This window comes from Mesorhizobium sp. M1A.F.Ca.IN.022.06.1.1 (assembly GCF_003952605.1).
Classification (GTDB): domain Bacteria; phylum Pseudomonadota; class Alphaproteobacteria; order Rhizobiales; family Rhizobiaceae; genus Mesorhizobium.
On sequence record NZ_CP034455.1, the window covers coordinates 4564615 to 4675149 of the forward strand.

The following is a 110535-nucleotide window of genomic DNA, read 5'->3' on the forward strand; positions in this document are numbered from 1 at the left end:
AAGCCGATGCTTGTCGCCGGCCTGCAGCAGGGCGGTCAGTTGATGATCACCACCGACGTCGAAAACTATCCGGGCTTCGCCGATCCGATCCAGGGCCCCTGGCTGATGGAGCAGATGCTCAAGCAGGCCGAGCATGTCGGCACCGAGATCGTCAACGACATCATCACCGAGGTCGATCTCAATGTGCGGCCGTTTCGCGCCACCGGCGATTCCGGCACCGTCTACACCGCCGACGCTTTGATCATCGCCACCGGCGCGCAAGCCAAGTGGCTGGGTATCCCGTCCGAGCAGACGTTCATGGGCTTCGGCGTCTCGGCCTGCGCCACCTGCGACGGCTTCTTCTATCGCGGCAAGGATGTCGCCGTGGTCGGCGGCGGCAATTCGGCGGTGGAGGAGGCGCTCTACCTCGCCAACCTCGCCAGGAGCGTCACCGTCATTCACCGCCGCAACGATTTCCGCGCCGAGCGTATCCTGCGCGAGCGGCTGTTCAAGAAGGACAATGTCCGCATCATCTGGGATACCGTCGTCGACGAGATCACCGGGCAGCCGGGCAAGGCACCGCTGCCGCCTTCGGTCGACGGCTTGAAGCTGCGCAATGTGGTGACGGGCGAAGTGTCGCGGCTGCAGGTCGATGGCGTCTTTGTCGCGATCGGCCATGCGCCGGCGGTCGAGCTTTTCATCGGCAAGCTGAAGCAGAAGCCGAACGGCTATCTGTGGACGGCGCCCGATTCGACCCGTACCGACGTTCCCGGCGTTTTCGCCGCCGGCGACGTCACCGACGATGTCTACCGGCAAGCGGTTACAGCTGCCGGGCTCGGTTGCATGGCCGCGCTCGAGGCGGAGAAATATCTGGCGGGGATCGAGGTTCACCGCGAAGCGGCGGAATAATCGATCGGCTGAAAAAAGCCGTCTAAAAGCCTGATTTTTCATTCAGACGCCAAAGGCAACACGAGGGGAATCATGGCGCTGGACTGGGACAAGCTACGCGTGTTTCACGCTGCGGCGGAGGCTGGGTCGTTTACCCATGCCGCCGAAACGCTGCATCTGTCGCAGTCGGCGATCTCGCGGCAGGTCAGCGCACTGGAGCACGACGTCGGCGTGGCGCTGTTCCATCGCCACGCGCGTGGCCTCGTGTTGACCGAGCAGGGCGAGATGCTGTTCCGCACGGCACATGACGTGCTGATGAAGCTGGAGACGATCAAGTCGCGGCTGACCGAGACAAAGGATCGCCCGTCCGGCGTGCTGAGGGTCACGACAACGGTGGGGCTCGGGGCCGGCTGGCTGACCGAGCGCGTGCAGGAATTCATCGAGCTCTACCCCGAGATCAGCCTGCAGCTCATCCTCGCCAACGAGGAGCTCGACCTCACCATGCGCCAAGCCGATTGCGCCATCCGCCTGCGCCAGCCGCAGCAGCCGGATCTTATCCAGCGCCGGCTGTTCACGGTGCATTTCCACCTTTATGCGTCGCCTTCCTACGTGGCGAAGTTCGGCAAGCCCGCCTCGATCGCCGAGCTCAGGAACCACCGGATCGTCACCTTCGGCGTGCCGGTGCCTTCGCATCTGTCGGAGCTGAACTGGCTGGAGACGGTCGGCGATTTCGAGGGCGGGCAAAGGGTGCCGACGCTGCAGATCAACGACATCCTGTCGATCAAGCGCGCGGTCCAGGGCGGCGCCGGCATCGCCATGCTGCCCGACTACGTCATCAACAAGGACTCGAACCTCGTCCAGTTGCTGCCCGAAACCGAGGTGCCGTCCTTCGACACCTATTTCGCCTATCCCGACGCGATGAAGAACCAGGCGAAGCTGCACGTGTTCCGCGATTTCATCATCGCCAAGGCGCGCAGTTGGTCCTACTAGCAGGACCTGCCGATATTCGGGTGGTGCCGGCCTGACCTGGCCCACGACAGGGACTTAAGCGCGCCATGGCGTGGGGCAGCCAGCCGGAGACAGCGCGCCCGGGGCGGAGACAAAGAACAAGGAGCTGCCGGCAATTGCCGAAAAAGTTCGCATCGGGCTCTCCTGCCGCAGAAATAAACGCGACCAGCCCAAGTTCGCATCATTGTGAATTTAGCGTATTTCGGCACCGGAATCTGACCCGGTTTGCATATCAGCGATCGCTTTCAGTCCGGAACGGCTCTGGATTCGGCGATTTTTTCTGGTCCTATCGGTTCTCGCGACGGATTAGACCACAGCCTACCTCTTTTTGCATGCGTGTGTTGCAAAATAGATGCTTGTTTCTTGAGCATGATGAGCACATATATAGTTCATCTCCAGGGCGCGTTCTCCTCCCATTAGCGCCCTCGAGTGTTCCCCTCTGGAGGTTAGCCCTAATCGGCACTTCCAATCAAACTCAGCCGGATCTTTATTGATCCGGCTTTTTTGTTGCGCCGAAGTCACGCCGACACCAGAAATGCGTGCGCGCGGCCCGCGTAACAGTGACATGTAACATCGGGTAACATGTCGCAGACGCACTCTATCGATTAGGTAGATCATAGGACGCGGTTGGTCGGTCCGGGAGATGGGGGCATCACTCGGACAGGCCGGGCTCAGGCAGCTACCGCGTCCGATCCATTTCCTGATGCGGCGGACCTGCCGTTGCCTCCCAAGGAAGACAGTCCGCAATAAGAACGGCGCCCGGACGATCCGGGCGCCGTTTTCGCGTCTTCAACAAGATCCGATCAGGCGGCCTTGCCGTTGGCGTTCATCGCCTCGTCGGCGAGGCGCCCGGTCAGCTCGGCCATATGGTCGAAGACGGCCTTGTAGCTGGCGACGCCTGCCGTCGCCGAGCGCAGCTCGATGATCAGGTCGCCGATCTCGGCCTGGGGCATGGTCGCTTCGACCACGTCCCAGCCCGGCCAGCCGGGCCGCGCGTCATAGCCAAGGATCTGGCCGCGCCGCTGCGGGATCAAAGCGATAATCCTCGAGGTCGCATCTGAAGGCGTGACGATCTCGACCTTCATGATCGGTTCCAGCAGAACCGGCGAACAGGCCGCCATGCCTTCCTTCATCGCCAGCTTGGCCGCCATCTGGAAGGCCATGTCGGACGAGTCGACGGCATGATAGGAGCCGTCCGAAAGGTTGACGGCGACATCGACCACCGGGAAGCCGAGCGGACCGGATTTCAGATAGTCGCGGATGCCGGTCTCCACCGACTGGATGTAGGTTTTTGGCACGACGCCGCCGGTGATGGTGTCGGTGAACTGGAAACCCATGCCGCGCGGCAGCGGCTTGATCTCGATCACCACGTCGCCGAACTGGCCGTGGCCGCCCGACTGTTTCTTGTGGCGGCCGCGCTGCTGCGCGGATTTGCGGATCGTCTCGCGATAGGGCACCGCCGGCGAATGGCCATCGATCGGGATCTGGTTCTTGCCCTCCAGCCGCTCGCGCACGACGCGCAGGTGCATTTCGCCATGGCCCGACAATACGGTCTCCGCGGAATCCTGGTTGTGGTGCAGGCTGAGCGAGGGGTCTTCCTCGGCTAGCCTCTGGATCGCTGCCGACATCTTGACCTCGTCCTTGCGCTCCTTGGGGCGCAGAGCGAATGCGAACACCGGTTGCGGGGGCTCCAGGGCGATCAGCGGCTTGATGCCGCCCTTGGCCGAACTCAGCGTTTGGCCGGTCCTGACATTGTCGAGCTTGCCGAGCGCGACGGTATCGCCAGCCTTGGCCGACGGCAGCTTCAACTGGTCTTTGCCAAGCATCTTGTAGATGCCGGAGACCTTCGTCGTGTCGCCGCTGGAGAGGAAGAGTTCGGCCGCGTCGGCCACCTGGCCGGAAAGCACACGCGAAATAGACAGTTTGCCGCCATGCGCGGTGTGGATGGTCTTCACCACCTGCACGACCGTCTGGCTGCCATCAGGCGCGCCAAGGCGCTTGCGCGTCGCCTCGACGTCAGGCGCGTCGTGGCGGATAGCTTTCAACAGGCGCAGCACACCGTTGCCCTTCTCGGCGGTACCGATCAGCACCGGCGTCACCGAGCCGGCGCGCAGGTCAGCGGCAAGGTCATCGAAGATCGCGTCCTTCGGCGGCTCGATCTCCTCCAGCAACTGCTCCATCAGCTGGTCGTCATGGTCGGCCAGCGTCTCCAGCATCGAGAACCGTGCCTCGAGCTCGCGCGCCTTGTCGTCGTCCGGAATCTCGGCGACCTGGCTTTCGGCATATTCGCGGTAGACATAGGCGCGCTCCAAGGCCAGATCGATCGAGCCGATGACGACACCATCCTTGCGCAATGGAATCTGGCGCAGCAGCAGCGGCGCCGAGCTGGCCGGCTGCAGCATCTTTAGCGTCTCGCGCACGCCGGCGACCGCCTTGTCCACCTTGTTGAGGAACAGGATGCGCGGCACGCCGAGATCGTCGAGCTTGCGCATGATGAGCTGAAGCGCGGGTATCTTCTTTTCGTCCGCTTCGGCCACGACCACGGCGACATCGCAGGCGGCAAGCACCGGCTCCGCCTCGAAGGCGAACTCGATGGAACCGGGGCAATCGACGAAGGTGAACTGCTCGCCCATGAATTCCGTCGTGGCAAAGGTCGCCTCGACGCTCATGGCGTGGGCGCGGGCTTCTGGCGAATGATCGGAAACCGTGTTGCCCGATGAGACGGGATTCTGGCGGGGAATGGCGCCCGTGCGGGCGAGGATAGCTTCGAGAAGTGTCGTCTTACCGCTTGCGAAGGGACCGACTATGGCGATGCATTTCGGTCCCGTGCGTCGTCCTCCGGCGCGATTACCCATGGCTGACCTCCACTCAGGCGTTTCCCTGGGAGCGGCGGCCGGCCTGTTCAGCCGTCGCGGGCGGGGTTGTTGCTCACCACCTGCCAAGGCCATCGTCACACGGGCTAGCGGAGAGGGCAAGGAAAATAGGAAATGCGCCGGCTTTGGTTTTGTGCTCGGTTTCGAACAGCCCGGTGGCTCAAGCGCTCAAAGGCGATTGCGCCGGTCGCCATATAGCAAGAAACTGACCTCCCGCTGCGGCGGACGGTCCCTAACGATTTGAGAGTTTCTACGATGAGGATCATTGCGTGCGGCAGCGTGCCGACGATCATCGCGCCTGAAAAGTATTTCACCGGCAAGGTGCTGCAGACGCCGATCATCGAGAAGGAGGCGCCGGCGCGGCTGAGGGCGACCCTGGTCAGTTTCGAACCGGGCGCCCGCACGCATTGGCACACGCACCCGCTCGGCCAGACGCTCTATGTCACCGCCGGCGCCGGGCTTGCGCAAACGTGGGGCGGGCCGATCGAGGTGATCAGGGCCGGCGACGTCATCTCCTTCGCGCCGGGTGAAAAGCACTGGCACGGCGCCGGGCCGAAGACCACGATGACGCATGTCGCCATGCAGGAAGCGCTGGACGGCGTCCATGCCGAGTGGCTCGAGGCGGTCTCCGACGAGCAGTATGGCGGCTGATTGCCGTCCCAGCAAAAACCCGGCGCGAAGCCACCGGCGCGAAGCCGGGTTTTTGTGGATGGCGGCGTTGCCGATCAGGTCAGCGACGTAGTGAAGCGCTGGATGCGGGTGCAGGCTTCCTCCAGCAGCGCCTCCGATGTTGCGTAGGAGATGCGGAAGTTCGGGCCGAGGCCGAAGGCCGATCCGAACACAACGGCAACGCCTTCGGCTTCGAGCAACTCCGAGCAGAAGGCTTCGTCATTGTCGATGACCTTGCCGGCCCTCGTCTTCTTGCCGATCAGCTCGGCGCAGGATGGATAGACGTAGAAGGCGCCTTCCGGGGACGGGCAAGAGATGCCGCGCGCCTGGTTGAGCATCGACACGACGAGGTCGCGCCGGCCCTGGAAGATCGCCTTGTTCTTGGCGATGAAGTCCTGTGGGCCGTTGAGCGCCTCGACGGACGCCCATTGCGCGATGGTGCAGGCGCCGGAAGTCTGCTGGCCCTGGATCATGTCCATTGCCTTGATCAGCGGCACCGGGCCGGCGGCGTAGCCGATACGCCAGCCGGTCATGGCATAGGCCTTCGACACGCCGTTCATGGTCAGCGTGCGCTCGTAGAGGCTCGGTTCGACCTCGGCGATGGTCTTGAAGACGAAGTCGCCATAGGTCAGGTGCTCATACATGTCGTCGGTCAGCGTCCAGACATGCGGGTGCTTGAGCAGCACGTCGGCCAGGGCCCTGAGTTCACGCTCGGTGTAAGCGGCGCCCGATGGGTTGGACGGCGTGTTCATCAGCAGCCATTTCGTCTTCGGCGTGATCGCCCTTTCCAGCACCTCAGCCGTCAACTTGAAGCCGTTGTCGATCGAGGTGTCGGCAAAGACGGACGTGCCGCCGCAGATCGCCACCATTTCCGGGTAGCTCACCCAATAGGGGCGTGGGATGATGACCTCGTCGCCGGGGTTCAGCGTCGCCATGAAGGCGTTGAACAGGATCTGCTTGCCGCCGGTGCCGACGATGGTCTGCTCCGGTCGGTAGTCGAGATTGTTCTCGCGCTTGAATTTTTTGGCGATCGCCTCGCGCAGCGGCGCGATGCCGGAGACCGGCGGGTACTTGGTCTCGCCACGGCGGATCGCCTCGATCGCCGCGTTCTTGATGTTATCGGGCGTGTCGAAGTCCGGCTCGCCGGCGCCGAGGCCGATGACGTCACGGCCGGCATTTTTCAGCTCACGCGCTTTCTGCGTCACCGCGATGGTCGCGGAAGGCTTCACGCGGGAAAGGGCGTCGGCAAGAAAGGCCATGACAGAGCGTCTCCAAGAGAAGGGCGCGGCCAGGAGCGGCCGCGGCGCCTCTCATGTCGCATCATCGGGCCAAGCGCAAGCATTGTCGGGTGATCCAGAGGTCAAGGTGGCGTGAGCGGCAACTATAAATTCATCAACGAGCGGTAAACCCTTGGCTGGCAGGATGGCAGATCGAATTCCGCTTATTCTGCGGAGCGAGGGACCTTTGTCGCGCAGCATCGGGCTTGCCCATATCATCCGTCATGATGACGGCACCTCAAGCGGTGTCTGGGGAATCTACACGCTGCAGAGCGCCTTCCAGCCAATCTTCGCCTTCGATGGAGGCAAGCTTTCGCTCGTCGCCTTCGAGGGGCTTATCCGCCCGTTCCGCGACGGTGAGCCGCAATCGCCGATGAGCTTCTTCGGCACTTGCCCCGCAGGCGACCGGCTGCATATCGAGGCGCTGACCAGGACGCTGCATCTGCTCAACGCCGGCGGCTGTCTGCCGCAAGAGGCGTCGATTTTCGTCAATTTCGATCCGTCGGTGTTCACCGACCGCGCCATCGTCGACAAGGCGCTGCGCGACATGCGGCTGGTGCTGCACGAGGCCGGCATCGACCCGCGCCGTATCGTGTGCGAGGTCACCGAGCAGAAATCGGCTTCGCAGGAAACGCTCTACAGCTTCGTCGAGGCGCTGCGCGCCAACGGGTTCCGCATCGCCGTCGACGATTACGGCGCCGACGAATCCGACATCAACCGCATCAAGGAATTGCGGCCGGACATCGTCAAGTTCGACGCCAACTGGATCACGCAGCTGATGGAGTCCGGAGCCGGATTCGCGCTGCTGACAACGATGGTGACGAGCTTCGAAAGTCAGGGCATCCGCACGGTTTTCGAAGCCATCGAGGAAGGCTGGCAGCTCGAGCTCGCCGAGAAATCCGGGGCGTCGATGGTGCAAGGCTATGTGCTTGCCCGGCCGGAGCTGGCCTCGACCAGTCTTCGCGTCTTCGGCAAGAGCGTGCAGGCGCCCGCGGCCGGGGAGGGCAAAACGATCGCGGCCGCCAGTCCCGCTCCGGTGGCGTCAGCTCGCCCGACCAAGGCGTTTGGGCGCAAGGTGACGCCATGATCGGGCGGCCCGACAGGCAGCGCCCCGAAAGGCGGCGTGGTGTCGCCGAAGCGATCTTCGAAGACGAGATCGGCCTTCAATTCGGCGTCTATGGCGAGTTCCGGCTGTGGAGCGCCTACCAGCCGATCTTCGCGCCGCGTGGCAGATCGCTGCAACCCGTCGCCGTCGAGGCGCTGATCGAGCCGCGGCGCGTCGCGACGCCGGTTGCGCCGCAAGTTTTCTTCGACAGCGTTGCGGCAAAGGACCGTCTGTTCGTCGAGACGATGTGCCGGATGCTGCATCTCGGCAACTACCGCAACATCGGCGTCGATGGCCTTACCCTGTTCTTCAACTACAATCCGATGATCAACGATCATCTCGGACGGGCGCTCGCCGAGATCCGGCTGATGGCCAGGCATCTCGGCGATTTCGGCCTCGAGCCGGCCATGCTGGTCTGCGAGATCACCGAGCAGGCAGCCGACGAGCATGTGCTCGCCCGCCTCGTGCGCGAGATGAGGCGTGGCGGTGTCCGCATCGCCATCGATGACTTCGGCACCGGACATTCGACCGACGCGCGCATCGGCCTGCTGTCGCCCGACATCGTCAAAATCGACGGCGGCTGGTTCGCCGAGTTCTGCCGCCATGCCGCCGCCGAGCGGTTCTTCCGGCCGCTGGTTTCGACGCTGCACGACCGCGGCGCCAAGGTGCTGGTCGAGGGCATCGAGCATGCCACGCATCTGCGCGTCGCGCTCGATGGCGGCGTCGACCTCCTGCAAGGATATCACCTCGCCCGCCCGGCGCTCGCCGGCACCATCTTCAACGAAGAGCCGCTGGCGATCGATGCGCTGCTCGGCATGGACAACAAGGTAGTGCCTTTGCATCAGCGCCGCTGATGCTTTCACTCAAAAACAAATCACTGGATGAACTGCGCACAGGCGAGTTAGAGGCAGCTGATCGTTCGTCGCGCGCGGAGAGGGCCATGATCCTTTATGACATGATCGACAGCGGCAATTGCTACAAGCCGCGTCTGTTGATGGCAAAGCTCGGCATTCCCTTCACCCGCATCGAAGTGAGCTCGCACACCGGGGAGACGCGCAAGGCCGACTATGTCGCCAAGAACCCCAACGCGATGGTGCCGCTGATCGAGCTCGACGACGGCCGACGCATCGCTGAATCCAACGCCATTCTGCTCTATCTCGCCGAAGGCACGCGCTTCCTGCCGGCCGACAGATATGAGCGGGCGCTGGCGTATCAGTGGCTGTTCTTCGAGCAGTACAGCCACGAGCCCTATATCGCGGTGCGCAAGGCGCTGCTCACATTTCCCGAGAGGGCGAAGGATGCGACGCCGGAACGGTTGGCGCTGACCTTGGAGCGCGGCAACAAGGCGCTCGGCGTGATGAACAAGCATCTGGAGCAGAACGCCTTTTTTGCCGGCGCCAGCTACAGCGTCGCCGACATTGCGCTCTATGCCTACACTCACACCGCCGAGATGGGCGGTTTCCAGCTCGACGCCTATCCGGCCGTGGTGGAGTGGCTGAAGCGGGTCGAGACGGACAAGGGGCACGTGCCGATCGAGTGGGTGGGGTAGTCTGTTTCTATGCCGCAGCATTTTGCAGCCGCCGAATGCTGGCTATTTGATGAGACGATCGTATTCGGCATGGGGTGCCGATCCAGATCCAGTCGAAGCATCAGCGCTTTCGAGGGCCAAGGCCCGATAAGTGTCGTCTATCCTCGCCGACCAAAGCTCTCCCACCTTTTGAAATGGAGGGATGGATGTCGCGGATTGGTCTCATCGAAGTGAAGTTCTTGTCGGCCGGCACGGCGAACGGCCTTTGGTCACGCAGTTTGCCGGCAGCAAAGTGGGACCACAAGCGCGGGCGGCGGCTTGCCAATTCAGGCAACAAAAAAGGCGGGACAATGCCCGCCTTCCTATGCCGGTAGCCTGATCGGAAGCGTTGGGGCCGGGCCGGCAGCTATCTGCTGTTCCAGCTTGTCGGGTCCTTTCGCTCCGGCGCGCTTATCGCACGACCGTCAGTACATCCGTGACTTGCCGCCCGCTCCAGGCTCTCGCCCGGTGCGCGTCGCTAACTAGGCGCATTGTGCAATGCCAGGCGATCACGCCCGGCTGCAAAATGCCAGCGCCAAATCAGGCTGCCTTGCTCAGAGACCCAGCAGCGGACTTGCCGGTGCGGCGGTCCTGCTCGATCTCGAAGCTGATCTTCTGGCCTTCAACGAGGGTGGTCATGCCAGCGCGCTCGACGGCGGAGATGTGGACGAAAACGTCCGCGCCGCCATTGTCGGGCTGGATGAAGCCGTAGCCCTTGGTGGCGTTGAACCACTTAACCGTACCAGTTGCCATGTAGAGTCCTTCACATTTGCTTCGTTTGACCGGACCAAAGCCCGGCCGGTGGTATCGAAATTTTGGAGATAGACGTCAGCAAACGCGAAGATCGCGGCCCGATCGATCGGCCAAATTCAATGCGCCGGATATAGTATGGTTCGCGAACGAAAACAAGATGGCGTTACCGGCATGTGCCGCGATAGCGTCCAACGGAGCCCACTGCGCTTGGAAGGTTTGCAGCCGGGGATGCGTTGTGGAGGGAAGATGCGCTTGCTGTTGCGGGAGAAGATCATGAGGACAATTCTGCTTGCCGCCTGCCTGATGTTGGTGGCCGCCGAGGCGCAGGCCGTCTCGCGCTACGACCCGACGCGCATGAGCTGCGACCGCGTGCGGGCGACGATCGCCAGGCAGGGCGCGGTCATCCTGCGCTATCAGTCGACGCGCGTGCCGGGACTGCCGCTTTATGACCGCTATGTGCGGGACGAGCGCTTCTGCAACATGGGCGAGGTGAGAGCGCGGGCCTATGTGCCGAGCGCCGATACTAAATCCTGCCCCGTCTATATCTGCAAACGGCCGGACTTCGACCGGCATTTCCGACGGCGGATCTTCCCACGCCATTAGATTCCTTTCGGCAAGCTGTGTCAGAACGCGAATGATGCCTGAGCGGCCGGCGGCGGACCGACCCGCACGCCTTCCATGGCCAGCATCTTCTCCTTGGTGGCCGAGCCGCCGGTAGCCGAGAAGCCGCCGATCTTGCCCCTCGCGGCAAGGATGCGGTGGCAGGGAATGACCAGCGGCACCGGATTGGCGCCGAGGGCTGCACCGGTTTCGCGGGCAAGCCCGGCATGGCCGGCCCGCTTGGCCAGTTCGCCATAGGTGGTGGTCTCGCCGAAGCCGAGCTTGCGCGCAGCGTCATAGATGGCGAGGCGGAAATCGTCGACGCCGTCGAGATCGACCGGCACGCCGGAGAAATCGACATCCTCCCCGGCCGCATAGGCCTTGATCGAGGCGATCAGTTCGACCACCCATTGCGGCTGTTCGGTGGAGGTAGAGACGCCGGCATGGCGAAACAGGCGGCGCTCGACCGCTTCGCGGCTACGCTCGGGCAGGCAGAGCCGGATCAGGCCCTTTTCGCTCCAGGCGATGCCCATGAAGCCGATCACTGTTTCTAACACTGCGTGGCCGGCCGTGATCGGCAATGCGTTTTCCATGGGTGCGCTCCTTTCCGCAAACTGCGAAAAACGGGTACATCTCCAGTACAGATGGGGAACAATATCGCAGTTTGCTTCGAGTCTCGCCACCCGAAAGCTGCACACTGGCCCTGATTGCCCGGTTGGAATCGCTGGTGTAAGGATTTTTCAACAACCGACAATCGGACCTGCAGGGCTTGGCAGCGAAAATCATCCTCACCGCGATCGGCGTGCTCGTTGCCGCTGCCGGCCTCAGCGGCTGTACCTCGACCTCACAGATGAAACCCTCGCCGGCGCTTGCGGCGGCATCGACGCCGGCCGCCGAGGACGACACACCGACCATCGCGCTGCCCGAAACCGTTGCTGTGCTGCCGGAGCCTTCCGGCCTCGCTCAGGTGCAAACGGCGGCGCTGACCGGCGATGCCGTGGCCCTGGCGACGGCACCTGGGGCGACGGCGCCTGGCGCGACGACGGCTGGTGCGCCGTTGCCGCCGCCGGCGCAACCCGGCGCCGCCCTTCCGCCGCCGGCGCAACCTGCCGCGTTCGCCGGCTCGACACCCGTCGCCGGGCAGTTTCCGCCGCCGCCGGTGCTGCTGGCCGGCGCATCGCCGACCGGCCCCGGTGCGCTCAAGCAGGCCGCCGCCTACAAGAGCGCCGCTGTTGCCATGCCGGTCACCGGCCAATCAGCGAAGGTGGCTCCCATGCCGGGCGTGCAGCAGGTCGCCTATGTGATGCCGCAGAACCCGGCGCTGCTTGCCCAACCGGGCCAGCCCGAACAGCATGCCACAGGTCCGCGCGCCGAGATCGAGCGGCTGATCGAGAAATATTCGGCGATCTACGAAGTGCCGGTCGATCTGGTGCGCCATGTCGTCAACCGCGAGAGCACCTTCAATCCGAAGGCCTATAATCACGGTCATTGGGGACTGATGCAGATCAAGCACGCGACCGCACGCGGCATGGGCTATGACGGGCCGGCAGCCGGCCTGTTCGACGCCGAAACCAATCTCAAATACGCTGTCAAATACCTGCGCGGCGCCTGGCTGGTCTCGGGCGGTAATGCCAAGCGGGCCGACCAGCTCTATCAGACGGGCTATTATTACGACGCCAAGCGCAAGGGCCTGCTCGATCAAACGGGTCTCGGCGTCGACCGCCGCCGCCTGCAGCCAGGCGCCTGAGCGCCGGCAACGAGGCGCGTCCCATCGGTCTTTGGGGCAGTTGCATGCGTGACACTGACAGCCGCCGGCCGCCGACCCCAAACGATGTCCGCCTTCGCAAGCTTCTCGATGATGCGCTGACCGCGCCGCATTGGCCGGAAGGCTTCGTCATGCGCCCGTTCGAGCACAGGGATGCGCAGGCCCTGCACGCGCTGCTGGAAGAGGCATTCGACGACGGCGCCGAAGGTCCGTTCGACGAATGGTGGCCGCGCATCTCAGACGATGCCGAGTTCGATCCGGACCTCTGTTTCCTCGTCATCGACGGCAAGGGGCTGCTGGCGGGCGCCGCGCTTTGCTGGGCGTCGGGCTTCGTCAAGGATCTGGCGGTTCATCCGGACTCGCGAAGGCACGGCATCGGCGAGGCGCTGATGCGGCACGTGTTCCTGACTTTCCGCGACAGGGGTGCAGCCCATGTCGACCTCAAGACCAACACGGTGAAGAACCCCGCCGCCTTCAGGCTTTACGAGCGGCTCGACATGCTCCCAGTGGCGTGGGAAGGGTAACGCTTCGCGGCATTTGCCTGCGGCGGCACAACCGAATGCGGGGCGCATTGTGAACCGCTTCACACAAGCTGACGTTAGGGCATGCTAATGCGTCGTGGTGCAGGGCGGCCGATCGGCGGATCGACGCTGGCAAGGCGTCGGAGAGGCTGTGCCGGCATGCGTCAGCCACTCCAAGGCGGGCTCCGGGGCGGCGGGTTTCGGAGCCCGCCCGCTTTGGGCGTGCGGCCAATCGCGAGATCTCCCTTAACCGAGTGACTCGGGTCAGTCCCCTCGCGGCCCGTCCCCGATGGCCATGTCTGGAACCCCGAAGCGTCGTATTCAATGCGGGCGGAGGGTCATCATCAGCCGACGCGGCAAGGTCCGCGTGGACGGTTCCGAGGCGAGGCCCACCAGCATGAAATTTTACCGCGCATTCCTCGCACTTGCCGTCGGCGCGATGCTCGCGGTGGCGCCGGCTCGCGCGGTCGAGCTGTCGATCGTGTCGGGCGACACGGGCAACGGCATCAAGGTCTTGCGCGAGATACTCGACCGCTACCAGAAGCAGAGCGGCAACAAGGTCGACATCGTGGTGATACCGCCGTCGGGCACCGACCAGTTCGGTCAGTTCAGATTGTGGCTCGCGGCGGGAAACAGCGACATCGACGTCTACCAGACCGACGTGATCTGGGCGCCGCAGCTTGCCAGCCAACTCGTCGATCTCACCGCGGCGACCAGGGATATCGTGGCCGAGCACTTCCCGTCGATCATCCAGTCGCAGACCGTGAACGGAAAGCTGGTGGCGCTGCCGATCTTCACCGACGCGCCGGCACTCTATTACCGCAAGGATCTGCTCGACAAATACGGCGCCAAGGTGCCGACCACCTGGCAGGAACTGGCCGACACCGCCAAGCTCGTCATGGACAAGGAGCGCACCGCCGGCAACAAGGACCTGTGGGGTTTCGTCTTCCAGGGCAACGCCTATGAGGGGCTGACCTGCGATGCGCTCGAATGGGTGATGTCGAATGGCGGCGGCCAGATCATCGAGCCCAACGGCACGGTCTCCATCAACAACCGACAAGCCGCGGCCGCGCTCGACATGGTCAAGGGCTGGATCGGCACCATTGCGCCGCCGGGCGTGCTCGCCTACCAGGAAGAGGAATCGCGCGGCGTCTGGCAGACCGGCAATGCCGTCTTCATGCGCAACTGGCCCTATGCCTATGCGCTCGGCAACAGCGAGACCTCACCGATCAAGGGCAAGTTCGATGTGGCGCCGCTGCCGGCAGGAACCGGCGAAGACGCCCGGCCGACGGCAACGCTCGGCGGCTGGAATCTCGCTGTTTCCAAATATTCCAAGCACCAGGACGCGGCGATCGATCTGGTGAAGTTCATCGCCTCGCCCGAGATGCAGAAGTATCGGACGCTGAGGACGTCCAACCTGCCCACCATCAAAGCGCTCTATGACGATCCCGATATCGCCAGGGAACAGCCGATCGTCCCGCGCTGGAAGCAGATATTCCTCAACGCGGCGCCGCGCCCTTCGGCGGTCGCCAAAATCAAGTACAACGAAGCCTCGAGCCAGTTCTGGACGGCCGTCCACAACACCATGTCGGGCGACGGCAGCGCCGCCGACAATCTGGCCGATCTCGAAGCCAGGCTGACCAAGCTGAAGGGCAAGGGCTGGTGAGGGCGATGCCTGTGAGCCGCTCGCGCCTGATGCGGCAACGCGTGCGCTCGGCCTGGCTGTTTCTGGCGCCGATGCTTCTGGTCCTTGCCGCCGTCGCCGGCTGGCCGCTCCTGCGCACTTTCTACTACAGCTTCACCGACGCCTCATTGGCCGATCTCGACGCCCGTCAATGGGTCGGCTTCGACAATTATTTCTCGATGCTCAGCATGCCGAGCGGCCGCGTGCTCTATGACGGGCTGCTCGCCGATCCGGTCTGGTGGCGCGCCGTGTGGAACACGCTGCTCTTCGCCGTGGTGTCGGTGAGCTGCGAAACGGTCCTCGGCATGATCGTGGCGCTCGTTCTCAACGCCGATTTCAGAGGCCGCGGCTTCGTCAGGGCGGCGATCCTCATTCCCTGGGCGATCCCGACCATCGTCTCGGCCAAGATGTGGCAGTGGATGCTCAACGACCAGTTCGGCATCATCAATGCGGTGCTGCTCAACCTTGGCCTGATCGACGCCAAAATCGCCTGGACCGCGAGCACCGACACGGCGATGATCGCGGTACTGATCGTCGACATTTGGAAGACGACGCCGTTCATGGCGCTGCTTTTCCTCGCCGCGCTGCAGATGCTGCCGCGCGATGTTATCGAGGTCGCCAGGCTCGACGGCGCCAATCCGTGGCAGATCTTCTGGAAGGTGACCTTGCCGCTCATCCGCCCGGCGGTCATGGTTGCGGTGATCTTCCGCGCGCTCGACGCGCTGCGCATCTTCGACCTGATCTACGTGCTGACGCCCAACAATGTGCACACCAAATCGATGTCGGTGTTCGTGCGCGAGAACCTGTTCGAGTTCGACAAGTTCGCCTATGGCTCGGCCGCCTCGACGCTGCTTTTCCTGATCGTCGCGCTGCTCACCATTTCCTACATCCGCATCGGCCGGATAGAGCTGGAAGGAGGCCGCTGAGATGGCGATGTTGAAGCGTTTAGGCTTCTTCCTCCTGGTGGGGGCAATCGTCTTCGTCGCGGTGTTTCCGCTCTATTACGCCGTCGTCACCAGCCTGAAATCCGGCACCGAGTTGTTCGAGGCGAGCCTTTGGCCGCAGGCGTTAAGCCTCGCCAACTACAGGAACGTGCTGGTCGAAGGTCCTTTCCTGCGCAATCTCTTGAATTCCTTGGTCGTCTCGGGCGCCGTCGTGCTCATCTCGCTGCTGCTCGGCGTGACATCCGCCTACGCGCTGGCACGCGTCCGGTTCCGCGGCCGTTCGGCGCTGATGCTTGCCATATTGTCGGTGTCGATGTTTCCGCAGGTCGCGGTGCTGGCCGGCCTGTTCGAGATCATCCGGGCCTTCGGCCTCTACAATTCGCTCATCGCACTGATCTTCTCCTACATGATCTTCACGCTGCCGTTCACCGTCTGGGTGCTCACCGCCTTCGTGCGCGACCTGCCGGTCGAAATCGAGGAAGCGGCGATCCTCGACGGCGCGACGCCATGGATCATCGTCACTCGCGTCTTTCTGCCGCTGATGTGGCCCGCATTGGCGACGACAGGGCTGCTCGCCTTCATCGGCGCATGGAACGAGTTCCTGTTTGCGCTGACCTTCACCTCCAACAACGCGCAGCGCACGGTGCCGGTGGCGATCGCGCTGCTTTCCGGCAACTCGCAGTTCGAGATCCCCTGGGGCAACATCATGGCCGCTTCGGTGATCGTCACGGTGCCGCTGGTGGTGCTGGTGCTGATCTTCCAACGCAAGATCGTTTCCGGCCTAACCGCCGGCGGCGTGAAGGGATAGGCCGTGCTGATGTTCAGGTGATGCCGGGCTGCGAATGGCGGTGTCCTGCGCTTCGGTGTTCACGTACTTCAAGCACGCTCCGGTATTCTCGGTACGACCATCCTCGGCTCGGCCTGACCCTGACTCAACACGGCCTCCTTCACGCCCTCAACGCAACCGGCAGCGCCATTTCGCGTTGGAAGTGCAAGGGGCTGATCGGAGATTCCAGATGAAAACGCTTCTGACCGCGGCCGCCATGGCGCTCCTTGCCGGCGCGCCGGCCACCCTTGCTCAGTCGAGCGACAGCAACGATGTCGCGCCAATGGCGACAGACAACAAGGTCGACACGCAGACTTTCGTCACCACCGTACCCAATGCCAACGAGTTCGAAATCCAGGCGAGCAGGCTGGCCGAGGAGAAGTCGCAGTCGGACGAAGTCAAGGCTTTTGCCGACGAGATGGTCAGGGACCACATCAAGGCCGGGGAGGATTTCAAGGCGGCGATGAGCCAGGGCCAGACGACGGCTTCTATCAAGCCTGCCGGCCCCGCTCTGGGCCTAAGGAACAGCAGATGCTAGGCGAGCTGAAGCAGGCGAGCGGCACGGAGTTCGACCGGAAGTATATCAAGATGCAGATGGATGCGCACAGGGACGCGGTCGCGCTGTTCAGCACCTATGCCAATTCCGGCGACGACCCGGCGCTGAAGGAATTCGCCAAGAAGACTCTGCCGGTGCTGAAAATGCACGAGAAGCATGTGAAGGAACTGGCGGTGGCGCATCACGGGTGAGGGCGTGGTTTCTGCCCCCCGCAGCGGGTCCTCAGCTCGCCTTGATCTGCTCGACCGCCGTTGCCAGCAACTCGTCCATGGCCTGGCGAATCTGGGCATCCGACTGGACGACGCCCGCCGCGTCGAAGTCGGCACGGACCTTGCGGAACACGTCGTTGTCGCCCGCTTCCTCGAAATCCGCGCGCACCACCTCTTTCGCATAGGCGTCGGCATCCACGCCGGATTTGCCGAGCTTTTCGGCGGCCCACAGGCCGAGCAGCTTGTTCCGGCGCGCCACGGCCTTGAACTTCGTCTCCTCGTCCATTGCGAATTTCTTTTCGAAGCCTTCCTGACGGTCCCTCATGCTGCTCATGGTTTGCCTCGCTCAGACGTGAGTTCGACCGCCTCCGATGCATGCGAAGAGCGGCCAGGAGAAGCGAAAATGGGGAGCATGAAGGCCTGTAGCAAGGCCTGATCGTGGTGTGGACGCCGCGGACCCGAAATTCGTGCCATGCCGGGCCGAAGCTCCGATGTGATTTGACCTGGCCGGGCCGTAGCCTACTTTCGACCTGGCAGGAGGAGTGGAGGAGACGGGCGATGAAGTCACCGTTGAACCATATGCAGGGCGTCGTGCTGACGGCGGCGTTGATGTTTGCTGCCGGCACTGCCGCCTATGCCCATCACGGCTGGTCGTGGACGCAGGACGACTTCTTCGAGCTCAAGGGCAAGATCGCGGCGATCTATATCGGCAATCCGCATGCGACGCTGGACGTCGATGCGAAGGGGGAGGTGTGGCGGGTGGAGATGGCGCCGCCGGCCCGCACCATCGCCGCCGGCTTCACCGAGGAGGTCGCCAAGGTCGGCGACGCGGTGACCGCGATTGGCCATCGCTCGCGCGAGGAGGCGGAAAAGCGCATGAAGGCGGTGCGCATCATCGTCGGCGGCAAGCGCTACGACGTCTATCCCGACCGACTGCCGCCGGCCTAGATGGCGGAGTTTCTGGCCGGCATCGAGCAGCTTGCCTTGGTGCGCGGGCTGAAAGCCTCCTTCGTCGCCTATCCGATCGTCAATGCGCTGCACATCATGGCGGTCGGCGCGCTGCTCACCAGCGTCGGCCTCATGGATTTCAGCGTCCTTGGCGCCTTCCGCTCGCTGCCCCACGCGCCGTTCGTCGCGCTGCTGCGCCGCGTAGCCCTTGGGGCGTTTGGCGGCGCGATCATCACCGGGGCGCTGCTGTTTTCGGTAAAGGCGGGCACCTATGCGGCGATGCCGATCTTCGTTGCCAAGATAACACTGATCCTGCTGGCGGGGGCCAATTTCCTCGCCTTCACGCGCTTGACCCGCACGAGCGGGGTGGCCGAGTCGGCCGGGGGCATCGCGGCCGTCCTGGCCGTGATTTCGCTCGGCCTGTGGACCTGCGTGCTTTTCGCCGGGCGGTTCATAGGGTTTTTGTGAAGCAGTTCCACGAAGAGCCGGCTGCTGCTCAGATGTCCGGCGCGTTGCCGACTTTCTTCTTCATCTCCAGCGCCCAGGCGCGGCCTTCGTCGCCGCCCCACAGCAGCCAGGCGATGTAGCCGGCAGAGGGATTTTCCTCGTTGCCGTAGTTCTTGCCGCGCTTGTCGACCTCATGGCGGGCGAAATAGCTGACCATGCGGCGGATGGTCGAGGGTGAAAGGTTCTTGCGGTTCTTCAACTCCGTCGCCCTCGCGACGCCGATCTCGGTGCCGCCGCGGCCAAACTGCTTGCGCAGGCGCAGCCCCTTGGCGGCGTTGTCGGCGACCACCTGCGGGCAGCACAGGTCGATTTCGTCTTCGGACATGTCATTCATCGCAGATTTTTAGTCTACGAGCAGAATGCGGGGAAGCAGAGTTCCGAAGTTGCTAATCGGTGCCGGTACCAATGCCCTGAGATGAAAGGGCACGAAGTCGCGCTCTACGGCGCAATCCTAAGCAGGCGAAACGGGCGCTCAGTCGATAGGCCAGCGGTTGCGGCAACGGTTCATTAATAGTCAGCCAATCGCTGGAATGGGCCGCCCGAATGAGCGTTGCCTTGTCGCCTGCCGCCGAAGATTGGCAAGACGGTTCATTAGACAGAGATTGCACCGTGGCTGGTGCGCTTCGTAGCGCCAATAGCCTTACCCAAAATATTCCTGCAGCGGCCGGACCTCGAGGTTCCCCGCCCTTAGCGCCGCGATCGCCTCGGCCACGGCCGCAGCACCCGACAGCGTGGTGTAATACGGCACCTTCTGCATCAGCGTCGCGCGGCGGAGCGACTTCGAGTCCGACACGGCTTTCTGGCCGTCGGTGGTGTTGAAGACGATCTGGACCTGGCGATTGCGGATGGCGTCCTCGATGTGGGGGCGGCCTTCGAGTACCTTGTTGATCTTTTCCGCCGTCACGCCGTTCTCGGCGAGGAAGCGGGCGGTGCCGGAGGTGGCAAGCACCTTGAAGCCCTGCTCGGCGAGGCGTTTTACGGCGGGCAGAATTCCCTTCTTGTCTTCGTCGCGCACCGAGACGAACAGCGTGCCCGCGCGGGGGAGATCAACACCCGCCCCTAGCTGGCTCTTGGCGAAGGCCAGCGCAAAGTCGCGGTCGAGGCCCATCACCTCGCCGGTCGAGCGCATTTCCGGCCCGAGCAATATGTCGACGCCGGGGAAGCGGGCGAAGGGGAAGACGGCTTCCTTGACCGCGATATGGCCGGGATTGCGCGCGTCAGGCATGGCGCCGTAATGCGCGAAGGCGTTTTCCAGCGTCTCGCCGGCCATGATGCGGGCGGCGATTTTCGCAATGGGACGGCCGATGGTCTTGGCGACGAAGGGCACGGTGCGCGAGGCGCGGGGATTCACCTCAAGCACATAGACCGTGCCGTCCTTGATGGCGTATTGCACGTTCATCAGGCCGCCGACATTGAGCGCCCGGGCAAGTGCGGCGGTCTGGCGTTCCAGCTCGTCGACGAGTTCCGGCTGCAGCGAATACACCGGCAGCGAGCAGGCGCTGTCGCCCGAATGGATGCCGGCCTCCTCGATGTGCTCCAGGATGCCGGAGACGAAGGTCTCCTTGCCGTCGCAGAGGCAGTCGACATCGACCTCGGTGGCGCCGGTCAGATAAGTGTCGAACAAAAGCGGGTTCTTGCCGAGCAGCGTGTTGATCTGGCCGGTCTTGTCGGCCGGGTATTTCTGCTTAATGTCCTCCGGCACCAGGCCGGGCACGGTGTCGAGCAGATAGGTCTGCAGCATGCCTTCGTTGTAGATGATCTGCATGGCGCGGCCGCCGAGCACATAGGACGGGCGCACCACCAGCGGAAAGCCGAGCTCGGCAGCGACGAGGCGCGCCTGCTCGACCGAATAGGCGATGCCGTTCTTCGGCTGGGTGAGCCCGAGCTTGTGCAACAGCTTCTGGAAACGGTCGCGGTCTTCCGCAAGGTCGATCATGTCGGGTGAAGTGCCGAGGATCGGGATGCCGGCCTTCTCCAGCGCGTCGGCCAATTTCAGCGGCGTCTGGCCGCCGAACTGGACGATGACGCCGACCAGCTCGCCGGAGGCCTGCTCGGCGCGCAGGATCTCCAGCACGTCCTCCGGCGTCAGCGGATCGAAATAGAGCCGGTCGGATGTGTCGTAGTCGGTCGACACGGTCTCCGGGTTGCAGTTGACCATGATCGCCTCGAAGCCGGCGTCGCGCAGCGCAAAGGCGGCATGGCAGCAGCAATAGTCGAACTCGATGCCCTGGCCGATGCGGTTCGGGCCGCCGCCGAGGATGACGACCTTCCTGCGCGACGAGACGCGCGCCTCGTTGGCGAGCTCGCCGGCGAAGGGCGTCTCATAGGTCGAGTACATATAGGCGGTCGGCGAGGCGAACTCGGCGGCGCAGGTGTCGATGCGCTTATAGACCGGATGAACGCCGAGCTTTTGCCTGGTCTTCTGAATGACTTCCGCGTCGGTTCTGGTCAGCGACGCCAGGCGTGCGTCGGAGAAGCCCATCGCCTTCAGCATGCGCAGGTTCGGCGCATCCTGCGGCAGGCCGTGCTCGCGGATACGCTGTTCCATGGCGATGATGCCGGCGATCTGCTCGAGGAACCACGGGTCGATCTTGCACATGGCGTGCACGTCTTCGAGCGAGGTACCCATGCGGATCGCCTGCGCCACCATGCGCAGCCGATCGGGGGTCGGCGTGCCGAGCGCGGCGCGGATGGCGTTGCGGTCGTCGACGTGGTCTGCCGAGCCAAGGCCGGGGATTTCGATCTCGTCGAGGCCGGTGAGGCCGGTTTCCAGTCCGCGCAGCGCCTTTTGCAGCGATTCCTGGAAGCTGCGGCCGATGGCCATCACCTCGCCCACCGACTTCATGGCGGTGGTCAGCACCGGCTCGGCGCCCGGGAATTTCTCGAAGGCGAAGCGCGGGATCTTGGTCACCACATAGTCGATCGACGGCTCGAACGAGGCCGGCGTCGCACCGCCGGTGATGTCGTTCTCCAGCTCGTCCAGCGTGTAGCCGACGGCGAGCTTTGCCGCGACCTTGGCGATCGGGAAGCCGGTCGCCTTCGAGGCGAGCGCGGACGAGCGCGAGACGCGCGGGTTCATCTCGATGACCACGAGGCGGCCGTCGGCCGGATTGACGGCGAACTGGACGTTGGAGCCGCCCGTCTCGACGCCGATCTCGCGCAGCACCGCGATCGAGGCGTTGCGCATCATCTGATACTCTTTGTCGGTCAAGGTCAGGGCCGGCGCGACGGTGATGCTGTCGCCGGTGTGCACGCCCATCGGGTCGAGGTTCTCGATCGAGCAGATGATGATGCAGTTGTCCGCCTTGTCGCGGACCACTTCCATCTCATACTCCTTCCAGCCGAGCACGCTCTCCTCGATCAGCACCTCCGTGGTGGGCGAGGCGTCGAGGCCGGACTGAACGATGTCGTAGAATTCGGCGCGGTTGTAGGCGATGCCGCCGCCGGTGCCGCCCATGGTGAAGGAGGGGCGGATAATCGCCGGCAGGCCGACATGGTCGAGCGCTTGCGCCGCGATCGCCATGGCGTGGCTGATATAGCGCTGCTTGCGGTCGCCTTCGCCGAGATTCCAGCGCGTCTCCAAAGCATCGAGCGCGGCATCGAGGTTTTCGGGGTTCTCGGCTTTGAGCGCGGCGCGCTCGGCCTCGTGGATCTTGCGGTCGGCGTCCTTGACTTCTGTGGCGTTGGCCAGCATCGAGCGCGGCGTCTCCAGCCCGATCTTGCTCATCGCCTGGCGGAACAGCGCGCGGTCCTCGGCCTTGTCGATGGCATGCGCATCGGCGCCGATCATCTCGACATTGTAGCGGTCGAGCACGCCCATGCGGCGCAGCGACAGCGCGGTGTTGAGCGCCGTCTGGCCGCCCATGGTGGGCAGCAGCGCGTCGGGGCGCTCCTTGGTGATGATCTTCGCCACCACTTCCGGCGTGATCGGTTCGATATAGGTGGCGTCGGCCAGCTCCGGATCGGTCATGATCGTGGCCGGGTTGGAGTTGACCAGGATGACGCGGAAACCCTCTTCCTTCAGCGCCTTGCAGGCCTGGGTCCCGGAATAGTCGAACTCGCATGCCTGGCCGATGACGATGGGGCCGGCCCCGATGATCAGGATCGACTTGATGTCGGTGCGTCTTGGCATGGTCTGTGGATTCCGTTCGGCGAGCGGCTTGCACGAAAAACCGGGCGGGGAGGACCCGGCCGGTTGTGCTTGCGATTCTGGTATCAGGCTAGGAGGGCCTTATAGGGAAGAGTTTTGGCGGATGTAACCCCGAAAATGAAGGCAGTAGGGCAGTAGGGCAGTAGGGCAGTAGGGCAGTAGGGCAGTAGGGCAGTAGGGCAGTAGGGCAGTAGGGCAGTAGGGCAGTAGGGCAGTAGGGCAGTAGGGCAGTAGGGCAGTAGGGCAGTAGGGCAGTAGGGCAGTAGGGCAGTAGGGCAGTAGGGCAGTAGGTGCTTTCTTTCCCCTACTGCCTTATTGCCGCACTGCCTTACTCCCCCAGCGCCAGCGCATCCGTGATCTCGAACCGCTCCGACACGCCGATGCGGATCATGTTGAGGCTGCCTTCGCGGGTGAAGCGGAATTCGTCCGAGGAGTCGGAGCCGGCGGGCTTGCCGTCATGGAAGTTGATGATGCGCGCGCCGCCGTCCGGCCAGGTCACCGTCACGGAGCTGTCGCCGCCTTTTTGCGCGACACTGATTTCGCACCGGGTCATCGGTTGGCCGACATGACGCGCGCACGGGATGCCGGCATCCAGGGCGGTGTCGGACTGGGCATTTGCCGCGGCCGCGAAGGCGAGAGCATAAGCGTCCTGCATGGCGGTCTGTCCGATCTCGGCCGCGGAGGGCGGATCGGCCGGGTCGCCGCCGCCCAGGCGCGCCGCGATGTCAAGCTGCGGTTCTTCGGGAGGTGGCCGGGGTGCGGCAGCCGCGGTCGCCGACGTGGCGGTGTCTTCAGGGGGCGACGCCGGGTTGTTGGGGCTGAGATAGCGGGCCGGCGCCCAGCCGGTTATGTGGGCGTCCTGCGTGTCCTCGACCTTGCACCATGGATAGTTGTTGACGGCCTTGCAGCCGTAATTCTTGACGGCCGCGCCGTTGGGCAGGCGCGCCTCGATCTTTCCGCCCGGTGAAGCGGTAGCGCGAATATTGAGCAAATCATCCGGCGCGAGGCCACCGATGATCGAGATGATTGTCCCGGGCGCATCCTGAGCCAAGGCCGGCAGGGCGGCCAGGCACAAAGGGGCGGCGATCAGCATCGTCGATCGGAGCGTGGCTTTGCGCTTCATCCCTCGGCCATAAACAATGCACTTCAAACGTGGCGCTCAATCCTGGCTATGAGCTTCGCTCAACCCTGGATATGAGCTTCGCTCAATCCCTTATAAAACCAGTCCGCAGCGCTTGCGCCCATTCCGGTCTTCCCGCTTGTTCGGCCTGCTTTGCGGCGGCTTCATGGTCGTAGTCGACGGCAATGCTCTCAAAGCGGCTGGGACGGCCGTCAGTGCCAGATTCGACAATGCCGTAGCGCGCATGCGGCGTGCCCTGCTGGGACACATGCACCGGCGGCGTGTCATCGTCATAGGCGGGGCAGCCGACGCTGCCGGGATTGAAGATCACCGGACCGCCGGGGATGCGGATGAGCTCGTTGCGATGGCTGTGGCCGCACAGCACCAGGCGGCAGGCCGGATCGACCGGTTTGAGCCGGCGCCTGATCGCGGCAAGCGGCGCGCGCACCAGCTGGCCATCGACAATGGCGTCGGCGAGATATTTCTCGTCATGATCCGGCCGGGCGTGGAAGGCGACGACGCCGGGCGCGATCTCCAATGTCAGCGGCAGGGCGAGCAACGCCTCGCGCTGCGACGCGGTCAGCCGTTCCTGGGCGAAGCGATCGGACGGCCACATGGTCTCGTCGGCCGTATCCTGCGCCACGCGGCGGTCGTGATTGCCGCGCACCGTCGGCAGGTTCAGCGCCTGTAGCCGTTCCATCGTCTCATGCGGCCAGAGCGGTCCGGAGACGCAGTCGCCCAGATTGACGGTGATGTCGGCGCCGCCGCGCGACCGGAGATCGTCAAGCACGGCATCTAATGCCAGGAGGTTGCCATGGATGTCGGCGATAACAGCGATGCGCATGCGGTTCAGGCCGAAACCTCGACTTCGGCGGTGCCGACCGCCGGCAGATCCTTGTCGCCGTCAGCCGCGGCGATCACGCTGTCGAGCAGGCCGGGGAAGCGCCTGTCGAGGTCGTCGCGGCGCAGGGTGATCAGCCGGCTGGTGCCGACCGCTTCGGTGCGCGTCACGCCAGCCTCGCGCAGCTTGGCGAGGTGGTAGCTGAGATTGGTCTTGGAGGCGAGGTCGAGGAACTTGCCGCAGTTCATCGGCACGCCTTCCTTGCTGGCGAGAAAGCGCACGATTGCCAGCCGGGTCGGGTCGCCGAGCACGGCAAGCACGATCGGCAGGCTGATCTGATCGGCGGTCGGATGAGGCAAGGTCATGGCTGAGAATTAAGCGCAAACGGCACCAACTTCAACGCATCTCCGCTTCTTGCTTGGTTACGCAGCTTCCCGGTTTCTACGCCGTCCTGACACAGGGCTGTCAGCAGGGTTCCGCTAATTTGCCCAAGTTCCGTTGACATCATGCTCCTTCATGTCCAATTGTTCAATAACTTTTGAACAAAGGACATTTCCCATGGACAAGCGGATCTTCTGGCTTGCGCTCGGATCGTTTGCGATCTCGACCGAAGGCTTCGTCATCTCCAGCCTTCTTCCCGATATCGCCGCGGATGCCGGCATCTCCGTTCCGCTCGCCGGCTCGCTGATCACCGCCTTCGCGCTCGCCTATGCGATCGGCGCGCCGATCCTGGCGACGCTGACCGGCGAGTGGGACCGGCGGCGCGTCATCCTGTGGACGCTGGTGTTCTTCGTAATCGGCAATATCGTCGCGGCGCTAAGCTCGTCCTTCGAATTGCTGCTCATCGCACGCATCGTCATGGCGCTGTCGTCCGGCCTGTTCGCGGCAACCGCGCAAGGCACGGCCGTGGCGCTGGTCGACGACCATCACAGGGCCCGCGCCATCGCGGTCGTGGTCGGCGGCACCACGGTGGCGGTCGCGGTCGGCGCGCCGCTCGGCGCGCTGGTGGCGGCGATTGCCGGCTGGCGCGGCACGTTCTTCGCCATTGCCGGCCTCGGCGCGCTTGCCGGCGCGATCCTGTGGTGGCGGCTGCCGCGCGGTATTGTCGGCACCAGGCTGCCGCTCAAGGCGCGGCTGGCGGCGGCGGTCCGTCCCGGCGTTTTGCCGATCCTGGTCACGACCGTGCTGGCGCTGGTCGGCGCCTTCACCGTCTTTGCCTTCATCGCGCCTCTGGCGATCGAGGGCGGCGGGCTCAGCCCGTTGGCGCTTCCCGGCATGCTGCTCGCATTCGGCGTTGGCGCCGTCATCGGCAACATCGCCGGCGGCCAGGCGGCCGACCGTTTCGGCGCGGCGCGCACGGTTTGCTGGTCGCTGGGGCTGAGCGCGGCGATGCTCGTCACCTTGTCGCTGATCTCGACCTTCCTGCCGCATTCGATCGCCGGGCCGGCGCTGATGGGCATGATGGTGCCGTGGGGCATCGTCGGCTGGGCCTTCCCGCCGGCGCAGGCGAGCCGGATCATCAAAATAGCGCCCGATGCCGCCCCGATCGTGCTCTCGCTCAACGCCTCGGCGCTTTACTTCGGCGTCGCTTTGGGCGCTGTGGTCGGCGCCGCCGTGCTGCGCTTCGGCGCACCGGCCGATCTCGGCCTGGTCGCCGCGGTGTTCCCGATCCTGGGTCTGGGCATCGTCTTGGCGGGAAGGCTGCTTGCACGCCCGGTGGCAATGCCGGCCGAATAATTGCATTCAAACCTGATCGGCGGCCGCTTTTTCAGTTCGAAAAGGCGGCCGCCGGCATCTCCAGGTCGAGGTCGGCCACGGCGTCCAATGCCGCGCGAAGCTTCGCCGCCTGCTCCGCGCCGACCTTGTCCTCGAATTGCCGCTGCGCGACGCTCCAAAGCTTGAGCGCCTCGTCGAGCTTGGCCTTGCCTTGCGACGTCAGCCGGACGCGCTTGACGCGGCGGTCGTCCTTATCGGGAAAAGTCTCGACATAGCCGTCGCGGATCAGCGGCTTCAGCGTGTGGCCGAGCGCGGACAGATCCATGATCAGCGCCTCGGCGATGGTGCCCATCGCCGGCTCATCGCTGATGTGGATCTGAACGAGCAGCCCGAACTGCGTGCTCTTCAGGCCCGACGGCGACAGCGCGTCGTCGTAGAAGCGGCCGAGGCTGCGCGCAGCGCGCCGCAGCGTGGCATTGTTGCAGTCGCTGAATCCCGGCTTCCGAGCTTCGTCCATGATCGCTCCTTGCCGGCGCAAAGACGCGCCGGCCTGTCGCAGAAATAGTTTTCGCCGCTGCCGTTGACAAGATAGTGGCATATACCTACTTCGGCAAAAGTGGCATATGCCACTAAATGAAATCAGAGGTTCGGCTGATGATGCGATCATCGGCGCCGAGCCGCGCGAAGCGAACAAAGGAACAGGACAATGAGCACGAAGGACAACAAGGGCACGGCCGTCATCACCGGCGCATCGTCGGGCATCGGCGCGGTCTACGCGGACCGGCTTGCGGGGCAGGGCTACGACCTGGTGCTGGTGGCGCGCCGCGCCGACCGGCTGCGGGAGCTGGCCGACAGGCTCTCCTATGCCTATGGCCGCAAGGTCGAGACGATCGTCGCCGACCTTGCGGCCGATGCCGATCTGCGCCGTGTCGAGCAGGCGGTTTCGACGGACGACAGCGTGACGCTGCTGATCAACAATGCCGGCGTGGGCGGCCTGGAGACGATTGCCGACGCCGATGCCGATGCGGCCGAACGCATGATCAAGGTCAATGTCGTGGCGCTGACCAGGCTGACCCGCGCCGTGCTGCCGGGCCTCATCAAGCGCAATCGCGGCGGGATCATCAACATCGCCTCCGTCGTCGCCTATGGCATTGCCGTTGGCGGCATCTACAGCGGCACAAAGGCCTATGTCGCCAACTTCACCGAAGCGCTGCAAAAGGAAGTCGCCGGCACCGAAGTGAAAGTCCAGTCCGTCGTGCCTGGACCGGTCCGCACCGAGTTGTGGGACGTCTCCGGAATCAGCCTCGACAGGCTCAATCCGGACTGGATCATGAGCGCCGAGGATCTGGTCGACGCGGCACTTGCCGGCTTCGCCCAAGGCGAAACCGTCACCGCGCCCGGCCTTGCCGACGCGGCCGGGCTGACGGCCTATCTCGGCGCCAGAGACCAGTTCTTCGGCAGCCTGTTCTCCGGCAAGCCGGCGGCGCGCTACGCCGTCTGACCTCTCTCAAGCTGGCCGCCACATCTGCAGGATCGAGGCGGCCAGCAGCAGGGCGAGCACGATGTTGAGAGCGCGCCACTGGCGCTCAGTCTTGAGCAGGCGCGCAAGCAGGGTTCCTGCCACGCACCACAACGACAGCGACAAAGCCGCGGCAAGGCCGAACACGGCGCCGAGAAGCAGCGCGAGTTGCAGCGGACCATCCGCCAGGGCCGCGAAGGACGCCGCGGCGCCCAGCCCCATCGCCCAGCCTTTCGGGTTCATCCACTGGATGCCGGCGCCGCCGAAGAAGCTGTTCGGCCTAGCCATGCTCACGTCGAGCTTGGGCGGGCCGCTGCGGCCGATCCTGATCGCCAGCCAGATCAGATAAAGCGAGCCGGCGATCTTCATCGCAAGCTGGAGCGAGGGGACGGCGGCGATCAGCCCGGCCAGGCCGGCAGCACCCGCCGCCGCTACCGACGCCAGTCCCGCGGCGCTGCCGGCCATCAGCGGCACCGATCGGCGAAAGCCGAACTGCGCCCCGGATGCCGTCGACAGCGTCGTGGCGATGCCGGGCGTCGAGGTCGAGATCAACGCGAACAGGACAAGGGGGATGATGGTTTCGGACATGCGGGCTTCCCAGTCGAGAAACCGGCATGCTTATGCGCTTCGCGGCATCAGTAAATGCAATGTTTGATATAGTTTACATTAGAGAATATAATGCCAGCCATGATCCGCGACCTCGACACGACCCTCATCCGCACCTTCGTCATGACGGCCGACAAGGCCAGCATGACGGCGGCCGCCAATGCGCTTCATCTGACGCAGGGTGCCGTCAGCCAGCAGATCAAGCGGCTGGAGGAGATCCTTGGCCGGACGTTGTTCGAGCGCGACCGCCGCGGCCTGAAGCTGACACGCTCCGGCGAGCGGCTGCTCGACAAGGCCAGGCGCCTGCTGCAGCTCAATGACGAGATCCTGGCGGAGATAAGCGGCAAGGCGGTCGCCGGCGGGGTGCGGATCGGCGTGCCCTACGATCTTGTCGGCACATTGCTGCAACCTGTTTTGAAAACCTACGCTGAAGCCTATCCGCGGGTGGAGATTTCGCTGGTCTGCGCCTCTTCGCCGGAACTCGCGGCGGCGCTGGCGGCAGGGACGATCGACCTTGCCGTCATCGAGGAGCGGGCCGGTCCGACGGCCGGCGAGTGCCTACTGGTCGACCGGCTGGTCTGGGTCGGTGCCAGAGGCGGCTCGGCGCGCTTGAAGCGGCCTTTGCCGGTCTCCATGGTCGCGGATAGCTGCGCCTTCCGTCCCGCGGTGCTGGCGGCGCTCGGCACGCACGGGCTCGATTGGCGCACCGTGTTCGAGAACGGCAACATCGACGCAACGACCGCAACGGTACGGTCGGACCTTGCGGTGACCACCTGGCTCGCCTCGACGGTTCCGGCCGACCTCGACATCCTGTCCGACGCCGACTTACCGGCGCTGCCGAATTTTTCCGTCAACCTGCACCTGCCGAAGCATGCAGTGACGCGGACGGCAGAGGCATTCGCCACTCATATCCGCGAGGGTCTGGCGCGGCATCGCCGGGCAGCGTGAGCGACACTTTTCGTTCCTCGCCCCCGCTTTGGGGGCGAGGAACCTTGGCGCTACTTCCAGTTCTTGCGCCGTTCGAGCTCGGCTTCGGAAGGCTGCTCTGTCGCAAAAGATCCGGTCTTGACGCCGCCGCCACGTTCATAGGTCGCCATGATGACACCCGTGCTGGTGGTTTGCGACTTGATGAGCTTGAAGGCGGCGGGCATCGCGTCATCGCCGAACAGGCGCTTTCCCTTGCCCAGCAACAGCGGGAAGATCATCAACCGGATCTCGTCGATCAGCCCATTGGCGAGCAGGGTCTGGATCAGATTGCCCGAACCCTGGATGAGCAGATCGGGTCCGTCTTCCTGCTTGAGCTGCCTGAGCCTGGCAACGACGTCTGGTCCAAGCGGCTGCGTGTTCTGCCAGGTCAGGCTATCCGGCCGATGCGTCGCGACATATTTGGTCGCCGGGTTGAAGGCATCTGCGATCGGATCTTTCTGATACGGCCAGTACGCGGCGAAGATGTCATAGGTTCTGCGACCGAGCAGCAGGGCGAAGGGCTTTGAGAACAATTCGTCCATTGCCTCGCCCGCCACCTCGTCAAAGTAATGGAAGGTCCAGCCGCCGAATTGAAAGCCGCCGACCGGGTCCTCTTCCGGGCCGCCTGGCGCCTGCATGACGCCGTCGAGGCTGACGAATGTGGCGGCGATGATCTTGCGCATCTGTCTTCTCCCTTTTCGTGATCCGCGCCGTCGCGGCCGGATTTCGTCCTAAGGACGGGCGACAAGCCTGCGTTCCGACACAGGCTTCCGCAGATTTCTATCGTTCGCTGTCGGCGCGCATGGCGCGGGACGAGAACCAGACATCGCCGAACACGGCGGTGGCGGTTCGATCGGGCGCCTTGTCTTCGGTCAGCCAGATCGAGCGCGTGCGGCTGGCGCGTTCGCGGGTTGGCACTCTTGCCTCCGGGCCGGCGAGGGAGGCGCCGACGCAAGGGATGAACCAGGAACCCATGAAGGGCCGGCAGGCGAACCCCGCCTGCATGCGGGTGACCAGCACGGCGAGGCCGATACGCTGCGCCGGCCGCCAGGGGAAGATCAGCCGGCCGCCGGGCCTGAGCGCCCTCAGCCACGCAGGGGGCGGGGCAATGACGGCAGCATTGACATAGATGATGTCAGAGGGCGGTAGCGGGCCGGCGACAGCGTCGCCGGCAACGACCTCGACATTGCCATAGGCCGCGAGGTTCACCTTGGCTTGCGCGGCGAGATCCGCTTCGATCTCGAAGGCGGTGACGCTGCCACTGGGCTCGACCAGCCTTGCCAGCAGCGCGGTATAGTAGCCGGTACCGGCGCCGATATGGGTGACGGCTTCGCCGGGTTTCGGTTCGACCTTGCCGATCCACATGGCGTGCAGAACCGGTTCGCCGTTGTTGATGCCCTTGTCGGCATCGAGCACCACCAGCACGTTCTGGTAGATGTAGCTTGGATCGGCAGTCGGGGTTTTGAACGCTCCGTCGCCGGCAAAGACTGTCCAAGGTCCAGGGCCGAGAAAGGCCTCGCGCGGCACGGAGGCGAACGCCTCCTCGATGCGGGGATCGGCGGAGCGCGCATGCGCGGCCATCAGTTTGGCGTAGAATTTTCGGGCGTCGTCCGAAACGGTCATGCTTTCAGAAGATAGCGCGGCCGGCCGGGATGTCGCGGCTCGAACTCAGCCGGCAAAAGTGTCGAAGAGCAGCTTGAAGTTGAGCACCAGGATGATCGCCGCGACTACCCAGGCGAGTGCGGCGACGCCGCGCGAGATGGCGAAACTGCCCATCTTCTTCTTATCCGAGACGAACTGCACCAGCGGCACAACGGCGAAGGGCAACTGCATCGACAGGATGACCTGGCTGAAGACCAGGAGCTGGGCCGTGCCCTTTTCGCCGTAGAGCGCGGTGACGATCACGACGGGGACGATGGCAAGGCCGCGCGTCAGCAGGCGGCGCGCCCATTGCGGAATGCGCAGACGCAGGAAGCCTTCCATCACGATCTGGCCGGCAAGCGTGGCGGTGACCGTCGAGTTGAGCCCGGAGGCGAGCAGCGCGACCGCGAACAGGATCGAGGCAATGCTCAAGCCCAACAGCGGCGACAGCAATTCGAAAGCCTGACCGATCTCGGCGACATCCTGGTGCCCGGTGCCGTGGAAGGCCACTGCCGCGACGATCAGGATGGACGCGTTGACAAACAGCGCCAGGATCAGCGCGATGGTCGAGTCCGTGGTCGCCCATTTGATGGCGTCGCGCTTGCCGGCATCGGTGCGCTCATAGGCGCGGGTCTGCACGATCGAGGAGTGCAGGTAGAGATTGTGCGGCATCACGGTGGCGCCGATGATGCCGATGGCGATGTAGAGCATCGTCGGGTTGGTGACGATCTGGGACGACGGCACGAACATCGAATGCAGGATTGTGCCTGCGGGCGGGGCGGCGACGAAGATCTGGATGGCGAAGCAGCCAAAGATGATGATCAGGAGCGCGACGACGAACGCCTCGAGATAACGGAAGCCCCTGTTCATGAGCAGCAGCACAAGGAAGGCGTCCAGCGCGGTGAGGACGGCGCCGCCGATCAGCGGGATGCCGAACAGGAGCTGCAGCGCAATCGCCGTGCCGATCACCTCGGCGAGGTCGCAGGCGATGATCGCCAGTTCGCAGGCGATCCAGAGCAGGAAATTTACCGGACGCGGATAATAGGCGCGACAGGCCTGCGCGAGGTCGCGGCCGGTGGCGATGCCGAGGCGGGCGGCCAGTGCCTGCAACAGGATCGCCATCAGGTTCGACAGCATGATGATGAAAAGCAGCGTGTAGCCGAACTGGGCGCCGCCGGCGAGGTCTGTCGCCCAGTTGCCCGGGTCCATATAGCCGACCGAGACCATATAGCCGGGACCCATGAAGGCGAACAGGCGGCGGAACCAGAGACCGGTGTCGGGCACCCTGATCGAGGCATTGACCTCGCGCAGACTGGGCTGCTCAGTCTCATCGGAGCGGGCAAATTGCCACGAGGGACGGGACACTGCTTCTGACATCGGGGGGTCCGCTGGAAGGGTATCGAGGATCGCCACTATGTATGCTAAGGCTGAACATTATGCAACAGGCTATACTTCATTGTTCAAGCTCTTGTGATGCACGCCGATAGGGCGCCGCGTGCAGCAGCAAACGCCGGGTTGCGCCGACCCGGGAATGCAAATAAACGGCCAGGGCACCACGGTCCGTGCTATGAGTGCGGAGCCGATTCAGCCATGAAGGAGCGCGTATTGGCGCTGAGGAACAGACCAGTTCGACGCGAAAAGCCGCTTCCTGATGCCGAAATCCATTCGGAAGGGTTCCGTCAGACCCGCGAAGCGCGTCGCAGCGCGCTTGTCGAGGACTATGTCGAGCTGATCGCCGATCTGATCGAGGACGGAAACGAGGCCCGTCAGGTCGATATCGCGGCCAGGCTTGGCGTCGCGCAACCCACCGTGGCAAAAATGCTGACAAGGCTCTGCGCCGACGGGCTGGTGTCCAGGAAACCCTATCGCGGGGTGTTTCTCACGGACGCCGGTCGCAAGGTGGCGCAGGAGAGCCGCATCCGTCACGAGACTGTCGAAGCCTTCCTGCGCTCGCTCGGTGTCAGCCCCGAGACGGCACGGATCGATGCCGAGGGCATCGAGCACCATGTCAGCGCCGAGACGCTGGATGCATTTCGCAGGGCGATGACGACACGCTGAGCCCCGCCAGCGTTAAACTTCCCGACCGACGAGTCGCTGGAACCGCCGAACGGTACGCACGTTGCTCCTGACGTTGCGCGATGATCGCGTGGAAGGGAGGAAGCGACGGGCGTTGAACAGGCACGGACCACGAAGGGCTAGCAAGCGGCCAACGGGTTGAGACAGGCGGCGGCTCGTGACGAGCGCAAAGACCGAGGCCGAAACCGGTCGAAACAAAAGCTCTGAATTCTCCTCCCATCTGGAGCCGGACGCGCGGTCTTTTGGTCAGCAAAAATGCTGTGACTCGGCGTGACCGTTGCGATAATTGTCTGAAGGGGGCGGTCTTCGGCCGGACCTTCCAGAACATCTGCATTGCGAGGAAGTTGCCATGCTTTGGAGAGGCCGCCGTCAGAGCGACAATATCGAGGACGAGCGCAGCGACAGCGGCGGCGGGTTCGGCGGTGGCGGTCCGCGGCAGTTCCGCGTTCCGATCGGGGGGCGAGCGGGCGGCGGCGGCAGCATCATCTTGGTCATTCTGGTGGTTCTCGCCGGATGGTATTTCGGCTTCGATCCATCGCAGATCCTGGGTGAAGGTGGTGGCCTTGTGCCGGGCGGCGGCGGCCAGATTACCGAAGACAGCAGTTCGCCGGACAGCGGCGCGCCCGCCTCGGACGAGATGAAACAGTTCGTGGCGACCGTGCTCGCCGAGACCGAGGACACATGGAGCGGTATCTTCAAGGCCAATGGCCTCACCTACGAGGACCCGAAACTGGTGCTGTTCAGCAGCCAGATCCGGTCGGCTTGCGGCTTTGCCTCTTCGGCGGCGGGACCGTTCTATTGCCCGGGCGATCACAAGGTCTATCTCGACATGACCTTCTTCCAGCAGCTCGACCAGCAGTTCGGCGCCTCGGGTGAATTCGCCCGCGCCTACGTGATCGCGCATGAGGTCGGCCATCACGTGCAGAACCTCACCGGCATCATGTCGAAATTCAACCAGATGCGGCAGGGCATGGGCGAGGCCGAGGCCAATCAGATGTCGGTCCGGGTCGAGCTTCAGGCAGACTGCTTCGCCGGTGTCTGGGCGCACTATACCGCGCAGAAGGGCATTCTGGAGCAGGGCGACATGGAAAGCGCGCTGAATGCCGCCAAGCAGATCGGCGACGACACGCTGCAGAAAAAAATGCAGGGCTATGTGGTTCCGGAAAGCTTCAACCACGGCACGTCGGCGCAGCGGCAGACCTGGCTGGCGCGCGGCTACAAGAGCGGCAAGCTTTCGGACTGCGATACATTCAACAATCCGGTCTGAGCGGCGACGCAGGGCTGCGGCACCGCGGCGGGCTGCCGGGAACTGATGTCAGGATGAGGCAGTTGCGGTCGTTCGCTTATTGTTCCGGCCGGCTGGCTCGCCTATAAGAGCCTCCCGCCCAAGGCGGCCGAGGAGCTTGTCACCATGATCGACCCCAAGACCGCCAAGCGGGGCCTTGCGCTCGTTTTCACGACGCTGCTGCTCGACGTCATCGGCTTCGGCATCATCATGCCGGTGCTGCCGGCCTATCTGCAGGAACTGACCGGCGTCGGCGTCAGCGAGGCGGCTATCGAGGGCGGCTGGCTGTTCTTCGTCTATGCGGCGATGCAATTCTTCTTCGCGCCTGTCATCGGCGGCTTGAGCGACCGTTTCGGGCGGCGGCCGATCCTGCTTGCCTCGGTGCTCACCTTCTCCATCGACAATCTGATCTGCGCCATCGCCTGGTCCTATCCGATGCTGTTCATCGGACGCGTGCTCGCCGGCATTTCCGGCGCCAGCTATTCGACGACGTCGGCCTTCATCGCCGACATCTCGAACGACGAGAACAGGGCCAAGAATTTCGGCCTGCTCGGCATTGCCTTCGGCGTCGGCTTCGTCATCGGCCCGGTGCTCGGCGGACTGCTCGGCACGTTCGGGCCGCGCGTGCCGTTCTACTTCGCCGCCGGGCTCGCCTTCGTGAACTTCCTCATCGCGATGTTCTTGCTGCCGGAGACGCTGGACGAGCAGCATCGTCGCCGCTTCGAATGGAAACGCGCCAATCCGGTCGGCACGCTGATCCAGATGCGCAACTATCCCGGCATTGGCTGGATCGGACTGGTCTTTTTCCTGATGACGCTCGGCCACATGATGTATCCGGCGGTCTGGTCTTTCGTTTCAAGCTACCGTTATGGCTGGAATGAGCAGCAGATCGGCTTCTCGCTCGGCGCCTTCGGCCTTTGCGGCGCGATCGTCATGGCGACGGTGCTGCCGCGCGTCATCCCGAAGCTCGGCGAGTGGAGGACCGCCGCGATCGGCCTGACCTTCACCGCGCTCAGCGCCTTTGGCTACGCGTTTGCGACGCAGGGCTGGATGATCTACGCGGTGATCGTCGCCGGCTGCCTGGAAGCACTCGCCGACCCGCCATTGAGGAGCCTTGCGGCGGCCAAGGTGCCGCCTTCGGCGCAAGGCGAATTGCAGGGCGCGATGACCTCGATCTTCTCGATCACCTCGATCATCACGCCGCTGCTTTATACGGCGATCTTTTCCTGGTTCACCGGCCCGAGCGCGCCGATTGAGTTCGGCGGCGCGCCCTATGTGCTCGGCGCGGTTTTCCTCACATTGGCGGTGATCGTCTTCGTGACGAAGGTCGCCAAGCCGACACCGAAGGAGGTCGAGCGCATGCAGGCGCAGGAAGCGGTGACCGACGCGGCTTAAGGCGTGTTGATATTCAGGTGGTGCTGGCCTGTAAATGACTGTTTCCTGCGCTTCCAGTGCGCACGACCAAAAATACGATCCGCTCCGGTTCTCTGAACCCGGCCAGTTTGGTCGCTTCGCGCCCGTCTTCGACTCCGGCCCGGCCTGGCCCGAATCTCAATACGCCTTGGAGTGGGTTGCGCTTGAGCTAGGCGCGCTCGGCCAGGGCCGGCGCGCCGCGCCGCTCGCGAATGAGATTGACGAAGCGGCGGAAGAGATAGTGCGAATCCTGCGGCCCAGGCGAGGCCTCGGGATGGTGCTGGACCGAGAACACCGGCCGGCCGGTCAGCGCGATGCCGCAATTCGAGCCGTCGAACAGCGAGACGTGGGTTTCCTCGACGCCTTCGGGCAGCGAGTCGGCGTCGACGGCGAAGCCATGGTTCATCGAGACGATCTCGACCTTGCCGGTTGTGTGGTCCTTCACCGGATGGTTGGCGCCGTGATGGCCCTGATGCATCTTCTCGGTCTTGCCGCCGAGCGCCAGCGCCAGCATCTGGTGGCCGAGGCAGATGCCGAACACCGGGAGATCGCTTTTCAGCAGGTCCTGGATGACCGGCACGGCATATTTGCCCGTCGCTTCCGGGTCGCCGGGACCGTTGGACAGGAAGATGCCGTCCGGCTGCATGGCCAGGATCTCTTCCGCGCCGGTTTTTGCCGGCACGACGGTGACCTTGGCGCCGAGGCCCGCAAGCAGGCGCAGTATGTTTCGCTTGACGCCATAATCGATGGCCACGACATGCAGCGACGACTCGTCCTGCTCGCCGAAGCCTTTGTTCCAGGCCCAGGGCGTCTCGCGCCAGACCGAGGATTGGCCCGAGGTGACCTCCTTGGCGAGGTCCAGCCCGATAAGGCCCGACCAGGCGGCGGCGCGCCGCTTCAGGTCGTCGAGGTCGAAAACGCCATCCGGTGCATGGGCGATCACGGCGTTGGGCATGCCTTTCTCGCGGATCAGCACGGTGAGAGCGCGAGTGTCGATCCCCGAGAGCGCGATGATGCCGCGCCTCTTCAACCATTGGTCGAGATGCCCGGCCGCCCGGTAGTTGGAGGGGTCGGTGACATTGGCCTTGAAGATCGCGCCGACGGCACCCGCGCGGGCAGCTGGATGCAAATCCTCGATATCCTCGCTGTTGGTGCCGACATTGCCGATATGCGGGAAGGTGAAGGTGACGATCTGGCCGGCATAGGAGGGGTCGGTAAGGATCTCTTCGTAGCCGGTCAGGGCGGTGTTGAAGCAGACTTCGGCGACCGCCGATCCGGTGGCGCCGAGGCCGCGGCCTTCGATCACCGTGCCGTCGGCGAGCACGAGAAGGGCGGTCGGCTTTTCGGTGGCCCAGGGGGCGGTCGTGGCCATGGCGGCACTCCTAGAGGCTGTTCCGGATCATCCCGTTGGAGGGACGACCCGCGCAGCAAACGACGCGCGGCGGCGAATTCGCGAGCCTGCGCGCAACCAAAGTTTCAGTTCATGCGAGGCTCAGTACATAGGGGATGGCGGCAAAGCGGTCAATGACGCTTCCTCCGAGCGGAATGGATTTATTTCGCCGAGCAAAATCAACGGTTTGCCTGGATTTGCCTTGAGCGTCCGGCGAAGCTATTGTCCGCCGCGATCGAAGGAGAAGCATCATGCGCGAGAAAATCGCCGAATCCATGAAGAGCGCGATGAAGGCGCAGGACAAGCATCGGCTGCCGACGCTCAGGCTGATCCAGGCCGCCATCCACGACCGCGACATCGCCAATCGCGGCGCGGGCAAGCCGGCGGCGAGCGAGGAAGAGATCCTGCAGATCCTTTCCAAGATGGTGAAGCAGCGCGAGGAATCGGCCAAAGCCTTCGAGGACGGCAAGCGGCCGGAACTGGCGGCGCAGGAGCGCGGCGAGATGGAGATCATCCGCGAGTTCCTGCCGGCACAGCTCGACGATGTGGCGATCACGGCGGCGGCGCGCGAGGCGATCGCGGCGACGGGTGCCGCCAGCCAGAAGGACATGGGCAAGGTGATCGGCGCGCTGAAGCAGAAATATGCCGGCCAGATGGATTTCGCCAAGGCGAGCGCCATCATCAAGGGGCTGCTCCAGTAGAAGACCGGCTCAGTTCTTGCAGATCGGCACCGGCTGCGGCGGCGGCGCCGGATGGTCTTTCTTGTACTGCGCGATGATCGGCTCGAGGGTCTTCTTCGGCCAGAACTTCGGAGAGCCGATTTCCTTCAGGCAGGATGCGTTCCAATAGACGCCCGCAGCCGACAGCGCTTGGCCGGCGGCCTTTGCGCGCGCCACAGCGGCGATGTCGCGCGATTCAGGATAGATGTAGAGCGTGGTCGGGTTGTTCTTCACCAACGGGATGATCTGCTCGGCATCGGCCGGCGACCAGCTGGTGCAGCCATTGCTGCGGCCGCCGGCATAATTCACCAGCTTGCCGAACGGGACGAAGCCGTCATGGTCGGCGTAGGAGCTGTTCGGATCTTTGCGCAGGCACATGCCCCTGAGCAAGGCTGCCGGATGGCCGCCGATCACGCGCTGCCTGGCGTTCGCCGCTTCGCCTTCGCCATCGAACTGGATGAAGGTACGCATGAACGCCGCGTTCTGCGCACCGACGCGATAATAGCCCTTGAAGGACGTCTTGGTCTCGGCGGTCATGTAGGCTCCGCCTGCCGTCAGCTCCGAATCCATCGCGTTGCCGAAGTTTTTCGCGCAACGCCTGCCATTGGAGAAATCGGCAACGCCTTTGAGATTGCGGCCGCCGCCATGGCCCGAAGAAACCGCTCGAAAGAGCTGCTTGGCCTCGCAGATGATATAGTAGCGTTGGCCAAGCACACTGTTGCCCAGGTCGCCGGGCCGCGTCGCATCCATGGCGAAGTAGCAGGGATTGCTGACCGAACCTTCTCTGACCTTCTTCTGGTAGAGGGCGCGCGCCCGCTCCAGCACGACCTGCGAGATCTGACCTTCGTTGTCGCCGACATGACGCTGCAGCCAGTCCGGAATGTTCGATGGGCGCAACGCCGCGAACGAGCCGACCGATGCCGTCAGAGCGGCGAGGACGAAGAGGACGGCGGCACCAAGCGGAACAGATATCAACCGCACCGGATTAATCCCCCTCGAACTGGTATCGCTTGTGGTGAATCACCTGCGCCAATCATAAGAGCATAGCGCCGATGGGCGAAACACTTCTTGTCTAGTGCGCTCTGCCGAAGCTGGCGCATCTGCGATTTTCGACGGGCAAGAAGTTGGCTACTATCTGATTCCGGCGCGCCCACGCCTCCTCCCTCCGTTGGGAAAGCATCGTTCATGCAGGGCATTCGATCGCTAAACCGACTGTTCGAGCATCGGCATAAGGAGGGATTGCGAAGACTGCTCGCAATAGGAGGTTTTTCGATGCGGCTTTCCGCACCCGTCTATCATCTGAAGCGCCAGGCGAGGTTGCTGTCGCGCAAGGAAAATGTTCCCCTTCATGAGGCGCTTGACCGCATGGCCTTCAAGGAAGGCTTTGGCAGCTGGAGCCTGCTTGCGGCGAAAGCCGCCGAGGCCGCACCCGCCGGGAGGCTGCTGGCGCAACTGATACCCGGCGACATGGTCCTCGTGGCGGCCCGGCCGGGTCAGGGCAAGACGCTGATGAGCCTCGAACTCGCCGTGGCGGCCATGAAGCAGGGCAGTCGCGCCGTATTCTTCACCCTGGAATGCATGCATGCCGACATCCTCGACCGGTTCCGCGACATCGGCGTCGACCCTGCCGTTTTCGACCATCTGTTCGAGTTCGACAATTCCGACGCCATCAGCGCCACCTACATCATCGAGGAGTTGGGGTCGGCGCCGCGCGGCACGCTGGCGGTGATCGACTATCTGCAACTGCTCGACCAGAAGCGCGAGGATCCCGAGCTCATGGTCCAGATACGCGCCTTGAGATCGTTTGCCCGGGAACGCGGGCTGGTGCTGGTCTTCATCTCCCAGGTCGACCGGTCATACGATGCGTCCAGGAAGCCGTTTCCGGACCTTGACGATGTCCGGCTGCCGAACCCACTCGATTTATCGCTCTTCGACAAGATGTGCTTCCTCAACAAGGGCGAAATCCGCTTTCAGTCAGCTTGAGGGCGATCCTGACCGGGGCTATGCCTCCGATCTCGCAAAGGACACGGCTTCATGGTCGAAATCGTCAAACCGGCGCTCGAGCATCTGCCATCCTACAAGGCGGCGCTGGAGCGCGGCTGGTCGCCGGACAATGTGCGGCTGCTGGAGGCTACGCGCGAGCAGCTTGAGGCCATTGAAGAAGATCCGGTGGCATTTCTCGCCGACCTGGACGACCCCGAGGCGAAAGGGTCGCTGATCGCGCTGCCGGACGGCACGACAGTGCCGCGCCTGCCGGGCTTCCGGCGCTGGATCTGGGACGGCGAGGCCGCCGGCTCGATCGGGCTTCGCTGGCAGAAGGGCACGTCGGCGCTGCCGCCGCACGTGCTCGGCCACATTGGCTATGCCGTGATGCCATGGAAGAAGGGGCGCGGCTATGCCACCGAAGCGCTGCGGCTGATGCTTCACGAGGCAAGGGCGGTCGGTCTCGACTATGTCGAGATCACCACCGATCTCGACAATCTTGCATCCCAGAAGGTGGTGCTCGCCAATGGCGGCATTCTCGTCGGGCGGTTCGCCAAAGTCGCCGCCTATGGTGGCGCGGAGAGCCTCAAGTACCGGATCGACCTTTAGGTCTCAAGGCAAGCGAACTTGAGAACCTTATTCGCCGGGCCTGGCCAGTCTTCCTTCTGCGGCCTTGTAGTAGAACTGGCTCGCGACAAGCCAGCCTTTCAGCGGCCTGAGCGGCGGAATGCAGGTCGCAAGGATGATCGGCACCGAAACGAAGGCGTGGAACCACATGGATGGCTCGAACGTCACCTGCGCCCAGACGGCGAACAGGACGGAGGGCACGCAGGCAAAGCAGATGACGAAGAAGGCGGGTCCGTCGGCCGGATCGGCAAAAGAATAGTCGAGCCCGCAGACTTCGCATTTCGGCGCCAGCTTCAGAAATCCGTCGAACAGCCGGCCCTCTCCGCAACGCGGGCATCGCCCGCGGATGCCGACCCGCCAGGGCTCGAGGTGGGGATAGTGCGCGTCGTGCATGGTCATCACTCCAGGACCTCGCATGCATTCGATCGGGCTTGAGGTCACGCATACATACTAATATGATTATTGTATGCATACAATGCGACAAAATGTATGGATACCGGTGGCATGAACAGTGAAGGGGACCTCAGCTGGCTTTCTCCCTTGGCGGAAGACTCACAGCCGCTCTATCTCAAGATCGTCGAGGCGCTTGCGACTGCCCGCTCGATCGGGCGGCTGCAACCGGGGGACAGGCTGCCGCCGCAGCGAGAGCTTGCCCGCTTCCTTGGCGTGGATCTGACCACGGTCACCCGGGCGTTCACCGAAGCCCGCCGCAGGAACCTGATCGATGCAACGGCCGGTCGCGGCACCTTCATCACGCCCGGCGAGCCGGAAGAGCCGATCCTCGATCTGAGCATGAACATTCCGCCGGCGCCTTCGGGCCTGAGCCTGCCGGCATTGATCCGGAGCGGCATCGAGGGACTGCTCAAACGTTTCAGCGCCGAAGCACTGCTTTCCTACCATCCCGGCCCGGGTTCTCCCGCGGAACGCGCCGCCGGCTCGTATTGGCTTGCCGCAGCCGGCGGCAGGTTGCCTGTCGAGCGCGTGGCTCTTGGTTCGGGGGCGCAGGCGCTGCTCGCCGCCGTCCTTCTGTCGCAAACCCGTGAGGGCGATACGATCCTCACCGATACGCTGACCTATCCCGGCCTGATCGCGCTGGCGCAGGCCACGGGGCGAAAGCTGGCTGGGGCGGGACGCGACGATGACGGCATGCGCCCCGACCATCTGGAGGAAGCGGCGCGACGATATGGCGCCCGCGTCCTCTATCTCAACCCGACACTTCACAATCCGACCACGCTCACCATGCCGGAGGGCCGGCGCCGGGATCTGGCTCGGATGGCGGGCAGGCTTGGCCTGGTGATCGTCGAGGACGATCCCTACAGTCCCCTGCAGACCGCTTCACCGCCAGCCTTCCTCAGCCTGGCGCCGGACCGGACATTCCACCTGGCTACATTGGCGAAATGCATCTCGCCATTTCTGCGCACGGCGTTCCTGGCGGCGCCCGACGCGAAATCCGTCGAGCGGATCGCGGCGACAATCCGGGGCACCACCATGATGGCGCCGCCGCTGATGACGGGGCTCGCCTGCGAGTGGGTGCGAAGCGGCCTGGCCGGCGAGATCACCGCCGCGGTGCGTGCCGAAGCAGAGGCCAGGCAGACGATCGCGCGCAAGATCCTGCCGGCCGGTTTCGCCTCGACGGAATCAAGCCTGCATCTTTGGTATCCGCTGGATGCGCGATTGCGTTCATCGGATATCGCCGAGATCGCACGCCGTCGCGGATTGGCCCTCAGCCCGGCGGAAGAGTTCTCCGTCGTGCCCAGTGCCGCTGATGGCTTGCGGCTGGCGTTGGGTGCCGCATCCAGCCACGAAAGGCTGGAGGAGGGGCTTCACGGTTTGAAGTCGATCCTGTCGGGCGGCTCTGGCTCCTTGCGTCCTCAGGTCTGAGGCGGCAGAGCGGCACGCCAAGGCTCTATTCCGCCGCAGCCGGCAACGGCGGCGTCGCCCGGCTGCGCCATTCCCAAGCCTGCGAGGCAAGCGCGACCGCCAGGGCCACCAGCATGGCAAACGCGCCGGCGACCGGCAGGCTGCGATAGCCAAGACCGGCATTGAGCATCGCAGCGCCCAGCGAGGCGGCGAGCGCGATGCCGACATTGAAGCCCGAGGGAATCAGCGACGAGGCAAGGTTCGAGGCGTCTGCCGTCCAGGCCAGGATCCGGGTCTGGATCGGCGCGCCGATGGCGAAGTTGAGGCCGCCCCATATGACGATCGCGACGATCATCGGCACCGGGTAGGGACTGACCGCATAGATGACGCCAAGCATAACCGCCTGCAGGAAAAGCATGGCGATCAGCGACGGCATCAGCTTCCAGTCGGCAAGCTTGCCGCCCAAGAGAACGCCGATCGTCGCGCCGACGCCGTTGAGCAGCAGCACAAACGGGATCAGGCTTTCGTGGAGGCCGGTGACTTCGAGCAGCGTCGGCGTGATGTAGGTGAAGAGGCCGAACTGGCCGATCATCAACATCAGCATCAGGATGAGCGAGGTCCAGACCTGCTGGCGCCCCAAGACGCGCACCTCGCGCGCGAGGCCGGCGGGCCGGTTGGCGGCGCCTGCCGTGCGGGGCAGCAGCGCAAGCATGGCAACGATCGCGATGACGCCCAGCGCGCACATCACCGAGAAGGTCGCCCGCCAGCCCCAGAGACCGCCGATCGCGGTGCCGGCCGGAACGCCGATAACGTTGGAGACGGTCAATCCAGAGAGGATGACCGCGACCGCCCGGCCGCGCTGGTCCTCACGCACCAGGCCGACCGCGACCACCATGGCGACGCCGAAATAGCAGCCATGCGCCACTGCAGTGGCAATGCGCAGGAGAAGCATCGAGGTGAAATCGGGCGCCAGCGCGCAAGCGGCCTGGCCAAGAGTGAAGGCAATGGTCAGGGCGATGAGCAGCGACTTTCGCGAGACCGTGCTGGTTGCGAGCGCCAGGAGCGGACCACCAACGGCGATGCCGCAGGCATAGCCGGAGACGAGATAGCCGGCGGTGGGCACGGAAACACCCAGACCCTGCGCTACCTCCGGCAGCACGCCGGCGATGACGAATTCAGTCGTGCCGAAAGCGAAGGCGGCAATGAACAGGGCAATGAGGGGCAGCATGGCGCGGACAGCGATCCCGAATGAGCTGGCCTCAAACCATGGATGGACGCTACGGGCAATGCAGAAATTGTCGATGCCGCTTTAGGCTTTCTTGACCGGATTGGGCAGTGGTCTCGACTGGCCCTCTTCGTGCCGTACGGGCGCTCAGTCGGAGCCGTCATCAATCTCACCGTCACCTAGCCGACGGATGCGAGGATTGAACGAAGGCTAATTGTGTGCGGGCCGGTCGGTCGATGCTAGCTCGCCTTCAGCGATGCTAGCTCGCCTTCAGCCGCGAGCCGCCGAGCAGCCCGCGCTCCTCCAGCACCGGGTAGGCCATGGAGGCGAGCAGCGAATTGATCTGCTTGAGGTCGCGGATGGTGTCGAGATGGATCGAACTGGTCTCGACGCTTTTCGCGGTCCCGTCGCGCAGCCGCACGAAGTGGCTGGCGCTGGTCTCTTTCTCGCGCTCGCGCAGCAGGTCCTTCTCGAGCACCAACTGGCGGGCGGTTTCCGGGTCGCGCGAGACCAGCACGTTGAAGGCAAGCCGCGCATTGGCCAGAACCGAGGCATGGAAAGCGCAAAGCTCGCGCCAGCCCTCGGGCGTGAATTCCAGCCCGCGCTCCAGCTTCTTCCTGACATGCACAAGCATGTTGCGCACGATGATGTCGCCGACCTGCTCCAGCTTAACGCAGGCGCCGATCAGTTCCTGGCAGCGCAGCGCCTCGTCCTCGCTCAGGGGTTCTTGGTGACCTTGGCCAGATAGAGCTTGATCGCGGCGTGCTTCTGGTCGACCCGGTCGTCGAGCGCGGCCAGCGCCTTGATCTTGCCGGCGTCGGCGCTCTCATAGAGCTCGATGATCCGCTTCAGCATGATCTCGACCGTCTCGCAGACCCGGACCACCTCGCGCGTGGCGTTGGCCAAGGCCTGGCTTGGCGTGTCGAGCGCGCTCTCGTTCAGCGCGGACAATTCGACCACGTCGAGCGCTGCCGCCGGTTCGGGCTTAGTACCGAGCGCCACGATCTTCTCCGAAGCGCGATAGACGAGGCCGGCGAGTGGCAGCCCGGCAAGCAGGATGATCACGTTGAACAGGATGTGGGCGTTGACGATCTGGCCGGAGGCCGTCGTGCCGAGGAAGGAGAAGTGCGGCCTGAAAATCATGAACAGGATCAGCATCACGAGCGAGCCAAGCCCGCGCATCAGAAGATTGCCGATCGGCACGATGCGGACTTCCGCCGCTGCCGAGCGGGTGAGCATCGGCGCGATGATCGAGGAACCGAGATTGACGCCCAGGATCAGGACGACGCCGAGCTCCGGAGTGATCAAACCCCGGCCGGCTAGCGTGGCCATGAGCAGGACCGCCGCGATGCTCGACTGGAACAGCCAGGTGATCAGTGCCGCCAGCAGGTAGGAGCTGATCGCATCGCCGGAGAAGTAGTCGATGATGACCGGCATGAGCTGGCTGTCGCGCAACGGCTCGGAAGCTTGGCCGATCATCTCCAGCGAAAGGATCAGAAGGCCGATGCCGACAAGGATGCGGCCGGTCTGACGCCAATCGCGGCGCTCGGTGGCCATGAACATGATGGTTCCTGCGACCAGGCACAACGGCACCACGAGCGACAGATCAAAGGTAAGAAGCTTCGCGACCAAGGCCGAGCCGATCTCGGCGCCGCGCACGGCAAGCTGCCCGGCGGCGCCCGACACGATGCCGGCGCCGGCGAAGGAGCCGACCAGCAGCGTGACGGCGGTTGAACTCTGCAGCGCGATCGCGAGGCCACAGCCGGCCAGCACCGCCATCAGCGGCTTGCGCATGGTGGCGCGCAGCCTGTGACGCAGCACATCGCCATAGGCGCGCTCGACACCGGTTTTTACCATGCGGGTGGCGAACAGCATCAGCGCCACTGCGCCGGCAAGGTGCAGAAGGACAACGGATCCGCTCATGCCGAGCCTCGCAACGAGGCGGCCAGGAAGCGGAAAAAGGTGCGAATCGCAAGCATTTCGAAGGTCGAGACTAAAGCAGTTTACATTAGCCGGATAATAAATTTTACCCGATTCGGCCGACATTCGGCACACGACGGCATGTGTCGGAAATGGATAGAAGGTGCTTTGGTTGCAGATCGCGGTCGGACAGGCGGCAAATGTCGCGTCGACGCGAAGCCTGGGCTTGAACCGGTTTCTGTAAATTGGTGAACCTGCTTGCGTAACCAACGGAAATCATTACGGAATTGTAACCAAGGTGTTCAGTTTCGGTTCATGCCAGCCGGAATATCTCCTTGCCTATCGACAACCAAGGAGCACTGACCATGAAGCGTCTCATACTTTCCACCGTGACCGCCGCGATGCTGGCCTTTTCGGGCCAGGCGGCGCCGCTCGTTCAGCCGAGCGAGACGCAATCGACCTACACACAGGTCGACTGGCAGAAGCCGGGCCGGCATGTCGAGAAGCGCGTCGTGAAGAAGAAGGTCGTGGTGAAGCGCAGCCATTGGCGCAATGGGCAGAAGTATTCCAGCTGGAAGCGCCATCAGGCGGTTCGCGACTGGCACCGTTATGGGCTGCGCCGTCCCGGCCCCGGCCAGGAGTGGATTCGCGTCGGCAACGACTACCTTTTGGTCAGCATCGTCTCCGGTATCATCTTCGGCGCGATCGCCGCGCACTGAGCGGGGAATGGTCCGAAAGACGGGAAGGCGGCCGCGCGGCCGCCTTCTTTTTGTCTGTGAAAAGCGGGTACGATCGGGCTTATCGAGTCGTCGCGCCCAAGCGGCTTGATTATATGGAGGGTAAACGAGCCTTTCCCGATGCGCTTTCCACCCGCCTTCCTCGACGAGATACGCGACCGCGTGCCGATTTCTTCGGTGATCGGTCAACGCGTTTCCTGGGATAGGAAGAAGTCCAACGCATCGCGCGGCGATTATTGGGCGTGCTGCCCGTTTCACGGCGAAAAGAGCCCGTCGTTCCACTGCGAGGACAAGAAGGGGCGCTATCACTGTTTCGGCTGTTCGGTCTCGGGTGATCATTTCAAGTTCCTGACCGAGCTCGACGGCATGAGCTTTCCCGAAGCGGTCGAAAGGATCGCAGAGATGGCCGGCGTGCCGATGCCGGTGCGCGACGCCCAAGAAGAAAAGCGCGAGAAGGAACGCGCCAGCCTGACCGACGTCATGGAGATGGCGACGGTCTTCTTCCAGGAGCGCCTGCAGGGACCGGAAGGCGCCAAGGCCCGCGCCTATCTGCGCGACCGCGGTCTGACGCCGGCGACGCAGCAGTCCTTCCGGCTCGGCTATGCGCCGGACAGCCGCAACGCGCTCAAGGAATACCTCGCCGCCAAGGGGGTGCCGAAGGCCGATATCGAAGCCTGCGGACTGGTCCGGCATGGCGACGACATCCCGGTCTCCTATGACTGGTTCCGCGACCGCATCATGTTCCCGATCCCGGATTCGCGCGGCAGGATCATCGCCTTCGGCGGTCGGGCGCTGGCGCCGGACGCTTTGGCGAAATACATGAACTCGCCGGAGACCGAGCTCTTCCACAAGGGCAACGTGCTCTACAATTTCGCCCGCGCCCGCAAAGCGGTGGCCAAGGGCGGCACGGTGATCGCCGTCGAAGGCTATATGGATGTGATCGCGCTGGCACAGGCCGGCTTCGAGAATGCCGTGGCGCCTCTCGGCACGGCGCTCACCGAAAACCAGCTCGAGCTTTTGTGGCGCATGGCGCCGGAGCCGGTGCTTTGCTTCGACGGCGACCAGGCCGGGCTGAAGGCCGCCTGGCGCGCCGCCGACCTCGCGCTGCCGTCGGTGCAGCCCGGGCGCTCGGCACGCTTCGCGCTGCTGCCCGAAGGCAAGGACCCCGACGATCTGGTCAAAGCGGATGGGCCGGACGCGTTCCGCGCGGTGCTTTCGGAAGCGCGGCCGCTCGCCGATCTTCTGTGGATGCGCGAGACGGCCGGCGGCGTGTTCGATACGCCGGAGCGGCGGGCGGAGCTCGAGAAGACGCTGCGCGAGCTTACCGGCCGCATCCGCGACGAAAGCCTGCGCTACCACTATCAGCAGGAGATGCGCGAGCGCGTCCTAAGCTTCTTCGGCTCGCAGCGCGGCGCGCGGCAAGGCCTACACGGGGGACGCCAGGACGGCCGGCCAGGCGAGCGCGGCAGAGGTTCGGCGCCAGGCGGGGCGTTTGGCCGGAGCGCTGCGGGCGCGCGCACCGCCATCACCGAAAGCCTCGGCCGCTCGGCGCTGGTCAAGCGCACGGGCGAGGCCATGTCGGTACGCGAGGCGACGATCATCGTGGCGCTGGTCAACCATCCGCCGCTGATCGACGAGAATTTCGCGCATGTCGAATTCCTCGATCTTGCCAATTCGGATCTCAGGCGGCTGCATGCAGCCATCCTCGACGCGATGGCGCATGACGCGGCCGACGACCGCGACGCAGTCATCGCCACCATCGAGCGCGCCGGATGCGGCGACATCTGGGAACGCGCGGTGGCGCTGATCAAGCGGGCGCGGCAGTGGCCGGCGCTCGAAACCGCGGGACTTGACGATGCCCGGGACGCCTTCAACCAAGCGCTGCACTTGCAGCGCAGCGCGCGCACCTTACATAGGGAGCTGAAACAGGCGCAGGCGGCGCTCGATGCAGACCCGTCGGACGAAAACTTCCGGCATCTCGTCGAGATTCAAGCGCAATTCAACGATGTACAGGCAACGGAAGCGCTGATCGAAGGGTTCGGCGTTTCGTCGGGCAGGGCTGGGCGTGCTTAGGCCCAGGTCGGCCCGAAATGAAGTGGAAATGCTCAAGGCGCGTCGATTCGACGCCTCTAAGTCGGGCAATTGATTCGCTTTTTTCATGCGAATCATGCCAGAGGCGCTTGACCTTCTGGCAGATTGGCGGAATCAGGACGATTCGAAACGTTAACCGTGCCCGGCGTCGGTGGGAAATTTTGAGCGATGTAAGGTTCTGGCGACTGGACAGGCAAAAGGCCTGCCACAGATACCAGGGTTAATCTGGACTTAATGCATGTCGCCCAAAAGTGGAACCGGTTTTGGGGCAACGACAGGCAGCAAACAAAAGAGATGATGCGGTCACTGGCCCGGTAAGAAGCGTTCTGGGGCGAGCGCATCCGGTTTGACCGGTCCGGCAGTTTACGCGGCTTCGATATTCGGCCGCTTGGAGACGACAAAGAATGGCGACAAAGGAAAAGGAAGAGGTCGAGACCGAACGTGAAGGCGCCACCGATGGCCCGCTGCTCGACCTTTCCGATGATGCTGTCAAGAAGATGATCAAGGCCGCCAAGAAGCGCGGCTATGTGACCATGGACGAACTGAACTCGGTGCTGCCCTCGGAGGAAGTGACATCCGAGCAGATCGAGGACACGATGGCCATGCTGTCCGACATGGGCATCAACGTCGTCGAGGACGACGAGCAGGGCGAGGAGGCGGAAGGCGGCGACGCGGGCGCCGACTCCGAGGAAGACGCCAACGAGCTTGCCGAGCAGACCGGCACCGCCGTTGCCACCACGACCACCAAGAAAGAGCCGACCGACCGCACCGACGATCCGGTGCGCATGTATCTGCGCGAGATGGGCTCGGTCGAGCTTCTGTCGCGCGAGGGCGAAATCGCGATCGCCAAGCGCATCGAGGCCGGCCGCGAGACGATGATTGCGGGCCTGTGCGAGAGCCCGCTCACCTTCCAGGCGATCATCATCTGGCGCGACGAGCTCAACGAATCGAAGATCCTGCTGCGCGAGATCATCGACCTCGAGGCGACTTATGCCGGCCCCGAGGCCAAGCAGGCGCCGGTTGTCGAACGCGTAGAGGAAGCGCCCAAGGCCGAAGAGAAGCCGCGCGGCCGCTCGGCGGCGCGCGAGGAAGAAGACGACATCACCAATGTTGGCGGCGACACGCGCGGGCTGGAAGAAGAGGAAGACGACGAGGACGAGGCAAGCCTGTCGCTGGCCGCGATGGAAGCGGAACTGCGCCCGCAGGTGATGGAGACGCTCGACGTCATCGCCGACACTTACAAGAAGCTTCGCAAGCTGCAGGACCAGCAGGTCGAGAACCGGCTGGCGGCTGCCGGCACGCTTTCGCCCAGCCAGGATCGCCGGCTGAAGGAGCTCAAGGAGCAACTCATCAAGGCGGTGAAGTCGCTGTCGCTCAACACCGCGCGCATCGAAGCGCTGGTCGAGCAGCTCTACGACATCAACAAGCGCCTGGTGCAGAACGAGGGCAAGCTGCTTCGGCTCGCCGAAAGCTACGGCGTGCGCCGCGAGGAGTTCCTCAAGGAGTATCAGGGCTCGGAGCTCGATCCGAACTGGACCCGCTCGATCGCGAATCTCACCTCGCGCGGCTGGAAGGAGTTCACCAAGAACGAGAAGGACGCGATCAAGGAACTGCGCGCCGAGATCCAGAACCTCGCCACCGAGACGGCGATCTCGATCTTGGAATTCCGCAGGATCGTCAACCAGGTGCAGAAGGGCGAGCGCGAGGCCGCGATCGCCAAGAAGGAAATGGTGGAAGCGAACCTTCGGCTCGTCATCTCCATCGCCAAGAAGTATACCAATCGCGGCCTGCAGTTCCTGGACCTGATCCAAGAAGGCAATATCGGCCTGATGAAGGCGGTCGACAAATTCGAGTACCGCCGCGGCTACAAGTTCTCGACCTACGCGACATGGTGGATCCGGCAGGCGATCACCCGCTCGATCGCCGATCAGGCGCGCACCATCCGCATTCCGGTGCACATGATCGAGACGATCAACAAGATCGTGCGTACCTCGCGCCAGATGCTGCATGAGATCGGCCGCGAGCCGACGCCGGAAGAGCTGGCAGAGAAGCTCGCAATGCCGCTCGAAAAAGTGCGCAAGGTGCTGAAGATCGCCAAGGAGCCGATCTCGCTCGAAACGCCGGTCGGCGACGAGGAGGATTCGCATCTCGGCGACTTCATCGAGGACAAGATGGCGATCCTGCCGATCGACGCGGCGATCCAGGCCAATCTGCGCGAGACAACCACGCGCGTGCTGGCTTCGCTCACCCCGCGCGAGGAGCGTGTTCTGCGCATGCGCTTCGGCATCGGCATGAACACCGACCACACGCTGGAAGAGGTCGGCCAGCAGTTCTCGGTCACCCGCGAGCGTATCCGTCAGATCGAGGCCAAGGCGCTGCGCAAGCTCAAGCACCCGAGCCGCTCGCGGAAGCTGAGAAGCTTCCTGGACAGCTGAGCGGAAACGCAACATACGAAAACGGGCGCCTCGGCGTCCTTTTTCATTTCCACCTATTTGTTATGCCGCCTTGCCGGGCTTGCTCAACAGGAGGATAATTTCAGGGTCGGATGCATTTGTGGGCGACAAGCCGGATGCCCGCCCCGGACGCCGGCCGCAACTGCCAGGCGTTGCGCTCCGTGGCTCCCGGTGGGAGGTGTGCCATGACAACCTACATCGTGCTTATCAACTGGACCGAATTGGGCGCCAAGAACGTGCGGGAGTCGCCGAAACGGCTCGATGCCGCCAAGAAGCTGCTCGGTGAAATGGGCGGATCGTTCAAGGCATTCTATCTGACGATGGGCGAATGCGACATGGTCGCCATTGTCGAAGCGCCGGACGATGCCGTGCTTGCCCGTTTCGCGCTGATGTTGTCGTCGGGCGGCAATGTCAGGACGCGGACGATGAAGGCGTTTCCGGAATTCGCCTACCGCGAGATCATCAGTTCGCTGGGGTAGAGCGCCGGAAACAGCCCGGCTCGATGCTGATATTGCGGTGCCGCGCTCGGTCGCCGATAGTCGCGCGATGCCTGAGCCGTTGCTGACTGTCTGGTACAACACACGCTGCCCGGTCTGCGATGCCGGCATCAACCGCCAGAAACGGCGGCTGATTGAAGCGGTCAAGTCCGGCCGCGTCGAATTCCGCGACATTAATTTCGAACCGCAAGCGCTTTCAGCCTTCGGCGCCTCGCTCGAGGATGTCCGCCGGCGGCTGCATGCGACCGATGCCGAGGGCAAGCTGCTGGTCGGTGCCGATGTGGCGATCGCCGTCTGGCGGCTCACGCCTGGCGAGGGATGGCTCGCCACCCTGTTCGGCAATTCGGTCGTGCTGCGGCTGACGCGCTTTGTCTATGATCGGTTTGCCGATCTTCTCTACGCCTGGAACCGCCGCAAAGGCCGCTGGTAGCCGGTTTTCGCAGGGCGTGGCGTCGCATTTCGACCGCCTGGCGAGTTCACTTGGCGTGAACCAAGATACATCGTAAGATATATCTTAACTTGACCCGAGCCGCCGCCTACTTAAGATATATCGTAAGATAGAACTCAAGCAGTCATGATGCACAAGCACAATCCCTTCGGGCACAACCATTTCGGTCAGCGCATGTTCATGCACATGGCCGGTCGTTTCGGCGGTCGCGGCGGCGGCTTTGGTCCCTTCGGGCAGGGCATGCGCGGCGGCGGCGGCGGCGGCCGCGGCGGTCCGGGCGACATGTTCCGCGCCGGCCGCATGCTGGCCGACGGCGATCTCAAGCTGATCACGCTGTCGCTTCTGGCCGAGGTGCCGCGGCACGGCTACGACATCATCAAGGCGCTGGAGGAACGCACCAGCGGCATCTACAGCCCGAGCCCGGGCGTGGTCTATCCGACGCTCACCTTTCTCGAGGAGGCCGGCTATGCCGTCTCGTCAAGCGAAGGCAACAAGAAGGTGTTCTCGATCACCGAGGCGGGCAGGGCGCATCTTGAGCAAAATCGCGAGATGATCGATCACGTGCTCGACTATCTCGAGCGGTTCGGCCGCAAGATGGCCAAGGCTCGCGACTGGTTCGGCTGGAACGACGAGGGCGAGGACGGCGGCCGGCGCGGCCGTCACGAAAAGCGCGACCGGTTCCGCGCGCTGCGCCACCGCCTACGTGCCGCGCTCAGCGATATCGTCGATGCGCCGGAGGACAAGCAGGCCGAGGCGATCAGCATTCTGGAAGACGCCGCCGCAGCGCTCGAAGCCCTCTCGCGTCGCTGAGCCGCCCTGGCACTGAAGGAGCTATTGCTGGCTCGATCGATGACCGTTTATCTTTGTGTGAGCATGATCTGCCTGAAAACCGCTGCACAGTTTTCGGGATCATGCTGTAGTGAAAATCGTCCTGCGGCACGCTATGTGATGCAGCACGATTTGCCGCTGGAGGATGCGCTATGTCTTTTCTGAAACGTCTTTTCGGCGGCGGCGGTGGTGGGGCGACGGACACCGGAGCCGCGAAGCCGGCAAAGCAGGTCGAGCACAAGGGATTCCTGATCAGCGCCACGCCCTACAAGGCGGATGGCCAGTACCAGACCTGCGGCGTCGTCTCCAAGGAAGTGGACGGCGTGATGAAGGAGCACCGCTTCATCCGCGCCGACCGTTTCGCCGGGCTGGACGATGCGGTCGACATCTCGATCAAAAAGGGCATCCAGCTCGTCGACGAGCAGGGCGAGCGGATGTTTGGATAGGGGCTACCGCAGTTCTTTTGCCGGGATCAGAACGCGACCTTATCACCGCCCTTGAGCTGCAGGATCTGCCGCGCCTCGTCGGGAGTGGCGATCGAGGCGCCGAGGCCCTCGATGATCTGGCGGACCTTCGTTACTTGTTCGGCGCTCGAGCGGGCAAGCTTGCCCTTGCCGATCCATAACGAGTCCTCCAGGCCAACCCGCACATTGCCGCCCAGCGCGATCGCCTGCGTGGCGATCGGCAGTTGGTGGCGGCCGGCGCCCAGCACCGACCAGTGATAGTCGTTGCCGAACAGCCGGTCGGCCGTGCGCTTCATATGGGCGACGTCCTCCGGATGCGTGCCGATGCCGCCGAGGATGCCGAACACGCTCTGGACGAAGAACGGTGCCTTCACCAGCCCGCGCTCGACGAAATGCGCCAGGGTATAGAGATGGCTGATGTCGTAGCACTCGATCTCGAAGCGAGTGCCGTTGTCGGCGCAGGTGCGCAATATGTGCTCGATATCGCCGAAAGTGTTGCGGAAGATCCGGTCGCGCGACGATTCGAGATAGGGCCGCTCCCACTCATGCTCGAACGTCTTGAAGCGCTCCAGCATCGGAAACAGCGCGAAGTTCATCGAGCCCATGTTGAGTGAAGCGATCTCGGGCGCGAAGACTTTCGCGGGCCTGACGCGTTCCTCCACGCTCATCGTCGCCGCACCACCGGTGGTGATGTTGACGACGCAGTTGGAGCGCTGCTTGATGACCTGCAGGAAAGGGGCGAACGCCTCGATCGACTGGTCGGGGCGTCCGTCGACCGGATTGCGGGCATGAAGGTGGACGATCGCGGCACCCGCCTCTGCCGCCTCGATAGCGGCGGTCGCGATCTCCTCGGCCGTGACCGGCAAGTGCGGCGACATTGACGGCGTGTGGATCGAGCCTGTGACCGCGCAGGTGATGATGATCTTGTTCTGACTTGCCACTTTTTGATGTCCTGATCTGATCTCTTCGCTGTTCGAGCGCGCCCTGTTCGAGCGCGCCCTGTTCGAGCGCGCCCTGTCGACCGCGCCCTGTCGACCGCTTTGAGTGATGCCGGAAATGAACCGCTTCGACAGCACGACATAGAACAGGGTACTCGGCAGCGCCGCCAGTGTCAGCCCGGTGAACAGCTGGTCGGCGGTGAATCCGACGAACACCGTCAGCCCCTCGGGCAGTTTCCTCAAATTGTCGAAGGTGATCAGCACCAGCGGGAAGAAACAGTCGTTCCAGATCGGCACGGCTTGACGAACATGCAAAAAAGGCAGGCGCCGATCGGCGCCCGCCTTTTCATTCTCAGGGTTTCCTCATTCTCAGCGCAATGATTACGCGGCCACGGCGATCCCGTCCGCGTTAGCAGCCGCGGCCGCGATTGCATCCACCTTGGCAGTCGCCTTGGCAAGCGCGGCGGTAACCGCGTCGGCGCCCATGCCGACGCCTTCGACGCGGATCACTTCGACGTCCGTCATGCCTAGGAAGGCAAGCACGCCGCGCAGGTAGGGGATGGCGTGATCCATCTGCACCGCGGCACCCTCGGAATAGATGCCGCCCGAAGCAAGCACGATATAGACCTTTTTGCCGGTGACCAGGCCCTTCGGGCCATTCTCACCATAGGCAAAGGTCCTGCCCGAGCGTGCGACGTGGTCGATCCACGACTTCAGCGTCGAGGAAATGTTGAAGTTGATGAAACCGGTGGCGAGGATAATTTTGTCGGCCGCGAACAGCTCGTCCAGCACTGCATCGGACACGCCGACCACCTCGGCCTGACGCGGGCTGCGCGCCTCGGCCGGGGTGTAGATGCCGGTGGCATAGTCAGGATCGATATGCGGCAGCGGATCGGCGACCAAGTCGCGCACGACAAGTGTGTTGGACGGATCGGCGGCAACCAGCTTCTGAGCAAGATCGGTGGCGACTCGGGTCGAGTGCGAGGCGGCGCCGCGCGGGCTGGAGGTAACAAGCAGTATGGACATGGCGGTGTCCCCTTTGGGTTGGATTGACTTTCCCGTCCAATATGGGGTTGCCGCTCTATCCGGAAAACTGGTATTATTTGCATAGTATCCATCGAGAATGTGGATTGATCATGCAGCCAAATCCGACACTCGACCAATTGCAGATCCTGGTGGCGGTGGCCGACACCGGCAGCTTCTCGGCCGCGGGGCGCAAGCTAAACAGGGCGCAGTCGGTGGTGAGCTACGGCATCGCCAACCTGGAAGCGCAACTGGGCCTGAAACTGTTCGAGCGCGAAGGCCTGCGCGAGCCGCAACTGACCGATGTCGGAAAGGCCATGCTGGAGGACGCGCGGCGCATGATCGGTGTGCTGCAGCGCATCCGCTCGCGCGCCGACGGCTACAGGCAAGGGCTGGAGGCGGAAGTAAACCTGTCGGTCGACGTGGCGCTGCCTTCGCCGGCGCTCGTGTGGGTGCTCAAGGCCTTCGAGGCTCAGTTCCCGGCGGTGATGCTGCGCCTCTATATCGGTTCGCTCGGCCTGATCGTCGATCAGGTCGTCAACGGCCAGTCGGACCTCGGCTTTGGCGGCCTGCAAGGCGATGCGGACGTCAATCTGCTGCGCATCGGCTTCATCTCGCTGGTGCCGGCTGCCGCACCCGACCATCCGCTGGCGAAACTGCCGAAGCCAATTGCGATCGAAGATCTGCGCGACCACATCCAGCTTGTCGTCTCCGACCAGTCGGAGCGGACGCGGGGCCGCGACTATGGCGTGTTTGCCTATCGCACCTGGCGGCTGACGGACGTGCGCACCAAGCATGCCCTGATGCGTGAGGGTCTCGGCTGGGGAGGCTTGCCGCGCTGGCTGATTGCCGACGACATCGCCAGCGGGCGGCTGGTCGAGCTCGATCTCGAGCCTTATCGCGAGGTGCGTGCGCCGATGTACGCGATGCACCGCAACGACCGAAGCCCCAAGCCGGCGGCGTCGTGGCTCATCGACGAGTTCAAGCGGCAGCTCGGCTGCTTCAACGAGCTGGAGCCGGGCGTTTGGACGGAGGAGGAGCCGGAGACAAGCCGTCCATGAGCGCCATCAGCACGGCGCGATACTCCTCGGCCGATGCGCCGGCCTCGATGGCCAAAGCCGCGCGATCGAAGGCGGCGGCCAGCACCGCGGTCAGCGCCTCGGCCGGCAGCTTGACCATCGAGCGCGCGCGCATGGCTGCGATCAGGCCTTCGCGCAGCGAGCGGTTGCCGTGGCGGTTGTCGATCTCGTCCATCGCCGCGCGGCCAAGCACGGCCGGCCCATCGAGCAGCAAAAGCCGCGTGCGGCCGGGCGCGCGCATCGCGGCGAGATAGGCGCCGGAGCCGGAGATCAAGGCATCGCGGGCCGAGAGCGAGGCGGGCGAGGCGCGGTCGATCTCCGCTGCGACGGTCGCTGCCTCCTGTTCGACGACCGCGGCGAGCAACGCCTGCTTGTCGGCAAAATGATGATAGAGCGCCCCACGCGTCACGCCGGCGGCGGCCACGATCTCCGGCGTGCCCGTCTCCGCATAGGATTTTTCCGTGAACAATTTTCGCGCCGCGCGGATCAGATCGGCGCGCGTTGCCTCGGTGCGGTCGCGGTTGGAGCGGCGTCCAGACTCTGGTTGCATACATACAGCCTGTATGTTAATTGCACTTACATACAGACTGTATGTTGGATGGCAGGAGAAAGAAAGATGAAGACGACCAGCTATTATCCGGTGCTGATGACCGGCGACGTCGCCGCCACGGCGGCCTTTTATGTCGAGCATTTCCGCTTCAAGGCGGTGTTCGACAGCGACTGGTACGTCCATCTGCAGTCGGCCGAGGATCGCCGCGTCAATCTCGGCATCGTCGACGGGGACCATGAGACGATCCCTGAGGAGGGCCGGGGACGCACGTCCGGCCTGCTGATCAATTTCGAGGTCCGCGATCCCGACGCCGTCTATGAGCGCATCGTGGCCGCAGGCCTGCCGATCCTGCGCACCTTGCGCGACGAGCCCTTCGGCCAGCGCCATTTCATCACCAAGGACCCCAACGGCGTGCTGATCGACGTGATCAAGCCTATTGCGCCGAGCGAAGAATTCCTGGCGCAATACGCCAAAGGTGCGGCCGGGAGCTAGGCCGGACAGCGGGTCTCAGTTCGTCCGCGCCACCGGCGTCACGGCGACCTGGCTGACGCCGGTGCGGCGCACGACGGTGCAGAGCGTCTCGCGACCGATACGTTCGGCGTCGAGCATGCGCACGAGATCATCGACGCCGGTGACCGGTCGGCCGTCGAGAGCGGCGATGATGTCGCCTTCCTTCAGGCCAGCCCTCGCGGCGGGGCCGTTCTTCTCGACACTGCGCAGGCGCACGGCCGTGTTGGTCGTGACCTGCGAGAGAAGTGCGGCACGGCGCGGCAGGTTGGTCGTATCGGCAGAGACGCCGATGAAGGCGCGGCGCACGCGGCCGAAGCGGATGATCTCGGAAATGACGAAATTGGCGGTGTTGGAGGCGACCGCGAAGGCAATGCCTTGCGCGCCGTGGATCATGGCGGTGTTGACACCGACGACTTCGCCAGCCGACGACACCAGCGGTCCGCCGGAATTGCCGGGGTTGAGCGCGGCGTCCGTCTGAATGACGTCGTCGATCAGCCTGCCGGTCGAGGCGCGCATTGAGCGGCCGAGCGCCGAGACGACGCCGGCGGTGACGGTCCATTCGAAGCCGAGCGGATTGCCGATGGCGATCGCGATCTGGCCGCGCCTGAGGCGCTTGGAATCGCCGAGCGGGGCGATGTCGGCGAAGCTGCCGTCGGCGCGAACCAGCGCAATGTCGGTGTCGGGATCGCGGCCAAGCACGCGCCCCTCGCGCGAAGCGCCATCCGGCATCGTGACGCGAACGTCGCGGGCGTCGTTGACGACGTGGAAATTGGTGACGACCAGCCCGTCCTGAGCGATCACGAAGCCCGAGCCATGGCCGCCGGCACCAATGCGCTCGATGCGGCACACGGCCGGCCCGATTCGGTCGACGGCGTCGGCGACAGTCGCCGAGTAGGCGTCGAGCAAGGCGTCATCGGATCGGAGTTTTTCGGCGGCGAAGGCCATGGGTGGGGCTCCCGTGTGATCTGGCGCAAACGATGCCTATATGTGCGGAGCGGCAGCAATTGCCGCGACCTGACCACATGGCCAGTCAGGCACTCGACTAGCCGTCAGGCGAGTATTCGCGGCGGGGCCATGGAGCGATATCTGGGTCACAGAACCCAGGAGACCATCGATATGAGCAACTTCAACCTTAGTGCCTTTTCCGATGCCGTTGCCGATGTCGCGGCGGCCGCCGCGCCGGCGCTGGCAAGCTTCGCTACGCATCACCACCGCACCGCGAGCGCCTTCCACTGGCGCGACGGCTTCTTTGTTACCGCGGAGGAAGCGGTCGAAGCCGGAGAGGAGATCGAACTGACGCTGGCCTCGGGCGAAACTGTGAAGGCCGAGCTTGCCGGCCGAGATCCTTCGACGGGCGTTGCCCTGCTGAAGCCGGCTTCCGCCGCCGGTCTGCCGCAACTGGCTGAGGCCGCTGCCGTGCGCCCCGGCAACGTGGCGATCGCCGTCGGCAATAGCGAAGGGGCAGCACTTGCGGTCTTTGGCACGGTCGGCGAGGTCGGGCCCGCCTGGCGCTCGATGCGCGGCGGCGCGATCGAACGGCGCATCAATCTGGCCATCAACGCCGGCGGCCGCTTCGAGGGCGGTCCGGTGCTCGATGCCAAGGGCGGCCTGATCGGCATGCTCTTGTTCGGGCCGCGCCGGCGGGCGCTGGTCATGCCTTACGAGACGATCGAGCGGGCGGTTGCGACGCTGCGCGAGAAGGGACATGTCGCGCGCGGCTATCTCGGTGCCGGGCTGCACCCGATCCGCAACAGCGACACCCACGGCGCCATGGTGATGAGCCTCGACGACAGCGGCCCGGCGAAAGCCGCCGGCCTGCATGTCGGCGACATCATCGTCACCTGGAATGGCGAGGCCGTGCATGGGCCGCGCGAGCTGATCCGCAAGCTCGGGCCGGACAGCGCCGGCACCACCGTGACGCTCGGTATCTTGAGCGGCGGCGCTGAGCGCGATGTTTCGATCACCATCGGCGAAAAGCCGTTGAGCTGAGAGGCCGATGGCAAGCAGCGCGATACAAACGATTGCTCGACCGGAGCCGGCAAGCACCCGGCTGACGGTGCTGATCGCGCTCGGCGACGCGGCCCGCGCCGAGCAACTGGTCGATTCGCTTGCGGCGAGCGAGGACCTGCTGCCGATCCTCGCCGGGAGCGGCATGGGTCAAACGGCGGATGTAGCCTTGGTCGATGTGGCTGCTTCGGAAAGCCGGGCCGTGAGCCCGGCAACGCCATGTGTGCTGCTGTCGCGTCGCGCCGGCCATGAAAGGCCGGGCGGCAATGTGTTTGCGACGCTGCCGGCCTCCGCCGACGGCCTGCTGATTGCCGCCGCCTTGCGCTTGGCGGCGTCCGGCTATCGCATCGGCCGGGCAGGACCGTCCGATCTTGGTGCACATGGCGAGTTCCACGCGGGGGTGTCCGAGGACGAGACGCCCGACGACAACCAGCCCCGCGCGGCGTTGTCGCCGCGCGAAGCTGAAGTGCTCGCGCTGCTGGCGGAAGGCGCGCCCAACAAGGTAATCGCCCGGCGGCTCAACATCTCCGTCCACACGGCGAAATTCCACGTCGCCGCGATCCTGATCAAGCTCGGCGCCGCCAACCGCACCGATGCGATCGCCATCGCCATGCGGCAAGGGCTGGTGCTGGTCTAGACCCTTTCAGCACGACGCTGCGTAACCTCCGACCGGTGCGTTGGGCCTTGCGCCACGGCTGCCCGCCGCGCAAGTTGCCTCACTGTTGCAGAGGGAGCCGAGACATGTCGCTCAAGGGAAAGACGCTATTCATCTCGGGCGGATCGCGCGGGATTGGGTTGGCGATCGCGCTGCGCGCGGCGCGCGACGGCGCCAATATAACGATTGCAGCCAAAACCGCCGAGCCGCATCCGAAGCTGCCGGGCACGATCTACAGCGCGGCCGAAGAAATCGAGCAGGCCGGCGGCAAGGCGCTGCCGGTGCTTTGCGACATCCGCGACGAGGCTCAGGTCGGCGAGGCGGTGGCAAAAACCGTCGAGCGGTTCGGCGGCATCGACATCTGCGTCAACAATGCCAGCGCCATCCAGCTTACCGGCACGCTGGAGACCGACATGAGGCGCTACGATCTGATGCACCAGATCAACACGCGCGGCACGTTCCTGGTGTCCAAAATGTGCATTCCACACCTGAAGTTGGCAAAGAATCCTCACATCCTGAATCTGGCGCCGCCGCTCGACATGAAGGCCAAGTGGTTCAAGAACCACGTCGCCTACACGATGGCCAAGTTCGGCATGTCCATGTGCACGCTCGGCATGAGCGCCGAGTTCGCCAAAGACGGCATCGCCGTCAATTCGTTGTGGCCGATCTCGACCATCGACACGGCCGCCGTGCGCAATCTCCTGGGTGGCGCCACGGTGGCTGCGATGAGCCGCTCGCCCGACATCATGGCCGATGCCGCGTGCGCGATCTTCCTGCGGCCGGCGCGCGAGGCGACCGGCAATTTCTACATCGACGAAGAGGTGCTGCGGGCCGAGGGCGTCACGGACTTTTCGGCCTATGCGCCAGGCGCGGCGGATCAGCTTGCCGGCGATTTCTTCGTGCCGGACGAGGTGTTCGCCAACTCGCCGACGAAGGTCAGAAGGATCTACTGACAGCCCGCGGCCGCCTCATTCCGCGGCGCCCTTCCTGCCTTTCGACGGATTCGACGCGAGTTCGAGACGCTTCCTGAGATGTTCCGGGCGGTTTCGCCCTGATCTACGCAATTCCGAAAACCGCTGCGCACTCTCCTGGAATTGCTCTGTGGGGTTCGGCCGTATCTCGGGCAGGTGGACTTATTTTCAAGATAAAGCCCCGCCGGAGAGGGGCGCCGGCGGGGCTCATGTGTCCCGCTGGAGTCGGGACAGGGCAGGGAACGCCCTGACTGGAATCTGGGTGCCGCAATGCGGCGATTCAATGAGCACGGCGGGATGAGCGGGACAATTCTTCTTGAATTCCAAGAGAAAGGGCCCGTCCGGATCCGGACGGGCCCAATCTTGTCGCGCCGATTCCGAAAATCGGCTCAGGATCTTCAAGTCATTGCTCGTTGCTCGCCACAGGCGCCACCAGCGAGGTGATGCGGCGGATGGCGACACGACGGTTCTCGCGGTTCGGGCTAGACGTATTCACCTTGAGATATTCCTCGCCATAGCCCTGTGTCGTGAGGTTCTCGGCCGGGACGCCAAAAGCGTTGGTCAACGCTTCGGCGACCGCCTCGGCACGCCGATCCGACAGTGCGAGGTTCGCGTCAGGCGTACCGACGGCGTCGGTGTGGCCCTCGATCAGGAAGGTCTCGGCCGGGTTCTTCTTGAGAAGTTTGTCCATGGCGGTGGCCACGCCTTCGAGCTTCTGCACTTCGGTGTCGGAAAGAGTCGCCGAGCCGAAATCGAAGTTGAGCGTGTCGAGGTCGATACGACGGGCGATGTCGCGCACGCGGGCCGAGCGCTTGACCTCGTCGATCGAGTAGAGACGCTGGACCCTCTCTACCGGCGGCTGCTCGAGGAAGGTGTAATACTCGTCCGGATCCTCGACTTCTTCCGAATCCAGGATGTAGTCCCGACGCGATATGTCGAGACGCATCGGCGGCAGGTCGTCGCCTGGATCGCGCCAGTCGTCGACATCCTGGTAATAGCGCTCGTCGACATAGCTCAGGACATATTCGCGCCCGTCAGGCGTGATGCGCGAACGCTGGACGATGTCGCCATTGCGGTTGCGGATGGTGACGATCTTGACGCCATTCTCGCGCTCCACGGTCTCGCGGGTGCGGCCGCGCGGCAGATCCTCGTAATAGACGTCCCTGGCGCCACGGGTGATGCGAGGAGCCTCGTTGCTTTCCACGAAAGTCTGGTTGTTGAACTGGAGGATCACGCGGTCGCCGAACTGCTTCACCACATCCGCGCCCTGGGGCCGGCGGCGCTCGCGGACCACCTGCTCGGGCGTAAGCTCGATCCGCTTGCCCTTTTCCTCGGTGACCGGAACAAGCTTCTCAGGCTTGATCGCCTGCTGGGCCGCCTTGTCGTCGGTGGGCGGGGGCCCCTGATCGACCGCGGCAGGCCGCTGCTCGGCCTGATTGCCGCCCTGCTGTCCAGCTTGGTTGCCGCCTTGCTCGACACCGGCCTGACCATTCTCGTTCTGGCCGGCCGGCTGGCGGCCCTTGCGCTTGCGAACGACATCCTTCTGGCTGTCGAGAATGGGAGCCTCGTTCGCGTTGGCAGGGGCTTCGCCCTGTGCGGCAGCGCCGGCGTTCGCGCCGCCTTCAGCCGGCTGCTCACCGGTAGCGGGCTGGCTCGTTGCCTGGCCTTCGCTGGAGGGCTGCTGGGTCGAAGGTTGCTCTCCCGTCACCGCCTGACCGGTGCCGGGCTGCTCGCCGACCATCTTTCTGCGCTTGGTCTTGTCCGAAGGCTGTTCGCCTTCGGCCGGTGCTGCTTGCTGATTGTCTTGCTGGGGCTCGGCCTGCTGTGCCTCGCCGGCAGGAGCTTCGGTCTTCGGCGCCTGCTCGGCCGGTGCGGTCTCGGTTTGCTGCTGATCCCGCTTCTTCCTGCGCAGCTTGTCCTGCGGCGTGTTGTCGTTGGCGGGCGCCGCCTGTTCGGCAGGCTGCTCGGCCGGTGCGGTCTCGGTTTGCTGCTGCTGGCGCTTCTTCCTGCGCGGCTGCTGTTCGTCGCTCGCCGGCGCGGCCTGTTCGGCCGGCTGCTCGGCCGGTGCGGTTTCGGTCTGCTGCTGGCGCTTCTTCCTGCGCGGCTGCTGTTCGTCGCTCGCCGGCGCGGCCTGTTCGGCCGGCTGCTCGGCCGGTGCGGTTTCGGTCTGCTGCTGGCGCTTCTTCTTGCGCGGCTGCTGCTCGTCAGTCGCAGCCTGTCCGCCCTGATCGGCAGGGGCTGCCTCGATCTGCTGCTGTTGATCGCGTTTCTTGCGCGGTTTGAGCTGCTGCTCCGCCGGGGCCGCCTCTTCCGCCTGGCCGGACTGCTGCTGGTCCTGCCGCTTCCGGCGCGGCTTCTGCTCGGGCTCGGCGGACTGTTCGGCCGGCGCCGATTCCGTCTGCTGCTCGCGCTTCTTTTTCCTCGGCTGCTCGGCTTGCCCCTGCTGGCCTTGCGCACATTCCTCAGCCGATTGGCCTTCGGCGCAGTTCGACTGCGCTAGGATAAACGGCGTCCCCCGCGAAGGGCCGAGATCGGCCTGCAGCGGATACGCGCCCAACGGCGCGGATGCCATTAGCAGGCCGATTGCCGTACCTGCCAGAATCCGTGGTTGGCGTTTCATATCGATTTTCTCCTACTGGGGTCCCATCGCTGCCCAAACTTTCAACAGCATCAATTGGTTCCGCCGGGCATTGTTGTCAGCCAAGGATGCCCGGCCGGCCTTTTGAAGGCAATTTCGTGTTTTTCTAATGTTGATACTGGGTCACTGTGACAGCAGTGCTTGACCGACAGGTCCCGGAGGGCCAAATCCAGCGGCATGAATGCGCCATTTTGGAAAACCAAGACTCTCGAGGCCATGACCCCGGCCGAATGGGAATCACTATGTGACGGCTGCGGCAAATGCTGCCTGTCCAAGCTCGAGGACGAGGATACCGGCGAAATCTATTGGACGAGCGTCGGCTGCCGGCTGTTCGACGCCGAAAAATGCCTTTGCTCGGATTATGCCAACCGGCTGGCGCGCGTGCCCGATTGCGTCGGGCTGACACCGCAGAATGTGCGCACCATCACCTGGCTGCCCAAGACATGCGCCTACCGGCTCATCGCCGAGGGACACGACCTCTATTGGTGGCACAAACTGGTTTCGGGAAGCGCGGAGACTGTGCATGAGGCCGGGATCTCGATCCGCGGCCGGGTGAAGGCCAAGGAAACGGATCTCGCCGAGCCCGACGACTATTTTGATTATGTGCTTGATGACGAACCCTGACGGGTTCGCATCTTGATGACGAACCTTGACGGGTCCGCATCTTGAAGACGATGACGAACCCTGACGGGTTCGCATCTGAACTCGAGGGAACTGGGGCCGCGGTGACGCGTTCCCCGCGTCAGATTTGGAAGTGCATTCGGGTGAGGGGTTTTGCCTTTCTTCCACATGAACCGGACATGAACGGCCGGTTCGCACAAAGTTCAGACACAAAAAGGCATTTTGTAATCATTGGTTCGCCAATCATCCGTTCAAGGGCGAGAGGCCCACAACAAGGAGAGAGACAATGTTCAACCAGATCAAGACGGCAGCCCTTTCGGCCCTTGTCGGGCTTTGCACGCTCGGCGCCATCCCGGCGGCGCATGCGGACAGCCTCTATCTCGGCTTCGGCAACAATCACGATCCGCGCTTCGGCGTCTACACCGGCGATGATGGCTATTACCGCCGCGATCGCGACTGGCGCCGCCGCGGCTGTTCGCCGGACCGCGCGCTCGACAAGGCCGAGCGTATGGGCCTGCACCGCGTCCGCATCGTCGACATCAGCCGGCGAACGGTGAAGGTGGCCGGCCGTCAGTATGGCGACCGCGTGGTGGTGGTCTTCGCCAACGAGCGTGGCTGCCCGATCATCTATCGCTGAGGCTTTTCTGGAGCCTGCGAGGACAGGTTGGGCATGATCCTCTGCAGGACCAGCTGACCTTCTGCGAGGTCGGGAGCAGGATGACTCTCGCCGATGTCACCTGTGAGTAGTGGAGCCCCTTCGGCCAGTGCTGAAGCGCGGCTCAGATAAACCCCGGAGGATCGGTCCTCCGGGGTTTTGTTTTTGTCGGATTACCAAAGCGGCGGGCAAGCTATTTCAGCTCGAACGTGACGGTCACCTGGACGGTGTAGGAATTCTCGCCGGCCTGCACCGGCACGGCGGCGCGGGCGGCATCGAAAGCCTTGGCGTTCAACGGCATCGGCGCCGGCGCGACGTTCTGGTCGGTGATCTCGATCACCTTGCCAAGGTTGACGCCGGCGGCCGCGGCGAGCGTCTTGGCCTTGGCGAGCGCGTCGGCAACCGCCTTCTTGCGCGCCTCGGTGATGGTGGCCTTCGGATCATCATTGGTGAAGGCGATGCCGCCGCCCTGGTTGACCCCGAGCGACACCGCCTTGTCGAGGATGTCGCCGGTCTTGTCGACGTCGCGCACGCGCACCGACAGTGTGTTCGTCACCTGGTAGGCAACGAGTTCGGCTTCCTGGCTGCCGTCCGCCTTGTTGGTGTAATTGTAGCGCGGATTGATCTGGATGCCGGCTGTCTGCAGGTCGCGATCGGCAATTCCGGCCGATTTCATCGCCGCGATCACGGCCGCCATGGCATCATTGTTGGCATCAAGCGCGGCGCGCGCGGTCTTTGCCTCACGCATGACGCTGAGCGTCAGGATCGCCATGTCCGGCGCGACAGTCGCTTCGCCTTCGCCCGAGACGACAATTCGCGGAGGCGGCTGGGTGTCGGCGGCGCTTGCCAGCGCCGGAAACGCGATCGCGGCAGCGAGCGCGACAGGCAAAAGATATTTGGTCATGAAAACTCCTCGAAATCTGCGATCCGGTATCACCTCTGCCCAGACTCGAAAAAGGCATCGATTCCCGGCGTTGCGGGCAGTCCGGACCAGTTCACGCGCCTGATGGGCGCGCACACCGCTGTACGGAGCGAATATGAGCTGATTTTGGCATTTGCCGCCAGCGCTTTCGAAAGCCTTGTGCCGGGCGGCGAAAAACACTAAGCCAGCCCGCGTGGGGCCTGTAGCTCAATGGTTAGAGCCGGCGGCTCATAACCGCTTGGTTGGGGGTTCGAGTCCCTCCGGGCCCACCATAACCATTGTTTTTATTCACAAAAAGTGCCCTCGGCCCAAAACGTTTTGGGCCCATTATGGGCCCAAAGCAGGACCGTGGTCCCGGTTTGTTCCGACTCGATTTGATTATCTGACGATGCGGAGGTTTGCCCGCCGCTTCATGGCGTCGCGTTTGGCCTCGCGCTCGTTGATGGCACGAGCAATATCAACCGCGATCCGCTTCTTATTGGCCTCACGCACATACTCATCTGTTACCGTCATGGAGGAATGACCCATCGCCTCCATGATGGCGCGCGCCTGGATGTTGCATTCAGCGAGGTAGGTGCCGAAGGTGCGGCGCAGGCCATGAAGCGTGTAGCCGCTTGGAATTCCCGCCTGCCGCGTCCAGTGCTGCATCATGCCGGTCAGGCTCTTTTCCGAGAATGACCTGCCATAGGCGTTCTTTAAGACCGTGCCGCCTCTCGAGCGATCGAGCAGGTCCAAGGCCGTTGCTAGTTTGTCTACGACTGGAATGAACATCTCCCGCCCGCCATGGCGGTTGCGGTTCTTCTTCTGGCGGAAATCAAAGGCCTCGATTAGCACCAGCGAGCCGTCGAACAGTTCGATCTCTTCGGTTAAAAGATCGTCCCACTCAAGAGCAGCGATATCGCCGCGCCGATTTCCAAGCCAGAACCCCAGTGCATAGCAGGTGCGCGCGGCTGTACCGATGGGGTGTCGCTCCTCGAACTTTTCGCGCATCGCAATTGGCCAAGCTGGGTTCTTGGTCGATTTGGGCACCCGCACGCGGATAGATAGCGACGGATCATCCTGCGGCTTGATCCATTTTTCGACATCGGTCGCGACCCATAGAAGCTTCTTGATGGCGACCAACGTGTGTTTGGCGACTGTGCGGTTCGTCCTGAAGATGCCTTCAATGATGGCGCGAAGCCGATCCGCGTCGAGATGTTCAACAGGAGTATTGCGCCAGGTGAGTGGGTAGTTGGGATCGACCGGCAGGTTGAGAAAACGCTCAATCAGTCGCGCATTCTTCTGCTGCGTGGCTTCATCAAAGCCCAACCACTCCATTGTCGTTTCAAGCCGGCGCGCGGCATGACCAAAGGTTTTTGGCAGTGCCCGACCGGGCAAATCGACGATAACTGCCTTCTTGCCTTGACCCTGCGTGGCCTTCTCGTAAGCCGCCTCGAACTCGGGATCGCCGGGCTTACCGGGAAGGCGGATTTCAGGCATGCCCTTTGCGCGGTAGCGATAGATTAGCTTGCCGTTCTTGAGGCGCGAAGATACCCCAGGGTAACGGGCATCCTTAAATGGCCGAGCCATCAAATGCTCCTTTCAGTCCGGGGGACCCTTTCAGACTCGCCCGTAGCGAAAGGGTTTTGCTTTTGATGGCAACGCGCAGGAGCACCGGGTAACGAAACCCTCTTCCTTGCTCTATGCCTTCAAAGGTGCGCCTCGGTATTCCCAGTACCTTGGCCGCGGCTTCGGCAGTAAACCCTTCCTTTGCCCGCCATGCTTTCACGTCTTGCGCAAGTTTCTCATTCTCGTTCACATCATGCCTTCCGCACGGGCTATCATCGTACTACGCCTGCAGCGTATACGCAACGAGCGTAGTTGCTATCTTTTTTCCACGCCCCGTTTGCTTCGTTCCAACAGCTCTTGAAGGCCGCTGTCTTTGTCCGGCAACGAGGTGAAAGCGATATCCAAGGCTACACGATCCCAGACAGCGCGGCTATTGATGCGCTTGGGCTTTGGCATACGCCCATCGGCAACCATCTCGTCAAAAAGCGTCGATCCGACACCGATGTAACGAGCTGCTTCCTCACGAGATAGCCCTCGTGGGGGATACGAGATTGCGTCACTCTTCATGGACGCTGCCTCGGTCCTGATACTCCGGGCGGGTTGGTGTCGAAGCACAAAGCCGCATCCTAGTTGCCATTTCGCTGCGAGCAGATCGTGTTGGGCTAAAATAAGAAGAGCCTCGTTAAGCGGAAGCGGCCTGACTAGCTCGTGCGGCGTAAACTGGTAGCAACGTGTGGACTGTGGATCACGGGAGGAGAGCGTTTCTAAGCGGACTCGTGGGGCAAGTCGGTGGACGGCTACATTGCATTGTGCACGACCGGGGCTAACCACCTGCGACATCCCGCTGGCCCTCTTGCGCACCCTCCCTCAGTGTCGAAATCGGAGCCGTTATCCCGAGGACCGTCGAAAAACCGCCGTCGCAGAGTTGCCACTCTTTGGTGCTGAAACCGATATTTCTAATCATATCGGTTTTAACTCATCGCTCAAACTTTAGATGGAGCAAGGCAATTTCGGCTCGTCGATCGAAGTCGACGAGGGCGCCGCACAACGATTGGCAGCTTTGCGCCAGGAGTGGCGATCAGCGAGCCACTACTCAGACGTCCCGTTTGGGCCGACAGTAGGCGGTCGGTCTTGGCGAATGAAGATACGAAAGCAGCCGGTCACCGACGTGCTTCGCATGGCGTCCGGCTTCTCTGTTAGGATGTGTTTGAAAGACGATCGCTGCATGGTCCAAGTTTCGCCCTCGACACCAGCTCTCGATCTGGACATTAAGAAAAGTCCGCAGTGTTCGGAAGAATTCCGAACTCTACGGCCGCATCGTCAACGACATTGCGCCTGATCTGATGAGAGACAGGTACACTTTCAAGGACTTGTCGGATTTCGAATACAGGGCTCGCGACGAATCGATCGGGCGGGCGTACATGGGGCACATCTATTGGACGGAGATGCTGTACCGGGCGCATATGGCTTCGGTCGCATCGGTGTTCCGTACGTCCAGGTGGATCAAGGTGGCGGTCCGCGAACATGAGGCGGGAAGTCTATATGGCTGCGCGTCGGCGTGTAGAAGCCTGATCGAATCCGCAGGCGATATAAACCACAGCCTGGGACCAGTGGCCCGGACGCTCGCCTACAACAAGGATGCGATACGAGCCGAGATTTCGGGTCAGGCTGGGGAGCCCATGCTGTCCGCTAAGGAGTTGGAAGACACGCTGATACACTTCACGCATGCCCGGAAGGTGCTGAAGACCGAAAAGACACCGGCAGTCGCAAGGCGATGCAGACCTTCCAGTACGTCGACCACGTGGATGGAATGAAGATTCCCGGCATAAAGCCGTTCCTACGCGAAACTTTGCGAGATCGGTCACCCGGCTGCCGACTCCGTGTCGGTGACCTTCGTTGCCAATGCCGGAGCCTGGATCGTAGACCCCGGCAACGAGATCGTCGTTCTCAAGGCGTTGCTCGCTGAACGGCAAGATACTCTCTCGGGCGTGCTAATGGCGTCGTTCAATGCCCCGCTCTTAATCCTAAGAACCCTTCACGCGTTCGATCTTTTCACGAGGCTGCGTAAGTACCATTTCGATGAAATTCCTGAGTGGAAGAAGATCCAAACCGCGCTGCGATCGTAGGCCATGAGCGGATCGAAAGACGTTCCGCCTTTCGACACGCATGGCGTGGATATTCGGTCTGCTAATCCTTCGAACACTTGCGTTCGGGCCCTCACGTCTCGCATAACTGCCATCACGAGGGGAGGATTCGATGGTCGAGCAGGTCATTCAGGTCGCGGTGCACGACCTGAAGAGGAATTCCGAGAGTTTTGAAACGGTGTCGGGTAACGCGCACCTCAAGGTCTCGGAAACGGTGGAGCGCGTGGTCGGCGAGCTGCACGCCATGTATGCGAGCCGCGCCTCGAAGTCTCACGGGCGCTTCGCGGCAAGCTCCGACAACTATCCGGCACAGACCTATCTTGACGAGTTCCGGAAGGGCGACTTCAAGGACTTCGCCACGCTCACGGCCAAGCTGATGACGACACTGACCGTTCAGGCGCGCCGAAAGCCCGGGGCGACGGGCGGTCACGTCCTTTTCGCGCATCTCGAGAAGGACGAGCAACGGTTTCTGCTAGTGGCGATCATCAGCGACAAGCTCGGTGCGGCGCTCACCAAAAGCTTTGACATCGCGTCAGTCGAACACCTCGACCTCGACGGCTTCCGCTTCGCCGGCCGGATCAACATGACGGCATGGACTAACTCGGCGGACCGTTACATCGGCTTCCTAAAGGGCAAGGGGAACGTCGCCGAGTACTTCAAGGAGTTCCTCGGTTGCGACAGCACCGTTCAGGACCTCGAGGATACCAGGACACTGGTGCGCGTGCTGAACGGTTTCGCCGAGCCGGCGAAGGGCTTCGTGAAGGACAAGCAAGCTTTCCTGCAGAAGGCGTACGACATCTGCCAGCGATACATCCGGGACAACGAGCCTTTGGATCTCGAGACATTCTCCAACGAGCTCTTTCCAGAGAACCCGAAAGAACTCGCCAAATCGCTCGGAGATCCGGATGTCGGACTTGGCGACGGCTTCGTTCCGAAGAAGCGAGCGCTGTCGCCGATGGTGAAGTTCTCCGCGAAGACGCGGCTCTGGTCGGTCGAATTCAATCGGCAAGCCCTTACCGACGGCAAGATCGTCTATAACGACGACAAGAAGACCCTGACCTTCACCGAACTCCCTCCCGACCTGATCGAAAGACTGGAACACGATCAGGAGTAGCGTAGCCTCATGATCACGTTCGACCAGCTGATAGCACTCTACCGCAACACGGAGTTCTCGAAAGATGGCTCCGCGGGAAAGTTGACGGTCCGCGATTACAGCATTGTGGAAACGCTGAAGCAGATTGAAAGCGATGAGAAGGCTTTCGACGACGCGGCATTCACGGTCGACTCAGCGTCGGCGGTCGTCATAGGCGCGACAGTTAGCGTCGAAATCGGCGCTCCACGCACAGGACTTGGCTTCCTCGCGCTCACCCTCGACCGGCTGCTCGAGAACCGTCGCAACCGCATAGCCGAGCCGGAGCGCTATTACCTGATCGAGGAGAGGTTCGCCTACAACGATACCGTCGTTCCCGACGCCGTCGCGCGCTACCGGAACGCATTGCGCCTGGTCCGCACCTTAAAAGAGGCGGCTGCGTTTCTCGACCCGTACCAGGCGGAGATGCTGTTCCTCGGCTCGATCCGGCTGATGGTCCGTGTAGACTTCAGGTCATCGGACCTTGTCTCCGTAAACTCCATACTGGTCGACGAGTTCGAGAACTTCGTCATGCAGAAGGTGCACAAGGACCAGAAGGCTGCGATCGTTGCTACCACGCTCATCGAGACGTGTCGCACCCATCCCGAAGGCGAGCGCTTCAGGTACCTTCTTCGACACTTTCGGGACTTCGTCACAAAGTGCGAGGACAGCTATAGGCTGTTCGCGTCGGAGTTCTCGTACGACAAGATCCGGGGGAAGGCGGAAGAGGCCATCGCGGACTACACCGGTAAGATCCATAAGACATTCCATGACATCCAGAACCAGATAATGGGCATTCCCGTCGCGAGTGTGATCATCGCCACGCAGCTCAAGCCCGCAACTCAATGCGACGTGAATTTCTGGGCAAACCTCGCCATCTCGCTCGGTGCAACGCTGTTCGTTGCCCTCCTGGCGTTTGCCATCGTCAACCAGCTGCTGACGCTGTCGACGATAGACGACGATCTGACCCGACAGAAGACCAAGCTGAAGGGCGATTACTCGGTCGTCGCCGCGGAGTTCCTCCCTCTTTATCGCAAGCTGGAAAACCGGATTACACTTCACCGATTCGTCCTTGGCATCATCCTTGTCGTCTGCGGGCTCGGGGCGCTACTCACCTGGCGCATTTATTTCCAGCTGACAACTCTGATGCCGTGGGCGTGCTGAGAGCGCCGTTCGGGTCACGCCATAGAAGCGAGATTCGTTCGATTGGGGCACTATGGGCCATGTGGTTCACTCGAACGGACTGCCCGCTTTCGGTGAAGGCAAACTCTGCCTGAACGGCCGATTAGAGGCGCGGTGCTGCCGGACAACTTGGCGTGGCCGCGACACGCAAGGTGAGGTTTTTGGGGCGCCTCCCTCATGCGCGCGCTTGGAAGGCTTCGTCTTGAAATACAGCCAGTTGAGAAACGCGTCGGCGTCCGTGAAATCAGCGCCACCGATGCGCCTCCGCAGCGCGTCGATGGTAGCGCACAATTGCGTGTATCGTTCGGCCGACAGCGTTGCGACAGTTGGACTTCGAGGCGCGCCAATGCCGATCGCCGCTAGGGCGCCGGAGGTATTGCCGTTGAAGACAGCGTACCGCTTCGGGGCGAAGGTGCAGAGAATCGCCGTGATCATATTCACGCCCACGCCAGGAATACCGAGCGCTAGAGCACGTCCTGTGATCGATGAATCGATTGTGAAGTGACGGCTGCGTTTTGTGCTGATTCAACGTCCACCTCGATGGAGGTTGACGATGGGAAAAGCATTGAGCGTGGATCTTCGGTCGCGGGTCTTGAAGGCTTCGGACGAGGGCATGTCGGCGCGGCAAGCGGCGGCGCGGTTCGGCGTGGGAGTGTCCAGCGCGATCCGCTGGATTGCGCGGGCGAAGATCGGCGAACTGGCGCCCCGCCCGCAGGGCCGCCGCCGTGCCTCCAGCCTCGATGCGCATGAAGCCTTCGTCGTCGGGCTGATCGAGGAGCGCAAGGACATCACGCTGAACGAGATGGTGGAGCGGCTCGTCGCCGAGCAGTCGGTGCGCATCAGCCGCAGCGCCTTGAGCGCCTGGCTTCGCCGCCACGGCTGGACATTCAAAAAAAGTCCGCGCACGCACTGGAGCAGGATCGCCCCGACATCCTGAAGCGGCGCCGCGACTGGTTCGACGGCCAGCTCGACCTCGATCCGGCGAAGCTCGTGTTCATCGATGAGACCGGCCTCTCCACAAAGATGGCCCGCCTGCGTGGAAGAGCGCCGCGCGGAGAGCGCTGCCGGGCCGGCGTGCCGCATGGCCACTGGAAGACCACAACCTTCACCGGAGCGCTGCGGCTGACGGGCATGACTGCGCCCTTCGTCTACGACGGCGCCATGAACGGCAACGTGTTCCTGGCCTATGTCGAGCAGGTGCTGGTCCCGACATTGTCGGAGGGCGACGTAGTTGTCATGGACAACCTGCCCGCCCACAAGGCCGCCGGCGTGCGCGACGCGATTGAGGCCGCAGGCGCGAGCCTGCTCTACCTGCCGCCTTACAGTCCCGACTTCAACCCGATTGAGAACGCCTTCGCCAAACTCAAGGCGCTGCTGCGAGCAAAGGCCGAGAGAACCATCAAGGCGTTGTGGGACACGGTCGGCGCGGTCGTCGACCTCTTCACCACAGCCGAATGTGCCAACTACTTCAAAGCCGCAGGATATGAACCGGATTAAACAGGACGCGCTCTAGCTGACGCATCTGCTCGTAACCCCGTTCTGGCGCGAGTTTGGCTGCCTTCCTGCCCGCGGCGAACAGTGTGATCGTCTTCTTGGGATGATCGAGTGCCGCCGACCCTCGTCGATGAATGTCGCCGGAATGCCAGAGATGTTGATAAGGCTCTCTTGAAGAAATCAGATTGCTTAGATTCTCTGCGAAGACGCTCCTCATTTCCTTCGAAATCCTCGGCGCGTTGCCGAGATCCGCGATCAATTGCTGAACCTTCAATGCCTTGTCCCGATCGGTCCGGCGCTTCGCCAGCGCGGAACGTTCGGTCTTGTCTGCGCGGTACTGGCGGAGGAAGCCATTCAAGCGCCGCAGATCGAACTGTGCGGCGAAGTTGTCTTCGAGCTCTTTCTCAAGTTTGCGTCGCAATCGCTCGGCGTCTTTGTGTCGCGAGGCATATTGCCCAAGCACCAGGTCATCGAGTTCTTGGAAGCTGCCGCTCTCACGAAAATCGGCAAAGGTGACTTTCAGATCCGACGACAGTTGTTCGTCCGAGTTCACGGTCGCCAGGATTGAAATTTCATCGTTTGTTGTCAGGGCGCCGGTCGTGAGGTTCGCTGACCCGATCAGACACCGAACCTGGCCTTCGCTTCGTCCGACATAGGACTTCGGGTGAAAGGTTGCGGTCTTGCCGTTTGCAAGAAACATTTCGAAGGCCCCGAACCGCTTCTTTATTGCGAGCAAATGCGCGAGCGCCCTCGGCTCGGTGATGTAGAAATCAGTACCGAGGAAAGCTTCAATTTTAGCGCCCTGCTTCAGGCGTGCCTCTAGGAGCAGCCCGATGATCCGTGCGCCACCCTCTTTTAGGAAGGCGACGGCGATGCTGATCTGCTCAGCGCCCTCCAAAACATGGGCGACAGCGGTCCGATGATCATCGGACGCCTTGTTCTGGATGAGTCGCATGCCGGTACATCCCCCTCAATGGCAGAATCCGCCGTCTCGAGAATAGCGGCTACCGTCCGATTTACCGCCATCTAATAGATATCCGTGTGCGTCAATTGCAACGATGTTCGAGATGTCCGCCGACAATTGTAACGAAACCTCGGATAGACTGCCGGCAGCTCACGAGCCAGGTAACAGACGACGGCTTTCGGGAACGGATGGGGGCACTTTATACGACCGATATGGCGCATTGCAGCCCGTCATTCTTGGGGCCGATAGCGGACTGGAAGCTTCGGGCCTCGGATCTTCCATAACGGACCTTCAATTCGGTGCGAGTATCTTCGTGACGTGACCCGAAGCAGACGCTTCAACAGGCCTGCTTTCGGGCCAACCGGCTAGAAAGTTCTACCTTGAACTCTGAGTGAATTCCCCGACTTTCCTGAAACACGACCTTCGCCCTGCCTGCGCAGATGGGCGATCGAGCCATATTGGCCAGCTTGGCGCTAGCCAAGCTGCGATTTATTTTCTCGAGTTTGAAACGGATCTCTGTTAACTGATAAGGGATTCGGAGAATCTCATGTCGAATCAGACCGTCGCAAGCCTATTTTCGGGAATTGGTGGATTCGAGGTGGGTTTCGCCAAAGCGGGCCTAAAGACGTCCCTGATGTGCGAAAAGGATTCTGCGGCACAGGCCGTCTTGCGAAGCCGCTTTCCGGAGATCAGTCTTGTCGACGATGTCACGGCCATGCCTCGTCTTCCCAAGTGCGACGCCCTTGTCGGTGGCTGGCCTTGCCAGGATCTCAGTCAAGCTGGACGGATGGCTGGTTTGGACGGCAGCCAGTCCGGGCTGGTGTCGCACGTGTTCAGGTTGCTCGACGCTACACCGAAGAAGCCGAATACTATAGTTCTCGAAAACGTTGCGTTCTCCCTAAATCTGCAGAAGGGCAAGGCAGTACGGTACGTTACCGCCGAGCTAGCCGAACGCGGCTACCGCTGGGCGTACCGCGTGCTGGACACTCGGGAATTTGGGCTTCCGCATCGACGCCGGCGCATTTTCATCGTCGGCATGTTGGAGGGTGACCCCGGAAACCTCCTCTTCGACGGTATCGACCGCGTAGCGCCCGCAAGCGATTGGGCGGCCAACATCGGATTTTACTGGACTGAGGGCAATCGTGGCGTGGGTTGGACCCCTGATGCAGTACCACCCCTAAAAGGGGGCTCCGGCCTAAGCATACCTTCACCGCCTGCTATTTGGACGGTGGAAACTGGACTGTTTCAGACGCCTGGCATCGAGGATGCGGAACGCCTTCAAGGTTTCCCCGCTGGCTGGACGGCGGCTGCCCGCGACACCAATAAGGGCGAGCGCGGGCGCTGGCGCCTTGTTGGCAACGCTGTGAGCGTGCCTGTGGCGACCTGGGTCGGACAACGTCTGGTGGCCTCGGAAGCCCACAGCCTTGCCTATCAGGAACACGGTACCGAGACGCTTTCCCAGCACAACGCGGCGTGGGGTGGCCCTAAGCAGACTTCACGCTACATACCTGGGGCGGGTGAAGGACCGGCAGACGAACGCCGCGTCTCGATCGCGAGCTTTGGCTTGAACGATGCACAGACATTATCCGTCCGCGCCGCCGAGGGATTTCTTCGCCGCTACATGAAGAGTGGGCTAACTAAGAACCAAGACTTCGCGCAAGCACTGGCGACCCACTGCGGTCTCGAAGAAGTACCCGCCTAAACGCGGCGGTAGTGCTGCCTTGTCTTGTAGCGCTCAAGCCCCTTAATGAGCGAGACCATGAAGATCCTTGTCCGTCGAAACTTCTCGGTAATGTCCTGAGTGCTGAATTGGGAACCGACGGTCTCGAACGTCTCGGCGCCATGAGCAAGTGTGTTGCGCATCTGTCTTATAAGGACCAGGTCGGAACCGCCGAGGCAAGATCGCGGTGGTCGCCATCGGCTTTCGATCCGCGCGACGAAGCGTAGCAATTCCTCGTTGTCGACATTTCCGGAAAACGGCAGACGGCGCAGGTCTGATTTCCAGTCCACGACCCCAGGCGCGAACCTGGCCACGTCGCGGATGAGGCTGTCGTGGTTGGCGCCCTGGGTGAGCCGGTCGCGGAAGTGAGCTCGGGCTATCTCTTCCTGCCAGTAGTCTTTCAGAGCCATAAAGCCGCCACCGCGTGCCAGGATCTCCTGTCGCAGCCCTACCAACGCCTCTCGGGAACCGAACTCTATGCAGTTGTACATCATGATGAAGGCGGAGGCGCGGGACGCCGTGATCGCCGCCGTTGCGCGGTAGAAACTGCGGCCGGGTATGTTGTAAACACGCTCCAGCGACTGCAGAGACTTTAGGTACTCGGACACGTCCTGCGCGCGGACGCGAAAGCGTCCCTCAACGCTCATACGGACGGCCGAGCAGGCTGTCGCGGACGTATTCGATACGCCCCCGGAGCTTCGGAGCACTGTTGCTGGCGTCCGTCCGCACCAGCTCCTCGAACTGCTTCGACCGCAGCCATGCATCCGATGGCGGCCTTAAGGCCGGATCGCTCCGTAAGGCGAGCGCCGTTCCAACGGCAATGGCTTCGAAGCGGACACGAGGAACGCGTTTCCCTCCATCCGGCCGATAGAAGGCCTTCGGATAGTACATGCGGATAAACTGCATTGTCCGCTCGAATTCGGCGCCCATCTCCGAGAGCCGCGCTTCGTCAGTGGACTTGTTCAGCTTGTCCATGTTGGAGTCGAGGAATTTCCTGACATCGTGGCGGAACGCCAGGTAGCGGTCGCAGTAGATGAAAAAGCGCGTGACTAGCTCTTGACGCTCGCTGCGAGCGTCGACGCCCTTGGCCATATGGGGCGTCAAGCTCTTAAAGAGGTCTGATGCAGCCCTTTCAATCACCAGATCGAGGAAGGCACCGCGGTAAACGCCTTTCCGTATTTCGGCGTCTTCAAGTCGCTTTCCTGATGTGTTGAGGCGCCTGAACAGCTCAACACGGGTGCTTTCGTCGGTTCCCTGGTCCAAGACGAACGAACGTATTGGCGTGTTGTTGAGACGCCGCTGCACCGAGGGCGGCAAATCGGCGAAATGATATCCGTTCAGTATGTCTAGCTTCTCGAGACCTCTCAGCGCGAACCCATCCCGCAAATATCGTACTAGGCTTCGGATCCGTTGCGAGCCGTCAACGATCTCCAAGCGCCCCTCGACGTCATAGAGGAATACCGGAGGAACTGGGACCCTGAGGATGAGGCTCTCGATGAAATAGGAGCTTTGCTCCTCGTTCCAAGCGAGGCTTCGCTGATACTCCGGAACGTAGATGTCCCCTTCCGTCTCGGCCTCATCGCGAAATTTCGAAACCACCAGTTCGACGGAAAAGTCCGTAACAACGTACCGAGCCTCCCGGCGCACATCATCGACGATCGCAGCCACTTCGTCCGGGTCTGCCAACTGCAGTAAAAGGTTCGACATAAGGTTTTGGTCCCGACAAGATGCATAGATGTCAGATTCTTGGCATGATCGCTAGCGAGGCAGAGAATCGGAACCCTGCGTCGCTCGCCCAACACTCGGCGCCGTGAGGAAAATGTCTTGACGGCTTTCGGTGAGGATGGTCAGATACTGGACGCAGAGTTCGAGGTCGAAGAAACGGCCATCGGGGTCGACATCGTGCTTCACTCGAATGGCGGCGTCTCCCGAGGCAAGCCCGCCTACAACCCGGACTATATCGCGACCCTTGAAACCATCTTAGCCCGCCTCGCGGTGCTCGGTGGCAATCTTGAGGGGGCGTGGGTCGACAGTAAGGCCCTCGCCGACCTCGACCCGAACGACCGTCGAGTTAAATTGGAGACGGCCGACTATCCCATTCGTCTATCCGACGTTTCCGATATCGGCGAACTCAGATTGCAGATCCGCCGGAGCGTTTCAACGATCGGAAGGTCGGAACGTCGATCTGCCGGCACCGGCAATAAAAGTTACGACTAGCGGTATCTTTCGACATCCGCCCTTCTCTTCCGAGACTAGAGCGCGTCCTGTTTAATCCGGTTCATATCCTGCGGCTTTGAAGTAGTTGGCACATTCGGCTGTGGTGAAGAGGTCGACGACCGCGCCGACCGTGTCCCACAACGCCTTGATGGTTCTCTCGGCCTTTGCTCGCAGCAGCGCCTTGAGTTTGGCGAAGGCGTTCTCAATCGGGTTGAAGTCGGGACTGTAAGGCGGCAGGTAGAGCAGGCTCGCGCCTGCGGCCTCAATCGCGTCGCGCACGCCGGCGGCCTTGTGGGCGGGCAGGTTGTCCATGACAACTACGTCGCCCTCCGACAATGTCGGGACCAGCACCTGCTCGACATAGGCCAGGAACACGTTGCCGTTCATGGCGCCGTCGTAGACGAAGGGCGCAGTCATGCCCGTCAGCCGCAGCGCTCCGGTGAAGGTTGTGGTCTTCCAGTGGCCATGCGGCACGCCGGCCCGGCAGCGCTCGCCGCGCGGCGCTCTTCCACGCAGGCGGGCCATCTTTGTGGAGAGGCCGGTCTCATCGATGAACACGAGCTTCGCCGGATCGAGGTCGAGCTGGCCGTCGAACCAGTCGCGGCGCCGCTTCAGGATGTCGGGGCGATCCTGCTCCAGTGCGTGCGCGGACTTTTTTTGAATGTCCAGCCGTGGCGGCGAAGCCAGGCGCTCAAGGCGCTGCGGCTGATGCGCACCGACTGCTCGGCGACGAGCCGCTCCACCATCTCGTTCAGCGTGATGTCCTTGCGCTCCTCGATCAGCCCGACGACGAAGGCTTCATGCGCATCGAGGCTGGAGGCACGGCGGCGGCCCTGCGGGCGGGGCGCCAGTTCGCCGATCTTCGCCCGCGCAATCCAGCGGATCGCGCTGGACACTCCCACGCCGAACCGCGCCGCCGCTTGCCGCGCCGACATGCCCTCGTCCGAAGCCTTCAAGACCCGCGACCGAAGATCCACGCTCAATGCTTTTCCCATCGTCAACCTCCATCGAGGTGGACGTTGAATCAGCACAAAACGCAGCCGTCACTTCACAATCGATTCATCGATCACAGGACGTGCTCTAGAACCGGCGTTGCGGGGCGGTACCGCCACCGCACAAGCCTTCATCGACTCACTTGTCGACTTTAGTACGAACGTTGATCAGCTGCCCCTACTCGCAAGCGCACCCGACCTGCAAAACCCCGAAATACGCAAAGCGGTGTGGGATTTGACGCGCGATGCTACTCCGATCATCAAGCACCGGATTAGCCGATACGTGGAACGCGGGCCGATCGGAGCAATGGTGAAGCTAACGAACAACCACCGGTGTCAGGGCTGCGACGTCTTGGGTCAGGCTTGGGCCACGTTCTTCAAACCGGATGGTATGCCGTATGTCGAAGCTCACCACGTGGTGCAGGTATCGACACTCAGCGTTGATGTGCTGGGGCCGCAAAACGTCATTACGGTCTGTCCAAATCACCATCGCCAGCTTCACTTCGAGGTCACCACGGTGCTGCACCTTGGCGACGAATTCGAATTCATCCTCCCTCCGCACCTCGCGTTCCGGATTCGGAAGTTTTCCGTCTGAGACTAGCGTTAAAGCTTCGATGAAGGCGGTGTGGTTGGCTCATCCGCGCATCTATCGCCAGTCGCAATATTTGTAGGAGCGGCTCCAGGTAGTCGTTACGCTTTATCTCGCATTCCCACACCTCCACGACAGCCCAGCCCCGCGAACGCAGTGCGCCCGCAGCAGCGGCGTCACGCTCCCGATTGCGCCTAAACTTCTCCGTCCAGAACGCGACCCTGGACTTTGGCGTGGTCGCGAGATGGCAGCCCGGATGGCGATGCCAGAAACAGCCATGAACGAATACCACGACCTTTCGCCGGGGAAAAACGAGATCCGGCGTTCCCGGGAGGCCCTTAACATGAAGGCGGTATCGCAGACCGGCGGCATGAAGAGCCGATCGCACTTTCATCTCGGGCGACGTGTCCTTTTGCCGTACCGAACGCATTATCCTGCTGCGCTGTGAACTAACGGGATAATCGTCGTTGTCTATATGGTCACAGGTCATGGTTCTCAGTGCTCATTAGGGATGCAGCCGCCTGCGACGCTATAGGCGAACGTCGCAAAAACAGCCGCCTTCAGGCGCCAAAGTTGGCCGGACGCGCCATTCACGCTGAACCGTGCATTCCTTGAGGAGTCGACTCTCAGTCAAGTCTCACCGCAAGGAACGTCCCATCTAGACCGTTGAGAACTGAGAACGGTCGTTTAAGGCTCGTCACCTGCTCAGAGATTGAGCTAGCATGATCGTGGTGTTCGTCGGTAACTCGCCATGAGCCCATTCCCTGATCAAAGAAGATCGTGCCAGAGCCACGCGGCGTTCGAAATTCAAGGCGACGGCGGTGCGGCGCGGATTGGACTTGTGACAACTGCACTTTCGGCACCACCTCGACAAGCGATTGCTCCATAACCGCCGTACGCGTAACTAGGTCGGCCCAATCCCTATGCAACCACGGTCCTGTACGAGCCCCACCGCCGGTCTTGGCGGCGAGAGTCTGCACTTTGACGTTGGTGTCATAGTCGCTGAAGGCGGCGACCACTTCCGTCAGGAGACGGATGGACAGCGGATTGAACAGGTACTTGTCCGAATAGCGAATCTCCAAACACGGGGCAGCGAATACCTGCGCTAATTCCGTCGAGCGCGCGCGCAACAGCGCCCTGAGCCGGGCACCGAAACCCGCGGCTGGTCCGTCGAGCTCATCAGCAATCTCGAAAATGGCCTCACTGCCGCCGGCCGAGAGCAGGGCGGATACATCTAGCCGCTCCCGCGGCGCGGCAAGCGCCGTTGCACCTCGTACCACCGGAGCATCGGAGACAGAGCCCCAACCAATACCCACGGCCTTCGCGGATGCAGACGATGATGCCCAGGCGGTTAGCCCACGTGTCGAGACCACACCCGCCAGCCAGGCGTCGTTGTCGACTTCGTTTCGCGCTACGATGTCGACGCGTGCGCGCTGAGCCCATAGTACCACGTTCCGACGCGTGACGGCATCGGTAGCGGTTAGCGCGCTCGCGTCGACTGCGATCTGCACCCCGCGCCCGCGAGCGCCCCAGCGTTCCAGAACGGGCGCCATTTGCCAAGTCTCCAATTCCCACTCTGCAGGAGGCCCTGACATGAACACGACCAGTGTATTCGACGCATCGTCCCCAAGGCGGTCGGAGAGTGCTTGGGGGAGAGGTGCGGATTCATATTCGGTGGCAGGTCCGAACAGTCGGAAGCGCTTGGGAAGGTCCAGACTGCGTCCAATGGCGGTGAGTAGGGAATGCGCTGCCCTCCGGTCGGTGCCTTCGACCGCATGTTGGCTATCAACCGAGAGCACGCAGCGAGGGCAGGCGAATACTGCATCGGGATCGCCACAACGGCCCAACTTGCTGCAGTCCAGCAAGTCTCTAGCCTCGTTAAGTATGCCGATGGGATCACGAGCTATCGTGGCAGAGAAGCCGGCGCCTCCGCTCGCCCGGTCGAAGACAGCAGCGGTCCAATTGCGCTGGCCGGCAGGATGGATGGCGGGAGGCGCCGCAAAGCCCATCTCGTCAGCATCCACGCCGAGGCGACGCGCGGCCGCTTCTCTGATCGCCAAAGCCACCGTCAGCGCCACTTCACGGCTGGCGCAGTCGTAGAGTTGTATTTCGCAGACGTCGGTTCGAATTTCGTGACCGAGTCGTAGATGGCGCGCCACGGCATAGGGGTTGATCTCCGGCGCGCCTGTGCAGGTGCGTTCGTCGGCCGCACGGGGGCCTCCGCGAAGTGGACGGTGCCCCGCGAGGGACCCGGCGCCATCCGCTTGGTGTTCGGCTTCCGCGCGGCCACAGTGCAGGCAGACCTCGAACCCATGGCCGTGCGGACCTGGATTGAACCAGAAGACCAGACCGTCCGAGCCGGTCCGGAGGCGCCCGACGTTTGGGTCCGGGAGAGCGCGCCAAGCCAGAGTGCGCGCCGAGACCCAGGGGTCGACGAGCATTGAAGTCCCGGTGTCCGAGGGGTCATCATGAACTTCGTAGCGCGCGTCGACGGCAAAACCGGCTGGAGCGAGGAATCGCATGATCTTGAAGTCAGAGCTGCCGCAATCGGGGCAGGCGCCGGGAGACACGGCGGATGGCGCCGACAGTAACGCGCCGCAGGACTGACAATGGCGCATCTGACGAAGGCTTTGCACCTCCCGCACACCGGCCTTATCGGCGGGACGTTTCCAATTCAGCGTGACGCCCGCGGACTCTCGCACGACACCGTCCACCACCAAGCTCCGCCCAGGCGCATACTCGAATATGGCGATGTCGCGTTGTCGGGATGGGTATCCTCGAGAACTAAAGCGGTTCTCGCCAGAGTCCTCTCGCTTGTGTCGCTCGACCCCAGTCTCCGTCACGAAGGACACCACGTCGCTCGGGAAGCCATATGACGGTAGGAATCCGCGACCGGCGAGTTCACCCAAAAGGTAATTTCCCTGGAGCCTCCGACGTTGGAAGTCCCGCGCCTTGGATACCACAGAGGTTTCGGCATCCGGCTCATCGCCCCTTAGTGCGTCCCATTCCGCGCTCAAATCCGACTGAATGCGCTCGATCGTATCCCGGACACCTTCGAAGAGGTCGGGGTCTGGTCGCACGGGGGTCCCGCGCAACACCTCCTCAAGATCCGATGTCATCGTCTTGAGACCTGCAGCGGTGGCGTCGAGCCATGCTAGGAAGCGACGCCAAGGCAAGTTATTCAGGACTTCTGCGCTGAGTCCGAGGCCGAAAAAGGCGCCATTCGTCAGTTTGTGAAGTTCGGCGCCCTGAGTGGCCAGAAAGCGCGCAAGAAGAAGGGCGTGGGCGTGACGTCGAGCGATGGTTGGGCTTTCGAGACTGACCACCGGCGCGGGCGCTTCTCGCGCCAGGAAGGCGCCGGGATCTGCGAACGCGAGTCGGTCGAGCGGTCGATCCTTGCAAATCGTCAGGCCAAGAGCGATCGGCTGACGCGCCCGTCCCGCCCGGCCGACACGCTGCCGGTAATTAGCGATCGCCGGTGGCGCATTGGTGTTTAGAACCGCCTCGATGCTTCCAATGTCAACGCCCATCTCCATGGTGGTCGAGCAGCCAAGGACGTTGACTTTTCCAGATTTGAAGGCGTTTTCGTAGTCGCGGAGCAGGAAACTCGGTTGCTGAGCGGAGTGCTCCGCCGCGCGCAGCCACGGCGAGAACCTCGCCGCGCGATCCTGCTGATCGCCCCAGGCCCCCTTGGCCCTCAGGAGCGAGACACGTTCATCGGTCGCTAGCCAGTCGTCGAGAATTGAATCGGAGACGCGACCTCCGTGGGCATCACGGCGCCATGGAAACGGCAGGGTCGGCATGTCGACGGCTTCGGCTTTCGGGTGCACACCGAGCTTGTCGTATGGGCTTAGTCCGCGGAAGGTCGTGTCCACCAGACGTCGAGTGTTGGGGCACCAGAAGGCCCTTTCGATCGGCGTGACATTCATGTCGCCGAGCCGTAGCCGGAAGCCATTCGGACTGACCGTCATGAACCTTTGCAACGTCGACCATGCTGCCCGCAGAAGTTCGTTCAAGTCATCCCGAACGCTTGGATCATCGCGATCGAGACCAAGCGCCTGGACAAGCATCCGAACCACGCGAGAAGGTCTTGGACCGTAGGGGTGTGGCCAGAAGCGGACGTATCGGCTTGAGGGAAGCGCAGGCTCGAAAGGTACCATTTCCACGTGGCTCTGGCGGCGGTCAATCCAACGCATCCAACGTTTAGCGTCGAAATCCAGGATGACGTTAGTTCGGACAAAATGCGTAAGGAGAAGGCGCACGAGGTCGCGCCAGTCGTCTGCATTCAACCCTAAGCGCGTTGCGGAAGCCGGAACGACCACGTTGGGCTCGTCCAGGCCGGGAATGGTCAAGCGCAAAAGGCCCAATGTCTCAGCGCTGTTGGCGCGGACGGGCCGTCGCATGATCTCCCGATATAGCATGAATTCAGCGAGCCGCGCTGGGTCGGAGAAAGTCTCTTCGCGCTCGACCCAGAGATTCGAGAGAAAGCGGTTGATTGTGGGCTCAGCGGCGAGTCGATCGACAAGTTGGCGCCAGGCCTTCGGGGTGGCGACCCCTTCGAGCCTGATTCGCGCCAACCGAAGGTCAGCCATGAGGCTGAGAGTGATCCCGTCCTGCTCGTCGGAGGCCAGTCGCTTGAGCTTAGCCTCGATCGCGGCGATGGCCTGGTCGTCCCGCACGGGACGATCCTGCACAAAGTGGTAGAGAAAGCTTCGGACGAAGCCGCGCTCCGATGCCACCTGCAAGTTCGCCGCGTGTCGGGCCGTGCCCTGCCGCGCATCGGTGAAGGTAATCAGTTGCCGGCCGTCGAGCGGCAAGGGCTCGTCAGCGTCAGGTTTTGGCGATAGGTGCCCGACGAGTCCAGGGGTGATCTGAGACATCAAGTAGGGCGCACCCGCGACGAGCGATCGAAGCACGCCGGCCTCGAGGTCCACCTTCTTGGGTGCCCAGCCGCAACATGGACACTCACCTACGTGGCGGCTCGCGGTCGTTGGTAACCCCGCGCCGTCCACGGTCTCGACGATCGCACCGGTTTTTGGCTCGAAGCGGATTATCGGAGACGGCCGTGCCCCGCGCGCCCCTAAATATCGGCGGTTCACGACCGGGGATGTGGTCAGCGGCGCATCGTCTTGTGTGTCGTCTTCGGCGCCGAAGGTTTCGTCGCGATCGAGCGTTTGCTCGAACTCACCGTCCCCTGTGCCGCCTGTCCAGGCCACAAGATGCGATCCGTCGGCAGTTTCTTCAGCCTTGAGCGCACCATCGCCGCATTGAATGCAATAGGCCCATTCGAGCACGAGCGATCCGCAGTGTGAGCAATGCTCTCGCGATTCGAGGAAGACGGCGCCGAAGTGCCAGTCGGCTGCTTCAGATGCGGCGGGCCGCCCGGGACAGGTCGGGTTCACGCAGGCCCAGAGACCGGAAAGCGTCCGGTGGAAGAGGTGTAGGCGGACCGGCAGGATTGAGTCTCCGCCAGCGCTGGCCAGCGCCGGATCGGAATGTGGGTCCTTCGCCCTTGACGCTTCGACAAGCAGGCGCCTCGGGTCTACGTCCGCGCCGCCGATCTGGCGCGCCTGCGCGCTCCAGCCGCTCCAGCCTACGATGGCGCCGGCTCTGAACTGCTCCCTCAGGACCCTTAGCGGTGCAGACTTAGCGAAGATCTCACCGGCCTGGAGCGGTTCCATGCCCGCTATCTCGTCAAGTTCGATGAGATTGCTATTGAGGGCAGGAGAGGCCGGTAGCGACGCCCTAACACCTCTTACCACGTGAATATTTTGCTCTGGTGCGCCTGACAGATCTCGAAGGAAGGATCGTAGCTCGGCGGCGTCCGGGCCGCCGATCGTCGCTGAGGTCGCGACGTATCGGAGCTCTTCGGGTTTGCGACCGAAAGCAAGCGCGACGCGGCGTAGTAGGAGAGCAATTTCGGCCGCCTGGGCGCCGACATATGAGTGCGCTTCGTCCAGTACCACGAAGTCAAGCGTACCTTGTGACGCCCGCAGGATCGGTGCGTCCTTCTGCCGGATCAGCATGTACTCCAGCATGGTAACGTTGGTGACAAGAACCGGCGGAGGCGAGCGCCTGAGTGTCGTCCTATCAGCGACCTTCCAGGGTTCCCCACGCGCGGCGGTGCTCCGCACACTCTCCGGCGTGTCGCCATTGTAGAGGCAGTAGCGCAGCGCTCCGCCGAAGGGGGCGAACCACTTTGACAGCCGCTCCTCCTGGCTGGCGATAAGTGCGTTGAGCGGATAGAGCATCAGCGCGCGCACTCCTTCGAGCGGTTTTGCACCGCTATCGGAGGATCGAACCAGCCCATCCAAAATCGGTGTCAAAAAGCATTCTGTCTTCCCTGAGCCTGTGCCGCTCGACACGATCACCGAAGCGGCGCGTTCGCCGCAAAGCTGCTTCCAAGCGTCCACCTGGTGGGTGTAGGGCGGGTATGCGACTTCACGCAGAACTTCGAGCGTTCTTGGGTGCAAAAGGCCAGCCGGCAATCCGCCCCAACCGCCCTCTAACGGCAACCAGGGATAAGCGCCTTCGACAAACGGTTCGGAGAGGGCCGAGTTAGGCTGACCAGCGCGCGCACCCAAGCCCTCACGCAGATGCCGATTGAGATCGACTGAACGGAGTCGAGCCATACCGACAATCGCATCTGCAGCATCGCGTGGCAGCCGCGCCAGAAGCCTCTCGATTTCCATCACAGGTCCATTCGTTGGGTGGTGCCGGGGTCTATAGTCTCGCGTCCAAGGGCGACGGCGAGAGCGCTCTCGAAGAGCTGACGGTCGTGGAGCCAAGCGGCCCGACATCGTCCGACAACCTGCGGGTTTTGATGGAGTTTGCCGGCCGCCATTCGCGCCGCCACTAGGGGAGCAGCGATCAAATCCGCGAAGGCTGGGTCGTACCGCTCCCAAAGCTCGCGTCGCTCTGGCAGGAGCCCCGCGAGATGCAATCCGGTCGGTGGCTCGCGATGCTCACTCTGACGAGTCACGAACGCTTCGGCGAGTTCCCGAAGCGTTTCCTTCGGACGCCGGCATAGCCTTCCGATGAGGCCGGGTTCCAAATCTGCTCGTGGCGCGACCAATAGGAAGGTGATCCACGCATGAGTCGCTAGCCCGGGCTCCAGATCAGCGATTTGGCCGAGGGCGGCCGCCACATTGCGCCCTGCGTCGGCAGTCGGTAGTTCCAACCGTTCCAGGCGGCGCTCCAACTCGTCAATTCTCGTTCGAAACGCAGACACCCAGTGCTCGACTTCCGTTGCGCACCAGAGGAAGGGTAACTCACTTTGTAGCCGGATCACGGCGTCGCGCTCCTCAAGAGTGTCGCAGGTCGACAGGATCCACGGAGCCGCCTGGGGGGCACGGCAAAGTGACCGCAGGGCATCGATCGCCGGCACGGGCACGTTGCGATCCCGCGCGGCCACGCTCAGATCGACCAAGAGGCGGAGATCAGCGCGGTTCAAGGCTTCCGGGTGCTTTAACACTGTAGCAAATGCATCGTCCCGGGCGTCACGTCGTGCGATCCTGAAGGCCAGACGAAGCGCACTTCCACGATCGTCGTCGCCCGGTGGTTGGGCGACCACCTTCGGTCTGAGCGAGGTCCCGTCATTGGTTCGCCCGAAGATCAGCCAGGGGCCCGGACCGAGCTCTTGCAGGAGTCGCGTCTGCAATTCCTGCAAGGAAAGGCGTGGAAGGTTGTTGGAGAGTTTCGCGGTAGGCTGCGTCAGCGCTAGCGCATCCAGATTCCAACCAAGGATACTCGAAAGGCCCGAGAACGGCGAAATGCCTTTCTCGGCCACCAGCGGCTGGTCTTCGTCGTACCAGGCGATCTCGGCGAAGTGGTCACCTCGACCGGCCCAGCTCAGGCGCACCTCCGCATCGAGGTCCGGAAAGCTACCAAGGAGATCCCGCAATTCGTCTTGAAAGGCCGATAGCGGGACGAGACCGTCGATACGACGCGTGGCCTGCACGGGCTGTCCTGCGCCCTGCCGAACCACCAGCCATAGGTCGCGACCGCCAGGCGCCAACAGGCGGAACCCATGCAGTCGATCGATCGAAATCTGGGCCCGGCTTACGGCGGGCCGCATGTCCGGGGTCAACAGGAGCGGCTCGGCAATCGGATCAGCGAGCGTTAGGTCGAGTTGGGTGTCCCATCGCAGCGCCACGTGTAGCATCGCGCCTGGGGTGTGGAGTCGAAGATCGACGCGCGCGTCATCACCATTCCTGGAGATCGGAAGGATCTGACCGCCCTTCGCCGCAACGCTGGCCCCGAGCAGATTCTCGATTTTCAACGAGTGGGTTCGCGGTTCTCCCGATAGCACCAATTCACGCGGCGCAACGTCGGCGCAGGTCCAAGCGACCAGTTCACCGCCCCGCCTCATTGCGATCTCGACCCTGCCCAGGGGCGCGTGTTTGTTCGAAGAACGCCACGAGCCTCTCCCCAACGACCGCCAAATTAGGTCTTCCGACGAAACCAGCGTGTGATGCTGACCATCCGAAAGCCAAGCCTTTGGCGTCCCTAGGAACACCGTCTCGCGCACCCGCCGTAGAGTCTCTCCTGTGAGGATCAGTCGCTTCGTATCCTCGCGCTCGGCCGCGCTACGCCACGTGAGACGCCCATCACCAAGGTCGAGCGAAGCTTGCCCGACGAAGGCCAGAAGACAGCGTCCATCGAGGATGCAGTCTCCCAAGTCAGAAGGAGGCTGTTCGAACTTCAGTGCTGAACGAGCCTCCTGCGTTACAGCCATAGCCAGCCATGGCCGAGTGCTTCGAAAGGGCGAACTGCCAATGAATCTTAGTTCAAGCGCGTTCTCAAAATCGACGCCAGGATCTGGCTGGAAGAGGAGGACAGGCGCGTCTACCGGCTCGCCGGCAAACGCGGTGAACTCTTCGACTAAGGTCTCCCCTGCAACTGCCGCCAACCTAATTGCCTGGTTCAGGCGAGCGGGAACTTCGAACGCCTTGACCAGCGGACGGGACTCCCACGCTGTCGCCTCGTCTGATTCCACCTGTTCCAGCACGGCGATGGGCCGGTTCAAACCCGGCAGATCACCCCGCGGAAAGATGCGCAGCCGAGTGGCACCTTCCATCGCTGCCTGCAATTGGGGAGATGTTCGGACCACGTCGAGTTCACCTGACAAGGTGAGTTCGGCCCGCGGCGCCCACCCTTCGGCGGTGCGCCGCAGCAATCGGCTTGCCGCCAGGGCTCCCCCTTCGACGCGCCGGGTCCGGACCAAGTCTTCCACCAGAGATCGAAAATCGCCTTCCTCCAAGTCAAAAGGCAGATCGTTGCGCCAAGCAGGCACCACAGAATCCAGGTGGAGCACGGGATCTCGGTCATTTCGTTCGTGGAGGGGCGGCAATTGTTGACGGAAACGAACGATTACCGTGGACAGCGCCACGGCTGGCTCCACCAGCGCCTGAACAAGCGTTTCGCCCGCCCGCCATGCCTCACTTGCGACGGCCTCGGCAGGTGTGAAGCCCATTTCGATCGCCAAGATGCTGCGCTTCAGCCATAACCCCAAGGTTCCCTCTTTGATGGCAGCAGCTGGAAAACCCGCCTCGCGCACTACGCCGAAGAGGAGCGGCACGTCGGTCGGCTGAGGGCGTCGCCACCGTTTCAAGCCAGCTTCGGCGGCTTCCCGCACCACCGCGTAGCGCACGTCGGCGGCCGAATCATTCGCGTGATATCGAATTCCAAGGACAGCTAAGGGTCTGATCCAGTCCCAAGCCCCCCGGCGCGTTCCCGGCGATACCACTCGGCTGTGAAAGCAACGAACAAAGCCTGACCATGGGAGTCGTTCAGCGCGGTCGGTCCATGGCGTTTTAGGACCTCCCGAACGCCCTCGAACTCTTGTCGGCTGAATCGGTAGCGATAAAGTGGGCGCCCATCAGGGAGCGATAATCCGCGCGATCGGAATAAGGCCTCGTAAGCGCCGCGTAGACCTAGACGCGGCTCGTCCATATTTCCCCCAGGCTCCCAATTCAGATTGTGACACACTGTGCATTAGTTGTGAAGTTTTCCTCTGCGAGCAGGCCGCCTAGAGGGCGAGAGCGGACTTTTCGACAATAGGAACGATTTCGAAGACAATTTCGACGGCCTCGGCAGGCCGCTTGCACGGTCGTCGTTCAGCTTCCCCGAACTATCTTCGCGGAACGATTCCCAATGGCAGCTATTAGCGCGACTACGACCTGGAGCATGGTCATCGGCAACGACTACTTCCTGGGAGGAGACAATTTGCGTCTATGGCCGACGTGGGCGCATTGCGGACCAACAGCGTTGGGCCGGATGCGACCGGAAGCTTCAGGAGAAAAAGACCTCCTAGGCGGATAGTTCCACGTCGCCGTGTCCGGCTTATAGCGGACATTCGGCAATTTGGCAGCGAATGACCACATTGTGACAATCTTGCCGAAGACGAACGTCTAACCTAAACCCCCATCCAGGACATCAACCAAATTGGAGCCACTGTTTGGGACCGGGCGTAGTTGCGACGTTTGCCCTATCCGGACGTGTGAGCAAATGCCGTGGGCAACCGTGATGCGTGCATTTTTTCGTTCGGTTGCTGCGATGATCGTGATGTCCAGCCTGGCAGGTTGCACCAGCATTTCTTACTACGCACAATCCTTGAAGGGTCACGTGGAGATCATGGCGGCGCGCCAGGATGTCGAAGAGCTGATCGACGATCCTTCGATCCCTGGGACATTACGCGCTCGAATGGAATCGGCGAGCGCCATCCGACAGTTTGCGATAGATGAACTAGCGCTTCCAGACAACAATAGCTACCGCAGCCATGTCAACGTTGGTCGGGACGCCGTGACATGGGCCGTCTTCGCAGCGTCGGAATTCTCGCTGACGCCACGAACATGGTGCTTTCCGGTGTTCGGATGCGTTCCGTACCGAGGATACTTCTCCAAAAGGTCTGCGATTGAAACCGCTGTCGCACTTCAGAGGCAGGGCCTGGACGTCTATCTGACGGGCATCACTGCATTTTGCACGCTTGGCTGGTCAAGTGACCCGCTGCTAAGCACCATGCTCAGCCAAGATGAAACGTATCTTGCAGGGCTCGTGTTCCATGAATTGGCCCACCTCACGTCACGCCGCGCTGCCGAAAATAAGCCTGCATCACCTTGCGGCTCGAACGGTTGTTCTGCGCCAGCCTGGTCGGATCGAGCACCGCCTGTTCTATCCCCTCTCGCGTCAGCGCCGCTTTGAGCGCCGCGATATTTGCATCGATGTCGGCATTGTTCGCCCGGAGCGATGCATAGATGCTGTCGGTCGCCTCGGCCACGGTCGGCTCGCTCACGGGTGTACTCCTTCGGCTGTTCGGGCGGCGGCTTAACACAGATCAGCGGCTTCGCCATACCGATAAGACGGCTGATGGGCGGCAACAGTATCCCCTGGGACTTAAAAGGGATACCGATGACGCGCGCCAACGGCTCGCTGCTTTCGGGAAATGGTGTCGCCCGTGGTGAACGGCCGATATGGCGGCCCGTTACTGTCGCCTACCTGGGCCGGAACCAGACTCGCGGACTGTTTACGCCCATTGACTCCCGGAGGTCAGGCGCGCGACCCGGATCAGGATTCGGGCCAGTGCGGTCGTAGTGGGCAGGAGCAGCGAAAGAATCTTTTTTCGCTGAATCAGCGCAGAAGTCCGTCACTCTCGAATTCGTCCCAGCCCTTCAGTTTCTGACGTGACACCTCGTCCCGAGTGCTGTCAGGCGCAGACGCGGCCCTGCGGCCGCTCTTTTGCGCACGCTTCAGGGCGGCCTTTCCGGCGGCCCGCCGCCTATTCTCTGCAGCAGCTATCGCGTCGTCCTCGCGCCAGACCGTAACCAAGTCGCGATCGAGCACGTCCTCGATGTGACGTGGGTCAAACACGTGAAAAGTTACCTTCCTTGCGCGACCACGAAGTTTCACCGTACGTGTGCCTGTGCTTTGCAAGCGGCCGTCCTTGAGCCACCGGTGCCGCTCTGCCGAAGAGATCGTCAGGATGTCTTCGACTTCACGGGGAATTACGGGCAGGCCTTCGATGCCTTCCAGCGTTTTGGACACAATCGCCGACGCAGTCCGGAAATCGCCATAGGCGCCTTCCGGCATGCGCAAGGCCCCGACCTCGATACCGAGCAGCTTTTTCGCCGCCAAAGGCAGGTGGGCTCGCACTTCGCGAACGATCCCTCTGGCTCGGACCGATGACCCAAGCGTGGCCGCAGACGGGAGCGTCCACCCTTCGATCAAATTCGCAGCTGCATCCATTTTCTGGCGTGTGGACATGGGCCTTAGATAGGTCTCCCATCATGTCGGCTTCAACAAGTGTGGAATCAGCTAGCGCGGCGCTCCGGCACTGGCCTTGAACCATGCCTTGTTCCAGCCCTCGCTAGATCGCAGCGCTCTCGGCCTTCGTCGGATCACCCATTCCGCCTTCAGGCCGCCAGGTTCCCCAGGGATGTCCGCTTCGGGAGAGCGGCAACGCAGGCCTCAACGGCCGCTATGCAGCGTAAACCGGACGTTCGCGATACGTGCCGGACAGCTGGCTGCCCGCATCTGATTGAGTTTACCCGCGCGTTCCGGCGTTCTCAATTTTTTCCAGATAATCTGCCCACCACTGCATCATCTTGACGCGCTCTTCCCAGTGCTCCGCCCGGGCATAGGCGCGCCGAACGTCGTTATTTTCAATATGAGCCAGCTGTCGCTCTACGGCGTCTGGATGCCACTTGCCGCATTCGTTCAACAGAGTTGATGCCGTTGCTCGGAAGCCATGGGCCGTTGCTTCATTCTTGCTGTAACCCATGCGACGCAGGGCGGCGTTGAGTGTATTGTCGGAAATCGGACGAGAAGGCGATCGCACGCTTGGAAACAGCAGCGTCCCAGCGCCGGAGATTTTTTTAAGCTCGGCCAGGATATCCAAAGCCTGCGTTGAAAGAGGAACGCGGTGCGGTCGTCGCATTTTCATTCGCGCTTCCGGGATAGTCCATACCGAACTTTCGAAGTCGAACTCCCCCCATTCGGCAGCGCGAAGCTCACCGGGGCGGGGAAACAGCAGCGCCATCAACCTCAGAGCCGCTCGGGTTGCGGGCTGTCCGTCGAATGTCTCGATCGCACGCAGCAAGCCGCCGAATGCCTTCGGATCGGTAATGGCGGCACGCGGCGTGACCGTTGGCCTGATGAGAGCGCCCCTCAGCGCGGACGTGGGGTCAGTGTCGGCGCGTGCAGTGGCGATGGCGTATCGAAAGACGCTGCCAATGGTCGAGCGCAGCCGCCTGGCCGACTCGTATCGACCGCGCACCTCCACGCTACGAAGGGCAGCAAGGATAGTGGCCGCATCAATGTCCCGAATGCACTTGTGCCCACAGGTGAGATAGGCGAAGTCGAGTAGCCATTTGACCTTGGTGATAGTCCGGTCGGCACGTCCCTCTTTCTTCAGCTTGTCCACATATTCCTCGGCGATTGATCGAAAGCTGTCCTTTGCCGAACCGACCTTTCGCAACTTGCGTTCCTGCGCGGGATCGATGCCAGTGAGGAGGAGACGTTTGGCGTCATCGCGCGCCTTGCGTGCTTCGGCGAGCGAAATAAGGGGATAGCTGCCCAACGCCAGAAGCTTCTGCTTGCCGTCAAGTCGATAGGCGAGGCGCCATAGGCGGGATCCGGTGGGCTGCACCCAGAGCTGGAGCCCGCCACCATCAGACAATTTCAATAGCTTGGAAGCAGGACGGGCATTTCGGCATTTCACGTCGGAAAGGGCCATTTGTGGGACACCTCCCTTTGGCTGTTTCGATACCATCAGGATGTCCAGTACCAACGGAAATACCAGCCCTCCGCCTCGTTAGACCAAATACGCCGAAATTCCATGAAACGCGCTCAATCGCGCCATCCTTCCCAAAAAGATGAACGATTTCAGTTGTTTGTGCAAACAGAAGCGTAGAAGATTCGGCGAAAGGGAGTGTCGGGAGAGGAGGGGATGGTGCCCAGAGGCGGATTCGAACCACCGACACGCGGATTTTCAGTCCGCTGCTCTACCAACTGAGCTATCTGGGCCTGCGCCGGCTAACGGGCTCGTCCGCCGGGTTTCACGGAAGCGCCGGGTGGCGCCCCCCTCGAAAGCGCGTGGGTTATAGCACGGGAATTCGCCCTGTCCAGCGCTTAGGTGTTGATAAAGAAAAATCGCCGGGAAACGGCGTATTGCTACGGGCCTTCACTGCTCGTCTGTGGACGAAGGGCCTTGCTTGGGGCCTCCGTCTTCTTCCTCTTCGTCGTCGCGGCCGGGAATGACGTAGGCGCCTTTCAGCCAGCGATTGAGGTCGATGTCCTTGCAGCGTGTCGAGCAGAACGGATAGTGCTCCCGCACCGAAGGCTTGCCGCATTCGGGGCAGGGGCGCTTCGGCCTCAGCGGCGTAACCTTTTCGTCCGGGCTCATGGCCGCGCGACGTGCCAGTTCTTGTGCGGCTTGAAGCCCTCGCCGGACAGCAGCGCGATACTCTCGTAGAGCGGCAGGCCGACCACATTGGTGTAGGAGCCGACCAGCTTGACGACGAAGGAGCCGGCGAGGCCCTGCACGGCATAACCGCCGGCCTTGCCGCGCCATTCGCCCGACGCGACATAGGCGTCGATCTCCTCGCGTGGCAGTCGCTTGAAGCGCACCCTGGTCTCCACCAGCCGCTGCCTGAGCTTGCCGCCCGGCGTGATCAGGCAGATGCCGGAATAGACCCGGTGCGAGCGGCCGGAAAGCAGGCCGAGGCAGTTCACCGCGTCGTCGATCGTCTCGGCCTTGGGGAGGATGCGCCGCCCCACCGCCACCACCGTGTCGGCGGCCAGGATGAAGGCCGGCGCATAGTCTTCCTCGCTTTTCAGCGAGGCGAACGCCTTCTCGGCCTTGTCCTTGGAAAGGCGCTTCGCCAGCGAGCGCGGATGCTCGGCGCGCAGCGGCGTCTCGTCGACATCGGCGGGCAGCACGCGGTCCGGTTCGATGCCGGCCTGCTGCAACAGCTCGATTCGACGCGGCGAACCCGAGGCAAGCACGAGCTTCTGCAGGATGCTCATCGCGGTTCGCGCCGAATTGTTACTTGAAGCGGTAGGTGATGCGGCCCTTGGTCAGGTCGTAAGGCGTCATTTCGACCAGGACCTTGTCGCCGGTCAGCACGCGGATGCGGTTCTTGCGCATGCGGCCGGCCGTGTGGGCGATGATTTCGTGCTCGTTTTCGAGCTTCACCCGGAACATCGCATTGGGCAGCAGTTCCGTGACCACGCCCGGAAATTCGAGGACTTCTTCCTTCGGCATTCGATACCTTTGCTTGGATGGCGGTTCCGGGGCTTAGAGCATGATGCCGAAAAGTGTGAAGCGGTTTTCGGACGACATCATGCTCTACTCTTGATCTGGAGCCGGACGATTTCAGGTCGAACAGACCTGAACTCGTCCGACTCCAGCCGGAATTTGCGGCGGAACCTATATGATAATCGCCCGCTTGTGAACATGCTTAATCCGTCGCGTTTTTTGCTTCCGGAAGCAAGAAACGCCGGCTTATGCGCGTCTTCAGCCGCTCTCGCACATCGCGATAGGCGGCCATGATATGCTCGCGCGTGCCGCCGGTGTCGGTCGGGTCCGGCATCGGCCAGTACTCGACCTCGACGGCGAGCGAGCGGGTAAGCTCGAGCGCGGCGTGATGCGCTTCCGGCGCCAGCGTCACGATCAGGTCGAAATAATCGTCTTCCAGCTCGTCAAGCGTCCTCGGCTGCCGCTCGCCGAGCGTGAGACCCTCTTCGGCAAGCACGGCATCGACGAAGGGGTCGCGCTCGCCGCTGCGCACGCCGGCCGAGGCGACGAAAGTGGTGGCGGGCAGCATCCGCCGCGCCAGTTGCTCGGCCATCGGCGAGCGCACGGCATTCATGCCGCACACAAAAAGAATCGAATGCGGCAGCGCGGCCAGGACTACCCCCGCCAGTGCAGCACGCAGACGAGCGTGAACAACCGGCGCGCCGTGTCGAAGTCGATCTCGATCTTGCCGGCGAGCCGGTCCATCAGTGTTTGCGAGCCCTCATTGTGCAGGCCGCGGCGGCCCATGTCGATTGCCTCGATATGGCTGGGCGTGGAGGAGCGGATCGCCTCATAATAGCTTTCGCAGATCAGATAGTAATCCTTGACGATACGCCTAAGCGGCGTCAGCGACAGGATGTGGGTAACCACATCGGCGCCATTCTGGCGGCTGACGGCGAACACCAGGCGCGACTCGGCCAGCGACAGCTTCAGCCTGTATGGGCCGGCGCCATCGTCGTTGACCGGCCGGAAACTGTTTTCCTCGATCAGGTCGAAGATCGCCACTGCCCGCTCATGCTCGACATCGGGCGTCGAACGCCCGATCGATTCGTCGAGCTCGACGTCGATCAGCCTGTCGCGGTTTTGGTGGTGGCCGGACATCGCTACATGTTCAGCCTGATCGCCACCGATCGTGCGTGGGCGTCGAGCCCTTCCGCCTTGGCGAGCGCGATGGCCGCCGGCGCCAGCGCCTTGAGCTGCTCCGGGCCGAGCTTCAGGATCGACGTGCGCTTGACGAAATCGAGCACGGACAAACCAGACGAGAAGCGCGCCGAGCGCGCGGTCGGCAGCACGTGGTTGGAGCCGCCGACATAATCGCCGATGACTTCCGGCGTGTGGCGGCCGAGGAAGACGGCGCCGGCATTGCGCATCCCGGCGAGGAAGTTCTCGGCGTCGTCGAAGGCGAGCTCGACATGCTCGGCCGCGATGCGGTCGACCAGCGGCAGCGAAGCCTCGATCGTCGGCACCAGGATCACGGCGCCGAAATCGCGCCAGCTCGCCGCCGCCGTCGCGGCGCGCGGCAGGCTCTTCAACTGGCGCTCGACCGCCTGCTCCACCGCCGTGCCGAATTCGGCATTGTCGGTGATGAGGATAGACTGCGCCGACGCGTCATGCTCGGCTTGCGCCAGCAGATCGGCGGCGATCCAGTCCGGATCGTTGTCCGCGTCTGCCACAACCAGCACTTCCGACGGCCCGGCAATCATGTCGATGCCGACGCTGCCGAACACCTGGCGCTTGGCTGCCGCGACATAAGCATTGCCCGGCCCGACGATCTTGGCGACCGGCCGGATCGTCTCGGTGCCGTAGGCGAGCGCGGCGACGGCTTGCGCGCCGCCGACGCGGTAGATCTCGGAGACGCCGGCAAGGTCGGCCGCAACCAGAACCAACGGATTGATGACACCGCCCGAGGCCGGCACCACGATCACGATGCGCTCGACTCCGGCGACCTTGGCCGGCACCGCGTTCATCAGCACCGAGCTCGGATAGCTCGCTGTGCCGCCGGGCACATAGAGCCCCACGGCATCGATCGCGGTCCAGCGCGAGCCGAGCTCGACGCCGGCGGCGTCCGTGTAGCGGTCGTCCTTCGGCTTCTGCCGCTCGTGATGGGAGCGGATGCGGTCGCGTGCGAATTCGAGCGCCTCGACTGTGGCTGGGTCGGCCGCGGCGTATGCCTTTTCGATGTCGGCCCTGGAGACGGCGATGCCGAGCCTGTTGAGATCGGCCTTGTCGAATTTCAGCGTGTAGTCGATGAGCGCCTTGTCGCCTGCGGCGCGCACGCGCGCGACGATGTCGCGCACCACCGCTTCGACGTCGGCCGACACTTCGCGCTTGGTGGTGAGGAATGCCGAAAAACGCAGCTCGAAATCGGCGTCGGTTTGGCTAAGCGTGATGGCCATCGTCGGTGCTCAGGTCCTGTGAACCGGGCGCGAGGTGGCTTCCCAGGAGCCGCCGACATCGGCGAGCCGCGCCTCGATGCACTCGACGTCGAGCATGATCGTGCCGCCTCCGGAAAAAACCAGCTCGATGATGCCGGCCGGCTTGCTGAATGCGACGAAGCTGACCGCCAAGAGCGACAGTACCTCCGCCGGCTTGTCGCGGGCGATACCGCTGGTCTTGGCGCCGAGCACGCGGTCGAAATGCAGCACGCTCTGCCGCCGTTCATTGTGCTGGCGCAAGAAGCCGGACCTCGCCTCCCAGACGAAGCGGTTCATGGTCAGCACGAAACGTTTGGCCGCCGGCAGGTATTCGAGGTCTGAGACCTTCATCACGGCGTCCTGGACGTGGGCCGAGATGATGCTCAGATCCTGGTCGTCGAGCGCGATGAGCTTGAGGGCCATGCGGAATGCGCACCTGAAGGTTGATTAGTCAATCTTCTGTTATGCGGTCTTTCCGCTCTGCGCAACCGAGGCGCTTTGTCAGCCCGAAATCCGCTCGATCACCGCGCCGCAGCCGGAAAGCTTCTCCTCCAGGCGCTCGAAACCGCGGTCGAGGTGGTAGACGCGGTTGACGGTGGTTTCGCCTTCGGCGGCAAGCCCTGCGATGACCAGCGACACCGAGGCGCGCAGGTCGGTCGCCATGACCGGCGCGCCTTTCAGCTTGGCGACGCCGTCGACGATCGCCGTCTGGCCCGACAGCGTGATGTGGGCGCCGAGGCGGGCAAGCTCCTGCACATGCATGAAGCGGTTCTCGAAGATCGTCTCGGTGATGCGCGACTTGCCCTTCGCCATCGTCATCAGGCCCATGAACTGCGCCTGCAGGTCGGTCGGGAAGGCGGGGAAGGGCGCGGTCGTCACATCCACCGGTGCGATGCCGGCGCCGTTGCGCTTGACGCGGATGCCGGCATTGGTCGGCGTGATCTCGGCGCCGGTCTCGGCAATGACGTCGAGCGCGCTCTGCAACAGGTCGGGGCGCGCGCCTTCCAGCACCACGTCGCCGCCGGTCATCGCCACCGCCATGGCATAGGTTCCGGTCTCGATGCGATCGGGAATGACGCGCACGCGCGCCCCCGACAGCGCCTCGACGCCCTCGATGGTGATGGTGGAGGTGCCGGCGCCGTGGATCTTGGCGCCCATGGCGATCAGGCATTCGGCGAGATTGACGATTTCCGGCTCGCGGGCGGCGTTTTCGAGTACCGTCTCGCCCTTGGCGAGTGAGGCCGCCATCACCAGCACATGGGTGGCGCCGACCGACACTTTCGGGAACACGTAGCGGTTGCCGTGGAGACGACCGTTCTTGGTTTTGGCGACGACATAGCCGTTGTCGACGTCGAGATCGGCGTCCAGCGCCTGCAGGCCTTCGAGGAAGAGGTCGACCGGGCGCGTGCCGATGGCGCAGCCGCCCGGCAGCGACACCTTGGCCTCACCCATGCGGGCAAGCAGCGGGCCGATAACCCAGAAGGAGGCGCGCATCTTGGACACCAGCTCGTAGGGCGCGGTGGTGTCGACGATGTTGCGGGCGGAGAAATTGATGGTGCGCGAATAGCCCTCCTGCTGCTTCTCGCGCCGGCCGTTGACGGAATAGTCGACGCCGTGATTGCCGAGGATGCGGATCAGTTGCTCGACATCGGCCAGATGCGGCACGTTTTCGAGCGTCAGCGTGTCGTCGGTGAGCAGCGAGGCGATCATCAGCGGCAGCGCCGCGTTCTTGGCGCCCGAAATCGGAATGCTTCCGGCAAGCTTATTGCCGCCGACAATTCTGATGCGATCCATGAAAGAACGTCCCCTCGGCCCGGACGGGCCGGTTTCAATCGGTTGAGTATATCCGGCTCTAGACTATCGGCCGGTGCGGTTCAAGAAATAGGATTTCCCCATCTGTGGACCGAGTGTGATCGGCCAGTGTGGCTGATTTCGGTTAGTCCTTGTGCATTTTTCCAGCAGTCGGCAATCCTTCCGGCCGATCATCAGGATTGCCATCCCGCCGCGAACGGGCCTGCGCCTTGCGCTTCTGCAGGTTGGCACGCAGCGCCTCGGCCAGCCGGTCCTTGCGCTCGCCATCGCGTTTTTTCGGCGGATTTGCCTTGTCGTTCATCGCCGGTCCTCGCCGGCGGATAGCCGGCTGTGGTTCAGGCATAGTTAACATTGTGGCGCCGCCATGTCATCGAAGCCTGCTCGCAAGCGGCTTCCACAGCCGCGGCATTCGACACATGCCGCGGGAAAACCGCGCAGCGATTTCGCACGAAGGCATGCGTCGTTTTAAGGTTTTCTTGGCCTTGCGCTTGCCGGTTCGTTATGGCAGAAGCGCCGCCATCGCAGGCTGCGGTAGCTCAGTGGTAGAGCACTCCCTTGGTAAGGGCGTAACCAAGATGGAAACGCGGCCCTTTTTCTAGCGAAATCAGATTGTTATCAGGCAGGCCGTTTTCGGCTGGTGTAAGGTCTCGTAACCACTTTGGTTGCTTTGTCACCAGCGTTCGCCGCCTTGCGCGGCTTCTTCTTCCCGAAGACCTTATCGATGACGCCCTTGCCCTCGCCGTGGGTGTAGTTTTCGAGGAGGAGCTTTTTCGTTTTCCAACGGCCCTTGTTTGCCGTGGTGGCGATGTCGACGCCGTTGCGCACGATCATCTCGGTGGCGAAGCTGTGACGGCCCGGTTGATGGGTGCCAAGATAGGGGATGCCGGCCTTTTCGCAGATGCGCTTGATGTCCTTGTAGACCGAACCGCGCTGGATATAGCCGAACAGGCGGGTGTTCGGCTTCTTAGCGGCACGGCCGTTGTGGCGTGGGCCTGAGCGCCTATTCTTCCAGGGTACGCGCACCTCCCATGCGGCCAAGCGTTCCCGCTTCCACTGGCGGAGTTCCTGGATCTCGTAGACCATCTCGACCGTTAGATCGGCCTCGCCGTCCTCGCCATTCTTCGTGTCGCGGAAAATGACCTTGCGGTTCACCAGGTCGACATCAGGCGAATCATCCTCAAGCGCGATCGCCTCCGAGACACGGGCGCCGGTCTGGTAGATGAATAGCATCAAGGCGCTGATTCGGGGGTCGTCGCTGTGCTCCCGGAATGTGTCGATGTAGGAACGGTCGACCGCGCGCTTGGACGGGGTGCTCGGCCGGCGGACGTCCTTGTCCGATTTCTTGAACCCTTTGATCACCACTTCTCGACATTTGCCGTCATCGGCACTGAGATTGATGACGGCCCGGGTGGGGATGATCACCTGCCGGTTCCATGTCGTGTAAGCAGCACCGGGGTACAGCACCTTGGCGGCGGCACGCACGCCCGATCCGGTCATGTCCGAGATCCTGGTGTCGGCGAAATGTTCGAGCAGCTTCTGGATGTAGCTCTCGCTCTTGCCGGCTTGCAGATAGGCCTCGACGGCTTGGGCGAAGGTGAAGAAGTCCTTTGGGTCGAGATCGATTTCCTGCTGGGCACGCAGCTCGCGATTCAGGCGGACCTTGTTCGCTTTGGCTTCGTCAGTTTCGCCAGTGCTCTCGTGTACGCGCTGCTCGCCTTGCCGGGTTGGGACCGTTCCGGTGAGCCACCAGAACCGGCCGCGCTTGTAGATCGTGAGCGGCATGACGCTTTACTCCACAAAAACAACTCATCGATCTGCCGCGGCGAGATCAGCACCTGCCTGTCGACACAGTAGCAGAGGCCCGTCTTGATCGCCTTCTCGCGCAACGACCTGGCGGACATGCGCAACCCTTTGTCGCGAAAACGCGACGACCAGTATTCCGGTGTCTGCGACATGGTCAGCACTTCGGGCGGCTGGTCATTCATGGCTCTTCCCGGTCGCGGCAGTCATCTCCTCGAAATCTTCTTCCTCGGGCGCGCGCTCGTGCGCATCGATGCGCGCCAGCTCGTCCCATTCCTCGCAGAGGTATTCGTATTCGGACTCGTCGCCGTCGAAGAACGGATGTCGCCCGAGATCGCGGTGCATGCGCCAACGGGTTTCGTCGGCGTAGCGACGGGTGTGGAAGGGCATCACCCAATCGGGCGGTGTCGGCTTCCAGGCGTCGTAGCTGGCCCAGGGGTCACCGTGCATCGGAACATCCTCGACCAGCCAGGTCTGCGAATTTCCCTTGAAGCCGAACAGGCTGTCGCCGGCCTCGATCACGGCGACAGCCCCGTCGTGCACCGCCGCGTGAAGATATGCTCTGGCACGACCTGGTAAGGTCCTTCGAACCACCACCGCCTCTGGCCACTGGAGAAGCCGAGGCGCAGGGATCGCCCTTCGCAAGTCGCTCAATGACGGCGGTGACTTTCATGGCGCGCCTACTGGAAGGCACGGCGCGCGGGCGTCTTGGTGCGGATCGGCGGCACCTTGGAATGCCGGCCGAGGCCAGAGGCCTTCGCCAGCCGCGACCGCGTGGCGGAATAGTTCGGCGCCACCATCGGGTAATCCGCCGGCAGACCCCACTTCGCGCGGTAAGCGGCGGGCGTAAGACCGTGGTCGGTCATCAAGTGCCGCTTGAGCGATTTGAACTTCAACCCGTCTTCCAGGCAGATGATGAAATCGGGATGGATCGACTTCTTGGGGTGGACGGCCGGCTCCTTCGGTGCGGTCGCGTTGACGACCGCCGGGCCGTCAAGCTTGCGCACAGCGGCGTTCACGCATGCGATCAGCTCCGGCAATTGCGCGGCTTGCACCGGGTTGTTTCCGACATAGGCCGAGACGATCGAGGCCGTTAACTCGATGTAGTTCTTGTCTTCCATGCTTACTCTCCGTGGTAGGGGTTGTGTCGTCGAGGTCAGATCGCCTCGGGTCGACCTGGTGACGGGCGCGCTTGCCCGATTGGCGCCGGCGTCTCGAGGAGATCGATTTCCATCATTGCTGGCAAACTGCTCATGCTGCTTCTCTTTGCTACCAAATCGGTGCTCAGTGTAACCATTTTGGTTACAATAATGTCAAGCAAAAAAGGCGGTCTAATTTTCCCTAGGTCTTGCTGCAGAAAGCACCTGTTTGATCGGCAATCATGACCTCGGTTCGCCAATGGCGGCGCAGCGTGTGTCCCAGCCGACGGAGCGCCTGCAAGACCTTTCGCTGCAGCCACGGCTTCTCCATCAAGTTCCCGGGAAAGCGAGGATCGCTGTGCACGGCGAGCGCCGGCACTTCGATCAAAGGGAACCCTTGGGATAGAAGCTCTGCGTTTGAACGCTCAGAGCCGGGATCATCTGATAGGATTTCAGACTACCGGCGATCCCGCAGGCGGGGTTGAACTTCACATGGTCGACCGCATCCGAGAATACCCTGGTCATCGCCAACAGGCGCTCGGCCGCAGTTTTCGATAGAATGTATCCGCCGGACCCAAAAGAGAAGCTCCGCAAGCGCGCCAGTTCGAAGCCGTCGCGCAGCGCAAGTACGGTGCGGTCCAGCCACACCCTTCCGACGACTGTCTCGACCTTGACCAGGTCCGCGTCGCGAGGAACCCAGCTGGCCTCCTCGACCAGGAACAGACCGGCCCGCTTGGATATCAACATGTCGTCTTCGAAAACGCAGCCGTAAGCGTCCGGACCCGACGCGATCCGCTCCCAGCATTTTCGATGGCTCAGGAAGCAGCCCACCTCTTCCGGCGTCATCGCGGCCACGCCAGCTATGGGCTTGTAGACGTCCGCAATCTCAGCGTCGCTAAGCAGGCGCCCGTCCACCGCCGGCACTCGTTCAAAGGCTGCTCCGATGGAGTTGAGACGATCAGCCATGCGCTGCATTCTGCCCGGGCTGCGGTCCAGGTTGATGATGTAAGATTTCATGGAGGTTGTTATTCGACACCAGTTGCGGGTCGATCCCTTACTTGAACCGCGCAACAAAGGCGGATCACGAATGCTTGAGCCTATTTGTGATCAGGTCGTGGCGCGCCGGCCCCTATGACGCGCAGGCCTGCTTCGGTGAGACGAACATAGGTCCAAGGGTACCCGTCGCTCCCTTTGAGGCTCGCCGGCCTGTAGGTCTCGACGAGGTTGCTATTGACGATCGCCGTGATCGCTCGGTTGGCGGTGGCTTCGAAATTGCTGAAACGGCCCTCCCGCTGGAGGATCGTCAGTATGCGCTCGGGGTGATCTGCTTTCGCGGGATATCGTCGAGACCGACCGACCAGCAGTCGATGAAGAACATCTCAGTTTCGCCCGGCGGCTAGGCTCATGGCTGTGCCTCCGGAGCGCGCTCGAGTCTCAGGTAGCCGAAGCCAGGCCCCGAAAGGATCTTGTGGCCAGCCGCACGCAATTGGCGCACGTAGCGATATACGGTGCGGGGTGCAGATGCCGACTCGCTCGGCCAGCATCTCGGCCGTGACGACGTCGGGACCGATCTCCGCCAGGAGCTGGTCTCTTTTTAACTCTTGGATGTCGCTCATAGTAGCGATCCTTGTTCGGCAATTGAGGATGGAAGTTCGATCGAGGAAGTCGCGGTGATCGGCATGGGTCGGTACCCACGGGCCATCTTCACTAAGTCTCCAAACGGGTTTTCGCGTTTGAATTCACCAATGCGGTTGAGATTGACCCACTGCGCCGCGTGGTAGCCGAACATGTAGAACTTGTAGCGGGCGAGGGCGTCCCATGCCTTTTGCTCCGCGGTCTCCATCGCCGCCAAGATCCGCTCAGACATCATTGGCTCTCGCGATGAGTTTCGTCTTGAGCTTCCCGCCCTTGGCTTTGGTCTCGATCGAGATCGGCACGCCCGGGCGCTGCTCGAAGATCGTGGCGAGCACCTTGCGAACCTGGTCGGCGCCGGGCGCATCGGTGGCGAGGATCATCAGCGCCGCGTCGGCGAGCGCCTGATTGATGTTGGCTGCAGTGGCAGCGACCGAGGGGGCGGCGCGCACCCTCGCCCGGCTACGCCGCCGGGCGAGGCGGAAATATTCCCGCTTTTGATCCTCGTTCAGGCTGGTGAAGCTTCCCGGCTTTGGCGCGTTCTTCGCCGCCAGCAGCTCATAGAGCTGCGTCAGCGCCTCGTCGGGGCTCTTTTGCTTTTGGACATGTCCAATTGGAGTTTCCATCAGGGCGCCGCCGCCAGCAAAATGCCTATCAGGATCAGCAGCGCGCCGATGAACCCGACTATCGCGCCGAAGACATATCCCTCGATCGGCACCCATCGACCGGTGAAATCGAGGTAGGCGCGCCGGCCGCAAGCGCTGAGCATGATGATGAAGCCGGCGGCCAGGAAGAACGTGCTCATCAGGTGCCCGCGATGTTGGTGTGCGTGGTGATGATGTTCGCGCCGCCGTCGGCGCGACCAGGATCCGAGTCGGCCGGCGCAAGCCGGAAATAATTGAGCGCGGCTTCGGAGACGGCGCACTCCGCCAGGTCCTCGACCGACCGGCCTTTCTCGGCGGAAATGGCCTTCATGCGAGCTGCGGTCATCTCGTCGACATACACGGAGATGATCGGCATCACTCGCCGCCTTCGCCTCTACGAGGCCGCGCCTTGGTGATCAGCACCACCTCGCCGTTCGGATAGATCAGCTCGACTTGCTCGTTGCGGCCGATGCCGTCGAAGATCGTCGTCAGCTGGGACGTCAGGGATTCGTTGGCGCGCTCCAGCAAATCCATCTTCGCCTGCGTCTGCGCCTGGGCGATGCGCAGTTGGAGGTCCGAAATCCTCGGGGGGTGCGCTACTTCGTTAGGCATGGGTAAGTCTCCTCGTTATGGTCAGGGGTAAAGGGTATGAAGCCGCAGCTCGCCTTGAAGCCGATGAAGGGGTGGTTCATGAGATCCCAGTCCACCTCCATGTGGCAGGCCCGGCATTCTTCCATGTGATCCATGCCGCAGCGGGTCGACCTGGTGGCCGCGCCCTTGCATGCCGCCTTGCGTGGATCATGCTCGCTCATGCTGCCTCCTCGTCGGGCGTCAGGTCGGCGTAGGGCGCGAAGCCCCGAAACTGGATGCCCGTGTGCAGCAGCTCGCCCCACTCACCCCCGCTGTCGCGATAGATGATGCGACGCTCGCCATAGGCGGCCAGGCATTGCTCGACGACGCGCTCGGCATCGTTGGTCACGCTCGGCAGGTCCGGCCGGCAGCGGTCCGCAATGAAGACCATCCCAGGCGTGACGGCGAGCTCGGCGTAGCTGGCGCGCCTCATCGAAAACCCCTGTGGAGCTTCGGGAAAGGCCGGCTCGGGATCTTCCGTTTCGGCTTACCCTTTCCGGTCCGTCCCTCGAGCCGCTTCGTCTTCGCGATCTCGCGTTGGTCGACCGGTGTTTTGACGCCATGCGTGGGCTTGTTCAGCGCCACGATGTAGTCGAGCGCGCACGATGGCGGGATGGTGTCATGCGCTTCTGGGTCCCAGCGCCGCCGCTGCAACGCCGGATCGTGATCGAAGTGAACACCGTCGAGCGGGTTGAGCCGCGCGCCGCTGGGCTCCTTGCCCCCTTGGCGCACGACGATCTCAAGCTTCTCGCGGACGCTGAGCGCGCGCGGCCGCCAGTTTTCGGGCGGACCGAGCACCTGGGCGCCGTGGTCGGGAAGGAATGCGATCCGGCCGGCCATGATCAGCCCGCGCTCGGCGGAGCGAGCGCAGCGAGCCTCCGCGCCTTGATCTTGTCGGCCAGCTGGCGACTGCTCTCGTCGTCGTGGAATTGATCCTCGACGTCGAACTCGGTCCAGATTTCCTCCACAGCCGCGGTCGACTTCGCACCTTGAAGGGCGATCTGGAAATCCTCGAAGAACTTGCCGTAGTCGAAGGCCGCTGGTTGCTCCTCCTCGGCGGCTTCTGCGCCGTCGTGCATGCCCTCGACATCCTTGTCGAACCCGTTCTCGGGGATAGGGTCGACGGCGTCGAGGCCGGGCACCGGTGGCGGCGATGGCGGGGTAAGCCTCGCCCTGGGTGCCGGCTCGTCGTCGTGGTGCTCGATCAGATCGCCGGCGATCTCGCGGGCCTCGAACTCGTCTCGCACGCCGCCAAGAACGTCGCCGAATAGCTCGCGCAGACAGAAACCAGCTGCGCGCCATTGCTTCATCCGCTTGGGATGGCGGAACCAGGAGGAATCGTTAGGCACGTCGTCCCACACATGCTGATTGTTTTTCCAGACCTTGCCGCGACGGGTCGGACGTTCGTCCCAGAGGCCGGCTTGCTTGGCATCCGCGACCGAATAGGCCTCGACCTTCATTTCCCCTGTGTCGGAGCGCACCGCCTTGCACCAGCCGATGGTGCGCTCGTCGACGGTGTTCATCTGGGCAACCACGTCCTTGTGCAGGCCGAGATTGAGGAGCGCCTCTTTCGTCGCATCGCGCAGATAGCCCAGCTCGACCGATTTCGCTCTGCCCGACTTTCGAACGACGTTGATCAGTCCGTCGCCGTAAAGCGCCGGCTTGCCGCCGATGACGGTAAAGCTGCGCAGCGCCACCATGGGCGGCAGGCCGAGCTCCGCGCCGGACATGATGACGATGGCCACGGCGCTGGTGCCCTTCTTGCCCCAACGCTTCCAGGCGTCGTCGCCGGCATCCTCGGCCGGTTCGCGACCGACAAGCGCCTGTGGCGCCAGACCGGCCTCGACGATCATGGTGGCGAGACGCCACGTTTCCTCGATCGACTGAGGGATTATGGCGCTGATCGCGCCGCCGACCATAAGGGCCGGTACCTGAGCCCGTTCGTTCATTTCCAATCCTCGGGGTTGAAGCTGTTGGCGCGCCAGGTCCGGCGCATCTCGTCCTGCTCGATGCACATGTCGTTCCACGCGAACCAGAAAGCGGCGGGGCCTTCGCGTAAGAGCCGACTGCAAGCAGCGCTGATCATCACGGGCAGCCAGAAAATGACGATGGCAACGCGGACCAAGCGCATAGCTATTTGTCCACGTCGTCGAAGAACGACCGGTTGCCGTTCTCGTCGAGCAGCGTTCCGTCGGGCGACCACTGGTGCCGGCCGTTAGGATGCTTGGCGGCGCGCTGCTCGTCGGTGCGCACGTCGATTGCGAGGATGGCTGTCTTGGCGGCGTCGGAATGATCCTTAATCTCGGCGACCGTGACGGACGTCTCGCGGCCGCGAACAGGCACCATGACGCGGGAGCCGACAGCCACGTCGAAGGCGCCGGCGAAATAGTCGTAGGTTTTGTCGCTCTCGCCGAATTTCACGGCGACGATCTTCTGGTCGGTCATGCTGCCCTCTTGTCTGGAACCCGCTCCATGCCGGCCGGCAGGGCGGCGTCTTTGTTGCGCGCGATGCGGCCTGCGATCTTCTCGATCGCCTCCCGGACCTCCGGCTCGTCTTTCAAGGCCACAACCAGCGCGTCGTAATCGGTGATGTTCGCGACCCAATAGGTGTGCAGGGACATCTTGGCGCCGGTCCTGCCAGCGAAGACCGGACGGGCTTGGGCCTCGCGTGCGGCTTCCGCTGCGCGCTGGGCCAACTGCCTTGCCTCAGCCTCGGCTTCGAGCCGCCGGGCCTCCTGGTCGCTCTCCTGTGCGAACGAAGATGCGAGGCCGGGTGAAGTGTCGGCTTCGCGCTGAGCCTTCTCCTCCTCGGCCGCGCGCGCGACGTCGGCCGCCCGCTGCTCAGCCGCCTCTGCCTCGCGCCGAATGCGATCTGCGTCCTCGCGAGCCTTGCGCTGGCGCTCCTGCTCCAGGCGGTCCAGTTCTTTCAGCCACGCCTCACCATGCCTTTTCAGCTTCTTGGCGAGGTCCTTGGCATCGGTCCGCAGATCGCGCCATTTGTCATCGACGGCGTTGCCGCCATCGAGCCAAGGACGCTTCTCGACGTTGAATTGTTCGTCCGCCTTGGTGGCGATTCCGGCGAGCCGCTTTGCCCAGACGCCCGCCTGATCGGCCTGCTCCTGGGTGCTGATCGGCTTTTTGAGGAAGCCCTCGACCGTCTCCTTCTCGGCGGCCAGCTCAAGGGTCAGGTCTTTGTGCAGATCGCCGGTTTTGGCCGGGAGGTTGTGTTCCTTCGAAACCGACGGAGGCTCATCTGGCCAAGGCTCGCCGGCCAGCACCGAATGATAGAGCGCTTCGGTGATCGGGTTGCGGCAAGCATAGTTCCAGACCCTATCGGCCTCCGCTTCCTTGCCGCCCTGCAGGCAGATGACATTGCCCGATGCGTCGCGCCAAATGGCAACAGGAACCAGGGGCGCATCCTTGAATGGACGGTTCCTGAAAAATCCTGACTCCGGGCTGTCGGCAGAAGGGGCAAGCAGGAGCAGCTGATCGTTGGTCAGCTCGCGATATCCGCCCGCCAGTTTCAAGGCCTGACGCCACCATGCATATTGGTCCGCCGTCATCCGTCTGTTTCCTTTTGTGTTACACGTGAAACCATTTTGGCAACGCAATGGGCGCGACGAAGCGGTCGCGGGGCGCAGTGCTGCTTAGATTGGGAGAACCCGGCCGAGCTGGTGCGGGCGAATGGTGCGGGGGTCACACCGGCCCGGCCGGGAACACGCAGATACTCAACACATGACCGCGAGGCATGATGGGAAAATACAACCAGGGGCAACTGGGCCATCGGTCTAGCGATCCTTCTGCGTGAATAGGATCGTAACCGATTTGGTACGTTTTGCAAGAGCTGTACCCAAATTGGTTACATCTCGCGCAAAAAAAATGCAGATCAGAGTGTGGAAATCCTCAGCCGGGCGCGTCCGATGACCTTCAAGTCCTTCGGCTGGACGGTTTCGTTGACCGCCGCGGGGTTGTCGTTGTGGACCTGGACGGCGCCTGCCGTCGTGGGCGAAAGGTAGCGCCACTGCACCGCGCCGGCGATCTCTAGGGCGAAGATGCCGGGTCGATTGGGGGTGTTGTCGTCCAGATCGATCACAAGCGCATCCCCTTTGGCAACAATGCCATTGGCCTGGTAGGCGTCGACCATCATGAACCGGAGGTTGTGGCCCGTTGAGTTCGGCAGCATCCGGGCCAGAAACTCAGGATCCAGCACGAGGCCTGGCGTTTGATTTTTGCCGCCGGCGATCTCGAACACCTGGTTGAATTTGCTGACGTCAATCGCCGCAAGCTCCGGAAACATAAGCTCTTCCGGCCTGACATTGAGGTGCGGCGCGATTCGCTCCGCCCACTTCAACGTGAGTTTCCGGCCGTTTGGGCCATCCTCTTCCTCGAGGCGGCCCATCTGGGGCCTTGTGGTGCCAACGCGACGCGCAAGCTCAGCCTTGGTGAGCCCGGCTTTCTCCCGGAAGTGCTTAATTCCATTCGCCATATCAATGCGGTAGCTCAAAACGATTTCCTGCGAAACGGTGCCAGAATGGTTACAAACCTTGACTTGTAACCAAATTGGTGACAAAACCCGCCCATGGAAAACCTGCATCAACTGACGAAGTGGCGTGAAGAACGCAATCTAAGCACTGCCGACGTGGGCCGGATGATCGACTGTACGCGGCTGACAGTCGATCGGTACGAGGCCGGCCGGATGCCCAGGCAACCATATCTCGACCGCATCGTCGTTATGACCGACGGTGAGGTGAACGCAAACCATTGGTTGGGCAGGGAGGCGGCAGATGTTGTTGCACAGTGCCGGACTTCGGCTTGACCCGAGATACGATCCACACGGTTCCTCGTTCCGTCCGAAATTGGTCGGCGCGTTCAACAACTTCCCAAGCCGCAACTCCAAGCGGTTTCCAGCAATCATCGTCATGGGCCATCGGCATTCCCCTTGCGGTTGTCGCGATGATGGCGGGGAAATTGTTGGATGTGTCCGACAAGGCATCCGAGAATCCCGATGGGTCGTCGTTCCTTCTCCTGTTTTTTGTGAGGAATCGATGCAGGATATTGCTGCAGAGCTACAACAGGTGGTGTTCAAAGCCGCCGGAACTATCAAACCAGGTATGGGCATCAAAGCTCAGATCAACGCTGCCTGTGACGCGCTGGGCTATCCGCGTGGCCACTGGCGGGTGAGGGATGCTTGGTACGGCACCGCTTCCAACTGGAACGGCAAAGCCATCTTCGACCTCCTCGGCCGCTACAACCGTTTGTGCCAAAAGGCAGGCTCCGATGTGGAGCCGGTTAACGAACCTGTAGCCGTCATCGCGAAAGCTTCGAACAGGGGCTGATTTTGACGGAGGTGTGATTTCCTCCGCCAAT

114 protein-coding genes, 2 tRNA genes and 2 pseudogenes (1 of these 118 only partly in view) are annotated in these 110535 nt (G+C 62.9%); 51 read left to right on the top strand and 67 right to left on the bottom strand.

What is annotated here, in order from left to right; translation table 11 throughout:
• Window positions 1-888 carry the 3' portion of a thioredoxin-disulfide reductase gene (trxB, locus tag EJ078_RS21645; protein WP_067326669.1) on the top strand. It extends 87 nt beyond the left edge of the window, so the window shows 888 of its 975 coding nt (coding positions 88-975); the start codon falls outside the window, past its left edge; the stop codon is at window positions 886-888.
• Between the two features lie 72 nt (window positions 889-960).
• Complete coding sequence (locus EJ078_RS21650) at window positions 961-1857, top strand: LysR family transcriptional regulator (protein WP_095777339.1); 897 nt, start codon at window positions 961-963, stop codon at window positions 1855-1857.
• An 821-nt stretch (window positions 1858-2678) separates the two neighbouring features.
• Here EJ078_RS21650 and EJ078_RS21655 read toward each other — a convergent pair.
• Window positions 2679-4730 carry an elongation factor G gene (locus tag EJ078_RS21655; RefSeq protein ID WP_127215124.1) on the bottom strand — a complete coding sequence of 684 codons (2052 nt, stop codon included), beginning with the start codon at window positions 4728-4730 and terminating at the stop codon, window positions 2679-2681.
• Window positions 4731-5003: 273 nt separating this feature from the next.
• On the opposite strand from EJ078_RS21655, the gene EJ078_RS21660 reads away from it, so the two are divergent.
• Window positions 5004-5399 carry a cupin domain-containing protein gene (locus EJ078_RS21660; RefSeq protein ID WP_095801631.1) on the top strand — a complete coding sequence of 132 codons (396 nt, stop codon included), beginning with the start codon at window positions 5004-5006 and terminating at the stop codon, window positions 5397-5399.
• A 74-nt stretch (window positions 5400-5473) separates the two neighbouring features.
• Here the strand turns inward: EJ078_RS21660 and EJ078_RS21665 are convergent, their stop codons facing one another.
• Window positions 5474-6676, bottom strand: coding sequence for a pyridoxal phosphate-dependent aminotransferase (locus EJ078_RS21665; protein WP_127403947.1), 1203 nt, complete (start codon window positions 6674-6676; stop codon window positions 5474-5476).
• Between the two features lie 205 nt (window positions 6677-6881).
• Here EJ078_RS21665 and EJ078_RS21670 point away from each other — a divergent pair, with 205 nt between their 5' ends.
• From EJ078_RS21670 to EJ078_RS21680, 3 genes are all read left to right on the top strand, one after another.
• The gene (locus EJ078_RS21670; protein ID WP_208720808.1) at window positions 6882-7781 is read left to right on the top strand and encodes an EAL domain-containing protein; all 900 of its coding nucleotides are present in this window, start codon (window positions 6882-6884) and stop codon (window positions 7779-7781) included.
• Entirely contained in the window at window positions 7778-8653 is an 876-nt protein-coding gene (locus tag EJ078_RS21675) for an EAL domain-containing protein (RefSeq protein WP_127215122.1), read from the top strand. The genes EJ078_RS21670 and EJ078_RS21675 overlap by 4 nt, the downstream gene beginning before the upstream one ends.
• Window positions 8654-8739: 86 nt before the next feature.
• Entirely contained in the window at window positions 8740-9348 is a 609-nt protein-coding gene (locus EJ078_RS21680; RefSeq protein ID WP_127215121.1) for a glutathione S-transferase family protein, read from the top strand.
• Between the two features lie 558 nt (window positions 9349-9906).
• On the opposite strand, the gene EJ078_RS21685 is transcribed toward EJ078_RS21680, so the two are convergent.
• Window positions 9907-10119: a cold-shock protein gene (locus tag EJ078_RS21685; protein WP_066994534.1), complete on the bottom strand. Its 213-nt coding sequence runs from the start codon at window positions 10117-10119 to the stop codon at window positions 9907-9909.
• A gap of 273 nt (window positions 10120-10392) precedes the next feature.
• Between EJ078_RS21685 and EJ078_RS21690 the strand changes: the two genes are divergently transcribed.
• A complete protein-coding gene (locus EJ078_RS21690) occupies window positions 10393-10722 on the top strand; it encodes a hypothetical protein (RefSeq protein ID WP_067327152.1) in 330 nt (109 codons plus the stop codon).
• Between the two features lie 20 nt (window positions 10723-10742).
• Here EJ078_RS21690 and EJ078_RS21695 read toward each other — a convergent pair whose 3' ends face one another.
• Window positions 10743-11312 (bottom strand): methylated-DNA--[protein]-cysteine S-methyltransferase, encoded by a 570-nt coding sequence (locus tag EJ078_RS21695; protein ID WP_127215120.1) that lies wholly within the window; start codon window positions 11310-11312, stop codon window positions 10743-10745.
• A 176-nt stretch (window positions 11313-11488) separates the two neighbouring features.
• Between EJ078_RS21695 and EJ078_RS21700 the strand changes: the two genes are divergently transcribed.
• The 7 genes from EJ078_RS21700 to EJ078_RS30745 all read left to right on the top strand — a co-directional run bounded on the left by EJ078_RS21700 (window position 11489) and on the right by EJ078_RS30745 (window position 17206).
• Complete coding sequence (locus EJ078_RS21700; protein WP_095826542.1) at window positions 11489-12466, top strand: lytic transglycosylase domain-containing protein; 978 nt, start codon at window positions 11489-11491, stop codon at window positions 12464-12466.
• A gap of 44 nt (window positions 12467-12510) precedes the next feature.
• Window positions 12511-13008, top strand: coding sequence for an N-acetyltransferase (locus tag EJ078_RS21705; RefSeq protein ID WP_095823231.1), 498 nt, complete (start codon window positions 12511-12513; stop codon window positions 13006-13008).
• 394 nt (window positions 13009-13402) lie between these two features.
• A complete protein-coding gene (locus tag EJ078_RS21710) occupies window positions 13403-14671 on the top strand; it encodes an ABC transporter substrate-binding protein (RefSeq protein WP_127216253.1) in 1269 nt (422 codons plus the stop codon).
• 5 nt (window positions 14672-14676) lie between these two features.
• Window positions 14677-15615: a sugar ABC transporter permease gene (locus EJ078_RS21715; protein ID WP_095826842.1), complete on the top strand. Its 939-nt coding sequence runs from the start codon at window positions 14677-14679 to the stop codon at window positions 15613-15615.
• A gap of 1 nt (window position 15616) precedes the next feature.
• Entirely contained in the window at window positions 15617-16441 is an 825-nt protein-coding gene (locus EJ078_RS21720; RefSeq protein WP_095823228.1) for a carbohydrate ABC transporter permease, read from the top strand.
• Window positions 16442-16649: 208 nt separating this feature from the next.
• Entirely contained in the window at window positions 16650-16997 is a 348-nt protein-coding gene (locus EJ078_RS30740) for a DUF4142 domain-containing protein (RefSeq protein WP_281060656.1), read from the top strand.
• Complete coding sequence (locus EJ078_RS30745; protein ID WP_281060657.1) at window positions 16991-17206, top strand: DUF4142 domain-containing protein; 216 nt, start codon at window positions 16991-16993, stop codon at window positions 17204-17206. The genes EJ078_RS30740 and EJ078_RS30745 overlap by 7 nt, the downstream gene beginning before the upstream one ends.
• Window positions 17207-17237: 31 nt before the next feature.
• On the opposite strand, the gene EJ078_RS21730 is transcribed toward EJ078_RS30745, so the two are convergent.
• On the bottom strand, window positions 17238-17558 hold the full coding sequence (locus EJ078_RS21730; protein ID WP_066994550.1) for a DUF1476 domain-containing protein: 321 nt from the start codon (window positions 17556-17558) through the stop codon (window positions 17238-17240).
• Between the two features lie 224 nt (window positions 17559-17782).
• On the opposite strand from EJ078_RS21730, the gene EJ078_RS21735 reads away from it, so the two are divergent.
• A complete protein-coding gene (locus EJ078_RS21735) occupies window positions 17783-18172 on the top strand; it encodes a DUF6152 family protein (RefSeq protein WP_067326721.1) in 390 nt (129 codons plus the stop codon).
• Entirely contained in the window at window positions 18173-18640 is a 468-nt protein-coding gene (locus EJ078_RS21740) for a hypothetical protein (RefSeq protein ID WP_067326725.1), read from the top strand. It begins immediately after the preceding gene.
• Window positions 18641-18668: 28 nt separating this feature from the next.
• Here the strand turns inward: EJ078_RS21740 and EJ078_RS21745 are convergent, their stop codons facing one another.
• The 5 genes from EJ078_RS21745 to EJ078_RS21765 form a co-directional block, all read right to left on the bottom strand.
• Window positions 18669-19004 (bottom strand): hypothetical protein, encoded by a 336-nt coding sequence (locus tag EJ078_RS21745; protein ID WP_095801825.1) that lies wholly within the window; start codon window positions 19002-19004, stop codon window positions 18669-18671.
• Between the two features lie 315 nt (window positions 19005-19319).
• The gene (gene carB / locus EJ078_RS21750) at window positions 19320-22811 is read right to left on the bottom strand and encodes a carbamoyl-phosphate synthase large subunit (protein WP_127403903.1); all 3492 of its coding nucleotides are present in this window, start codon (window positions 22809-22811) and stop codon (window positions 19320-19322) included.
• A gap of 346 nt (window positions 22812-23157) precedes the next feature.
• Window positions 23158-23952, bottom strand: coding sequence for an SH3 domain-containing protein (locus EJ078_RS21755; protein WP_127217378.1), 795 nt, complete (start codon window positions 23950-23952; stop codon window positions 23158-23160).
• Window positions 23953-24034: 82 nt separating this feature from the next.
• On the bottom strand, window positions 24035-24793 hold the full coding sequence (locus EJ078_RS21760) for a metallophosphoesterase family protein (RefSeq protein WP_127217379.1): 759 nt from the start codon (window positions 24791-24793) through the stop codon (window positions 24035-24037).
• A 5-nt stretch (window positions 24794-24798) separates the two neighbouring features.
• Window positions 24799-25155, bottom strand: a complete 357-nt coding sequence (locus EJ078_RS21765; protein ID WP_127217380.1) for a helix-turn-helix transcriptional regulator — start codon at window positions 25153-25155, stop codon at window positions 24799-24801.
• A gap of 193 nt (window positions 25156-25348) precedes the next feature.
• Between EJ078_RS21765 and EJ078_RS21770 the strand changes: the two genes are divergently transcribed.
• Window positions 25349-26527 (top strand): MFS transporter, encoded by a 1179-nt coding sequence (locus tag EJ078_RS21770; protein ID WP_127403904.1) that lies wholly within the window; start codon window positions 25349-25351, stop codon window positions 26525-26527.
• A gap of 31 nt (window positions 26528-26558) precedes the next feature.
• Here EJ078_RS21770 and EJ078_RS21775 read toward each other — a convergent pair whose 3' ends face one another.
• Window positions 26559-27023, bottom strand: a complete 465-nt coding sequence (locus EJ078_RS21775) for a MarR family winged helix-turn-helix transcriptional regulator (RefSeq protein ID WP_127215863.1) — start codon at window positions 27021-27023, stop codon at window positions 26559-26561.
• A gap of 189 nt (window positions 27024-27212) precedes the next feature.
• Here EJ078_RS21775 and EJ078_RS21780 point away from each other — a divergent pair, with 189 nt between their 5' ends.
• The gene (locus tag EJ078_RS21780) at window positions 27213-28007 is read left to right on the top strand and encodes an SDR family oxidoreductase (RefSeq protein WP_127215862.1); all 795 of its coding nucleotides are present in this window, start codon (window positions 27213-27215) and stop codon (window positions 28005-28007) included.
• A 6-nt stretch (window positions 28008-28013) separates the two neighbouring features.
• Here the strand turns inward: EJ078_RS21780 and EJ078_RS21785 are convergent, their stop codons facing one another.
• Window positions 28014-28613: a LysE family translocator gene (locus EJ078_RS21785; protein ID WP_127215861.1), complete on the bottom strand. Its 600-nt coding sequence runs from the start codon at window positions 28611-28613 to the stop codon at window positions 28014-28016.
• A gap of 99 nt (window positions 28614-28712) precedes the next feature.
• Here EJ078_RS21785 and EJ078_RS21790 point away from each other — a divergent pair, with 99 nt between their 5' ends.
• Window positions 28713-29579 (top strand): LysR substrate-binding domain-containing protein, encoded by an 867-nt coding sequence (locus EJ078_RS21790; RefSeq protein WP_127404198.1) that lies wholly within the window; start codon window positions 28713-28715, stop codon window positions 29577-29579.
• A 50-nt stretch (window positions 29580-29629) separates the two neighbouring features.
• On the opposite strand, the gene EJ078_RS21795 is transcribed toward EJ078_RS21790, so the two are convergent.
• The 3 genes from EJ078_RS21795 to EJ078_RS21805 all read right to left on the bottom strand — a co-directional run bounded on the left by EJ078_RS21795 (window position 29630) and on the right by EJ078_RS21805 (window position 32615).
• Window positions 29630-30280 (bottom strand): dihydrofolate reductase family protein, encoded by a 651-nt coding sequence (locus tag EJ078_RS21795; RefSeq protein WP_127215860.1) that lies wholly within the window; start codon window positions 30278-30280, stop codon window positions 29630-29632.
• Window positions 30281-30377: 97 nt separating this feature from the next.
• On the bottom strand, window positions 30378-31220 hold the full coding sequence (locus EJ078_RS21800) for a protein-L-isoaspartate O-methyltransferase (RefSeq protein WP_127215859.1): 843 nt from the start codon (window positions 31218-31220) through the stop codon (window positions 30378-30380).
• Between the two features lie 45 nt (window positions 31221-31265).
• Window positions 31266-32615, bottom strand: a complete 1350-nt coding sequence (locus EJ078_RS21805) for an Nramp family divalent metal transporter (RefSeq protein ID WP_095801618.1) — start codon at window positions 32613-32615, stop codon at window positions 31266-31268.
• A gap of 228 nt (window positions 32616-32843) precedes the next feature.
• On the opposite strand from EJ078_RS21805, the gene mntR reads away from it, so the two are divergent.
• The 3 genes from mntR (at window position 32844) to EJ078_RS21820 (ending at window position 35994) form a co-directional block, all read left to right on the top strand.
• A complete protein-coding gene (gene mntR, locus EJ078_RS21810; RefSeq protein ID WP_067327157.1) occupies window positions 32844-33296 on the top strand; it encodes a manganese-binding transcriptional regulator MntR in 453 nt (150 codons plus the stop codon).
• A 367-nt stretch (window positions 33297-33663) separates the two neighbouring features.
• On the top strand, window positions 33664-34581 hold the full coding sequence (locus tag EJ078_RS21815; RefSeq protein WP_127215858.1) for a neutral zinc metallopeptidase: 918 nt from the start codon (window positions 33664-33666) through the stop codon (window positions 34579-34581).
• Window positions 34582-34725: 144 nt separating this feature from the next.
• Window positions 34726-35994 carry a TCR/Tet family MFS transporter gene (locus EJ078_RS21820; RefSeq protein WP_127215857.1) on the top strand — a complete coding sequence of 423 codons (1269 nt, stop codon included), beginning with the start codon at window positions 34726-34728 and terminating at the stop codon, window positions 35992-35994.
• A gap of 187 nt (window positions 35995-36181) precedes the next feature.
• Here EJ078_RS21820 and carA read toward each other — a convergent pair whose 3' ends face one another.
• Complete coding sequence (carA, locus tag EJ078_RS21825; protein WP_127215856.1) at window positions 36182-37384, bottom strand: glutamine-hydrolyzing carbamoyl-phosphate synthase small subunit; 1203 nt, start codon at window positions 37382-37384, stop codon at window positions 36182-36184.
• A 269-nt stretch (window positions 37385-37653) separates the two neighbouring features.
• Here carA and EJ078_RS21830 point away from each other — a divergent pair, with 269 nt between their 5' ends.
• Window positions 37654-38103, top strand: coding sequence for a GatB/YqeY domain-containing protein (locus EJ078_RS21830; RefSeq protein ID WP_095779703.1), 450 nt, complete (start codon window positions 37654-37656; stop codon window positions 38101-38103).
• A gap of 9 nt (window positions 38104-38112) precedes the next feature.
• Here the strand turns inward: EJ078_RS21830 and EJ078_RS21835 are convergent, their stop codons facing one another.
• The gene (locus tag EJ078_RS21835; RefSeq protein WP_127404097.1) at window positions 38113-39102 is read right to left on the bottom strand and encodes a hypothetical protein; all 990 of its coding nucleotides are present in this window, start codon (window positions 39100-39102) and stop codon (window positions 38113-38115) included.
• A gap of 291 nt (window positions 39103-39393) precedes the next feature.
• Here EJ078_RS21835 and EJ078_RS21840 point away from each other — a divergent pair, with 291 nt between their 5' ends.
• Window positions 39394-40104, top strand: coding sequence for a DNA helicase (locus EJ078_RS21840; RefSeq protein ID WP_095801613.1), 711 nt, complete (start codon window positions 39394-39396; stop codon window positions 40102-40104).
• Between the two features lie 51 nt (window positions 40105-40155).
• Entirely contained in the window at window positions 40156-40713 is a 558-nt protein-coding gene (locus EJ078_RS21845) for a GNAT family N-acetyltransferase (protein WP_208720809.1), read from the top strand.
• Window positions 40714-40740: 27 nt separating this feature from the next.
• Here EJ078_RS21845 and EJ078_RS21850 read toward each other — a convergent pair whose 3' ends face one another.
• On the bottom strand, window positions 40741-41130 hold the full coding sequence (locus EJ078_RS21850; RefSeq protein WP_245322256.1) for a DUF983 domain-containing protein: 390 nt from the start codon (window positions 41128-41130) through the stop codon (window positions 40741-40743).
• A 105-nt stretch (window positions 41131-41235) separates the two neighbouring features.
• Here EJ078_RS21850 and EJ078_RS21855 point away from each other — a divergent pair, with 105 nt between their 5' ends.
• Window positions 41236-42612, top strand: a complete 1377-nt coding sequence (locus EJ078_RS21855; protein ID WP_164750521.1) for a PLP-dependent aminotransferase family protein — start codon at window positions 41236-41238, stop codon at window positions 42610-42612.
• A gap of 25 nt (window positions 42613-42637) precedes the next feature.
• On the opposite strand, the gene EJ078_RS21860 is transcribed toward EJ078_RS21855, so the two are convergent.
• Together EJ078_RS21860 and EJ078_RS21865 are read right to left on the bottom strand one after the other, a co-directional pair.
• Complete coding sequence (locus EJ078_RS21860; RefSeq protein ID WP_127404096.1) at window positions 42638-43819, bottom strand: MFS transporter; 1182 nt, start codon at window positions 43817-43819, stop codon at window positions 42638-42640.
• 256 nt (window positions 43820-44075) lie between these two features.
• Window positions 44076-45739, bottom strand: a pseudogene (locus EJ078_RS21865) (Na/Pi cotransporter family protein).
• Between the two features lie 362 nt (window positions 45740-46101).
• Between EJ078_RS21865 and EJ078_RS21870 the strand changes: the two are divergent.
• From EJ078_RS21870 to EJ078_RS21900, 7 genes are all read left to right on the top strand, one after another.
• Entirely contained in the window at window positions 46102-46455 is a 354-nt protein-coding gene (locus EJ078_RS21870; RefSeq protein ID WP_127216047.1) for an RcnB family protein, read from the top strand.
• A 138-nt stretch (window positions 46456-46593) separates the two neighbouring features.
• Window positions 46594-48546, top strand: coding sequence for a DNA primase (dnaG, locus tag EJ078_RS21875; protein ID WP_095801608.1), 1953 nt, complete (start codon window positions 46594-46596; stop codon window positions 48544-48546).
• A gap of 422 nt (window positions 48547-48968) precedes the next feature.
• On the top strand, window positions 48969-50999 hold the full coding sequence (gene rpoD, locus EJ078_RS21880) for an RNA polymerase sigma factor RpoD (RefSeq protein WP_066994612.1): 2031 nt from the start codon (window positions 48969-48971) through the stop codon (window positions 50997-50999).
• Window positions 51000-51202: 203 nt separating this feature from the next.
• Window positions 51203-51496, top strand: coding sequence for a GYD domain-containing protein (locus tag EJ078_RS21885; RefSeq protein WP_066994615.1), 294 nt, complete (start codon window positions 51203-51205; stop codon window positions 51494-51496).
• A gap of 67 nt (window positions 51497-51563) precedes the next feature.
• Entirely contained in the window at window positions 51564-51944 is a 381-nt protein-coding gene (locus EJ078_RS21890; RefSeq protein WP_189413658.1) for a DCC1-like thiol-disulfide oxidoreductase family protein, read from the top strand.
• Between the two features lie 147 nt (window positions 51945-52091).
• Window positions 52092-52772, top strand: a complete 681-nt coding sequence (locus tag EJ078_RS21895) for a PadR family transcriptional regulator (RefSeq protein ID WP_208721657.1) — start codon at window positions 52092-52094, stop codon at window positions 52770-52772.
• 170 nt (window positions 52773-52942) lie between these two features.
• Window positions 52943-53236: an HlyU family transcriptional regulator gene (locus EJ078_RS21900; protein WP_127216048.1), complete on the top strand. Its 294-nt coding sequence runs from the start codon at window positions 52943-52945 to the stop codon at window positions 53234-53236.
• 26 nt (window positions 53237-53262) lie between these two features.
• Here the strand turns inward: EJ078_RS21900 and EJ078_RS21905 are convergent, their stop codons facing one another.
• Window positions 53263-54195 (bottom strand): 3-keto-5-aminohexanoate cleavage protein, encoded by a 933-nt coding sequence (locus EJ078_RS21905; RefSeq protein ID WP_095801822.1) that lies wholly within the window; start codon window positions 54193-54195, stop codon window positions 53263-53265.
• Between the two features lie 378 nt (window positions 54196-54573).
• Window positions 54574-55218, bottom strand: a complete 645-nt coding sequence (locus tag EJ078_RS21910; protein WP_095801606.1) for an FMN-dependent NADH-azoreductase — start codon at window positions 55216-55218, stop codon at window positions 54574-54576.
• A 110-nt stretch (window positions 55219-55328) separates the two neighbouring features.
• Between EJ078_RS21910 and EJ078_RS21915 the strand changes: the two genes are divergently transcribed.
• On the top strand, window positions 55329-56276 hold the full coding sequence (locus EJ078_RS21915) for a LysR family transcriptional regulator (protein WP_208720810.1): 948 nt from the start codon (window positions 55329-55331) through the stop codon (window positions 56274-56276).
• Here the strand turns inward: EJ078_RS21915 and EJ078_RS21920 are convergent.
• Entirely contained in the window at window positions 56218-56844 is a 627-nt protein-coding gene (locus EJ078_RS21920) for a TetR/AcrR family transcriptional regulator (protein WP_127216855.1), read from the bottom strand. The genes EJ078_RS21915 and EJ078_RS21920 overlap by 59 nt on opposite strands.
• 66 nt (window positions 56845-56910) lie before the next feature.
• Here EJ078_RS21920 and EJ078_RS21925 point away from each other — a divergent pair, with 66 nt between their 5' ends.
• Window positions 56911-57336 (top strand): VOC family protein, encoded by a 426-nt coding sequence (locus tag EJ078_RS21925; RefSeq protein ID WP_095801821.1) that lies wholly within the window; start codon window positions 56911-56913, stop codon window positions 57334-57336.
• Between the two features lie 15 nt (window positions 57337-57351).
• Here EJ078_RS21925 and EJ078_RS21930 read toward each other — a convergent pair whose 3' ends face one another.
• Complete coding sequence (locus EJ078_RS21930; RefSeq protein WP_127403655.1) at window positions 57352-58299, bottom strand: trypsin-like peptidase domain-containing protein; 948 nt, start codon at window positions 58297-58299, stop codon at window positions 57352-57354.
• Between the two features lie 171 nt (window positions 58300-58470).
• Between EJ078_RS21930 and EJ078_RS21935 the strand changes: the two genes are divergently transcribed.
• The 3 genes from EJ078_RS21935 (at window position 58471) to EJ078_RS21945 (ending at window position 60969) form a co-directional block, all read left to right on the top strand.
• Window positions 58471-59343: a S1C family serine protease gene (locus tag EJ078_RS21935; RefSeq protein WP_067326816.1), complete on the top strand. Its 873-nt coding sequence runs from the start codon at window positions 58471-58473 to the stop codon at window positions 59341-59343.
• 7 nt (window positions 59344-59350) lie between these two features.
• Window positions 59351-59998 (top strand): helix-turn-helix transcriptional regulator, encoded by a 648-nt coding sequence (locus tag EJ078_RS21940; protein ID WP_127216857.1) that lies wholly within the window; start codon window positions 59351-59353, stop codon window positions 59996-59998.
• A gap of 104 nt (window positions 59999-60102) precedes the next feature.
• The gene (locus EJ078_RS21945) at window positions 60103-60969 is read left to right on the top strand and encodes an NAD(P)-dependent oxidoreductase (protein ID WP_127403656.1); all 867 of its coding nucleotides are present in this window, start codon (window positions 60103-60105) and stop codon (window positions 60967-60969) included.
• 421 nt (window positions 60970-61390) lie between these two features.
• Here EJ078_RS21945 and EJ078_RS21950 read toward each other — a convergent pair whose 3' ends face one another.
• Entirely contained in the window at window positions 61391-63607 is a 2217-nt protein-coding gene (locus EJ078_RS21950) for an OmpA family protein (RefSeq protein WP_127217031.1), read from the bottom strand.
• Window positions 63608-63802: 195 nt separating this feature from the next.
• Here EJ078_RS21950 and EJ078_RS21955 point away from each other — a divergent pair, with 195 nt between their 5' ends.
• A complete protein-coding gene (locus EJ078_RS21955) occupies window positions 63803-64249 on the top strand; it encodes a YcgN family cysteine cluster protein (RefSeq protein ID WP_066994651.1) in 447 nt (148 codons plus the stop codon).
• A 283-nt stretch (window positions 64250-64532) separates the two neighbouring features.
• Complete coding sequence (locus EJ078_RS21960) at window positions 64533-64883, top strand: hypothetical protein (RefSeq protein ID WP_067326832.1); 351 nt, start codon at window positions 64533-64535, stop codon at window positions 64881-64883.
• A gap of 211 nt (window positions 64884-65094) precedes the next feature.
• Here the strand turns inward: EJ078_RS21960 and EJ078_RS21965 are convergent, their stop codons facing one another.
• Window positions 65095-65805 (bottom strand): SIMPL domain-containing protein, encoded by a 711-nt coding sequence (locus tag EJ078_RS21965; protein ID WP_095801601.1) that lies wholly within the window; start codon window positions 65803-65805, stop codon window positions 65095-65097.
• Between the two features lie 214 nt (window positions 65806-66019).
• Here EJ078_RS21965 and EJ078_RS21970 point away from each other — a divergent pair.
• Window positions 66020-66095, top strand: a tRNA-Ile gene (locus EJ078_RS21970).
• Window positions 66096-66201: 106 nt separating this feature from the next.
• On the opposite strand, the gene EJ078_RS21975 is transcribed toward EJ078_RS21970, so the two are convergent.
• The 3 genes from EJ078_RS21975 to EJ078_RS21985 form a co-directional block, all read right to left on the bottom strand.
• Window positions 66202-67392 carry a site-specific integrase gene (locus EJ078_RS21975; protein WP_091595079.1) on the bottom strand — a complete coding sequence of 397 codons (1191 nt, stop codon included), beginning with the start codon at window positions 67390-67392 and terminating at the stop codon, window positions 66202-66204.
• On the bottom strand, window positions 67376-67621 hold the full coding sequence (locus tag EJ078_RS21980) for a helix-turn-helix domain-containing protein (protein ID WP_236387255.1): 246 nt from the start codon (window positions 67619-67621) through the stop codon (window positions 67376-67378). The genes EJ078_RS21975 and EJ078_RS21980 overlap by 17 nt, the downstream gene beginning before the upstream one ends.
• A 65-nt stretch (window positions 67622-67686) precedes the next feature.
• Window positions 67687-67938: a hypothetical protein gene (locus EJ078_RS21985; RefSeq protein ID WP_091595315.1), complete on the bottom strand. Its 252-nt coding sequence runs from the start codon at window positions 67936-67938 to the stop codon at window positions 67687-67689.
• Window positions 67939-68792: 854 nt separating this feature from the next.
• On the opposite strand from EJ078_RS21985, the gene EJ078_RS21990 reads away from it, so the two are divergent.
• From EJ078_RS21990 to EJ078_RS22005, 4 genes are all read left to right on the top strand, one after another.
• On the top strand, window positions 68793-69185 hold the full coding sequence (locus EJ078_RS21990) for a hypothetical protein (RefSeq protein ID WP_126034263.1): 393 nt from the start codon (window positions 68793-68795) through the stop codon (window positions 69183-69185).
• Between the two features lie 66 nt (window positions 69186-69251).
• Window positions 69252-69497, top strand: a complete 246-nt coding sequence (locus tag EJ078_RS21995) for a hypothetical protein (RefSeq protein WP_126034262.1) — start codon at window positions 69252-69254, stop codon at window positions 69495-69497.
• A 130-nt stretch (window positions 69498-69627) separates the two neighbouring features.
• Window positions 69628-70629, top strand: a complete 1002-nt coding sequence (locus EJ078_RS22000; protein WP_208720811.1) for a nucleoid-associated protein — start codon at window positions 69628-69630, stop codon at window positions 70627-70629.
• 9 nt (window positions 70630-70638) lie between these two features.
• Window positions 70639-71808 (top strand): hypothetical protein, encoded by a 1170-nt coding sequence (locus tag EJ078_RS22005; protein ID WP_091595088.1) that lies wholly within the window; start codon window positions 70639-70641, stop codon window positions 71806-71808.
• A 66-nt stretch (window positions 71809-71874) separates the two neighbouring features.
• Here the strand turns inward: EJ078_RS22005 and EJ078_RS22010 are convergent, their stop codons facing one another.
• A complete protein-coding gene (locus tag EJ078_RS22010) occupies window positions 71875-72261 on the bottom strand; it encodes a hypothetical protein (RefSeq protein WP_208720812.1) in 387 nt (128 codons plus the stop codon).
• Between the two features lie 118 nt (window positions 72262-72379).
• Here EJ078_RS22010 and EJ078_RS22015 point away from each other — a divergent pair.
• Window positions 72380-73323, top strand: a protein-coding gene (locus EJ078_RS22015) for an IS630 family transposase (protein WP_164784121.1) whose coding sequence is annotated in 2 segments (ribosomal slippage) — window positions 72380-72716 and window positions 72716-73323 — 945 coding nt in all. Because the reading frame shifts where the segments join, the coding sequence is not laid out codon by codon here.
• Here the strand turns inward: EJ078_RS22015 and EJ078_RS22020 are convergent.
• A complete protein-coding gene (locus EJ078_RS22020; RefSeq protein WP_208720813.1) occupies window positions 73295-74275 on the bottom strand; it encodes a phospholipase D-like domain-containing protein in 981 nt (326 codons plus the stop codon). The two genes, EJ078_RS22015 and EJ078_RS22020, sit on opposite strands and share 29 nt — an antisense overlap.
• 556 nt (window positions 74276-74831) lie before the next feature.
• Here EJ078_RS22020 and EJ078_RS22025 point away from each other — a divergent pair.
• The gene (locus tag EJ078_RS22025) at window positions 74832-75986 is read left to right on the top strand and encodes a DNA cytosine methyltransferase (protein WP_091595092.1); all 1155 of its coding nucleotides are present in this window, start codon (window positions 74832-74834) and stop codon (window positions 75984-75986) included.
• Here the strand turns inward: EJ078_RS22025 and EJ078_RS22030 are convergent.
• Both EJ078_RS22030 and EJ078_RS22035 read right to left on the bottom strand, forming a co-directional pair.
• A complete protein-coding gene (locus tag EJ078_RS22030; protein WP_127324185.1) occupies window positions 75983-76651 on the bottom strand; it encodes a hypothetical protein in 669 nt (222 codons plus the stop codon). The genes EJ078_RS22025 and EJ078_RS22030 overlap by 4 nt on opposite strands.
• Window positions 76641-77711 (bottom strand): DUF262 domain-containing protein, encoded by a 1071-nt coding sequence (locus tag EJ078_RS22035; RefSeq protein WP_091595096.1) that lies wholly within the window; start codon window positions 77709-77711, stop codon window positions 76641-76643. Before EJ078_RS22035 ends, EJ078_RS22030 begins: the two co-directional genes overlap by 11 nt.
• Window positions 77712-77828: 117 nt before the next feature.
• On the opposite strand from EJ078_RS22035, the gene EJ078_RS22040 reads away from it, so the two are divergent.
• Entirely contained in the window at window positions 77829-78221 is a 393-nt protein-coding gene (locus tag EJ078_RS22040) for a hypothetical protein (protein ID WP_091595098.1), read from the top strand.
• Window positions 78222-78272: 51 nt separating this feature from the next.
• Here EJ078_RS22040 and EJ078_RS22045 read toward each other — a convergent pair.
• Window positions 78273-79216, bottom strand: a protein-coding gene (locus tag EJ078_RS22045; RefSeq protein WP_164784121.1) for an IS630 family transposase whose coding sequence is annotated in 2 segments (ribosomal slippage) — window positions 78273-78880 and window positions 78880-79216 — 945 coding nt in all. Because the reading frame shifts where the segments join, the coding sequence is not laid out codon by codon here.
• Window positions 79217-79313: 97 nt separating this feature from the next.
• On the opposite strand from EJ078_RS22045, the gene EJ078_RS22050 reads away from it, so the two are divergent.
• Entirely contained in the window at window positions 79314-79808 is a 495-nt protein-coding gene (locus tag EJ078_RS22050) for an HNH endonuclease signature motif containing protein (RefSeq protein ID WP_091595100.1), read from the top strand.
• Here EJ078_RS22050 and EJ078_RS22055 read toward each other — a convergent pair.
• From EJ078_RS22055 to EJ078_RS22065, 3 genes are all read right to left on the bottom strand, one after another.
• Complete coding sequence (locus EJ078_RS22055) at window positions 79759-80292, bottom strand: very short patch repair endonuclease (RefSeq protein WP_091595102.1); 534 nt, start codon at window positions 80290-80292, stop codon at window positions 79759-79761. The two genes, EJ078_RS22050 and EJ078_RS22055, sit on opposite strands and share 50 nt — an antisense overlap.
• A gap of 136 nt (window positions 80293-80428) precedes the next feature.
• Complete coding sequence (locus EJ078_RS22060; protein ID WP_208720814.1) at window positions 80429-86494, bottom strand: DEAD/DEAH box helicase; 6066 nt, start codon at window positions 86492-86494, stop codon at window positions 80429-80431.
• Complete coding sequence (locus EJ078_RS22065; RefSeq protein ID WP_210212257.1) at window positions 86494-89550, bottom strand: STY4851/ECs_5259 family protein; 3057 nt, start codon at window positions 89548-89550, stop codon at window positions 86494-86496. Before EJ078_RS22065 ends, EJ078_RS22060 begins: the two co-directional genes overlap by 1 nt.
• 818 nt (window positions 89551-90368) lie before the next feature.
• On the opposite strand from EJ078_RS22065, the pseudogene EJ078_RS22070 reads away from it, so the two are divergent.
• Window positions 90369-90869 (top strand): annotated as a pseudogene (locus EJ078_RS22070) (aminopeptidase); the annotation flags it as partial.
• Window positions 90870-90879: 10 nt separating this feature from the next.
• On the opposite strand, the gene EJ078_RS22075 reads toward EJ078_RS22070, so the two are convergent.
• The 30 genes from EJ078_RS22075 to EJ078_RS22225 all read right to left on the bottom strand — a co-directional run bounded on the left by EJ078_RS22075 (window position 90880) and on the right by EJ078_RS22225 (window position 109672).
• The gene (locus EJ078_RS22075; protein WP_091595108.1) at window positions 90880-91095 is read right to left on the bottom strand and encodes a hypothetical protein; all 216 of its coding nucleotides are present in this window, start codon (window positions 91093-91095) and stop codon (window positions 90880-90882) included.
• Between the two features lie 335 nt (window positions 91096-91430).
• Window positions 91431-92063: a hypothetical protein gene (locus tag EJ078_RS22080; RefSeq protein ID WP_091595110.1), complete on the bottom strand. Its 633-nt coding sequence runs from the start codon at window positions 92061-92063 to the stop codon at window positions 91431-91433.
• A 280-nt stretch (window positions 92064-92343) separates the two neighbouring features.
• Window positions 92344-93534 (bottom strand): integrase arm-type DNA-binding domain-containing protein, encoded by a 1191-nt coding sequence (locus EJ078_RS22085; RefSeq protein ID WP_127324927.1) that lies wholly within the window; start codon window positions 93532-93534, stop codon window positions 92344-92346.
• Window positions 93535-93748: 214 nt separating this feature from the next.
• Window positions 93749-93824: transfer RNA gene (locus EJ078_RS22090), tRNA-Phe, on the bottom strand.
• A 157-nt stretch (window positions 93825-93981) separates the two neighbouring features.
• On the bottom strand, window positions 93982-94203 hold the full coding sequence (gene yacG / locus EJ078_RS22095; protein ID WP_067328558.1) for a DNA gyrase inhibitor YacG: 222 nt from the start codon (window positions 94201-94203) through the stop codon (window positions 93982-93984).
• Window positions 94200-94826 (bottom strand): Maf-like protein, encoded by a 627-nt coding sequence (locus EJ078_RS22100; RefSeq protein WP_066993800.1) that lies wholly within the window; start codon window positions 94824-94826, stop codon window positions 94200-94202. Before EJ078_RS22100 ends, yacG begins: the two co-directional genes overlap by 4 nt.
• A gap of 19 nt (window positions 94827-94845) precedes the next feature.
• Window positions 94846-95064, bottom strand: coding sequence for a translation initiation factor IF-1 (infA, locus tag EJ078_RS22105; RefSeq protein WP_006200926.1), 219 nt, complete (start codon window positions 95062-95064; stop codon window positions 94846-94848).
• A gap of 196 nt (window positions 95065-95260) precedes the next feature.
• Window positions 95261-95725 carry a low molecular weight phosphatase family protein gene (locus tag EJ078_RS22110; RefSeq protein WP_082954052.1) on the bottom strand — a complete coding sequence of 155 codons (465 nt, stop codon included), beginning with the start codon at window positions 95723-95725 and terminating at the stop codon, window positions 95261-95263.
• Window positions 95713-96198, bottom strand: a complete 486-nt coding sequence (locus EJ078_RS22115) for a UPF0262 family protein (protein ID WP_066993793.1) — start codon at window positions 96196-96198, stop codon at window positions 95713-95715. The genes EJ078_RS22110 and EJ078_RS22115 overlap by 13 nt, the downstream gene beginning before the upstream one ends.
• A gap of 2 nt (window positions 96199-96200) precedes the next feature.
• The gene (gene hisD, locus EJ078_RS22120; protein WP_127847652.1) at window positions 96201-97493 is read right to left on the bottom strand and encodes a histidinol dehydrogenase; all 1293 of its coding nucleotides are present in this window, start codon (window positions 97491-97493) and stop codon (window positions 96201-96203) included.
• A 9-nt stretch (window positions 97494-97502) separates the two neighbouring features.
• Window positions 97503-97934 carry a DUF2948 family protein gene (locus EJ078_RS22125; RefSeq protein WP_095782985.1) on the bottom strand — a complete coding sequence of 144 codons (432 nt, stop codon included), beginning with the start codon at window positions 97932-97934 and terminating at the stop codon, window positions 97503-97505.
• Window positions 97935-98012: 78 nt separating this feature from the next.
• Window positions 98013-99305, bottom strand: a complete 1293-nt coding sequence (murA, locus tag EJ078_RS22130; protein WP_127214601.1) for a UDP-N-acetylglucosamine 1-carboxyvinyltransferase — start codon at window positions 99303-99305, stop codon at window positions 98013-98015.
• A gap of 142 nt (window positions 99306-99447) precedes the next feature.
• The gene (locus EJ078_RS22135; protein WP_095782987.1) at window positions 99448-99624 is read right to left on the bottom strand and encodes a hypothetical protein; all 177 of its coding nucleotides are present in this window, start codon (window positions 99622-99624) and stop codon (window positions 99448-99450) included.
• Between the two features lie 314 nt (window positions 99625-99938).
• A complete protein-coding gene (locus EJ078_RS22140; protein ID WP_127847653.1) occupies window positions 99939-101105 on the bottom strand; it encodes a tyrosine-type recombinase/integrase in 1167 nt (388 codons plus the stop codon).
• A 195-nt stretch (window positions 101106-101300) separates the two neighbouring features.
• The gene (locus EJ078_RS22145) at window positions 101301-101645 is read right to left on the bottom strand and encodes a hypothetical protein (protein WP_127403429.1); all 345 of its coding nucleotides are present in this window, start codon (window positions 101643-101645) and stop codon (window positions 101301-101303) included.
• 158 nt (window positions 101646-101803) lie between these two features.
• Window positions 101804-102244, bottom strand: coding sequence for a MucR family transcriptional regulator (locus tag EJ078_RS22150; RefSeq protein WP_127334956.1), 441 nt, complete (start codon window positions 102242-102244; stop codon window positions 101804-101806).
• A 402-nt stretch (window positions 102245-102646) separates the two neighbouring features.
• Window positions 102647-103279, bottom strand: a complete 633-nt coding sequence (locus tag EJ078_RS22155) for a glycosyltransferase family 25 protein (protein ID WP_208720815.1) — start codon at window positions 103277-103279, stop codon at window positions 102647-102649.
• Between the two features lie 595 nt (window positions 103280-103874).
• Window positions 103875-104132, bottom strand: coding sequence for a hypothetical protein (locus EJ078_RS22165; RefSeq protein WP_208720816.1), 258 nt, complete (start codon window positions 104130-104132; stop codon window positions 103875-103877).
• Entirely contained in the window at window positions 104122-104520 is a 399-nt protein-coding gene (locus EJ078_RS22170; protein ID WP_095825840.1) for a hypothetical protein, read from the bottom strand. Before EJ078_RS22170 ends, EJ078_RS22165 begins: the two co-directional genes overlap by 11 nt.
• On the bottom strand, window positions 104520-104699 hold the full coding sequence (locus EJ078_RS22175) for a hypothetical protein (protein ID WP_127214613.1): 180 nt from the start codon (window positions 104697-104699) through the stop codon (window positions 104520-104522). Before EJ078_RS22175 ends, EJ078_RS22170 begins: the two co-directional genes overlap by 1 nt.
• The gene (locus tag EJ078_RS22180) at window positions 104699-104917 is read right to left on the bottom strand and encodes a hypothetical protein (RefSeq protein WP_127214615.1); all 219 of its coding nucleotides are present in this window, start codon (window positions 104915-104917) and stop codon (window positions 104699-104701) included. The genes EJ078_RS22175 and EJ078_RS22180 overlap by 1 nt, the downstream gene beginning before the upstream one ends.
• A complete protein-coding gene (locus EJ078_RS22185; protein WP_127214617.1) occupies window positions 104914-105150 on the bottom strand; it encodes a hypothetical protein in 237 nt (78 codons plus the stop codon). Before EJ078_RS22185 ends, EJ078_RS22180 begins: the two co-directional genes overlap by 4 nt.
• Complete coding sequence (locus EJ078_RS22190; protein ID WP_127403425.1) at window positions 105135-105350, bottom strand: hypothetical protein; 216 nt, start codon at window positions 105348-105350, stop codon at window positions 105135-105137. The genes EJ078_RS22185 and EJ078_RS22190 overlap by 16 nt, the downstream gene beginning before the upstream one ends.
• On the bottom strand, window positions 105347-105601 hold the full coding sequence (locus EJ078_RS22195) for a hypothetical protein (RefSeq protein ID WP_095825844.1): 255 nt from the start codon (window positions 105599-105601) through the stop codon (window positions 105347-105349). Before EJ078_RS22195 ends, EJ078_RS22190 begins: the two co-directional genes overlap by 4 nt.
• Entirely contained in the window at window positions 105598-106008 is a 411-nt protein-coding gene (locus EJ078_RS22200; protein WP_127403424.1) for a hypothetical protein, read from the bottom strand. The genes EJ078_RS22195 and EJ078_RS22200 overlap by 4 nt, the downstream gene beginning before the upstream one ends.
• Before the next feature lie 2 nt (window positions 106009-106010).
• Window positions 106011-107117, bottom strand: coding sequence for a hypothetical protein (locus EJ078_RS22205; RefSeq protein WP_127403423.1), 1107 nt, complete (start codon window positions 107115-107117; stop codon window positions 106011-106013).
• Window positions 107114-107299, bottom strand: a complete 186-nt coding sequence (locus EJ078_RS22210; protein ID WP_208720817.1) for a hypothetical protein — start codon at window positions 107297-107299, stop codon at window positions 107114-107116. Before EJ078_RS22210 ends, EJ078_RS22205 begins: the two co-directional genes overlap by 4 nt.
• 2 nt (window positions 107300-107301) lie before the next feature.
• A complete protein-coding gene (locus tag EJ078_RS22215) occupies window positions 107302-107613 on the bottom strand; it encodes a hypothetical protein (RefSeq protein WP_127334947.1) in 312 nt (103 codons plus the stop codon).
• Window positions 107610-108446: a hypothetical protein gene (locus EJ078_RS22220; RefSeq protein ID WP_127403421.1), complete on the bottom strand. Its 837-nt coding sequence runs from the start codon at window positions 108444-108446 to the stop codon at window positions 107610-107612. The genes EJ078_RS22215 and EJ078_RS22220 overlap by 4 nt, the downstream gene beginning before the upstream one ends.
• Window positions 108447-109054: 608 nt before the next feature.
• Window positions 109055-109672 carry a helix-turn-helix domain-containing protein gene (locus EJ078_RS22225; RefSeq protein WP_164748194.1) on the bottom strand — a complete coding sequence of 206 codons (618 nt, stop codon included), beginning with the start codon at window positions 109670-109672 and terminating at the stop codon, window positions 109055-109057.
• A 280-nt stretch (window positions 109673-109952) separates the two neighbouring features.
• On the opposite strand from EJ078_RS22225, the gene EJ078_RS22230 reads away from it, so the two are divergent.
• Window positions 109953-110504, top strand: a complete 552-nt coding sequence (locus EJ078_RS22230; RefSeq protein ID WP_127334944.1) for a hypothetical protein — start codon at window positions 109953-109955, stop codon at window positions 110502-110504.
• Window positions 110505-110535: the final 31 nt, after the last annotated feature.

Excerpts from the sequence above, each read along its gene's own strand:
- EJ078_RS21650 (WP_095777339.1), top strand. The coding sequence starts at position 961 with ATGGCGCTGGACTGGGACAAGCTACGCGTGTTTCACGCTGCGGCGGAG.
- EJ078_RS21655 (WP_127215124.1), bottom strand. The coding sequence starts at position 4,730 with ATGGGTAATCGCGCCGGAGGACGACGCACGGGACCGAAATGCATCGCC.
- EJ078_RS21660 (WP_095801631.1), top strand. The coding sequence starts at position 5,004 with ATGAGGATCATTGCGTGCGGCAGCGTGCCGACGATCATCGCGCCTGAA.
- EJ078_RS21665 (WP_127403947.1), bottom strand. The coding sequence starts at position 6,676 with ATGGCCTTTCTTGCCGACGCCCTTTCCCGCGTGAAGCCTTCCGCGACC.
- EJ078_RS21675 (WP_127215122.1), top strand. The coding sequence starts at position 7,778 with ATGATCGGGCGGCCCGACAGGCAGCGCCCCGAAAGGCGGCGTGGTGTC.
- EJ078_RS21680 (WP_127215121.1), top strand. The coding sequence starts at position 8,740 with ATGATCCTTTATGACATGATCGACAGCGGCAATTGCTACAAGCCGCGT.
- EJ078_RS21685 (WP_066994534.1), bottom strand. The coding sequence starts at position 10,119 with ATGGCAACTGGTACGGTTAAGTGGTTCAACGCCACCAAGGGCTACGGC.
- EJ078_RS21690 (WP_067327152.1), top strand. The coding sequence starts at position 10,393 with ATGAGGACAATTCTGCTTGCCGCCTGCCTGATGTTGGTGGCCGCCGAG.
- EJ078_RS21695 (WP_127215120.1), bottom strand. The coding sequence starts at position 11,312 with ATGGAAAACGCATTGCCGATCACGGCCGGCCACGCAGTGTTAGAAACA.
- EJ078_RS21705 (WP_095823231.1), top strand. The coding sequence starts at position 12,511 with ATGCGTGACACTGACAGCCGCCGGCCGCCGACCCCAAACGATGTCCGC.
- EJ078_RS21710 (WP_127216253.1), top strand. The coding sequence starts at position 13,403 with ATGAAATTTTACCGCGCATTCCTCGCACTTGCCGTCGGCGCGATGCTC.
- EJ078_RS21715 (WP_095826842.1), top strand. The coding sequence starts at position 14,677 with ATGCCTGTGAGCCGCTCGCGCCTGATGCGGCAACGCGTGCGCTCGGCC.
- EJ078_RS21720 (WP_095823228.1), top strand. The coding sequence starts at position 15,617 with ATGGCGATGTTGAAGCGTTTAGGCTTCTTCCTCCTGGTGGGGGCAATC.
- EJ078_RS30740 (WP_281060656.1), top strand. The coding sequence starts at position 16,650 with ATGAAAACGCTTCTGACCGCGGCCGCCATGGCGCTCCTTGCCGGCGCG.
- EJ078_RS30745 (WP_281060657.1), top strand. The coding sequence starts at position 16,991 with ATGCTAGGCGAGCTGAAGCAGGCGAGCGGCACGGAGTTCGACCGGAAG.
- EJ078_RS21730 (WP_066994550.1), bottom strand. The coding sequence starts at position 17,558 with ATGAGCAGCATGAGGGACCGTCAGGAAGGCTTCGAAAAGAAATTCGCA.
- EJ078_RS21735 (WP_067326721.1), top strand. The coding sequence starts at position 17,783 with ATGAAGTCACCGTTGAACCATATGCAGGGCGTCGTGCTGACGGCGGCG.
- EJ078_RS21740 (WP_067326725.1), top strand. The coding sequence starts at position 18,173 with ATGGCGGAGTTTCTGGCCGGCATCGAGCAGCTTGCCTTGGTGCGCGGG.
- EJ078_RS21745 (WP_095801825.1), bottom strand. The coding sequence starts at position 19,004 with ATGTCCGAAGACGAAATCGACCTGTGCTGCCCGCAGGTGGTCGCCGAC.
- carB (WP_127403903.1), bottom strand. The coding sequence starts at position 22,811 with ATGCCAAGACGCACCGACATCAAGTCGATCCTGATCATCGGGGCCGGC.
- EJ078_RS21755 (WP_127217378.1), bottom strand. The coding sequence starts at position 23,952 with ATGAAGCGCAAAGCCACGCTCCGATCGACGATGCTGATCGCCGCCCCT.
- EJ078_RS21760 (WP_127217379.1), bottom strand. The coding sequence starts at position 24,793 with ATGCGCATCGCTGTTATCGCCGACATCCATGGCAACCTCCTGGCATTA.
- EJ078_RS21765 (WP_127217380.1), bottom strand. The coding sequence starts at position 25,155 with ATGACCTTGCCTCATCCGACCGCCGATCAGATCAGCCTGCCGATCGTG.
- EJ078_RS21770 (WP_127403904.1), top strand. The coding sequence starts at position 25,349 with ATGGACAAGCGGATCTTCTGGCTTGCGCTCGGATCGTTTGCGATCTCG.
- EJ078_RS21775 (WP_127215863.1), bottom strand. The coding sequence starts at position 27,023 with ATGGACGAAGCTCGGAAGCCGGGATTCAGCGACTGCAACAATGCCACG.
- EJ078_RS21780 (WP_127215862.1), top strand. The coding sequence starts at position 27,213 with ATGAGCACGAAGGACAACAAGGGCACGGCCGTCATCACCGGCGCATCG.
- EJ078_RS21785 (WP_127215861.1), bottom strand. The coding sequence starts at position 28,613 with ATGTCCGAAACCATCATCCCCCTTGTCCTGTTCGCGTTGATCTCGACC.
- EJ078_RS21790 (WP_127404198.1), top strand. The coding sequence starts at position 28,713 with ATGATCCGCGACCTCGACACGACCCTCATCCGCACCTTCGTCATGACG.
- EJ078_RS21795 (WP_127215860.1), bottom strand. The coding sequence starts at position 30,280 with ATGCGCAAGATCATCGCCGCCACATTCGTCAGCCTCGACGGCGTCATG.
- EJ078_RS21800 (WP_127215859.1), bottom strand. The coding sequence starts at position 31,220 with ATGACCGTTTCGGACGACGCCCGAAAATTCTACGCCAAACTGATGGCC.
- EJ078_RS21805 (WP_095801618.1), bottom strand. The coding sequence starts at position 32,615 with ATGTCAGAAGCAGTGTCCCGTCCCTCGTGGCAATTTGCCCGCTCCGAT.
- EJ078_RS21815 (WP_127215858.1), top strand. The coding sequence starts at position 33,664 with ATGCTTTGGAGAGGCCGCCGTCAGAGCGACAATATCGAGGACGAGCGC.
- EJ078_RS21820 (WP_127215857.1), top strand. The coding sequence starts at position 34,726 with ATGATCGACCCCAAGACCGCCAAGCGGGGCCTTGCGCTCGTTTTCACG.
- carA (WP_127215856.1), bottom strand. The coding sequence starts at position 37,384 with ATGGCCACGACCGCCCCCTGGGCCACCGAAAAGCCGACCGCCCTTCTC.
- EJ078_RS21830 (WP_095779703.1), top strand. The coding sequence starts at position 37,654 with ATGCGCGAGAAAATCGCCGAATCCATGAAGAGCGCGATGAAGGCGCAG.
- EJ078_RS21840 (WP_095801613.1), top strand. The coding sequence starts at position 39,394 with ATGCGGCTTTCCGCACCCGTCTATCATCTGAAGCGCCAGGCGAGGTTG.
- EJ078_RS21845 (WP_208720809.1), top strand. The coding sequence starts at position 40,156 with ATGGTCGAAATCGTCAAACCGGCGCTCGAGCATCTGCCATCCTACAAG.
- EJ078_RS21850 (WP_245322256.1), bottom strand. The coding sequence starts at position 41,130 with ATGACCATGCACGACGCGCACTATCCCCACCTCGAGCCCTGGCGGGTC.
- EJ078_RS21855 (WP_164750521.1), top strand. The coding sequence starts at position 41,236 with ATGAACAGTGAAGGGGACCTCAGCTGGCTTTCTCCCTTGGCGGAAGAC.
- EJ078_RS21860 (WP_127404096.1), bottom strand. The coding sequence starts at position 43,819 with ATGCTGCCCCTCATTGCCCTGTTCATTGCCGCCTTCGCTTTCGGCACG.
- EJ078_RS21870 (WP_127216047.1), top strand. The coding sequence starts at position 46,102 with ATGAAGCGTCTCATACTTTCCACCGTGACCGCCGCGATGCTGGCCTTT.
- dnaG (WP_095801608.1), top strand. The coding sequence starts at position 46,594 with ATGCGCTTTCCACCCGCCTTCCTCGACGAGATACGCGACCGCGTGCCG.
- rpoD (WP_066994612.1), top strand. The coding sequence starts at position 48,969 with ATGGCGACAAAGGAAAAGGAAGAGGTCGAGACCGAACGTGAAGGCGCC.
- EJ078_RS21885 (WP_066994615.1), top strand. The coding sequence starts at position 51,203 with ATGACAACCTACATCGTGCTTATCAACTGGACCGAATTGGGCGCCAAG.
- EJ078_RS21890 (WP_189413658.1), top strand. The coding sequence starts at position 51,564 with ATGCCTGAGCCGTTGCTGACTGTCTGGTACAACACACGCTGCCCGGTC.
- EJ078_RS21895 (WP_208721657.1), top strand. The coding sequence starts at position 52,092 with ATGCACAAGCACAATCCCTTCGGGCACAACCATTTCGGTCAGCGCATG.
- EJ078_RS21900 (WP_127216048.1), top strand. The coding sequence starts at position 52,943 with ATGTCTTTTCTGAAACGTCTTTTCGGCGGCGGCGGTGGTGGGGCGACG.
- EJ078_RS21910 (WP_095801606.1), bottom strand. The coding sequence starts at position 55,218 with ATGTCCATACTGCTTGTTACCTCCAGCCCGCGCGGCGCCGCCTCGCAC.
- EJ078_RS21915 (WP_208720810.1), top strand. The coding sequence starts at position 55,329 with ATGCAGCCAAATCCGACACTCGACCAATTGCAGATCCTGGTGGCGGTG.
- EJ078_RS21920 (WP_127216855.1), bottom strand. The coding sequence starts at position 56,844 with ATGCAACCAGAGTCTGGACGCCGCTCCAACCGCGACCGCACCGAGGCA.
- EJ078_RS21925 (WP_095801821.1), top strand. The coding sequence starts at position 56,911 with ATGAAGACGACCAGCTATTATCCGGTGCTGATGACCGGCGACGTCGCC.
- EJ078_RS21930 (WP_127403655.1), bottom strand. The coding sequence starts at position 58,299 with ATGGCCTTCGCCGCCGAAAAACTCCGATCCGATGACGCCTTGCTCGAC.
- EJ078_RS21935 (WP_067326816.1), top strand. The coding sequence starts at position 58,471 with ATGAGCAACTTCAACCTTAGTGCCTTTTCCGATGCCGTTGCCGATGTC.
- EJ078_RS21940 (WP_127216857.1), top strand. The coding sequence starts at position 59,351 with ATGGCAAGCAGCGCGATACAAACGATTGCTCGACCGGAGCCGGCAAGC.
- EJ078_RS21945 (WP_127403656.1), top strand. The coding sequence starts at position 60,103 with ATGTCGCTCAAGGGAAAGACGCTATTCATCTCGGGCGGATCGCGCGGG.
- EJ078_RS21950 (WP_127217031.1), bottom strand. The coding sequence starts at position 63,607 with ATGAAACGCCAACCACGGATTCTGGCAGGTACGGCAATCGGCCTGCTA.
- EJ078_RS21955 (WP_066994651.1), top strand. The coding sequence starts at position 63,803 with ATGAATGCGCCATTTTGGAAAACCAAGACTCTCGAGGCCATGACCCCG.
- EJ078_RS21960 (WP_067326832.1), top strand. The coding sequence starts at position 64,533 with ATGTTCAACCAGATCAAGACGGCAGCCCTTTCGGCCCTTGTCGGGCTT.
- EJ078_RS21965 (WP_095801601.1), bottom strand. The coding sequence starts at position 65,805 with ATGACCAAATATCTTTTGCCTGTCGCGCTCGCTGCCGCGATCGCGTTT.
- EJ078_RS21975 (WP_091595079.1), bottom strand. The coding sequence starts at position 67,392 with ATGGCTCGGCCATTTAAGGATGCCCGTTACCCTGGGGTATCTTCGCGC.
- EJ078_RS21985 (WP_091595315.1), bottom strand. The coding sequence starts at position 67,938 with ATGAAGAGTGACGCAATCTCGTATCCCCCACGAGGGCTATCTCGTGAG.
- EJ078_RS21990 (WP_126034263.1), top strand. The coding sequence starts at position 68,793 with ATGGGGCACATCTATTGGACGGAGATGCTGTACCGGGCGCATATGGCT.
- EJ078_RS22000 (WP_208720811.1), top strand. The coding sequence starts at position 69,628 with ATGGTCGAGCAGGTCATTCAGGTCGCGGTGCACGACCTGAAGAGGAAT.
- EJ078_RS22005 (WP_091595088.1), top strand. The coding sequence starts at position 70,639 with ATGATCACGTTCGACCAGCTGATAGCACTCTACCGCAACACGGAGTTC.
- EJ078_RS22010 (WP_208720812.1), bottom strand. The coding sequence starts at position 72,261 with ATGATCACGGCGATTCTCTGCACCTTCGCCCCGAAGCGGTACGCTGTC.
- EJ078_RS22020 (WP_208720813.1), bottom strand. The coding sequence starts at position 74,275 with ATGCGACTCATCCAGAACAAGGCGTCCGATGATCATCGGACCGCTGTC.
- EJ078_RS22025 (WP_091595092.1), top strand. The coding sequence starts at position 74,832 with ATGTCGAATCAGACCGTCGCAAGCCTATTTTCGGGAATTGGTGGATTC.
- EJ078_RS22030 (WP_127324185.1), bottom strand. The coding sequence starts at position 76,651 with ATGAGCGTTGAGGGACGCTTTCGCGTCCGCGCGCAGGACGTGTCCGAG.
- EJ078_RS22035 (WP_091595096.1), bottom strand. The coding sequence starts at position 77,711 with ATGTCGAACCTTTTACTGCAGTTGGCAGACCCGGACGAAGTGGCTGCG.
- EJ078_RS22055 (WP_091595102.1), bottom strand. The coding sequence starts at position 80,292 with ATGACCTGTGACCATATAGACAACGACGATTATCCCGTTAGTTCACAG.
- EJ078_RS22060 (WP_208720814.1), bottom strand. The coding sequence starts at position 86,494 with ATGGAAATCGAGAGGCTTCTGGCGCGGCTGCCACGCGATGCTGCAGAT.
- EJ078_RS22080 (WP_091595110.1), bottom strand. The coding sequence starts at position 92,063 with ATGTCCACACGCCAGAAAATGGATGCAGCTGCGAATTTGATCGAAGGG.
- EJ078_RS22085 (WP_127324927.1), bottom strand. The coding sequence starts at position 93,534 with ATGGCCCTTTCCGACGTGAAATGCCGAAATGCCCGTCCTGCTTCCAAG.
- yacG (WP_067328558.1), bottom strand. The coding sequence starts at position 94,203 with ATGAGCCCGGACGAAAAGGTTACGCCGCTGAGGCCGAAGCGCCCCTGC.
- EJ078_RS22100 (WP_066993800.1), bottom strand. The coding sequence starts at position 94,826 with ATGAGCATCCTGCAGAAGCTCGTGCTTGCCTCGGGTTCGCCGCGTCGA.
- infA (WP_006200926.1), bottom strand. The coding sequence starts at position 95,064 with ATGCCGAAGGAAGAAGTCCTCGAATTTCCGGGCGTGGTCACGGAACTG.
- EJ078_RS22115 (WP_066993793.1), bottom strand. The coding sequence starts at position 96,198 with ATGTCCGGCCACCACCAAAACCGCGACAGGCTGATCGACGTCGAGCTC.
- hisD (WP_127847652.1), bottom strand. The coding sequence starts at position 97,493 with ATGGCCATCACGCTTAGCCAAACCGACGCCGATTTCGAGCTGCGTTTT.
- EJ078_RS22125 (WP_095782985.1), bottom strand. The coding sequence starts at position 97,934 with ATGGCCCTCAAGCTCATCGCGCTCGACGACCAGGATCTGAGCATCATC.
- murA (WP_127214601.1), bottom strand. The coding sequence starts at position 99,305 with ATGGATCGCATCAGAATTGTCGGCGGCAATAAGCTTGCCGGAAGCATT.
- EJ078_RS22135 (WP_095782987.1), bottom strand. The coding sequence starts at position 99,624 with ATGAACGACAAGGCAAATCCGCCGAAAAAACGCGATGGCGAGCGCAAG.
- EJ078_RS22140 (WP_127847653.1), bottom strand. The coding sequence starts at position 101,105 with ATGCCGCTCACGATCTACAAGCGCGGCCGGTTCTGGTGGCTCACCGGA.
- EJ078_RS22150 (WP_127334956.1), bottom strand. The coding sequence starts at position 102,244 with ATGGAAGACAAGAACTACATCGAGTTAACGGCCTCGATCGTCTCGGCC.
- EJ078_RS22155 (WP_208720815.1), bottom strand. The coding sequence starts at position 103,279 with ATGAAATCTTACATCATCAACCTGGACCGCAGCCCGGGCAGAATGCAG.
- EJ078_RS22165 (WP_208720816.1), bottom strand. The coding sequence starts at position 104,132 with ATGATGTCTGAGCGGATCTTGGCGGCGATGGAGACCGCGGAGCAAAAG.
- EJ078_RS22170 (WP_095825840.1), bottom strand. The coding sequence starts at position 104,520 with ATGGAAACTCCAATTGGACATGTCCAAAAGCAAAAGAGCCCCGACGAG.
- EJ078_RS22175 (WP_127214613.1), bottom strand. The coding sequence starts at position 104,699 with ATGAGCACGTTCTTCCTGGCCGCCGGCTTCATCATCATGCTCAGCGCT.
- EJ078_RS22185 (WP_127214617.1), bottom strand. The coding sequence starts at position 105,150 with ATGCCTAACGAAGTAGCGCACCCCCCGAGGATTTCGGACCTCCAACTG.
- EJ078_RS22190 (WP_127403425.1), bottom strand. The coding sequence starts at position 105,350 with ATGAGCGAGCATGATCCACGCAAGGCGGCATGCAAGGGCGCGGCCACC.
- EJ078_RS22195 (WP_095825844.1), bottom strand. The coding sequence starts at position 105,601 with ATGAGGCGCGCCAGCTACGCCGAGCTCGCCGTCACGCCTGGGATGGTC.
- EJ078_RS22200 (WP_127403424.1), bottom strand. The coding sequence starts at position 106,008 with ATGGCCGGCCGGATCGCATTCCTTCCCGACCACGGCGCCCAGGTGCTC.
- EJ078_RS22205 (WP_127403423.1), bottom strand. The coding sequence starts at position 107,117 with ATGAACGAACGGGCTCAGGTACCGGCCCTTATGGTCGGCGGCGCGATC.
- EJ078_RS22210 (WP_208720817.1), bottom strand. The coding sequence starts at position 107,299 with ATGCGCTTGGTCCGCGTTGCCATCGTCATTTTCTGGCTGCCCGTGATG.
- EJ078_RS22215 (WP_127334947.1), bottom strand. The coding sequence starts at position 107,613 with ATGACCGACCAGAAGATCGTCGCCGTGAAATTCGGCGAGAGCGACAAA.
- EJ078_RS22230 (WP_127334944.1), top strand. The coding sequence starts at position 109,953 with ATGTTGTTGCACAGTGCCGGACTTCGGCTTGACCCGAGATACGATCCA.